This is a genomic window from Paenibacillus planticolens (assembly GCF_013141725.1).
GTDB lineage: Bacteria > Bacillota > Bacilli > Paenibacillales > NBRC-103111 > Paenibacillus_E > Paenibacillus_E planticolens.
The window spans coordinates 115,343-230,685 of the sequence record NZ_WHNZ01000012.1; the positions used below are offsets into that span (position 1 = coordinate 115,343).

Below are 115,343 nucleotides of genomic sequence, written 5' to 3' on the forward strand. Positions count from 1 at the left end.
CCGGGTCAAATACCAATAGTAGTAGAAAAAATTGCCAACATGCGGCGAATAGACGATGAAGCCTTTCTCCTTCGAGCTTTTTCGGGCTGCTTCAAGATGCTCCTCGCCCTGCACATGGAATTTACGAGATTGCAGTTTTTTCAAACGACTGGATAAGAATAGGATTTCAAAAAGCGTAAACACGATATTTTTTACATATTGTCTGGAAATCGCGTTAATATCACGTATCGGCATGTCTCCAAGCAAATCTGCGATATTTTGATTCACGCGCATCAGAAAGCGATTACGCAAAGCAGCATAACCAACATAGGAAAAGAGTGAGCAAACCGCCTGCAGCATCCATAGCGGAACGAATCCAAGTATTTTTTCTATACGAGCCAGCTTTTGATCATTTGATGTTAGTTGCGCGATCCACTCATACAAAGTAAATCCTCCCTGCCTATACGTTTAAGAAATGGCGTTTATACCGCCGTGTAACCCGCTCTTTTTCCAAAATAATAAAAAAGTCAACAGTTTCGAATAGCTCATCATACGCCGGATCTCCGCCTATTTCTGCACCAAGCCATTGGTAGCCCTTCATGAGCGGGGGAAGCTTGCGAAACACTTCTTTTTCATTACACTCACCCTCTAATCGGGCAAGGCCCGGTATGCGGTGCGTTGATAGCGGTTCTATGCCGTAGCGATCCGTTATCACCTGTTTCTGAAGCAGCATCGTATAAATTAAATTTAAATCTTCCAAATTGCTCATATGCACGCTAGCGCAGCCAATTAGATGGGTATAATTTCGCTCAGTAATATAGCCGGCAATTCCTTCCCATAGAAGCTGAATCGCTTTTCCGCCGCGGTATTCCGGAGCTATGCAGCTGCGGCCTAATTCAAGCGTTTGTTTTGTATACTCGGCATACGCCGCTAGATTAAATTCGGTTTCCGAATAAAAGCCAATACCGTTCAAGGCGCGATCTCCAGGAAGCAACCGGTAAGTACCTATGACCTGTTCGGTCTCCAGGTCCGTCACAATGAGATGATCGCAGTACGCATCATAGGCGTCTTTTTCAAGACCTTCCTCATTAAGCATTCGCATGTTTTTCTCTTCTTGGGCGAAAACCTGATACCTGAGTCGCATGGCCTGCTCAATCTCACGTGCGCTGCTTGCAAGCCTAACCGAAAGTTTGGCTTGCTGCGGCGCTGTATTCAGAAGTGGTCCATTCATCTTCCTCACGCCTTTCCACTGGATTCTCTCATTTTCATGGTAGCAGAGGTTTATTATGGGGCCGTTTTCGTGTTATTAAACTTTTGTAATGTTTTGAACATTAAAAGAAAAACTTAGTCTGCGGCTTAATCTTTGTCTAAACTTGTATGAACTTGTCTAAACCTATCCGTTTCCCTTCTCAAGTTATTTTTGCACTCCACCCAGGGGTTGGCGATCTCAAGTGCGGCGAGTTTTCTGCTCGTGGAAAAACCAGGCGGAGAAATCCTATGTCTCATCACGCTACGGACACAGCGGCCGTTATTTTCGCGCAAAGCGTAGTGTCTCTCTGCTAACGGACACCCGAGTCCTTATTTGCCGACTTCGGGACGAAATCAGTCCCCAAATGAGCAAGTAACAGCGCTTATGTCCGTTACATATTCTAAGATATTCTTTTCCATCGAATAAGGTCCTCTCTGTCCGTCATCGAGGACAAAAACTACGCTATGCCCCATTACGTCTGTTCGACCCGCTGAGCAAACAGTCTTCCAAAGCTTTTCGTCGTAAAAACAAGTTATACATGAACACCACTTTCAACGATACAGTATCCGTAAGCAATGCTCACGTCCGAACTCCAATACGTATGAATTGGGAACTCCATTCCCTTATTTAAACAAATTGCCGAATTTCGTGGGCCCAAGGGGAACTACAGGCTCTTATTCAACCTCCATCGTCCAAATATGTGTCACAATAGCGAAATAGCGGCCCCTAGTTCCCTCTCCCTCACGCAGAGAGATCTTTTTGGCAAAATAACGGCCTGTAGTTCCACCATCTGCCTGAGAGTCATCGAGACTGGACTCTGACTCCCGACTCTAGATACAAAAAAAGGCCCTCGTCCGTAGGACGAAAGCCTGTTTCCGCTTATTTTAGCCAAAAATAAATCGGGATGAATAAAATGGATGTCATAATGCCGCAAAGCGCCATGGATAAACCGGCAAAAGCACCCTGCTGTTCCGAATCCTTGACAACTTTAGCCGTCCCGATCCCATGCGCGGCCGTGCCTAAAGCAATCCCGATCGAGATGTCATCCTTAATCTTCAACCAGTTCAAGATCTGTGTGCCAAACATACTGCCAAACAGCCCCGTCATCGTTGTAAGAACAGCCGTTAATTCAGGAATCGCACCTAAACGCGTGGCAATTTCAATTGAGATCGGCGAGCTAACCGACTTCGGCAGCATGCTGAGGATAATAGACTCGCTTCCACCCAAGAGTCCCACAATGGCTGCACTTGACGCTATGCCCGTAATTGAGCCTGCCAAAACGCTAACCATAACCCTTTTTAAATTGGAACGGATTAAGGCTCTGTATTTATATAGCGGGACACCCAAGGCGACTGTTGCTGGGCCGAGCAGAAGTGTCAACATATCCGCGCCACGTTTAAAGTCATCAAAAGGAATTCGAAAACCGACTATAATAAGAATAATAAGTCCTGTGCAAACGAAAAGCGGATGCATAAACCGCCATCGCTGATAAATAACATTGGCCAAAGCATAAATCACAACACTAAGCGACAAACCGAATATAGGATTCTGCAGCATGCTACCCGCCATACTTTTCCCCTTCCTTGCCAAGCTTAGAGGAAATCCAGCCTGTTACGATAAGAACGACAGCTGTCGCACCGACAATTCCACCGCAGATGGCTACCAGGTTCGCTCCTATAATTGGAAGAAACAGAAGGATTCCTACCGTATAAGGAATAAAAAAGAGCATCATATGCTTTGTCAGCATCAATGCCGCATCTTCCACCCATTCCAGTTTAACGACCTTAGCGAACAAGGCTGCAGTAAAGAGGATGAGCCCGATCACGTTGCCGGGTAACGGCAGGTGCAGGCCCATTTGGATCACATACCCTATGAAATTAAATCCTAGCAATATAGCAAAACCTAGCATGACTTCTCCTTTTCCGCTCAAACCAGCCTCATCCGGAGTCTTTATAAGCATTTCTAATTTCTCTTAACATAACATAAAAAATCGAGGACATAAAGATAGATAGCAGTATTTCTGCCCCTGTAATCCCCATACCTTCACCTCAATTTTGACGCCTTTTTGGATAGTGTATGAGAAAGAACGGCGAAAATGACTGCCTGATACTGAATATTATTTGTGACATTGTGGAATTGTATAGTAGGATCACCATCATATCGAAAAGGAGGGGAACCATCGCTATGGCAAAACCGGATAATCGGGAAAACAACCCGGCACGTCTGCAAAATGCAATCGACCATACAAAAGCGAACTTGCAAGAAGCTGAAGATTATTTAGACGAACACGCGGAAGAAATAACTTCTGAGGAGAAACAAAGCATTGAAGCCAAAAATCAACGTCGCAAACAAAGCATTAGCGGCTTCATAGAAGAAAAGAAAGACGAACAAAACCGATAAAAGGAAAAGGGGCTGTCTCGGAAGTAGAACATTCTACTTCCGAGACAGCCTCTTCCTTATTTCACCCTTTGCGAGGCACCTCAAAGCTCCAGAAGTCCTTCGCAATATGACTGTTGCTATGGATATGCTGCGCCTCTTGCAGCAGTTCAAGCACGGCATCTCCTTGATATCGCGAGCTGATATGCGTCATAATCAACGCGTTCGCACCCGCTTCCTGTGCGATCCGCGCCGCATCCGTCGATGTCGCATGATCGAAGGAATAAGCCAGCTCCTGCTTGTCCATGGCGAATGTCGCTTCATGAACAAGCACATCGGCGCCGCGAGCCAAAAGCTGAGCTCCGCTGCAGTAACGGGTATCGCCGAGAATAACGACGACCCGCCCGGGAATCGGCGCGCCCAGGAAATCGGCGCCATGAAGCGTGCGCCCATCTTCAAGCTCAACCGTTTGCCCTTGCTTAAGCTTTCCATAAACCGGTCCGGCCGGTATACCAAGCGCCGCAAGTTTATCATGCATCAGTTTGCCGGGCTGATCTTTCTCAATGACCCGATAACCGAAGCACTCGATGCGATGTTCCAAGCGAGCGGTTTCCACCAAGAAGGTTTCGTCTTCAAAGATAAGCCCTTCTTCCTCGATTTCCACAATATGCAGCGTATAACTCAAATGTGCGCCGCTGACCTCCAAAGCCGTGTCGACGAACCGTTTAAGCCCCGGCGGCCCATACATCGTAAGCGGCGTATCACCGCCCAAATACGAGCGGCTCGTTAACAAACCCGGCAAACCATACAGATGATCGCCATGTAAATGTGTAATGAACAACATCTCGGTCCTTCCGAGTTTTACGGGAGAGTTCAGAATCTGCTGCTGAGTCCCTTCTCCACAATCAAATAACCAGTAAGTTCCGCGTTCATCCAGCAAGTTAAGCGCGATCGCTGTTACATTGCGTTGTTTGGAAGGCATTCCTGCCCCCGTTCCCAAAAAATTTAGTTCCACGTTCTAAACTCCAATCTATCTGAAAATCGCTGGTGACAGCACGGAAAGCGAGGACACTGCCGAACATGGGATGTTCGAGCAAGCTGCCTCGCTTTTTGCTTAGACATTCTTAGCCTACGTTGAAATAACGTGCTTCTTTGTGAGCGAACACAATAGCCGAAACCGATGCTTCCGGCTCCATCATGAACGACTCCGTCAACTCGACACCGATATCTTCGGGCTTCAGAAGGCTGAACAGCTTCGCTTGATCCTCGAGATTCGGACATGCCGGATAGCCGAAGGAGAAGCGTTGTCCGGTGTATTTGGCTCCGAATCGCTCTTGCATCGTCATATCCACACGATCCGCGATCCCCCAAACATCCCGCATAATATGATGGATACGTTCTGCGAAACCTTCCGCCACTTCCAAGGCCGTCGCCTGAAGCGCATGAGATTTCAAATAATCCCCGTTGTCGCGCCATTCCTTCGCCAACTCATTGATATTATGCCCTGCTGTTACAAGCAGGAAACCCACATAATCCATTTGACCGCTCTCCACGGACTTCAAGTAGTCTGCAAGGCACAGATACGGCTCTTTGTCTTGGCGCGGGAACGTGAAAGTTTCCAGAACTTTGCTGTGATCCTGCGGATCGTAGACGATAACATCGTTACCGCTCGATTGCGCGGGGAAGAAGCGGTACATCCCGTGCGCTTTAATAATCCCATTATTTTGAGCAGCATATAGAATCGAATCGACCGTATCCTTCAGCTGCAGCGCTTTAGTATCCTTATCGCCCAGCAGTTGCTCAACTTTCCCTTTCAGGCCGAGATGATGACCTAGCAGCATCTGCATGTTGACATAGGGCATGAGGTGGCCGATCGGATAGTCCCTCATAATATGACGTTCCGTGTCCTGAGGCACTTGTACTGGCAAATCTTTGGACACAGCAGACGAACTCACGCGAGTAAGCTGCGGCAGCTTCTCTTCCTTCTTGCCTGTATCCATCACATCGGATTCCAAGCTATCTCTTAGTTCTTGAATGAGTCGTTGCCGTTGTTCAGGATCGCTCAACCGGTTAGCAATGTCCAAACCGTCCATCGCATCCTTCGCATAGAGGACCACGCCTTCATATTCCGGCTGAATACGTGTTTTGGTGAATTTGCGTGTCAGCGCGGCGCCACCGACGAGAATCGGCACATCTACTCCTGCCGTACGCAAATCCTGCGCGGTTACAACCATTTGCTGTGCGGATTTGACCAGCAGTCCCGATAATCCGATCGCATCTGCTTTTTCTCTGCGATACGCTTCAATAATTTGCTCCGGCGGTACTTTAATCCCGAGGTTTACAATCTTATAGCCATTGTTCGAGAGAATAATTTCGACCAGATTTTTTCCGATATCGTGCACGTCGCCTTTTACGGTAGCCAGGATGATTTTACCTTTGACAGCTGTTTCCGACTTCTCCATAAAAGGTTCCAAAAAACTAACCGAAGCTTTCATCACCTCGGCGCTTTGCAGAACTTCCGCAACGATCAATTCGTTGTTATTGAAGAGACGGCCGACTTCCTCCATCCCCCTCATCAGAGGACCATTAATGACTTCAAGCGGCGAATAAGTTTGCAAGGCAATTTCCAAATCAGGAATCAGCCCTTCTTTCGTCCCTTCAACCACATAAGAGCCCAGTCTTTCTTCCAGAGACAGATTCGAAATCTTCTCCTTCTTCTCGACTTTCTTCTCACGGAAATGAGCGACGAAATTTGCTAACGTCTCATCACTCGTATTATAAATCAATTCCTCGGCCAGTTGACGCTCTTCCTCCGAAATGGAGGCATAACGCTCCAACTTCTCTGTATTCACAATCGCGTAATCGAGACCCGCTTTCGTACAATGGTACAAATAAACCGAGTTCAACACTTCGCGTCCGGCATCCGGTAAGCCGAAGGAAATATTGCTTAAGCCGAGAATCGTTTTCGCTCTTGGATATTTCTCTTTAATCAGTTTAATCCCTTCGATCGTTTCCACGGCAGAACCGATATATTGCGGATCGCCTGAACCGACAGGGAACATGTTCGGATCAAAAATGATATCCTCAGGATTCATCCCGTATTTCTCAGTAAGCAGCTCATACGCTCGCGTTGCCACTTCAATCTTCGCTTCACGCGAGACGGCCTGCCCGCGCTCGTCAATGAGAATACAAACAACGGATGCCCCATATCTATGGATAAGCGGCAAGATCCCTTCGAATTTCGTCTCACCATCCTCCAAGTTAATGGAGTTGATTATTGCTTTACCTTGCGAATACTTAAGGCCGAGCTCAATAATATGGTCATAGGTCGAGTCAATCATCAAAGGTACTTTCACCTTTTTGACGACCTGCTGCATGAACTCTTCTATCGCATAAGCCTCATCAATGTCCGTATCCTGCAAATTGATATCGATAACGTGAGCACCGTTCTTCACTTGATTACGGGCAATCTCTGAACCCTCTTCAAATTTGCCCTCTTTAATCAGGCGTTTGAATTTACGCGATCCCGAAATATTCGTTCGTTCTCCGACCATGATCGGACGGTTTTCAGGCTCGATAAATAAGGTTTCAATGCCAGAAACTGCGGGTAAATGAGTACCGTATTCTGTTCTTGGTTTAAACTGACTTAGCGTCTCCGCCATGGCACGAATGTGATCAGGCGTAGTTCCGCAACAGCCACCGGCAATATTCAGCCAGCCTTGTTCGGCAAATCCAGCCATTTTCTTCGCCAATGATTCCGGCGATTCATGATAATGTCCGTTCTCGTCCGGCAAGCCGGCATTCGGATAACAACTGATCGCCGTTTCTGCAATGTCCGATAACGTCCGAATATGATCCCTCATGAATTCTGGACCTGTCGCACAGTTCAATCCCATGGAGATCGGCTTCAGATGTTCAAGTGAAATATAGAACGACTCAATATTCTGCCCTGCTAAGGTTGTTCCCATCGGTTCAATCGTGCCCGAAATCATAATCGGAAGCTCAAAGCCCAACGTCTCAAAAGCTCTGCGAATACCTATGCTTCCTGCCTTCACATTCAACGTATCTTGGGAAGTTTCTAAAAGGATGGCATCTACCCCAGCTTCACTCAAAGCTAATGCTTGCTGGTAATAACTTTCTTCCAGTTGATCGAACGTAACGCCGCCCGTTACTGACAATGTTTTGGTCGTTGGCCCCATTGCACCTACGACATAACGCGGCCACTCCGGCGTTGAATATTTATTCGCAGCTTCAATAGCCAGCTTGGCTGCGGCAAGATTCAGTTCACGGTGACGGTCTTGTAAATCGTACTCAGCAAGAACGACACTTGTTGTTCCAAACGTATTCGTTTCAATCATATCCGCGCCTGCGGCGAAATAAGCTTCATGAATCTTACGGATCACGTCCGGGCGTGTTACGCATAAAATTTCATTACAGCCATCTAAATCATCGCTTCCGAAATCATCAGCTGTTAAGTTCTCCTGCTGAATCATCGTACCCATGGCGCCATCGAGGATCATGATCTTTTTCTTTAGCTGCTCTTGAATCGGTGGTTTAGACATGAAATGACTCCCTTTCAACTTATCCTAAAGCGTTAGAAAATAAAAAATCGACAAATTATGTTAAGATTTAGTGTAACAGAATACGGGTTCTATGAAAAGAATATGAATTATCATAAATACCTATAGGTTTTATCGGATAATCTTATGTTCTTTCATCGACAGCTCACATCATTTACACTATAATACAAGTATATTTACTTAGAAAGAGGGATGCTCCATGGCACAAATAAGAATTCGCAACACGAATGAAAGAATTGAAGGCGAAGAACAAGTCAAAGCCTTCTTGGATAGTCACGAAGTCGTATATGAACACTGGGATGCAAATAAGCTTCCTGAAGCTCTTCGTGAGAAATTCGTGCTTAACGATGAAGAGAAAGCTCAAATCATTAGCACTTATGAACCGGAAATCCGTGATTTAGCAGCCAGACGCGGTTACGAAATTTGGGATGTTATCTCCCTTTCCGATGCTACGCCGAACATTGAAGAACTGCTTAAGAAGTTTGAGCAAGTTCATACGCACACAGAGGATGAAATTCGCGCAATCGTTTCAGGTAAAGGTATTTTCATCATTAAATCCGAAGAAATCGGCTATTTCGATGTTGAACTTGAGCCAGGCGATGTGATCTCTGTTCCTGAGAACACGAACCACTTCTTTACATTGATGGATAATCGCCAAATCGTTGCCGTTCGTCTTTTTATCGAAAAAGATGGATGGGTTGCTTACAATGTAGATGATCCTGCATTCATCAAAGCTTAATTGATCCTTTTAGACAAAAGCCCAACAGCGCAGGACTACTCGTCCTGACAGCCGTTGGGCTTTTCATTATGCCGTATTAAGCATTTGCGATAATCGGTAAAATTTCTTGCAAGCGAGATACCTCGAAAGCAGGAATAATCTCGTCTCCGCTTTGCAGCCCATGATGATTGATCCAAATATTGCGCATGCCTACACGTCCGGAACCAAGAATATCCGTTGTTAATTTATCGCCGATCATGATTCCTTCTTCCGCATGAATCCCCAACAGTGCTAAAGCATGATGGAATATCGAAACATCGGGCTTGCCTACGCCAAATTCGCCTGAAATGACAATATGGTCAAAGTAGGAAGAGATGGCTGGAACGCCAGCTAACTTTTCTTTTTGCAGATCTGGCGAACCATTCGTTAGAAGGAGCAGCTTGTAGCTTCCTTTCAAGGTATCCAGAACACGGAACGTTTCCTCATACACGAATGGACGCTTGCGGCGTTCAGCAGGAAAAAGTTCTCCGAGCTTATAGCCTAGCTCCGGATCTTCGATCCCGAGTGCACGAAGCCCGCGAGTCCACGATTCTGTTCGATAACCCGGCGCCAATGTCTCCAGTTTGCGAAAATTCTCATCTTCACCTTGTGTAAAATTGGCCCAAAGTCCTTCAAATGGGTTAATGCCAATCATTTTCGTAAACGCAAACGTTTCATAAGATTCGTATAAAGCACGGGCTTCCTTACGCACAGCTGCTTCCAGCTCTTCCGGATTCACTGCCGCGTGTTTGGCTGCTTCCGCACAAGTCGCTTCAAAAGCTTCTTGCACACTACGGTCATCCCAAAGCAGCGTATCGTCCAAATCAAAAAGTACAGCCTTCAACGTCATCATTCATTTCCCCTTTGAATGTTGTCTCTATGTGAAATAGCAACTACTCTTCGTCCGTAAACTTGATGGAATCAAGTTGAACTTTAAGATTGCCACGGAAAGCCTCAATATATTTTTTTCGCAGTTCATTGCGTTCATCGATTTCCGCATCCGTTAAACCAACGGTTTTCGCTTTGCGAGCAAGCTCATTGATACGCTCGATGTTCTTTTCCATACTGTCACTCATAATGATCCTCCAGTTCAAAAAATTCAATATGAGTATTACTTTGCCATCCCTCTAGTAGAATGTCAAGAAAACGACAAAAAGAGGTATAGGATCGTATCCCAGCCTCTCTGCGCCCCTGCGTATGATATTCGATATGTTTGCTGAAATTTATGGGAGTAATAGAACTTGTCCTTCTTTCAAGGAGCTAGTTGTCAAATGATTCTTCTTCTTCACCTTATCTACATAAGAACGAATGTTCTCTCCATCCTTTTTATGATCTGCTGCAATGTCCCACAGCGTGTCGCCCGCTTGAATGACAACTTGTTCTTGAACGACGACCTTAGAAACCGTTGGAGTAGACACATTGTTGCTTGTCGGAGAAGATGATGCTGCGTAAGCTTGCACCATGGCTCCAAATGAGAACACCGTTCCCAATATTACAGCTATAAATAGGAAACGAATGAAAGTCTTCGTATATCGTGGATTAGAAGTCATCCCTTTGGATGCGGCCGTTGATCTATGAGGTGTGCCAGAATTGTTAGTGTGTGAGTAAGCCATGTACATGAGTAATCATCCCCCAAACATTTGTTCTGTTCTTAGAATAACACGAACATATGTTTGAGTCAATGCTAATCTCGAACTTATGTTTGTACGAACTCGGGTTCTATGTTATACTTTGGGTAATGATTCCCAGTATTGGAGTGATAACTATTGAGTAAGATTTCGCAGCGTCAACAAGCTATTTTGGAATACATTAAGAACGAAGTGAAAGATAAGGGTTACCCGCCTTCCGTACGTGAAATCGGCGAGGCCGTTGGACTAGCCTCCAGTTCAACCGTTCACGGGCATTTGGAACGTCTTGAGAAAAAAGGATTAATTCGTCGAGATCCTACAAAGCCTCGTGCCATCGAGATTCTAGGTTTGGACGGTGCTGAAACTCATTTCGCTGTCTCCGTTGCGCGCGTTCCGCTCGTAGGTAAAGTAACCGCTGGGGTGCCAATCACGGCAACAGAGAACATTGAAGACTACTTCCCTCTTCCTGTCAGCATGGTAGGCGATAACAACGTGTTTATGCTGAGTGTTTTGGGTGACAGTATGATCGAAGCCGGTATTCATAACGGAGATTATGTCATCGTCAAACAGCAGCAAACAGCGAACAACGGAGACATTGTTGTCGCGATGACGGAAGACGATGAAGCTACAGTCAAACGGTTCTATAAAGAGAAGGACCACATTCGTCTGCAGCCGGAAAACTCCGCTTTAAAGCCGCTCTTATTGAAAAACGTCACCATTCTTGGCCGTGTCATCGGTTTGTTCCGGGATATGTAGCAGGAATACATAAAGCACCGAGAGGACTTTGTCCTTCGGTGCTTTTTTAGCTTCTTTAGTGCAGAGTGAGATGTGCGTGCTAGGGAGATGGCTTCTTTAACTGCAGATAGAGGTATGCGGTACTAGGGAGAGGGAACTGAGATCCTCTATTTGGGCGTACACGAGGTATTTGATTGTTGGGAGGGAACTACGGTCCTCTATTTTGCCGTTCTCGGCGGAAATACGGGTTCCCGGAGGCAAATAAGGCCCTGTAGCTCCGCTCACAGTGAGAAACTGGCCAACTGGGCACAAATAAAGCCCTGTAGTTCCCCAATCGCCCCGACATTTTGAGAATACCTTGCGTGTGCAATCTCTTTTGCGAAATCCCCTCTTCTTCTCTGTCTCGCGAATGTAGTTACTGAAACTACAATTTGTCTCAACAGGTACGTTGCAGCAACATTTCCAAGCCATCACACGTTAATCTAAACAAAGCAATCACACGGAGGTCATCCAAATGAAAATACACTTTGTGATATTTTTTGTAATTGCAGTATTGTTGACCGCATGCAAACCCAACGAACAGCCGTCTGCATTAACGAGCAAGAAACTGTATGAGCTTTATCCCGGTGACCTTGCCAAAGTGGATACCATCGAAATCCGCAGCGGGTCAACCGGTGAGCTCAAGACATTTACTGAACCAGACCAAATTCAACCTTGGATCCAAAACGTTCGAGAGATCTCCTTCGTGCCAGATCCGAATCAAGAAGGCCGGGTAGGATTTCTCTTTAGCGTCTCATTTTTTGAGAATAAACAGGTCAAATTCAGCTTCACCACAAACAGCAGCGGCAGTAATTACTATTTGCACAATGAAGAATTAAAAAACAGCATTCAAACTTTATTTGATAGCAAATAGCAGATAAGCATCATCTAAAATGCTAACGCCCAATTGCCTCCACGGAAAATAGGCTCAGTGGAACCATCTTGCAGAACGCCGTCAATCTCAAGATCGGCCGTCCCAATCATGAAATCGACATGAATCAGACTCGTGTTCCCACCATGCGCTTTCAGCTCGTCGTTGGACATAGAAGCGCCATCTTTAATATTAATCGGATAGCAGCTGCCTAAAGCCAAATGACAGGATGCATTCTCATCGATGCCCGTGTTATAAAAAATGCGATCCATATTAGAGATCGGCGAATCATAAGGAACCAGGGCAACTTCACCCAAGTAACGCGCACCTTCGTCCATATCCAATAACCGAGCCAAATGTTCATAACCGACTTCAGCCTTATACTCGACCACTTTTCCATCCTCGAACCTGAAGGAAAACCGATCAACTAACGCTCCATTGATATTGAGCGGCTTCGTGCTGGATACTGTGCCGTGAACGCCTGTCCGTTTCGGCATGGTAAAGACTTCCTCTGTCGGCATATTGGCAACGAATCGAATCCCGCTTTCGTTCGCTTTATCTCCGCCGAGCCAAATATGACCTTCCGGCAGCTCCACACGCAAATCGGTCCCCGCAGCGCGGTATTGAAGAGCTGAATATTGTTTCTCATTCAAAACTTTGCGGACACGCTTCAACTGCTCGATATGTGTTCGCCATGCACTCACTGGGTCATTCTCATACACCCGATTGAACCGGAAAATAGCGTCCCACATCGCATCCACCCGCTCTTCCTCAGGAAGATCCGCATACACTTTGGAAGCCCATGCGACGGTCGGCGCTTTAATCAAGCACCAACTGAATGTGCTTGTTCTTACATATTGTTGATACTTTGAACGTGCAGTCGCCATGGCCTTAGATGCCCTTGATATGATGCTCGAATCAATACCAGCATACAGGTCCGGATCAGGAACTTTAATGTTCAGCAAGGCTCCGCCATTCTCAACAAAACGCTCCAGCATATCTGTGTACCACACGGGATAATAGTCAAGAGCATCGTCATGGGCTGACTCCAACCGGCTGCGCGTAATGACGTCATCCTGCCAATTGACCTGCACATAGTTAGCTCCAGCCTCATAGGCTTTCTTAACGATGAGTCTCGTCAAATCCAAGCATTCCATCGGCGACTCGATCATTAGGTCCTGACCTTTGGTCAAATTAACTCCGATTTTCACTACCAATTCGGCATATTTTTCCAAGTTCACTATAAAGTTATCCATTCGCTGTCTTCTCCTTCGCATGAAAAAGCCCATCAGCTCAGGAAACTCCTGACCACTGACGGGCTTTCGTATCTAATTGTTTAAAACGCCGCAAATTCTCTTAGTACAGGGAAAGATACTGATCTCTTTCCCATTGGTGAACTTGTGTTCTATACATATCCCACTCGATTTCTTTAAGCTCATAGAAGTGAGATAAAGCATGTTCCCCAAGTGTGTCACAAATGACTTCATCACGCACCAGCTCGTCCAAAGCATTTTTCAAATTCAAAGGCAAGCTTGGAATGCCTTGGTTTTCTCTTTCCTCGTCCGTCATCACATAAATATTGCGATCAGTTGGAGGAGGCAGCTGCATTTTGTTCTTAATGCCATCCAGCCCGGCTGCAAGCATGACTGCAAGTGCCAAATACGGATTAGCAGCCGGATCCGGGTTGCGAACTTCTACACGCGTGCTTAAGCCGCGGGAAGCCGGAATACGAATCATCGGACTGCGGTTGCTCGCGGACCATGCTACATAGCAAGGCGCTTCATAACCGGGAACGAGACGTTTATAGGAGTTAACGGTAGGGTTCGTAATCGCCGCAAAAGAACGTGCATGGCGAAGCACACCTGCCATATATTGTCTAGCAACATTACTTAAACCTAACTTATCACTTTCGTCATAAAATGCGTTGACATCGCCTTTGAACAAGGATTGATGACAGTGCATACCGGAACCGTTCATGCCGAACAAAGGCTTAGGCATGAAGGACGCATGCAAACCATGCTGTCTGGCAACGGTTTTGACAACGAGTTTGAACGTTTGGATTTGGTCAGCCGCTTTAATCGCATCTGCGTATTTAAAGTCGATCTCATGCTGACCCGGAGCCACTTCGTGATGGGAAGCTTCGATTTCAAAGCCCATTTCTTCCAGCGTCAACACGATATCACGGCGGCAGTTCTCGCCAAGATCCATCGGTGCCAAATCAAAGTATCCGCCTTGATCGTTAAGCTCCGTCGTTGGATTGCCTTTTTCGTCGGTTTTGAACAGGAAGAACTCAGGTTCAGGACCTACATTCATCGCCGTATAACCCATTTCTTCCGCTTGTTTCAAAGCATTTTTCAAGATGGCGCGCGGATCCCCAGGGAATGGGCGGCCATCCGGCAAGTAGATATCGCAGATTAGGCGGGCAACTTTGCTTTCTGTTACCCACGGGAAAATGACCCAAGTATCCAAATCAGGATACAGGTACATGTCTGACTCTTCAATACGGACATAGCCTTCGATGGAAGAACCATCGAACATCATTTTATTATCCAACGCTTTTTCAAGCTGGCTGAAAGGAATTTCCACGTTTTTGATGCTTCCCATCAAATCAGTAAACTGCAAGCGAATGAAACGAACATTTTCTTCTTTTGCGATACGTAAAATATCTTCTTTGGTATAGTGTCTGTTGTCTGTCACGTTCATTCTCCTCTCATTTTTCAAGCGCTTACGAAATGTTATTTATAGAACCGGGTAAGTTGTCCTTGGATGAGGGAAGGCTGATCAGGACGCTTGCCCCCGCCAATCAACTGCTGCTTAAGCATTTTGTGCAATTGGGTGTCGGTCAATTCTTTACGTTTAACTTCCGTATGCTCATTCAAAATCGTAGCATCTTCCGAATCTTTATCGACTGGGATGAGCACCTGCTTAATCCCCGCGATGTTCACACCTTTTTCAATTAAATCTTTAATTTCAAGAAGTCGTTCAACATCATTAAAGGAGTAGAGTCGTTGATTACCGCCTGTTCTGGCTGGAATAATAAGCTCGTGCTGCTCGTAATATCGAATTTGTCTCGCGGTTAAATCCGTCAGCTTCATGACGATTCCGATGGGGAATAACGCCATATTTCTACGTATATCATCACTCATGCTAATCACTCCTGCAAAGTTAAGTACCTCTCCCCTATTGTACCTTTGCAACAAAAACGTGTCAAGGTGTGTAAGGTTTGTTCACAGTTCTTATTTTTCAAAGCAATTCCTTGTCTACCATATGTTGGATTGCCGTAAGCACACCTAACTTGCAGTGTGAATAGGTGAGACCGCCCTGCATGTACGCGATATACGGCTCCCGGATCGGGGCATCCGCGGACAGCTCCAGGCTGCCGCCTTGAATGAATGTCCCGGCCGCCATAATGACGGGATGCTCGTAGCCGGGCATATCCCACGGCTCCGGCACAACGTGCGAATCCACGGCAGCTGCCTTCTGGATGCCTTGCACGAACGTGATCAAATGATCCGCGGACGTAAAGCGGATCGCTTGGATCAGATCCGTCCGCTGAGCGTCCCAACGCGGATGGCTCTCGAAGCCCAGCTGTTCGAACACGGCTGACGCGAACACAGAGCCTTTGACCGCTTGCCCAACCAGATGCGGGGCAAGGAACAGCCCTTGAAACATGGCGCGCGTCGCACCGAGCATGGCCCCGACCTCGCCCCCGATCCCGGGGGCGGTCAAGCGGTAGGCGGCGAGCTCTACGAGGTCCTGCCGCCCTGCGATATAACCGCCGGATGGGGCAATGCCGCCGCCGGGATTTTTGATCAGCGAGCCGGCCATCAGATCGACGCCAACCTGCGTCGGCTCTTGCACCTCGGTGAACTCGCCATAGCAATTATCGACGAAAACGATAAGGTTAGAGTTTATTTCTTTAACGAATCGGACCATCTCGCCGATTTGCTCCACGGTGAACGACGGCCGCCACGAGTAGCCGCGCGAGCGCTGGATGCCGATCACCTTCGTGTTCGGCTGAATGGCTGCAGCGATCGCAGACCAATCCGGCGCGCCTTCTTCCGTCAAGGCAACTTCGCTGTAGCCAATCCCGAAGTCCTGCAGCGAGCCTGTGCCGTCGCCAGGTTTGCCTATCACCTTATGCAAGGTGTCATAGGGCTTCCCTGTGATGTAAAGCAGATGCTCGCCTGGCCGAAGCACACCGAACAGCGCCGTCCCAATTGTATGCGTACCGGACACAAAATGAGGCCGCACAAGCGCAGCCTCCGCCCCCATCGCATCGGCATACACAAGATCGAGCACCTCTCTGCCGCGATCATTATATCCATAGCCTGTCGATGAGGCGAAATGGTAATCACTTACTTTATGTTTCTGAAAAGCGCTAATCACTTTCCACTGATTAAGATCGATTGTTTTCTCAATATGACGAAAAGCGCTTTCGGCTTGGCGCTCTGCGCTTTCCATCAATGACATGACTTTATCCCCGAATTGCATAATTAATAAATCTCTCCCTCGCTGTCTTGAACCTCTTGCTGCGCCTGCTGGTCGTATGCGACCAATTGATAAGCCACTTTCACATAATCATCTTTGTTGACACGGACTTTGAACAGCATATCCTCGCCGTCTACATCCGTCTCAAGCACATCGCCGATCCGGTACATCAAAGAGATGACGTCTCCTTTGTCAGCCGGAATGCGGAACTCTTTGCTCTCGCCCATGAGCTTCTCTTGAATGGCGATTCGCAGACGTTCCAAGTCATCCGGGTTAAAAGCGCTGATCTTCAGAAATTCTCCTTCCGTCGTCAGCATTTCCCGCTCTTCCTGCGAACAAGCATCAATTTTGTTAAAAATCGTAAGCTGTTCCTTCTGATGGGCACCCAACTCTTCCAAAACTTCACCAACGACGCGCATCTGCTCGTTACGCATATCCGTTGAGCTGTCGACAACATGCAAAATAAGATCCGCTTCATTGGCTTCTTCCAGAGTTGCTCGGAATGAAGCAACGAGATCATGCGGCAAGTTTTGAATAAACCCTACGGTATCCGTCAGCACGATTTCCTTGCCGCTCGGCAATTCCATCGTACGCGAGGTCGGATCTAATGTAGCAAAAAGCTGATTCTCAATATAGACGTCCGCTTGCGTTAATTGTTTCAATAATGTTGACTTCCCGGCGTTCGTATAGCCGACCAGAGCAACTTGGAACACCCCGGTTTTCTTCCGGCGCTCCCGGTGCAAGGTGCGATGGCGAACGACTTCTTCAAGCTGCGCCTTCAACTCGTCTATGCGTCCCCGGATATGCCGGCGGTCTGTCTCCAGCTTGGACTCCCCCGGTCCTCTCGTTCCGATACCGCCGCCAAGTCTGGAAAGGTTTTTCCCCTGACCGGAAAGTCTCGGAAGCAAATAGCTCAGCTGTGCCAGCTCAACCTGGATAATACCTTCACGCGTTTTGGCGCGCTGCGCGAAAATATCCAGAATCAACTGTGTGCGGTCAATAATCTTGACGTCGAGCGCTGCTTCCAGATTGCGGACTTGAGCCCCCGACAGCTCTTGATCGAAAATCGCTGTATTTCCGCCCAGCTCCTCCAGTCTTGCCTTCAGCTCCTCGACTTTTCCTTTGCCGATAAACCATTTGGTGTCCTTCGTCTCTTTATTTTGCGTCATCGTTTCCAAAACCTGCACACCGGCAGTTTCGGCCAGCTTCACTAATTCCTGCAGCGAATACTCGGCTATCGCTTCATTGCGTTTCTGTTTCTGTGTGACCAGACTAACAAGCACAGCGCGGTCATCGATCTCTTTTTCAACCATATGTGAAGTTGTTTTCATTCAATATCGTCTCCTTTGTCTCGCCGTTTCACGATTGAAATCCCTCTAAAATCAACGGATTCCTTCATCATTGTGTAGGAAATGCTTGGGAAAGTCAATTTGCCGGGCAGGAAAATTCAATTATAACAAAGCTCACAAAAAACCAAAAATAAAAAACGATCTAACTTGGAGTAAGTTAAATCGTTTTACACGTTCATTTAAATTTTAGATCTTCAGGCCGTATGGACATTAACTCCGATTTGGAAGGAGCATTCACATATTGGCTAAGCAATCTCACCGCTTGATGCCGCATCGCTTTTTCCAGAATATTGCGGACATACCTCGCATTGCTGAAAGCCCGCCATGTGGCGGCTTTTTCCTCAGATAAATGCTGCTTCAGCTTCATTATTGTTTGCGGCATAAGCACATATTCACGTTCTTTAGCCATAAGCTCCGTAATTTGGATCAATTGTTCAATCGGATAATCCTCAAAATCAATTTGAATCGGGAACCGCGAAGGAAGTCCTGGATTCGTTGCAAGGAATTGCTCCATTTCGTCACTGTAACCGGCAAGAATCAGGATGAAGTCATTCTTCTTATCTTCCATGCCTTTCACAAGCGCATCGATCGATTCCTTGCCGAAGTCTTTATCCCCTCCGCGCGCCAAGCTATAGGCTTCATCAATAAAAAGGATGCCGCCCATCGCTTTTTTCATTAATTCCCTAGTCTTCAGCGCTGTATGCCCGATATATTCACCAACGAGATCCGCGCGTTCCACTTCAATAAAATGCCCCTTGCTCAGCACACCCATCGCGTGAAACATTCGTCCCATGAGCCGGGCTACCGTCGTTTTCCCCGTTCCGGGGCTCCCTTTGAAAATCATATGGTACACATGCGCATTGCTGCTTAAACCGGCTTCAGCGCGAAATTGCGAGATTTGAAGGAGCGCGTAAATTTCATGCACCAATTCTTTGACATTATCAAGGCCTATCAATTGATTCAACTCTTTGAAAATATCCGATAGCGGACCCTCAAGCGGTGTCCTTTTCCCGGTTTGCTGCGGTTCTGCATCGGGCAGCGGCGAAGCATGAATCTGGTCGCCGGCGCCGTCAACTGCGCGCCGATGCTCTGGCTGCCGCAAGACGATGTTGATCTGTCTGGATGGCAAGCTCCGACCACTCATGAGGATCACCTCGTTTACAAGTTGGTTTCGATGGATGGTATCTATCCATCCTACGCTCGTTCCTTGCATTTTAGACCGATCCCAGAAGCTCACACGGACAGAAAAGGCTTCCGAACCATGCCCGGAAGCCATTCTTCTTTATTTTGCGTCTGCGCTGTAGGCTTGAGTGATGGTGTAATGCTCTACCACCGGAAACGGGTTGTAGAAGTGATGCAGCAATTTACGCCATTCCTGATACTCGGCTGAACCCCGGAATCCTTCTGTATGGTCCTCAAGCGTCTCCCATTGGACAAGGAGCAAATATTTATTGCCATCTTCCATACAAGTTTGAAGCTCGTGCGAAATGTATCCTTTCATCGCCGAAATGATGGAAGACGCTTGGCGAAAAGCTGCTTCGAATTCTTCATTTTTACCTGCAATGACAGGGAGAACGGCTACTTCCAATATCATGCTAAATCCCTCCGAATGAAATCAATGTTAGAAACCGAATGCATCATCATCTTCAAAATGAGACGTATCAGCGTGAAGCCGGATGTGCGGCTCCTTATTTACGATTTCTACTAAACTTAAACAGGTAGGTTGAAAATAAGGCGGGTTCCACAGCTCCGAAAGTGCCCTCTTCTCAAAATAAGCCATAATGACTTTCAACGTGACCGTGTGTGAAACAAGAGCAATGGTTTGACCCTCATGGGCTGCTAGCATTCGTTCCAGAGCCGGCAGCACGCGTGCCTGGAGGTCTGAATAAGACTCCCCTTTCACGGTTTGATACTGCTCAGGGTTGCGCCAGAAGGCATGAAAGTTGTCCGGCTCCAGCGCCTCTATTTCATCGGAAATACGCCCTTCCCAGGCGCCTAAATTCATCTCCCGCCACTCATCAGAGGCTTGGATGGCAAGCTCGCGATCGCCTTTAATGATGTGAGCGGTTTGTAAGGTCCTTCCGCTGCTGCTTGCATATAAAGCTTCGAACGAAATCTCCTTCAAAGCATAAGACAACCATAAAGCCTGCTGCTCGCCCAAAGACGACAGCGGTGAATCCAAATGCCCCTGCATACGGCGCTCCACGTTCCAAAGTGTCTCCCCATGCCGGATTAAATAAAGCTTCGTCATCGCCCAATCTCCCCTCCCCTTGTATGTAGCGGCTTATGTTAACATCAGTAAAGCAACGAAGGAATCCATATCCAAAGAACCGAAATAACGTCGAAGTTCAACGTCCGCTAGCCGTTTACGAATGACAGACTCTTCATAACGGGAACCCCGAAGCACGTCTTCCAGTTCAGCGACATCGCCGGCTCCAAAGAAGTCCCCATAAATTTTCATATCCTGAATATGCCCTTCTTCAATCGATAGACGAACATCCAGCTTCCCAACGCCTTCAAAGCGTTTGGAGTTTTGCACAGAACTTTTCGGCGATTTGCCATAGTTCCAATCCCAATTCCCATACCGTTCTTCGGAAATCTGACGGATACGGCGCCAATCCTCCTCCGTAAGCTTGTACGCAGGCACGTCAGCGGGATTCATTCCAAAAATAGAGGAAAGAAGCTTCAAGCGGAAATCCTCGATGGTCAGCGGTTCGTTCAGAAATTCCACAATGTTAGCGACTCTGCTGCGAATCGATTTGATGCCTTTGGATTGGATTTTGTCCGGGCTAACCTTGAGGGCAGAGACGACATGTTCAATCTCAGAGTTGAATAAAAGGGTGCCATGGCTGAACATCCGGCCCTTCGTCGCAAACTGCGCATTGCCGGATATTTTGCGCTCGCCCACTTGAATATCGTTTCGCCCTGTTAAAGCCGCCTCCACCCCAAGCTGGCGAAGGGCTTCCACGACGGGCTCCGTAAACTTTTGAAAATTGTGAAACGAGTTACCATCATCTTTGGTAATGAAGCTAAAATTCAGGTTGCCTAAATCATGATAGACCGCTCCGCCTCCGGAAAGTCTTCTTACGACATGCAGCTTGTGTTCTTTCACATATTCCGGATTGATTTCTTCGAGCGTGTTTTGATTCTTGCCGATAATAATCGACGGTTCGTTTATATAAAAAAGCAAATAGCTTTCCTGATCAGGAAGATGCCTTAACGCATACTCCTCTATCGCCAGATTTATTCGCGGATCTGTTATACCTTCGTTATCTATGAATAGCATGATCAAGCTCCTTCAGTCAGTAAGTTAAATCGTTCGTCATGGTTCTATTAAGAGTAAGCATCCCTAAAGCTTCGTAGAAAGCTATAGCCCCTTCATTAAACTCCCATACGTTAAGCTCGAGCGAGGAAACATTCCGTTCCCGTGCCCATTCCACGGAGGCCATATAGAGAGACTTTCCTATGCCTTGGCGCTGAAAATCCGGCGATACAGCCAATTCGTTCAAATATGCGAATGTGCGCGGAACGAGCGCTTCATATGTGGGGCTTTTCTTCATTTCCAGCATCGCCACGCCAACCGCACGCCCGTCTTTGTCAGCGACCAATATCGCCTTATTCTGCTGGTCGGAAAAGCTGCGATACCAGCCCATCGCGACGACTCGGTCCAATCTCGCAAAACGCTCGGGTAAAGCTGTCGCATGCTCCTCTTGACCGTATCGAATGATGGCATTCACAGCCTCATAATCTTCAGACCGTGCATGGCGTATGATGAAATCCAAGTCCAACCACTCCTGCAACCAATTTGCGTTTTCATTCCGTTGTTTTATAGCTTACAGCAAAGAACAAACTTTTTCCACTTTTATCATTGTATTTTTATTCATATTTTCGTATATTTATTAATATTTATTTCTCGTGATCCGAAAGGAGTTTATGTAAAATGAACGATTCACTCACTTTTTGTAAGGCCATCGAGGCGTTAGCTGCCAACATTTGGCCTGCCGAAATTACAGCATACCTCGATAATTGGCAGCTGCGGGCCACCCGCGGTGTCACTAAACGTGCAAATAGCGTGCTCGCGATCGGCGAGTATCCTCAGCTTGCTAACTGGCTGCCTCATATCGAGCAATTCTATGCCGACAACAGCTTACCCGCCATTTTCCATATTAGCGATGCCTCGCCGCCAGGGCTGGATGCGCTGCTGGATTCGCACGGATATGCGCTGGGCACCCCTTCTCTCGTGATGATTGCGAACTCTCAGGATGCCGCCGCAGCGGCAGCGCAAAAGCTGGTGAAGCGGGACGTTGCTGCCCTTACGGCAGAATGGGTTACCGAAGCGGATGAAGAATGGCTGGACGCCTTTCTCAGGCTGGAATCGTATCACGAGGAACTCAAAGAAAGTTACAAAGGCATCTGCGAGCGGATTTCCGATGCCAAAGGATTTGTAAAAATACGGAAGGGCAAACACATCATCGCCGTTGGCACGGCTGTCGTTCAAGGCGAGTGGGCCGGATTTCTCAATGTCGTTGTGAGCGAGGCGGAGCGCGGTCAAGGGTTGGGGAGCTATTTGATGCAAGCCCTCACGGCTTGGAGTAGGGAGCATGGTGCTGCTCGGCAGTATTTGCAAGTCGTCGCCTCCAATACAGCCGCCGTTTCGTTATACGAAAAACTCGGCTATCAAACTAAATATGGCTATCATTACCGGATTAAGTATGATTTGCGCCCGCTTGCAACATCCTAACTAAGAATTTGTTTAGGATGAAAGGAGCCTGATTTCATGGCTACAGCTACAGAACAGAAACCCGTTTTTCCGCCACAACATCAAAACCAGCAGCCTGGCATTGAGTCGCAGATGAACCCGCTGCCTGAATTTGACAACACGGCCTACAAAGCGGCCGGCAAACTGAAGGATAAGGTCGCGCTAATTACCGGAGGCGATAGCGGCATAGGCCGCGCAATCGCACTCGCCTATGCCAAAGAAGGCGCGGATGTCGTCATCGTCTATTTGAATGAGCATGGCGACGCGGAAGAAACAAAGAAGCACGTCGAGCAGGCTGGACGTAAATGTCTGCATGTCGCAGGCGATATTGGCGACGAGAGCTTTTGCAAGAAGATCATCGATCAGGTTGTTCAACAATTCGGGAAGCTCGATATTCTCGTGAACAATGCCGCCGAGCAGCATCCGCAGCCGAGCATTGAGCAAGTTACGTCCGAGCAACTGGAAAGAACGTTTCGCACCAATATTTTTTCGCTTTTTCATTTAACCAAAGCTGCCCTCCCCCATTTGAAAGCCGGCAGCGCCATTATTAACACAGCCTCCATTACGGCATATCACGGGCACGAGCAGCTCATCGACTATTCCGCAACGAAAGGTGCGATCGTCTCTTTCACACGCTCCCTTTCCCTGCAGTTGAACGCCAAAGGCATTCGCGTGAACGCCGTCGCTCCAGGCCCCATCTGGACGCCGCTGATTCCTTCTACCTTCAAGGAGCAGGAAGTAGCCACATTCGGCTCAACGACGCCGATGAAGCGCGCGGGGCAGCCAAGTGAGCTGGCGGCCAGCTATGTCTTCTTAGCCAGCGAGGATTCATCCTATATGGCGGGTCAGGTGCTTCATGTGAATGGCGGCACGATCGTTAACGGCTAGACGGCAAAACAAAAAAGCATGACCTGTGCGGCCCTTATCCGCATTCAGGTCATGCCTTTCTTCTTCTAGATGCCTGCTTTGAGCAGCACCTTCGTCCATATCCACTTCGTATAGGCAAGCGTTTCTCTGACTTCATGGTAAGGCATGAAAAGCACCTTGGATTTGGTCGATGAAACGAGCGGATCTTTCAATCCAACCGTTTCGGCGATATCTAAGGACCGAGAACCATGGTAAGAGTGCGTCATGATGATGGAGCTCACAAGGCCTTGCTCGTCCATTATTTGCTTAGAGAATAACAAATTCTCATACGTGCTGGTCGCCCGAGGCTCGATCAGAATACTTTTGACGGGAATCCCCTTGTTCACCAAATAATTCCGCATGCCCTCCGCTTCTGTCAGCTTGGAGCCGTTATGATCCAGTCCGCCGCTAACGATCAACTGCTTGAATTTTCCCTGATTATACAAATCTACGGCCAAATCAAGCCGTTCCTGCAAACCGGGACTTGGGATATCTTGGCGCAAGGACGCTCCCAGCACAATGCCGACATCGACCTGCTTAGGCAGCGCTTGATCCGGAGCGACTTGCACCTTCCACTGGATATAAACGATCCAGGCCAGTCCGATAAGGAACACGACGACAATCGTGCGAAACAGGTTGACCAGCGTCCGGTAGAGCCCCGACTTCCGTGCAGGCTTGATTGCTTTTTTCGGTTTCGGGGAAACGGTTCGTTGTTTACGGTTCATATTTGTTTTTGCCGTCATCCGTATACTCCTTATCCAAAAATGCGCTAACTTGACGAAACAACACGGCCGCATCGTCACTATGGCAAATGAGGTGATTGGATCTGGGATGCCAGTGAATCTCCCGTTGACCTCTCACTTTCCTATAAATGTAGCGCGCACTTTGTGGATGAATCACATGATCCCTCTCGGATTGTGCAATCAAAGTAGGAATACTCACCTGACTTAACTCAGGCTTTAATTTGCGAACTAACCGGGTAAACTGCCAAGCGGCACTTAACGGCGTTGATTTGGCTTTGTTAAGCGAAATTTTCCTTTGATATTTCCATTCGTTGCGCATCTCTTCAAGCATACGGCCAGGACTTACATAGATAACAGCTGTGTTCAGTAAAATAAGCCGGCGGACCGGATATCTCACGGATAAATAGGCAGCAAGCAGTCCCCCCATGGAGAAACCCACCATATCGAATTGGCCATAGTCCCGGGTCATCGTTTCCGCATGCTCTTCAGCCGCCTTTACCCAATCTTCCCAGCGGGATGATTTCAATTGGTGATAAGATTCCCCATGCCATGGGAGCTCCGGTACTTTACATAGTTGGCCGCGTTCACGCAAATGCCGGGCTAACGGCTCCACCTCGTAAGGCCCGCCTGTAAATCCGTGGAACAATAAACAGGGCTGTTTCACCCGGCATCCCTCCCATCTTGTACCCCGCTTGTGTGTCGTTACAGCTAATTTATTCTATTTCTCTTTAATTGTGATGGCGTTGATTGTTACTTTTTCTTTAGGTTTGCTTGGTGATGCCTCTCCGCCCATTTCTACCGGCGTATCAGCAATTTTCGCAATTGTTGCCATACCCTCCTGCGTCACTTTCCCGAAAATGGTGTAGTTCGGCATTTGGTTCAAATTCGCGCAGTCAGCACCTGAACAGATAAAAAATTGGCTGCCGTTCGTATTTGGACCGGAATTGGCCATAGCAACAATGCCTGGTTCATATTTGTGCGTTGTTTTGAGCTCATCAGCGAACTTATAGCCAGGTCCGCCCATTCCCGTGCCTTGCGGATCGCCCGTTTGAATCATGAATGATTTGATAATGCGGTGGAACGTCACATTGTTATAGAAGCCTTCTTTGGATAAAAACACAAAGTTGTTAACGGTTTTTGGAGCATCTTTGGCGAAAAGATCAATCGTAAACGAGCCTTTCGACGTCGTGACTTCCGCTTGATACGTTTTGTTCGTATCGATGGTCATGTCAGGCGCTTTGCTCCATTGTTTAGCCGTCGGCGTCGCCCCAGGCGAAGCAGCTGCCGGCGCCGTAGCGCCGCTTTTTGGCGTTGCCGTTCCGCCAGCCGTTTCGGTCGGCTTATTGCCGCAAGCGGAAGCGAGCAGCGTTAGTGCGATCAGTGTGAGCGGCAATAGTTTCTTCGTTTTAGGCAAGTTCATTGTGAATTCCTCCGTCTTATCGTGGGTTCATTTTGGAAACTAAACTTACTGCTGCTTGGGAGCATTGGTCTGGCTCTCATTCTGATTGCCATCCTTCGGTTTATCAACCGGTCCATCTGCCGGCTTATTATTGGTCGGCGTCGGCGTCGGGCTTGGCAGCGTGCTAGGACTCGTATTCGGCTCCGGTTTGCCGGTATTGCCCGGCGATGGCGTCGGCGTAGGCTTCGTACCTGGAGACTGCGTCGGGTTCAACGTATCCTTCCCATTGCCGCCTGGCGGAGGAGTTGGCGACACGCCCGGCGATGGTGTCGGTTTCATTCCTTCCGGAAGTGTTTCATCCTTCGGAATTTCCACAGCTGCTACATTCGACTTGGCACCTTCTACATTCGTGTCTACGCTGAACGGAACCACATAATATTGATACGCTTCCCCGCTGTATACCGACGAATCATTCACGGATGGCACAGGCGATTGCGTCAGCAGCTTGGCATCCGTCTCCTTGGAGCCTTTGCGGTATACATTATAATTTGTCTTATTGTCGCCAAGCGCTGTCCATGTTAGTTTAACAGATTTCTTATCGATCTCATACACGGCCGTAAGATCCGTAATACCGGTTGGTGTTTCGGTTGGCGTAGGCACATTGTCAGGCTTGACAAAGTTCGTGGCAGGACGGCCTTCCAGCGACTTGGACATGATCTCTTTGAAAATAGCGGCCGTGCTTCCGCTGCCGACGGTGACATAGTGCTTCGCATCAACCTTATCGAAGCCCTCCCACACGGCTGCCGTCCATTCCGGCGTATAGCCGACGAACCAGACGTCGCGGTCATATTGCTCGATGCCTTTGATATCCAAACCTGTTGAACCTGTTTTACCTGCGACAGGACGATTGAATTTCGCCTTGGTACCCGTACCGCCCGGCTCTACAACACCTTGAAGAAGAAGCGTCATATAATAAGCCGTTTTCGGCTGAATCACTTGTTTCTTCTCCGGCTTATAAGCGGCGATTTCTTTCCCCTGCGCGTCCGTAATGCGAAGGATGGCATGAGTTTTATTCATAACCCCTTGGTTCGCGAAGGCTGAATAAGCAGTCGCCATTTGCAGAGGGGAAACGCCATCCGTAAGACCGCCAAGAGCGATAGCCAAGTTTCTGTCTTTCTGCGGATTCAGCTGGATGCCCAGCTTTTTGGCAAACTCGATGCCGGTAGTCACGTTGATTTTCTCGAGCAACCAAACTGGAGCCAGGTTGTATGACTTTTTCACCGCTTCAAGCATCGTGACTTGCCCATGCGTTATACGGTCATAGTTGCGTGGAGAATAGGTCCCATTCCCGAATGTGGTTTGCGAATCATCCATCATCGAGTACGGCGTGTAATCCCCGCTCTCCAATGCGGGACCGTATGCGGCGATCGGCTTGAAGGACGAGCCTGGCTGCCTTTTGGAATAAATACGGCTGAATCCTCGCGATTTGTAATCCCTGCCGCCGATCATCGCCATCAAACCGCCTGTTTTATTATCGACAATGACCATGGCGCTTTGAATTTTCTGACCGTCGGTAGCATCTTTCTGGAAAAAGGTCGGATTCGCGTACGTATCCTCCATAATTTTTTGAGCTTTCGGATCCATTGTTGTATAGATGCGGTAACCCTTCGTCAACAATTCATCCTCGTCAATACCGTACATGTCTTCCGCTTCATTCATAACATAATCCACATAGCTGGCATAATCTTTCGTGTTTTGAGCAGACGCTGTCGGCGGTACGTAATCCACAGCGGCAGCTTCTGCGCGCTCGGCTTCCGTAATATAGCCTTGATCCGCCATCAATTTGAGGACGACAGCCCGGCGTTCTTTGGACAGATCCGGATTCGCTAACGGCGAATATCTCGATGGCGCTTTGGGCAAAGCAGCGAGGGTCGCCATTTCCCAGACCTTCAAATCATTTAAATTAGATTTGCCGAAGTATACTTTGGCAGCCGCTTTGATACCATACGCGTTGCTTCCAAAGAAAATACGATTCAAGTAGCGTTCTAGAATTTCATCTTTGGTGTATTTTTCATCCAGCGCAAAAGCGATGGACATCTCCGTTCCTTTGCGGAAGGCGGTTTTCTCAGAGCTGAGGAACACGTTTTTGGCCAACTGCTGGGTAATGGTGCTTCCGCCCTCAACGGCGCTCATATGAATAACGTCTTTGACGAGCGCCCGGCCAATCGACCAGAAGTCGACGCCGGAATGCTGCTCGAACCGGCGATCTTCGGTCGCAATAAACGCCTGCTTCAAGCGCTCGGGAACGTCTTTGATACTCACGCTTTCGCGGTTCTCGCCTTTATAAATTTTGGCAATTTCCTTTGCCTGCTTATCCTTGCCTTCTTCCTGCGCATAAATGAGTGTCGATTCGGTCGTCGTCTCGATTTTATCGATGTTCGTTTCCAGAATCTTAAATCCGTTCATAATAACGACAATATAGATAGCCATTGCACAGATGAATGCCAAAATCGTTGCTATAATAGAACCCAAAATTAATTTGCGGAAACTAAACTTCTTCTTTTTAGAGCCTTTCTTATTGCCTTGCGGTTTCGTCTTGGCATTCGTAGTTGACTGTTTGTTCGTAGGTTTCTCCAAATCCACCGACTCCCTCGTTGTACATTTCTTTATCTATTTACCAACAAAAGAACAACCTTATACAAGGTTGCTCCCACAAGTTTATATTCGGTTAGACGGTTCAGTCCATTAAAAAGTTGCAAAACCAAAGAAGTAAAGGAATATTATTCCGTAGCTTCCGTAGCAGCCATTAGGGAAACGGCACGTTGCGGCGTGAAGGTGGAAATGGCATGCTTGTACACCATTTGTTGACGGCCTTCGCTGTCAATGATGATTGTGAAATTGTCAAAAGCGCGGATCAGCCCTCTGATTTGGAACCCATTCGTTAGATAGACGGTTACGGGAATACTTTCTTTGCGAAGTTGATTTAAAAAATTGTCCTGAATATTGATGGATCGGTTCATCAGTAGGTCCCCCTTAATGGAATGAAACTATCGCCAGACGGCGCTATTTTCTAGTGGTCATATTAGTTAAGTATATTCAATTTTATGTACAAACTTTCCTGCTAGTATATCACTAATCTTCGAGAAATGGGCAGAAAAATTTGCCGGCTCCGTCACATCCACCCATTGGATATCATTCATATGCCGGAACCAGGACAGCTGGCGCTTGGCATAACGGCGTGTATCCCGCTTAAGCAGCGTAACAGCCTCCTCCAGGGTTAGCTCGCCTTCCAGATAGCTGACGATTTCTTTGTAGCCGAGAGCCTGCATGGAAATAGCCTGCTTCGGACAACCCGTATCCAGAATCGATTGAACCTCTTCCACGAGTCCCTCTTGCATCATTGCGTCGATCCGTTCCTCAATACGCTTATATAAGAGAGCGCGGTCCATTGTCAATCCAATGATACATAGTTCGTAAGGAGATTCTTTTTTCTGGGCGGCCAAATGCGATGTCATCGTCTCACCGGAGACATGATAAATTTCCATAGCCCGGATGACCCGTCTGCGGTCATTGGCATGAAGCCGGTCTGCGCTTTCCGGATCAATCTCGCGCAGCTTCAGGTGCAGGGCTTCGTCGCCATATGCTGTGGCGTATGCCTCCTGCTCGAGGCGGAACGCCTCATCCATGCTGACTTCCGTAAATTGGTAATTGTAGCATACGGACTCAATATAAAGCCCTGTACCTCCTACGATAAAAGGAAGCTTTCCACGCGAGTGGATATCAAGAATTAATTGTTTTACCCGCTCTTGAAATTCCGCTGCAGAAAAAGGATAGGAGGGATCATGAATATCGATTAAATGATGTGGAACTAGAAGCTGTTCGGCTTCGCTCGCTTTAGCTGTTCCAATATCCATTCCCCGGTACACCTGCATGGAATCTCCGGAAATAATTTCGCACCCGAACTTCTGTGCGATTTCTAAACTAAGCTTGGTCTTGCCAACTGCCGTGGGACCAAGAAGCACGAGTAATTTCGGCTTGGCTGATGGGGCTAACACAGTCGAATCACTCCATACGTTGTTTTGGTCGTCGATCGTAATACGTGCTCAAATCCGAGACGGGCAAATTCACTGCTGTCGCGATTTTCTTTGAGCACAATGCTTTTGCGTGCAACACGCTTGGCCTCCTCGATAGAAGCCAAAGAGACAGCCTCATCGTTCGCATTCCTTCGGAGATGAGAAATCGCTTGCGATTCTTCAATCGGACTGCGAAACATCGGGTCAAAATAAACAACATCGACACTTTGAGAAGCTAATTGCTTCAAGTAAGCAAGATGATGAAGCTTTCTGACCGCAATGCGCCTCATGGCCTCATTGAGCTCCGCCACCTCCGATTCGTAGAGGGCTAAGCCTTCTTGAATCAGCATGGCCGGAATTTCTTCGCTTTCTATGGCAGTGACACTTCCCTGCGCGCCGACTGCGAAGGAGAACACGATCGAATCTGACGCTAAGCCTGCTGTGCAATCCACGATGACATCGCTAAGAGCCGCACCGGAAGCTTCAATCAGTAAGTCCGATTCGCCTCTGAGCATACGTTTCACGCGAACGAGTGCCATGCTGGGATGGAAAAAAGCAGCAGGATGGTCATCTTCATAGTACCTGATCTCTTCTCTTGTCACAAGCAGAAGGGAATGATCCTTATAATTTTTCCTAAGATGTTCCAAAGAATACTTCCGCCTGGGGACGACTCGACCGCCATATGCTGCGGCCAGCCGCCCTGCTTTCTCTATAATTTCACCCGACGGGTTATACGAAGTCGTTACAATCACGGGATTACATCACTCGCTTAAACATTTTTTCCAGTTCATAGGTCGTAAAACTGACGACAATAGGTCGTCCATGCGGACACGTATACGGATTCCGGCAGCCGGAAAGACGATCTATGAGCGTCTCCATTTCCAGAACGCTAAGCCCTTGATTCGCTTTGATGGAAGCTTTGCAGGAACACATAATCGCTGCTTTCTCTCTCAGTTTGGCGATATCAACGGCCTTCTTCTCGCTCAGCACCCACTCGCACATTTCTTCGACGATCCCCTTCTCTTCCCCAGAAGGAAACCAATGCGGATGAGCGCGTACCAAGAACGTATTTCCGCCGAATGCTTCCATATAAACGCCGGCTTGCTCAAACAGGGACAATCTTTCTGAAAGGATCCCCGCCTCGGACGGCGTAAACTCCAGTGTAATTGGAACGAGCAATTCTTGGCTTGCCTCAGCAGGATTGCCAAAACGCTCGTAATAATATTCATAATTGATTCGCTCATGTGCGGCATGCTGGTCAATCAAATATAGACCTTCCTCGTTCTGTGCAATCAAGTAGGTCCCGTGCATTTGACCGATGGGATCTAATCTTGGAAAAGCAGGCAGCTTAGGCGCGTCGCTATCCTGATTGGAAGGCAGCAAATCCATGAAAGCTTCGTTCGTACGGCGCTGCTGCTGAATCGAAACCTGTCTCGGGTTGGCCGCAGGAGGCGAATACGTGTTATTCGATGGTATTGAAGAACGAGTAGAGTAGGATGACCCCGTACTAGGCGAACTCTTCGGAATCTGGGCAGAAGGCGACCAGGATTTAGGCTCTGCCATCCTTGCCGCCGGCTCAAAGTCCGGCTTCTGCTCCGGTTTGTAGGATGTAAAGCTTTCCTTGATTTGAACCCGTAAAGCATCCGGTTCTTCCGAGATCTCCGGTGCTTTCGCAGCGATAGATGGCGTTCCTGTTACGGGTTCAATCGTACGCGTAAGGTCAAGCTGCTCCTGTACATAAGCCCCTTTCGGAGCTGACGGCTTAGTCCCCGTCGGTATCAAGACTTGCCGGCCAAACAACCGTTTAATCTCCGACTCAATCAACGCTGTCAGTTCCGCTTCCTTGCTGAAGCGGACTTCAAGCTTGGATGGATGCACGTTCACATCCACCAGAGAAGGGTCCATCCCGATTTGCAGCACGGCAACCGGGAAGCGGTTGATCGGCAGCAGGGTATGGTATCCCTGCAGCAGAGCTTGATTCAACGCGAAATTGCGGACGTATCTGCCATTGACAATGGTCGAGATGCCGCCACGGTTCGCGCGCGTCATTTCGGGCTTCGCCACGAAGCCCGAGATGGTGTAATCCAAGCTGTCCACTTGGATAGGCAGCATTTGCTTGCCGATGGCCGTGCCATAGATACCGGCTATTACCTGCAGCAAGTCGCCGTTGCCCAGCGTTTGCAGCAGCATGTTGCCGTTATGCTTGAGCGAAAAGGCAATGCCGGGGTGAGCCAGAGCTAGCCGGTACATATAATCCGAGATATGCCCCAGCTCTGTTTGGATTGTTTTCATGTATTTGAGACGCGCCGGCGTGTTATAAAACAAATCCCTTACCGTCACTTCGGTCCCCCGTGAAGCCGCTGTTTCTTCAACGGTGCGGATCGTGCCGCCTTCGATGGAGATTTTCCGTCCAAGACCGTCATTAGATGAGCTTGTGACACACTCCAGGCGGGATACCGACGCTATACTTGGCAGCGCCTCGCCGCGAAAGCCCAAAGTGCGGATAGAAAACAAGTCTTTGCTCGTCGCAATTTTACTTGTTGCATGCCGCTGGAAAGCTAATTCACAATCCTCCAGCGCCATTCCGGTCCCGTTATCGGCTACGCGAATCAACTGCAGTCCGCCTTCTTCGATGGTCACGTCAATCCGCGTGCTTTCTGCATCGACCGAGTTCTCAACAAGCTCTTTGACCACGGAGGAAGGGCGCTCCACCACTTCCCCTGCAGCAATCTGGTTCGCGATATGCTCGCTTAAAAGCTGGATTTTACCCATATTGCCTAGTTCCCCTTTACAGCGCGGATGGAAACATTTTCTCCCTGATCATTCACTTGCAGCTGCGGGAAATATTGGGCGAACAGGTCTACATTGACGTAGCTCGTTCCATCCTCAATAATCAGCTTGTCTGCTTCAACCGGAATAGCGTGAGTTCCTTTGCTGTCGGAAATGTCGACCGTACGATTCGCGTCATTCCATGTAATTGTTGCCCCGACTAGTGCCGCTAACCCGCGGGAAGTCGCATAAAATTTACCATTTTCATGGAAGCTGCCAAATCCACTACCGACTTCAACACCGTTGTACTTCACGGTGTGCTTGGAAATTTCAACTTGCACATCAGGGATGCCTGCCGTATGCAAGGCGGTAATCAATTGCGCTGCCGGGCCGTCGACTTTAATGTCAGGCATGATCCCGACTTTATTCACTTTGCGCTTGTTCGGCGTTAAATACTCTTCAATCGTCACTTTCAACGCACTTTTGTTATCCAATTGATACAGCTGTTGGACGCTGCCTTTCCCGTATGTCTGCATGCCGATTACTTTGGCAACGTTATAATCCTGCAATGCGCCTGAGAGTACTTCCGATGCGCTCGCGCTATTTTCATTTGCCAAAATATAGACAGGAATGGGTAAAGTAGTCCCGCCTTGTATGAGCACAGGATCATCAGTCCCATTTCGGTCTCTCGTATGAATGAGCACTCCGTCTTTAACAAAATGCTTCGCAATGTTCTGCGCCGTATCCAAAAGACCGCCAGGGTTATTGCGCAAATCTATAATCAGCGATTTCAAACCATTTGCTTGCAAAGCGGCAAGCTGGGCATCGAAATCTTCATCCGCATCACTGGAAAAATCGGTAATTTGAATGTACCCAACCCCATTGCTAAAGCTCTTGCTGTACACTTCAGGCACGTTAACCCCATTGCGCGTGATTTCGACGGTCAATTCCTTGCCTCCGCGCTCAACCGTAACCTTAACTTTCGTGCCTGCCACGCCGATGATTTTGTTGCGCACTTCGTCAATCGAGGTCGTTGAAGCGGGAACGCCATCAACAGCACGAACATAGTCATCCCGCTGCAAGCCTGCGATCTCGGCAGGCGAGCCGGCGAACACTTCCGATAAATACACGCCTTGATCATCAAGTCCGATACGGGCACCCATACCGACATAATTATTCTCTAAAGAGCTGGTGAACTGGCTGTATTCCTCTTGGCTAAAGAACACCGTATAAGGATCTTTCAGCCCTTCGATCATTTGTTTAATGCTTTGACCGGCCAGCGATTCTTCCGTTACTCCGCTAACATGCAGTTTTCCAATGATTTCTCTGACTTGCATGGTTTGCAAATCTTCTTTCGCGAATGCGGCATTTACAGGCATTGCCAACATAAGAGCAGACGCGAGCGCTAGCGTGACTTTCATTGCTTTCAATTTCGGCTTGTTTTTCATATGCGCCTCTCCTTGGGGGATTATTATGAAAATTATTGCAGCTTTTGTTTCCATTCGTAAACTAAATTGAGCGCTTGAAGCGGCGTCATATTGATTAAGTCAATGCCCTTCAGCTGGTCGAGCACCTGCTGGGATTTGGCGTCCGGCTTCTTCTTGCCGGACGCTGCCGCCGTGCCCTCCTCCTCGAAGAGGGACAGCTGCTGAATCGGGGCGGGCGCAGGAGCAGGAACCGCCACAGTCGCTGCGGCGACCTGCGCGGCGCCCGCCGCCCGCTCTTCAAAGCCATTCAGCAGCTCATACGAGCGCTGAATGATCGCATCCGGCAGCCCGGCGATTTCGGCACAATAGATGCCGTAACTCGTACTGGCTGCCCCGGGGATGAGCTTGCGCAGGAAGGTCACCTGCCTGCCGCTCTCTTTGACCGCCATGCAGTGATTGCGCAAATGGCGGAGGCTTTCTTCCAAGTGCGCGAGCTCATGGAAGTGGGTCGACACGAGCGTCTTGCAGCCGATACGGTCATGCAAAAACTCGATGACGGCCTGCGCGATCGCCATGCCTTCTCCCGTTGACGTGCCGCGGCCGAGCTCATCGATGATGACAAGACTCTTGCTCGTCGCCTTCTCGGTCATCACTTGGATGTCCATCATCTCGACCATGAACGTACTCTGCCCGCCGATCAAGTCATCGGCCGCGCCGATCCGCGTGAAGATCCGGTCCGTGACCGGAATGCGCGCGGACCGGGCCGGCACGAAGCAGCCGATCTGCGCCATCAGGCAGATCACGGCAACCTGCCGCATATACGTGCTCTTACCGGCCATGTTCGGACCGGTAATGAGCAGAATGCGGCCCTGCTCTCCTTCCAGGCGCGTATCGTTCGCGATGAACGAGCCGTCTTGTATGACCGCCTCCACCACGGGGTGGCGGCCTTCTTCAATGTGGAGATCGAAGCCTTCGCCGATCTCCGGTTTGCGGAAGTGCTGCGCCGCACTGACGGCGGCCAACGATTGATACACGTCGGCGGTCGCGATCACTTCCGCCAGCTTCTGCAATCTGGAGATATGCTGGGAAATCCGGTCGCGAAGCTCCGTGAACAGCTCATACTCCAGATCGATCATTTTATCCTGCGCTTCCAGAATGAGCGCTTCTTTCTCTTTCAACTCTGGGGTAACGTAGCGTTCGGCATTCGCCAGAGTCTGTTTCCGCTCATATCGGCCTTCCTGCAGCGCCGACATATTCGCTTTGGTTACCTCAATAAAGTAACCGAACACTTTGTTATAGCCGATCTTGAGCGACTTGATGCCTGTCGCTTCCCGCTCCTGGCGTTCCAGTTCGGCGATCCACTGTTTCCCGTTCGTGCTTGCCTCGCGCAGTTGATCCAGATAAGGCTGATAGCCTTCGCGAATCATCCCGCCATCCCGGATCGAGACCGGAGGCTCGTCCACAATTGCGTTACCTATCCAGGACATGACGTCATCGCAGACGTCCATATTCTCGACCAGCTTGCGGAGTGTTTCGGAACCGGATTGTGCGCATACTTCTTGCAGCAGCGGAACTTGCTGCAAAGAGTGCTTCAGTGCAACCATATCGCGGGCATTCGCATTGCCATAGGAAATCCGCGCGACGAGCCGCTCCAAATCGTAAACTTCCTTCAATGCTTGCTTCACATCATCACGTACGATGAGCTGATTGTAGAGCAAGTTAACAGCTTCCAGCCGCTCTTCGATGCGCGTCACGCTCATGAGCGGCTTCTCGATCCAGCGGCGCAGCATACGTGCGCCCATCGCCGTTACCGTTTTATCGAGGAGCCAGAGCAAGGAACCTTTTTTCGCCCGCTCGCGGACCGTCTCTACTAATTCAAGATTTCTGCGCGTAAATGGATCCATCGTCATGAACTGATCGGGTTCGTAAACCCTAATGTGCTTCACGTGGGTGAGCGCGCGTTTTTGCGTTTCTTTCAAATACGCCAGCAGCAAGGCCACACCATTTCGATTCAGCGGGGATAAGCCGGTAAGTGCGGCGTCTTCTGCGAAATGCTCGTCGAGCAAATTCTCGTCTGACAGCGTCCACTCGGTTAATACCGTGCTGCGTCCCCAAGTTACCCCGGATTCGCGAATTGTCGTTAAAAGCGCCGCATCCGTAATAATTTCGGAAGGGTTATACACATTAAGCTCATCCACAACAAGCTCCCAGGATGGCGCTAATTTCGTCGTATACAGCTCGCCTGTTGAAATATCGCATGCTGTAAAGGCATAGCCTTCTACACGGGACACCAATGACACAATGTAGTTATTGCTTGATTCGCCAAGCAGCTTGCTGTCCATGACGGTTCCGGGCGTCACAATCCGTACGATCTCACGGCGGACAACACCTTTGGCCTCGGCCGGATCTTCGACCTGCTCGCAAATGGCAACTTTGTAGCCTTTCTCGATTAATCGAGACATATAGTTCTCTGCCGAGTGGTGCGGCACGCCGCACATCGGGATTTTCTCGTCTGCTCCGCCTTCTCTTCCGGTTAACGTTATTTCCAGCTCGCGGGAAGCATTGATGGCATCTTCAAAAAACATCTCATAGAAATCACCCAGACGAAAAAACAAAAAAGCATCCGGGACTTGCGCCTTCACGGCCAAGTATTGCTGAATCATCGGCGTATATTGGGCCACCTTGCGTTCCTCCAACCAATCACTTATTCAATCTAACGCTATGAAACTATGTACTTCATTTTCATAGACATACATGCGTATTCATCCAAGGCAGCAGCCGCTAAAGGCCCTTCTCGTCCCAAACACCCTGCCACTTAGACAGCATGCGCGCGGACCTGCGAGCCTTCAGCGATTGCCAATCTTTCATTTTCATATAGATACTCTATTATAACATGATTCCTTCTTCAATTGCTTCTTTACGGTTGTACGGGGCAATTTTCCATGCTTTGCGAATGTCGTCTCTTTCGTTCCATGGTTCCATGGATGCCATTCTTGCCCGGAACCGGTCCAAAACGGCAGCGTGCACCTCATATCCTTTCAACTGCTCAATATCTTGCCAAAGCCTGGCAACCACCCTCTGGAGCCGCTGCTTATCCCCGCGATAATACGCTGCCTCGATCTCCGGGTCCTGCAGCGGCTGCCTTGTAAGGAGCCAGTAATTATCGGCAATGAGCGCGGCAAGCGCGAAGACGCCGCGCGTGATCAGAGGCGATTGCATCCAGCTCGGCAGGGTGCGGTACTCGAAGCCTCCGTGCGACTTCTTGCGAAAGTCGCCGAGAAAACCGTACCGCGGCCGGCGCTGACGCGTTGTATCGCCTTCGATCAAGATCAATGGCAGCGCGAGGTAGTTATCGAGCGCGCGCAGGAGATGAACGCTCAGCCAGCAGCGGCTGAAGTGAATATGTCCGCCGAGGGGATAGCCTCCCACCGGCATGCCGCCCGAGAGCCATGCCAGGCTCTCGTCCGTGATGGAACGCGCGGCAATCTGCATCGCAGACTGCAGGTTCTTCACCAGCTCGCGCGGGTCTGTGCTTGGCTGCGGGCGCAGCTCCGCCAGCGGCAGTATCAGGCGATGTCCGCTAAGCACGATCGCGTCGCAGGCAACTTCGCCCACTCTGGTCAGAAAGCGGTCAGCGAAGACGACTTGGCCTTGCGGACTCAGCAGCAGAAACTCAGGATCGGTCCCTAACATCACCCGCTCCTTGCGGCGCACCTCCTTGGCGAGTGCAAACTCATACCGGTCAATAGCTTGGGCGAACAGCTGCGTTAGCTTTGCATTCAACTTCGGTACAGGATCTACATCCAGTACAAGTGTATGCCCGGTTGCCAGCACGCCGATGGTGACAAGACCGTAATCCAGCCCAAGCGCATAAATGGCTTTCACCGCCTCACGGCTTGCTCTGCGCACATGAAAGCCGGCCCGCTCCGGCGACACCTCGATATAAGCGGAATTCCCGTTTGCTTGCCGCTGATCGAGCAGAGCCCGCTCGGACAGCAGCAGCGTTTCTTTTTTTTCATATACAATAAGTGTCTGTAAATGAAAGACGGCAACCTTATACTTGTGTGTAAACGTCAACCGCTCATCCTTCACTTGACCGCGCTTCTTAAGCGATAGAGGGGTCTTCAAGCCATGCAGCGCAAGCCGTTCATCTCGCACCGCGCCTGCCTTGGCCCTCAGAATCGCTTTAATGGGCTGCAGCGCCTGTTTCTCGGGCCATTCATCATGAGCGGCCCCCCAGTGAATAACGATGCGGCCGCCCCAATCCTTTGGAAGTGCGGTTCCGCTAGGAATTTGAATGAGTCCCGCCAGCTCCAGCGCTTCTTTCTCCTGTGCGTGCAGCAAAAATGATTCCATTCGCTTTGCCCCTTCTCGTTTCTCCTGCCTTTCCTACGATGCCTGTATGTGGTTTGGTTTACTGCCCAAATATGTCCAGAAAACAAAAAAGAGGGCAAATGCCCTCTGCCGAACCTGGAACGCCAGCATACACTGGCGTATAAGGTTCATTAACCTAAATCATCCTCAAGAAGTTCGGCATCGAGATCCTCGAAATCTCCGTCGCCGCTATCATCGAAGTCCACATGTTTGTCGTCGAAGTCTCCTGGACCGTACGGGCTGACAATGACAAACACTTTCGTTTCCGCAATGAGTTCGACTTGGAACTCGCGCTCCACCCGAATGACCACGCTGTCGCCGCTTGAAGCGATACTGGCTTCTACGCAGTTTGGCTCTTGCGTTGCGACAGCAGATACTTCAGCTGTCGTCGGCTTATGTTTTTTGTCCAAGTAGCTTAGTCCAACGACTTCTACGTACGAAACGGTTTCTTTTGCAACGTCTGTTTTCGTGTTGCGATCGTAAGAATACCAGATGTTGATATCGTAAGTACCAACTACCTCTACGCCCTCTCCGGATTGGATCGCCTCGAATTGGTTATTAATAATCCAAGCGCCCAATATACTGGTCGGAGAAAAGGGCGGCGTCACGGTATGACTTACATGTGAAAATTTGCGACCTTTACCGCAGACAGCTTTAGTAATGATCTCTCTGCTTTGCAAATCTTTATCTAATGACATCCTTTCAACCTCCTCCATACAATCATTCATTACAAGTGTATGCAGGACATTAGTCTAGAGTGACAATTATTTTATATTATTTTTACTTGTTAAACATAGTTATATCTTTAAGAGTCAACCCGCCTCCGGGCGGTGTTTTTTTTGTTTTTTGGCAATGGCTAAATAGTGCGTCAGCTCCCGGTTAAGCTGCAAAATCGCCGATCGGACCTCGAATTCTTCGCGGCTTTCCGGCAGCGGCATCCTTTTATAACGGGCATCCAGCTCTTGCAATTCTTTCTCGGCTACCCCTGTATAGTAGTCTTCCTTTACAGTTTGGCTAATATCTTCAAGGATCTTTGCGAGCAGCTCTCCCTGCGGCAAAGTCTGATATACATGGGCCACCAGGACGATCATCCGGTGAATCGATTCCAACTGCTCGCCTCTCATAAAGAAATAAACCCGCCAGTACGAATCGCCTCCGAAAATAAGCGTATTGTCCAGCGCCCTTTTGGCCTGCCTGGCCCCCTGATCGATCTCTTCGCTGACCTCCAAAAGCTCTTTACCGTCCCAAATAACGGAGTTATCCCGCAGATGCTTGGCCATATTTACAAATATACTCGAAAATAAATCCTCTACTCTCTTTTTATGCGCTACCATCGCTTTATCTGCCTTGGGCATGTAAGCAATATTGATCAGCGTCGCCGTTCCTAAGCCGATTAAAAGCAGCAGCATTTCGTTCACAACCGATGTCCAGCCGGCATCCTCGTAAGCGAACAAATGCAGCATGACGACAGCTCCCGTAACTGTGCCCTCCGAAATCCGCAGACGGTGCAGCAGTGGAAACACAAGGAGCACGAAGAGCACGATAACCCACACATGAAAACCGAATAGCTTAAACAACAAGGTCCCCATAAGAAGTGCGAGCATAGATGCAGCTATGCGGTGAAGCGCGCTTTGAATTCCTTTTTTCTTTGTCACCTCGATGCCGAGAATAGCGAGCAGCCCTGCAGCGGCTGGCGTTTTGACCCCGAATGCATGCGCGAGGTACATCGCTATACCGACGGCAAGGGCGGTTTTGAGCACGCGAAAGCCCATAGCGTTTCACCTCTTTATTGGTTGTACTATGGGCTCATTATTTCATTTTGATTACAAAGTGGCAAGCTTTACCGGTGTTTTGTCAATCTTTTTTCTAAATTGGAAACGATCTGGTACATGAAAGTCGCAACAATCGCAATGACGAACAAGGTGGAAATGACGAGCGTAAAATTAAACACTTGAAAGCCGTATATAATTAAATACCCGAGACCCATTTGCGAGACTAGAAACTCCCCTACAATGACGCCGACCCACGCTAAGCCTACGTTCACTTTCAAGGTGGACACAATAGCCGGAAACGATGCGGGCAGGATAACTTTTTGGAATACTTTCCTCTTCGTCCCTCCGAATAAGGAAACGACCTTCACATAATTGTGATCAACCTCTTTGAAGCTGCCATATACGACTAACGTTGTAATAATCACCGTAATAGAAAGGGTAGTCGCGATAATTGAGAGCAATCCGGGGCCTAATCCTACGATAAAAAGCGGACCCAGCGCGACCTTCGGCATACTGTTGATGACGACGATATACGGGTCGAGTACTCTGGAAAGAAACGGCGACCACCAGATCACGACGGCCAAGGCTGTGCCGAATAACGTGCCGAGTGCAAAGCCGATGATCGTTTCCACGACCGTAACGCCGACATGAGGCAGCAGGCTCCCGTCCAGCAGTTTATCCCAGAGCAGCTTAAATACTTTTGTCGGATAGCTAAAAAGGAGCACGTCGATCCATTTTAAACGGGCCGCCATTTCCCACAAGGCAAAAAACAAGACGAGAATGGCAAGTTGAACGAGCCTTACCTGTTTCGTTTCCTTCTTTCTGGCATGGGTATATTGCCTGTGAACTTGTTTGATAAGCAAATCTTCAACAGCTATAGGTTGAGCCGGTTGGCTTTGTTTTTCTTTCATGCGTCATGCCCTCCAAACTCCTGCCAAATCAATCGGAAGAGCGTATGGAATCCAGGCAGCTCCCGTGCTTCGAAAGGCACAGCTTTCCGGATTTCTTCCGGAATAATAAATTGTTGGCGAATTCGTCCCGGATTAGGATCCAGCACGATAATACGATCACTCATCGCGATAGCCTCTGAAATATCATGCGTCACAAGGAGCGCCGTTTTCCCCTTGGCTTGCAGCGTCTCTACGACCAAATCCTCCAATTGAAGTTTGGTTTGGTAATCCAACGCAGAGAACGGCTCATCCAGCAAAAGCAGCTCGGGCTCCATAGCCAGCGTGCGGACCAAAGCTACCCGTTGGCGCATCCCTCCAGAAAGCTGTGAAGGATAGTAATCCTTGAAGCTGTACAGCCCCATCTCCTCCAGCAAGCTTAGTACGCCTTGTTTGTTTTCTTTCGTTAACTTCCTAGCAATCTCTAGCCCGATACAAGCATTATCTTCGATTGTCCGCCAAGGGAACAGATAGTCCTGCTGCAGCATATAACCGACCCTTGTGGACGGACCGTTCACGGGCTTTCCCGCGACAGCCACCGTGCCTGCCGTTGGCTGAATGAGGCCGGCGATGATCGACAAGAGGGTCGTCTTCCCGCAGCCGCTTGGGCCAATGAGACTTACGAACTCACCGCGCGCAACGGCCAAATCGATCCCCTGCACAGCGAGTGTCGCCCTCTCCTCGGTCACGTAGACTTGCGTCACGTCTTTAACCGTAACAGCTGTTTCCATGTTTGCACTCCCCTCTCGTCTCATCTCTGCCCACGCCAGTTAACTCTTAAGGTTGTTTTACGGTTGTTTTTGCTTTTTCCGCGTACGTATTGTTCACCAGCGTTTTCCACACTACTTTCTGTTTCAGCTCTCCTGCGGAAGTCATCACATCCAGCAAATTGTTCCATTCCTGCTCATCGACGATCCCGTCTGTCGCAAAAGAGCCTTGATCCTTATAGCGTTTAACAACGCTTTTTACAATCTCTACATCGATATCTTTAAAATACGGCAGCACGGCGTTCGTGATATCATCCACGCTTTTCGCGGCAACCCACAGCTGTGCGCGTTGGATCGCATTCGTAAACTTCTGAACCGTATCCGGGTTTTGCTTCATGAAGCTTTGTTTAGTCATGAATACCGTGTAAGGCAAATGTCCGCTCTCTACGCCGAAGGAAGCGAGCACAAAGCCCTTACCTTCTTTCTCGACGATCGACGCTTGCGGTTCGAAAAGCTGAACATATTCCCCGGTTCCTGACGAATACGCCGTCGCGATATTGGCGAACTCAATATTTTGAATGAGCTGGAGATCTTTCTGCGGATCAATATTGTGTTTCTTGAGCGTGAACTCTCCGGCCATTTGCGGCATTCCGCCTTTTCTTTGACCGAGGAAAACAGAGCCTTTGAGTGAATTCCAATCAAATGAATCCACTTTCTTGCGGGCCACCAGGAAGGTGCCATCCGTTTGCGTTAATTGCGCAAAATTAATGACCGGATCATCCGAGCCCTGCTGCGACACATAAATCGACGTTTCCGAGCCGACTAACGCCACATCGATGGCATTCGAGAGTAGGGCCGTCATCGTTTTATCGCCGCCGGGTGTTGTCGTAAGCTCTACATCAAGGCCCTCATCCTTGAAAAAGCCTTGCGACAGCGCTACATACTGCGGTGCGTAAAATAAGGATCGCGTCACTTCACCAATGCGAACCTTGGTTGTTTCCGTGCTTTTCGATCCACAAGCCGAAACGATGCTGCTGAGCAGCAGGACAGCGGATAAAGCAACTCCCCATCTTTTCCGAATCTTCATACAACGTCCCTCCGATAAAAGTAGTAGTTTATCCTATGCAGGAGCCCAGAAGACGGTTAACGGCAACCTTGCTGAAAAGCGGTTACAGCACAAAAAAACAGCACCCCTTGGCAGTGAACACTGCCGAAGGATGCTGTTTTAACCTATTTAAATACCGTACACCGACTTATACTTTTCTTCCAAATACTGCACTAAGTAATCCGGATTCAACTCTTCTCCCGTCACCTCGCGAATAATCTCATTCGGCGTCAGAAGCTTGCCATGCTTATACACTTTGTCTGTCAGCCATTCCTTAATCGGCGCCAGATTGCCCTCAGCAATCAAGCTATCGAATGCCGGAAGCTCCTGACGAAGCGTTTGGGTAAACTGCGCAGCGTACATATTGCCGAGCGCATAGGATGGGAAGTAGCCGAACGACCCGCCGGACCAATGCACGTCCTGCAGCACGCCCTCGCCATCATTCGCCGGGGTTACCCCCAAATACTCTTCGTATTTGGCATTCCAAGCTTGCGGCAGATCGGCCACAGCGATTGTGCCGTTAAAGAGCCCTTTTTCCAGCTCGTAACGAATCATGATATGTAGGTTGTACGTCAGCTCATCTGCCTCAATGCGGATCAACGACGGCTCGATGTGATTAATCGCCTTATAGAAGGTGTCGACGTCTACATTGTCTATTTGCGGCGAGAACGTCGTTTGGAGTTCGCCATAATATCTGTCCCAGAACGATTTACTGCGCCCGATCACATTTTCCCAGAAGCGGGACTGCGACTCGTGAATGCCCATCGACGTGCCTGTGCACAGGTTGGTGCCTACCAAATCTTTCGAAATATTTTGCTCATACAGCGCGTGTCCGCCTTCGTGAATCGTTCCAAATAACGCGGATGTGATGTCATTCAGCAAATAACGCGTCGTAATCCGCACATCCCCTGGATTGAGCGCCGTAGCGAAAGGATGCACCGTTTCATCGAGTCTACCGGCCTCAAAGTCATACTGCATTTGTTTCAAAATCGACAGAGAAAATTGTTTCTGCTTGCTAATCTCAAATTGCTGATCCAAAAACGAGCGATCCGGTTGGTTCGGCGACGCTTGGATTCGCTGCAGCAAAGGAACGGCTTTTTCGCGCAATGCTCCGAATACCTCATCTAATTTCTCAACGGTCATCCCCGGCTCATACATATCGAGCAGCGTGTTATATTTATGGCCTTCATACCCCCATAGTTCAATAAACTCTTGGGTTGCCGCCACAATTTTCTCCAAGTACGGCTGGAACGAAGCCCAATCGGAATTATGCTTGGCATCTTCCCAGGCGGACTCTGATTGAGACGTAAGCACGACATACGCTTGATACTTCTCTGCCGGTATCTTTTTTGAGCGATCGTATTCTTTTTTACATTCCAGGACCATTTTCTTGGAAATGGCATCAAGCTGTTCCAGCTCGGCAGGCTGTGTGAAAAACGCGAGATAACCGCCCATTTCATCGGAAGTGGACATTCGGAATACTTCAGTGGAGAGTTCTCCGACGACTTCGGAGCGTGTTTCAATCCCTTTTTTCGGAGCGCCGGTGCGCATATCCCAATAAATTAAGGCGATGGCCTCCTCGTACTGCTTCATTTTACGAACATATGCCTTGAACGATTCCAGCTTAGCTGGGGCTGTTTGCACACTCATGCTCTAATCTCCTTCCAAAAGTTTCTGATTTCATCATACTTCGTCCCCTACTTAGAATCAAATTTATGCAGTCTTATGGTAAAATAAACATTCAAGGGAGATGACATATATGAATATCACGTTTACTGAGTCAGCGATCGAGCGACTAACCCCGTATATAGGCCAGGGTGAAGCCCTGCTAAAGCTTGTTTTTGATACAGAAGGCTGCGGCTGTTCCGTTAACGGCGTACCTACGCTATGGCTTGTTTCCGAGGCGGATAGAAACGATATAACGGCTGAAACTAACGTTTTCAAGCTCATTTTCAAAGATAAGGACGAGATTTTTTTTGAAGATTGTATGAAAATTGACTTTTCCGATGGAACGAAATCCTTTATACTGAAGAGCAATAATCAAATTTATAACGCGGGTATGAGCTTAGTCGACAAGAGATAATGTCTGCAAAATAGATAGACAAGCAGCACTTCAACCTACCTGGAGGGATACTATGACTTTGATCAGCGAAATTTTGAATTACAATGAGGAATTTGTTGCAAAAGAGGATTACAAGGAATTTTTGACCACGAAATTTCCGGACAAAAAAATGGTTGTCCTCACATGTATGGATACACGGTTAGTCGAACTGCTGCCGAAAGCAATGAATTTGCATAACGGCGATGCCAAAATTATCAAAAATGCAGGAGCCATTGTCTCCCATCCATTTGGAAGTATTATGCGGAGCATCATCGTTGCTGTCTATCAGCTTGATGCAGATGAAGTGTTCGTCATCGGCCATTATGACTGCGGGATGACGGGCTTGAATTCAGACAGTGTCATTGCGAATGCCAAAAAACGCGGCATTTCCGACGATGTCATTGCGACGCTCGGACATTCCGGCATCAATTTGAACAGTTGGTTAACGGGCTTTGACCATGTCAAAGAGGGCATCGAGAAAAGCGTCAACATCATTCGGAACCATCCACTGCTTCCCAAAAATTTGCCGGTCCACGGACTCATCATTGACCCCCAAACCGGTCGGCTTGATTTAATTGAAGATGGCTACCAAGCCATCGAATAACGATAAGAAGAACCTCGCGGCAATGTCCGTGAGGTTCTCTGTTTTTATATCGTTTCTTTAATCGTCAGTTTCTCTCTGGCATCTGTCCGCGGCCGCCCGGCCGGAACTTGCTCGGGGTAGCCGATGTGCAGCAAGCCGACAATTTTCTCACCTGGCTGAACGCCTGCCGCTTCGCGGAAGCTCGGGTTGTGAATAAACGGATTCGTTTTCCAAACTACGCCAATCCCAACTTCCCACGCCGCTAGCTGAAAGTTCTGGATCAAGCAGCTGACGCATGCATAATCCTCTTCCCACTGCTTCTGCCTGGGATCTTCTTTCATCACGACGATCAGGTGTGCCGGGATTTGCATGAAGTAGTCCAGTTTCTGCTGGGCGAGTCTTTCTTTTTCTTCTGCGGTATAGGTGCGAATCATTGCCTCAGCAAGCGGCTTACGGGCATCTCCTTTATATAGAATGAAACGCCACGGCTCCCTTAGACCGTGCGTTGGCGCCCACACTGCCACGTTGAGCAGGTCGGTGATTAGATCTGTATCGATGGGATCGGTTCTAAATGCCCGGATAGAACGTCTGTCTTTAATTAGTTCGCTTAATGCTCGTATGCTTTGAATCTGTAAAGTGCTCATGGCTCCGCTGCCTCCAGTTGGATAGATGATAGCTGATAGCTGATTGCTAGTGCTAATCAATGGCTTGACTCTGCACATTTCATCGGTCCTTATACGATAATGAGAATCATTTTCATTTATATTGTTGCAAATGGATGCCTCATTGTCAATACGTTTATGGAACTTACTCCCATTTGGCGTACTTTGTGCTGCCACTTTAAGCAAAAAAAAGCCTATCCCCAAAGGGACAGGCACCTTCATTACTTTTTCAAATCCAACGTTTTAATGAATCGTCTGGCATCGCCATTAGGTGTTGCAACAACCTCATACATGTTAATTTTCACATCCGAGTTTATTTGCTCGGACTTAATTGTACCGAAATCAATAAACTGTATGCCGGACATAATCTTCTGCTGTCCTGTGAAGCTCATGGACTTCGTGCTAAGCTGACGGCCTTCGGCATCGACAACTTCGAACTCGAGCGTTGAGAAGTTGGCGTCTGTAATGACCTGCTCTTGACGTTGTACATCTAAATCCAGCCGCAGACGATATACGTATGAGGAATCTTTATTATACGTAGGGCTGACTGTGGATTCTTTAATATCGATGCTGAATGGATACAAGGATACTGCACCTGTCGTTGGAATGGACTGAACTGCCGTTTTGTAAGAACCGACTGCCAATCGATTCGCATCGTAGAGGTTCAGCGCAAGCTTATTACCCGTTTCTGTACCAGGCAGCAAGTAGGAGTAATTCATCACATAGCTGGTGTTCGGCGCAATCGTCTTCGCGACCGTGGACTGGCGCGCACCTGAGTATGTGTAACCTTTATCGCTGGTCAGATCCGTTTGGAAATCAGGAATCGTCAGAGAAGTCGTTCCTTTATTCGTCAGCTTATATTTAGCCACTATTGTTTTGAAGCCAAAATCTTCACTTTCACTCATCCCGATCTCTACGAGGGATACATCAATGTTCGAGTCAATGAGATTATTCGAGCTAAGCTTAAACGGCGTGCCGATCTGATAATCTTCCGCAGCCGCATACGAGGAAACTTCCCCTCCGTTGCCGGCTCCTGCCAGCGTTGTGATGGAAACAGGCAGCGAAGCGGTTTTGTTGTTAGCGGTGTTTGCTGTATCCACATTGCCCGTACTACCGCTACCACTACTGCTATTGGTACTGCTATTTCCACTGCCAGTGCCTGCGGTGGTACCCGTATTTGTCTGTGTGTTGGCATTCGACGCAGCTTGTTTTTCCGAGACGACGAGCTGCAGAGCGTCCGTATTCAGACCCGCAGGCAAAATACCAGAGAAACGGAACGTTGTCGACTCGTTCGGCGATAAGTAGGACGTGCGAACTGCATTGTCTGTAGACGTGACAGCCACACTGCTGCGAAGCGCTTGAAACGCAGCGGACAAGTTAGGGATCGTCACGATGCCATCGCTTTTGTTCGTTAACGTCACATTGGCTTGCAGGTGCAGCCCATCGGATTGCTTGCTTGCCGCGGCCCACGTCGTCGTGATTTCAAGGCCGCTTAAATCCTCGTTCGGATACGGCGTGTTCTCACCGATTTTACCGACTACGAACGATTTCGCGACATTTAAAGCGCCCAACACGGTTGTTTTCACTTTGCCTTTCGGTGAGAACAGCAAGGATAACCCATTTGGCTCAAGGGATGCTGGAACAGCTGTTTGAATCGTCGTTTTAACCGGCTGCTGCGGCAGCAAGGTTTGCCCGCTTCCAGAAATAAACTGCGAACCATATGTTAACCCTTTTGAATCCTGGAGATTAAGCTCTAGAGAATCCGGCAGTTTTAGAGTCAAATTGCTTAAGTTTTCCAATATCATGTCCGTATAAACCAACCATGCTCCATCTTTGTAGACCTTATAGCTATTGCCCAGTTGAGCTGTAAGAACTGCATCATTGGCGTAAGTCGAGTCTAACTCCTGCAAGTTGATAACAGCTTGCTGCAGCACAGTTTGCCCGGCTTCCTCCATGGCGGCTTCCACCGACAAAGCGCCTATGTCGCGCATCGCATTGTAGTTCCACTGGAAAATATCGACTTTTAATTGCCCAGGTGTCAGATTCGCCGGAATTTCAGAAGTAAATTTGAATGTGCCGGTTTCCCCCGCTTTCACGCGTCCGGCCACCTTTTCGCTCAGTTTCGCAGTATAAGATACGCCATTCGTATCGATAACCTTGACACCATAATTGTTAAAATCCACGGGAGATGAGCTGTTGTTATTCAGCCCCAGGGAAAAGCGCAGTGACCCGTCCTCGGCACCTGCGGATAAGGCAACCTTGTCTAGCGTAAAGTAGACGGAGTCGCTAAGGAACACGCCTTCCTTCCCGGCAAAAGCCGATGTGGCCAGAGGCAGCGTCAGGAAGCTTGCTGCAGTAAGCATAAGTGCTGAGCGGCTGAGCAAGCGTTTCATTTTTCGTTGTTGCTTCACAAGTAGTCCTCCTCTAAGTTCATCAATCAGATCGTAAGGCGTCAATCGGACGCAATTTGGAAGCTTTGTTGGCAGGATATAAACCGAAAATAACACCGACCAAAACAGAAAATAAGAAAGCGTACAAGCTGATATCAAAGGATAGGCTTGTCGTTTGTTTCGGGCTGAAATATGGCAGCGCATAGGATAAACCGATTCCAAGCGCGAGACCGATAAGTCCGCCCAGCCCGCTAATAACAACAGCTTCTACAAGAAATTGGAGCAAGATATTGCGCCTTTTGGCACCGATCGATTTGCGGATCCCAATTTCGCGCGTACGTTCACTTACCGTAACCAACATAATGTTCATAATCCCGATCCCGCCAACGAGCAAGGAAATGAGCGCTACGGCTACTAATTGATTCGTAAGCGTGTTCGTTGCTTCGGTCCGTGCCTTAAGCAGCTCATCCTGATTCGTTAATACGAAGCCTGAATCGCTTTTGAATTTATAAGTCAGATATTGCTTCATCGTTTCTTGAGCCGTGTAGATATCTTCCTTCGTTGGAGCCTCTACATAGGTCGTACGAATTTGCCCCAGTTTAAACACGCGTCTTGCAGATTCCAGAGGAACAATGACAGAGCTGTCTACAGAGGCGCCTCCGATGTTGGAGCCTTTCGCCTGAAGGGTGCCGATGACGCTAAAAACAGCGCCGTCAATATTGATTTCTTCTCCGACGGGGTCAAGCGTGCCAAAGTATGTCTTCGCCACTTCACTCCCCAGAATCGCTACATTCGAACGAAATTCCAGATCGGTCGGCGAAAGATTGCGCCCCTTATCGATCTTCGCTTTAATAATGTCTAAATAACGGTCATTCGTTCCAAGCACGTTGTACTTCTCTTGCGTACGGTCATACTTAATATTGGAGCCGTTCTTCGTCATCGTCGGGGCAATGGATTTGAATTCCGGGAAATTCTCGAAATCCATCAGCTCATTATAGTCAAGCTGCGTAGCACGCCCGTTTCCTGTCGCAGTGACAACGAGAAGATTCGTCCCCATATTTTCGTACTGCTTGGCGATTTGTTCCGAAGTTCCTTGCCCAATCGAAACTAGGGTGACAACGGAGCTAACCCCGATAATAACCCCCAGCATCGTCAGAAACGTACGCAGCGGACTTGAGACAATCGTCTGCAGCGACATCCTGAGCAGTTCATTTACCTTCATACGCTCACCTCTTGCTTGAGATCGCTCTTGTTAGCGTTATTCCGGTAATCGTCAATGATGACGCCGTCGCGCAGAGCCACGACCCGCTTAGCATTATCGGCAATATGATGATCGTGGGTAATCAGAACGATGGTGTTTCCTTGCGCGTTCAATTGCAGGATTAACTCCAGTACTTCTTCCCCTGTTCTGGAATCGAGCGCTCCTGTCGGTTCATCCGCCAAAATAAGCGACGGCGAGATCGCCAGAGCCCGGGCGATGGCGACACGCTGCTGTTGACCACCGGACAGCTCACTCGGCTTATGGTGGCCCCGCTCGCCCATTCCGAGCATTTTAAGCATAGCGTGTGCCCGCTCTCTCCTTTCTTTGCGGGGGATGCCGGCATAGATCATCGGCAGCTCCACATTTTCCATCGCCGAGAGGCGGGGCAGTAAATTAAATTGCTGGAAAATGAACCCGATCTTTTGGTTCCGAAGTGCAGCAAGCTCATTATCACTCATGCGTTCGGTCACGACGCCGTCCAGGACATAGCTGCCTGAAGTGGGAACATCCAGAAGGCCGATCGTATTCATCAGGGTCGATTTTCCGGATCCGCTGGGCCCGATGATGGCCACGAAGTCGCCTTCTTCAACAGAAAGCGATATGCTGCGCAGGATAGGCAGATCTTCTAAACCGCGTTTATAGGTTTTGACAATATCTTTTAGCTCAATGATATTCATACCGCAACAACTCCTTTCCCGGCAGTATTATCTGTTACCGCCAGCTCCACCAGCGCCACCGCCGCCGTTAATCCGAACAGCGCCACCGTTGCCGCCTCCGCCAGCTCCTCCGGCTCCACCTGCTCCACCGCCGCCTTGGAATCCACCTGCTCCGCCGCCACCAAATCCGCCAGCTCCACCTGCTCCGCCGCTTTGTTGGAATTGCTGTCTTAAGCGGTTAATGTCGTCCTGGCTGAGGTTCTGTTGTCTTCTTACAGCGGTAGGCAGAACAACTTTATCTCCTTCGTTCAAGCCTTCCGTGATTTCAATCTGTGTTTTAGAGCGAATGCCGATTTTTACTTCATGTTCCGTTTCTACGGTCCCGTCTGCCTTTTTCAAGGTGACAACACGCTTGCCTTTTTGCAATTGCAGCGCTTCAGGCGGTATGTAGAGCGCATCTTTCTTGTCTTGGATCAAAATTTCGCCGGTAGCCGTCATTCCGTATTTCAAGACATTGTCTTTGTTGTCCGCAGCCAAAACGACATCATAGGCGGTTACGCCGTTCGTCGTAGTACCGACGGAAGAAATTAGCGTAACTTCTGCCGGGAAAATGCGCCCAGGGTAAGCATCAACCTTGATTTCAGCCTTCATTCCCAGCTTGACGTTAGGTAAATCCAACTCATCGACCTGCACGGGAAGCTGCATTTTGGCGATGCTGGCTACAGCTCCAAGCTGCATGCCGCTGGTTACCTTCGTTCCCACTTGTAAAAGGCTAAGAATATCATTTCGCTTGTTCACGAAGTCTGTAGAGAAAACACCGTCAAACGGAGCTAATATTTTAAGACCGTTAACCTTGTCTTGAGCCGCATCCACCTTCAGCTTCGCGCGTTCAAGGGCGGACTGCTTCGTGAGAATATCATCGTTAATCGTATCGTTGGCAAATGTAGCGATCGTATCGCCTTGACGAATCATGTTGCCTGTTTTTAGAGGCATCGTCGCTACCGTTCCCGTTGTCCCTGCCAAGACGGTTGTGACCTTCACATATTGAAGCGCAGCTTTCGCTTGCGAATCCACCGAACGTCCGCCGATTGTAACGCTGCCCAGTACATTCGTTCCCGAATCCATGGAATTGTCATTTGGAACGGCAACGTCGATATCAACCACTTTCCCGCCTTTTCCATCGGATTTCGGATCTTTGGAAATGCTTTGAATCGTACCTGTTTTCGTAATCATATAGCCATCTATCGTCAAATCAACCGGATCGCCTTTATGCAGCTGCGCAGCGTCTTCCACGAAGAAAGGCAGCGTCACAGTCAAGTTGCTCACATCAGAGATTGTAGCAATTTTGGTCGATTTGTTGATCGTGGATCCTAAATCGAGATTCGCTGCGTAGGTAAGCTTTCCGGAAACAGGCGCCTTCACACCCATTAATCCTTGCTGATCCAATAAAGAATTCAAATCCTTCTGTGTTTGCTCGTAGGTCAATTGCGCATCCTGCAAATCGCTTTCCAGACTCGTGCTCGTCAATTCCAAAAGGACATCCCCGGATTTTACCGCTAGGTTCCTTTTCAAATTAATTGCTTTAATGTTCGAATCAACCGGAATTGAAATCGTTTGTGTATCTTTCGGCTCGAACTGCGCTGTACCTGAAACAGAAGAACGGATATTGCCTTTTCTGACCTCGAAAGTGACTTCTTTCACATCCGCTGCCTTGGATTTCTTCCCTTTCGCTAAATAAGCATAAGTGCCGCCAGCGCAAACGCTAACCGCTACTATAACGATGAACCACTTACTGCGATACCATTTCATGAAGTAACTTCCTCCTTAGAGTTTGGACATGAGTAATTCCATTAACTGCTGCTCCACACTGATCCCCATGCTTTTAGGATCCAACTGGTTCTCTGCATGCTCACGGTCAATGAAGTCTGACTCTGTCTGCCGATCCGTTTTTCGTATTTGCATAAAAGCTTTAACTCGTTTCTCCCGTTCCTCTGAGGAGAGCACATCCCCCTGATTGTCCATACGCTCTGCTAATCGCGCCTTCTCTTGCTTGGACTGTTCCTCAAGAAAAGTAATTTGTTCTAAAGTAAAACCGCCAAGGACCTGTTTGCGTTCGGATTCATTCATGCTTCCTTCGTTAATGCTTTTACGAACGATAGGAAGGATGGCCTCTGCTTGCTTGGCAGTTATCGACAAATTGGCATGCCGATCCATTCGAAGCAGTTCTTGAAATAACGTAACGAGCTGCATCTCCTTTAGATTTTGGACATCTTCTGTGGGGCTTTCCTCTGGGAGCGTTTGCCCGGTCTTTGGAGTGGACGCGTCCAACGCCTGCGAAGCGTTAAGATCAGGCAGATGGGGCTGACAACCACCCAACAGGAAGGAAATCAGCGTAAGTCCTAACGCCACTTTCCGAGTGTACTTCATCATACATACACCTCCAAGACAAAAAATCCTGTCCAATAGGAACAGGATACGAGCCAAACATGAAATAAGTTTGTTTAACTTGTAAAAAAATTGTGAATACCTACATGATTCGCGGAAAAGTGACACGAAATTCGGTTCCTTCGCCTATCCGGCTGCGGGCTTGAATGGTGCCGTGCATCCCCGTTACCAGGTGTTTGACGATCGTCAGTCCAAGGCCCGTTCCCGTCGATACGTCGGATCTTGAGGTCCTTGCCTCATCCGCCTTATAGAAACGATCCCAAATGCGTGCTAATTCAGCCTCCGTCATACCGGTTCCGGTATCGCGAATGTACAGATGCACCTCATGCTCCGACTGTTCCAAAGCTACGGTTAACGTTCCGCCTTTTGGCGTGAATTTTAAAGAATTATAAATCAAATTATGCACGATTTGCGCAAAACGGTCTGGATCTAACGGAACTTGAGCAGGCTCATTGTCCGGATTAGGAAGAATGAGATGCAGTGAAATTTCATTGACGGCAATCGGCGCCATCAACAACTCCAAAGATTCTTCTAACGCTTCTGCGATATTTACCGGTCTTAAGCGGAACACATCGACGCCATTTTGGATCCGGGCAAGATCTAATAAATCCGTTACAAGACGCTGCAGACGCTGAACTTCTTGATCGCAAATGCGCAGATAATGCGAGTATTTCTCCTCGGGAATAATCTTATCGTTCATCGCCACAATGAAACCGCGAAGCGTTGTAAGCGGTGACCGGAGCTCGTGCGACACATTCGTCAGAAACTCCTGCCTCGTTCCTTCCCATTCCTCCAACTGCTCCACCATGAAATTGAAGCTGGCTGCAAGCTGGCCGACCTCGTCTTTTGAGGTAACCGGCACTCGGGTCGTGAAATCGCCATGCGCCAGCTCAAGGGCCGCACGATTCATTTGTTGAAGTGGCCCCGCTAGCTTTCGTGAAATAATATACAAAATGAAACCTACCGCCAGCAGTGAAAACAGAAGGGGAACCAGAATGTTGACACGTACAGCGGAAATAGCTTCACTAATGTCTCCTGCCGGCAAATGCAAAATAATAACCATGGGTTGTCCATTAAATTGATACGGGGCATGGTACGTAAACAAATTAAGGGTTCTTCCATCCGGAGTCGGTAACGCGACCATGCCATATCCGCTGCGGCCATGCAGTCCATCGATAAACTGCGCGTCCATCTGTTTAGGAATCGTTCTGCCTTCGCTGTCCGAGGAACCGTTCAGAATGTTGCCTTTATCATCCACGAGCCAAACCTGCCCATTAATGCTTCGCCCCAAAATCCGCACGGTGTATTTCAATTCCCTTGTGGAAATCGTACCGTCCTGAACGGAATTCATTAACCGGGTAACCTCGACATAGCGTTTTTGGAGCAGCTCGATTTTATCCTTGTAAAACAGATCCGTGAAATAATAGTTCCAGAATAGGAACAATCCCGCAAAAAATAGCACACAGGTTGCCAGAAACGACAAGAAAATTTTCAGATAAAGACTGTTGTATTTCCCGACAAGCCAACGCTTAAACATGCTGAACCACCTCGAAAGAATAGCCGATGCCCCAAAGCGTCTGAATGTTCCACGTATCATGCTGTCCCAGCTTTTTGCGCAAATTTTTCACATGGGCGTCAACCGTTCGCGTACCGCCGGTAAAATCAAAGTTCCACACATAGCCGAGCAGATCTTCGCGCGTGAATACCCGGCTTGGATTGCTGGTCAGAAAATGCAGCAGTTCAATTTCCTTCGGCGTAAGCTCGATTCGTTTCCCCCCGACAGTTACCCGGTATTGGTCCAAATCAATGACAATATTTCCGATTTCCAGCGTTTTACGATTCGAATTTTGGGAATTCGACGTATCTGCCGGCATTTGAACCGTACGCCGCAGCACAGCCTTAATTCGGGCAATGAGCTCATTGGGATCGAACGGCTTGACCAAGTAATCGTCAACACCCAGGTTAAACCCACGCAGCTTATCAATGGACTCCCCTTTGGCCGTCAAGAAAATGATCGGCGTTTGATGCAGGGGAGCCTCCATCTTCCGAATCTTCTCACAAAGCTCATAGCCTGAAATATCCGGCAGCATGATGTCCAGCAGGACTAAGCTTGGTTTCTCTTCTACAATTGTACGCAGCACGTCCTGCCCTCGCGGCAGCAAAATGGCTTCATAGTTCGAATGCTCCAGATATAATCTGACGACCTCTGCAATATTCGGTTCATCATCTACGACAAGTACTTTTCCTTCCGAGCTCACTAGGCGCCACCCTTTTCCTTACGGATTTGCTGTTGTCTTGCTCTTTCCTCGATCACATCTGTTCGATCTCTTCGCGTATGCTTCTGGATCAACTCGACATCGTCCATCCGGCTCGGCGCCTGCCAAGTAAGCCCTTTTCGTCCACATTCGGACAGGCATAACGCAATTAACTCCGAATCTGCAAGCGGCAGATTAATATCCTGATACAGGTAGCCATCGCGTTCAATTGAAGCCCAGGTATCCCCTATCAGCTGTACTAGCTTCTCCGCATCGAGCCCCAAAGATTGCACATGTTCGGCTTGCGCATTTCGCTCTGCGCTTTGCAGCATTTTCACAGCACCCGTACGGTTGCCTCTGCGAATATGATACATCCCCACGGCAATCTGAATCAGCGCCACATAGGTTCTGCTGCGTTCATCCGCCGGATGCTCCTTCCAAAATTCTTCCATCACTTCATGACATTCAAAATAATCCCGCTCCGCATGAAAATACAATAAGTATTCGATGTATGCTTCCGGAAACTGATTCATAGGCCGTTCCTCCATTTTGTTCTGATCACGATAATGACTATGTATACCTCATGTTACTCGAAAGTTGTTCCATCGTCCAACATCGGATTGCTTTATATTGCATTTCTACCATTTTCCATCGCAACCATTCTATCGTCCGGTACGTCCAATTAAGTAGTTTAATAGAAAGAGGCGTGATACATGAAGATCGGAAAATGGATGCTCACCGGCAGCCTGTTGTTGTCAATGACGATACCTCAGGCCGTTCTTGCAGCAGGTGCAGCTAACGGAACAACAGACAAAACAACGAAATACCGCGTTTATCAGTATAATCAAGTACTCATGGAGTTTGCCAACTATAAACAAGCCGAAGCGTTTGCCAGAGGCTTTTCCAATAGTTATGTGGAGGAGATTGGCACTCGCAAATGGCTGTGGAACAACTTCCCCCGATATCAAGTGTATCAACTAGACGCCACACTGCCCGAATGGCAATTTGCTTCGCTGGATGCGGCCATTGCCGAAGCTAAGAAATGGTCTAATGCCAGTGTTCGCGATCTCCAGTCCACCGGTTGGGTGTGGAACAATTACCCCCGGTTTCAAGTGTATCAAAATGAAATTACACTGGATTCGTGGAAATTTCAAACCCTAAATGATGCCATTGCCGAAGCGAAAAAATGGGGTGGCGCTCACATTATCGATTTGAACAATCGCAAATGGGTCTGGGACAACATCTCGGACGACGATAAGAAATCGCTGCGCACCGGCGAACTGATGTATAAGGTGTTTCAAGGCACATTTTCCGCTGACAATTGGGAGTTTGCCTCGCTGGAAGATGCGGTAAATGAAGCCTTGAAATGGGGCAACTCAACCGTTGTCAATAAAAACACGAAAAAAACGGTCTACAGCAATCTTAAAACTTATAAAGTATTCCAAAATGACACCTTCCTTCAGGATTTCACTTCATTAGATGAAGCCGCTGACTATGCAAAGCTCTGGGGACACGCCTCCATTTTTATGGATGGCCACAAAATTTGGAACAATTATGCATCTTATCAAGTATTTCAAAACGCCTCGCTTATCGGTGAATACAAAAATCTTCCCGACGCGCTAAACTACAGTGTGCAGTACAGCAACAGCTCCATTCAAACGCTTGAACACCGCATATTGTGGGATAATCTTAAAAAACTGCAGGTTTGGGGCTGGAACGGTCTGTCCGGCGGCGATAGCATCAAATCTCAGGTGAACAACACCATCGGGCTTGACGTGGATTCGCCGAGCTATTTCGAACTTGCAGATGCTGCGGGCAATCTCAAAGACAGCTCTAATCCGGATACCGTCAATTGGCTGCAAAAAAACGGCTACACTGTGTACCCGCTTGTCTCCAACCAGTTCAATGCGAGCTTGACGACACAATTCCTTGCCGACAGTGCTGCTCAAGATAAATTCATCAAAAGTTTGGTGGATCGTTCCGTACAACTTGGCGTTCCCGGCATCAATATCGATTTCGAGAGCTTGGCAGGGTCGGATCGCAACGCATTCACGGCTTTCATTTCCAAGTTAACGACATACGCCCACTCACGCAGTCTCGTTATTTCCATCGATCTTCCGCGCGGCAGCGTCAAATGGAACCATCTATCCGCCTTTGATCATGAGAAGCTCGGCGGCATCGTGGATTACGTCGTCATTATGGCTTATGACCAGTTCTATCGCGGCAGCACATCCGCCGGCTCAGTTGCCGGTCTTCCGTGGACGGACGGAGGCATTCAAGAATTTCTCTCGTACGGCATCCCCCGGGACAAAATCATCCTGGGCATTCCTTACTATGTACGCGAATGGAAGCTTGATTCGGCTGGCGCGCTGCAAAGCAACCGGACCGTGCTGATGAAGGATATTCCCGCTTTACTCGCTTCCAAAACCGTTAAGCAAACTTGGGATAGCACCTTCGGGCAATACCGAATGGAGTACCAAGAAGGCGGATTCACCTATGTATTTTGGATGGAAGATGCCTCTACCGTCAAAGCCCGCTTGGATATCGCGAAAAAGTACGACATTGCTGGTGTCGCGGCTTGGCGGCTTGGCTATGATCAGTCGGACTTATGGACGATGATTTTGCAGAATAAATGATGGGTTAAGATAGTAATAAGGGGCTATCCATTGGGTCATTCTAGACCCTTTGAGATAGCCCCTTTCTATTGCGGCTTGCTTTCACAGCAGCCCCCATTCGTTAAACGTCGTTGCCGTTCCGCAGTCTGCACAGAACTTCGCGTCCGCTTTATTAACCTTAGAACAGCCCTTGTGCATCAACGTTTTTTCCTTCGTACAACGGTTTTTAAGCGGCGCTCCGCATTTGATGCAGTATCTTTCCTCTTTGTCGGCGACATATTTGCATCGGACACACTGCTGAAATTCCTTCTCGGCCATTGCTTCACCTTCTTGAAGTAGGTTTCCTCTACTCCAAGTATATGACGGTATTCCAGCGAATGGTGATATCGGGACTTCACACATTTTCCATTTTCTTCTGGTGCCCATGTATAAAAACAGCTCTTTTTACCCCACCCTATGAGGTAAAGGAGGTGAATGAACCATGGCAAAAGATGTACTTTGTGAAGTTAATTCTTGCAAACATTGGGCAAATGGCAATAAATGTAATGCATCCTCGATTTATGTCGTGAGCCACCACGGCAGCAATCAAGCGCGCAATTCTGAAGAAACCGACTGCAAAACGTTTGAATCTAAAATTTAACGCGATCACCACGTTAAGACTATCATGCAGGAAAGAAGAGGCCCAGAGGGCCTCTTTTTGTCTCTCTACTCCTATTGTAACCAATAATGATAATTATTATCATCGATTCTCCGAAAGAATTTCGAGGTCTTCCAAGTCCTGTGTCGGCGCTTGGCAGGCAAAGTTCTGGCACACATAAGCCGTCGCGCGCCCTCCGAGCGGCAGCTTGTCCTGCACGAGCGGAATCAGCGTGCGCACTTCTTCACCCTCAACGCCCGGCGGGTGAAGAATCAGCAGCGCATTCGGCAGGAACTGCCGCTGCACCGTGCGCAGCATGTGCTGCGTCTGCGGCTTCGCCGGGTCGCCGGCGATGACGATTTCGCTGGCTTCGCCAAATGCGAAATCGATCGCGGCCAGCATGAGCGCATGCCCCGGCGGGTAAGACGCAACAGCTCCGGCGAACGCCTGGAGCTGTATATCAGCTGCCTGCGACAGCTTCGCGTCGTAGGTCAACCTGGCCAGCCGCTGCAGGTTCAGCGCGGCTGCGCCGTTGCCCGACGGCATCGCGCCGTCGTAGATCTCTTTGGGGCGGGTGAGCAGCTGTTCGGCATCGCTGCCGTAGAAGAAGAGCCCGCCCTTCTCTTCATCTCCGAAGAGACGAAGCATCTCTGCGTTCAGCTGGACGGCCTCACGAAGATAGCGCAGCTCGAACGTTGCCTCGTACAGCTCGATCAAGCCCCAGACGAGGAACGCATAGTCGTCCACGTAGCCAAGAAAAGCCGCTTCGCCGTCCCGGTAGCGGGCCAGCAAACGCCCATCTTCGCGGCGCAGCTCGCGCAGCAGGAAATCCGCAGCTCGCGCGGCTGCCTCTGCGTAAGCCGGTTTGTCCAAGGCACGGGCGGCCTTGGACAGCGCAGCTATCATCAGACCGTTCCACGCGGTCAGAATCTTATCGTCCTTGCCCGGATGTATGCGCTGTTCGCGGTGTGCGAACAGCTTGGCTCGGGCAAGCTCGATCCGCTGCTTCAGCTGATCCAGGGGGATCTGCTTCCGCTTGGCGAAAGACTCAAGCGTCATCCCGATGAGATTGGGGATGCTGTGCCCCTCAAAATTACCCTCCTCCGTAATATCAAACAATTCGGAGAAGAGATCGCCTTCGTCGATACCAAGTACAACCTCTACCTCATCCGGTGTCCATACGTAGAATTTGCCTTCCTCGCCCTCCGAATCGGCATCCTCCGCCGAATAGAATGCGCCGCATTCATCCGTCATGTCCCGCAGCACATAAGTGATCGTCTGCTCAGCTACTTCCGCATACTTCAATTTGCCGGTCACCTGGTACGCTTCCGTATAGGTCATGATGAGCAGCGCATTATCGTAGAGCATCTTCTCAAAATGCGGCACGAGCCACTTATTGTCAACGGAATATCGCGCAAAACCAAATCCGATATGGTCGTACATGCCGCCGCGATGCATCATGTCTAACGTCTTTTCGACCATCTCGAGGGCGCGCTCATTTCCCGTTTTCTTATAGTATCTGAGCAGGAAAGATAAATTGTGTGAGGTTGGAAATTTCGGCGAACTTCCAAACCCGCCAAACTCGGGATCAAAAGCCTCTTCGTACAGGCGAAAGGCTTCATGCAGCGTTTCTTCCGTCACTTCGCCGCCTGAACGGTGCTCCAGCAGACGATTTGTAGTCTCCTGCATCACCTGCTCCCCGACCTCGCGCACACGCTCGGCGTCTTCCCGCCATTTCCCCGCAAGCTGCGCGATAATTTCCACCATTCCGGCACGGTTATATTTGCGGCTGCGCGGGAAATACGTTCCTGCAAAGAAGGGCTTCTTTTCCGGAGTCAGGAACACCGTCAGCGGCCAGCCGCCTTGCCCCGTCATCGCTTGGCAAACAGCCATATAGATGTGATCGATATCCGGGCGCTCTTCGCGGTCTACTTTAATTGAAATGAAATCTTTGTTCAGCATGTCGGCAACGGTTTGGTCTTCGAAGGATTCGTGTGCCATTACGTGGCACCAATGACAAGTGCTATAGCCAATAGATAAAAAAACTGGCTTATTTTCTTTTTTAGCTTTGTCAAAAGCCTCGTCCGACCAAGGGAACCAATCCACCGGATTGTACGCATGCTGCAACAAATAAGGCGACTTTTCCTTGGCTAATCTATTGGGTTTGTTGTTCGTTGTCATTGGGCATCACCTCCTTGTTGTTTGGATTATTTTCCATATATTACGTTTAGCGTACCTCAAGAAAAAGAAAACACCACACCTTATTAGTGACGTGGTGGATATAATATCATTCTTGTATTTGAACTAATGTATAAAGCTTAACGTCAATTTGTTACTTCCATGCAGGTGGTATTAATAAATCATTTATATGTTGGGAAAGCCCTGCTAAATCTGGCATTATTGAGAAATGATTCATCCCTGTTACTTTAACAAAGTTAATAACATCATTTTTTAATGCAGAAGTTATTTCTAACGATTGGAGACCCAAACAATCATGTAGGTCATCTCCAAACTCTTTTTCTAATGATTTCAGAGTATTACCTTGAACAGTAAAGCATCCTTGCTGTGCAATGATTCTTTTATTATTTCTTGTAGGATAAATGGCAAACGACTTAACATTATCATTTTGAAAAAATTCAGTATAGGAATAATTTGACTCTGTCGGAGTAATAATATGTTGTTTTTCAAGGGATAAGAGATTTAATTTCGATGGGTCTAGCAACCAAATTCTAGCAGGAAGTCTTTGTTCCCAACCTAAACATGCAAAATACAAAGCAACAGGCAAACTTTCCGACCAGTCGAGAAGTCGGGTCTTTACGCCATGGTGTTGCATGGAGTATAGCATTCCCCATCCTAGCTCATTATCGTGAAGTAAATAACCTAAATTTTTATAATACATATACAACTGTTTTTCTAAATCCAAGTATTGCTCTAAAGTGCCTTGGCCAGAAATCAATCTAAATAAGCCTGAATCAAGTGGAAATCCACCATTAACACCTCTATACCAAATAGGACCATGTGCTTGTTGGGAGAAATTATGAATCTGATCTAAAAAATCTTTAAATGCAATTGAATACACCAAAATGCACCTCCATGTGCTATAATATACCAAAAAAGCAAAGTAGGGTATAGCTATGTCTGAAGAAAAAATCGCACTGTCTGCAAACTTAGTCCAACAAGGAGTTTATAGATTTTACATCTGTTCTATGCCATCGGACACGCTAGGTGAAACTTGCTTTGTTACTACAAGAGCGGAGGCTCCAGAGGAAGGATTTCAGCGTCGTTTAGACGAAAGCAGAGCAGATTTAATAGCTGATTATATTGATCAAGGAAAAGGATCGATACCCACGGCAATAATCCTTTCTGCTCAAGAAGATGCCCATTTAAAATATAACTCCAAAAATAAAACTATCGTATTTGAAAAATTCCCCTTAGCATTTAAAATTATTGATGGTCAACATAGAGTCTTTGGATTTAAAAAAACTAAGACTATCATAAGAGTTCCAGTAATCATATATGATGGTTTAACTCTTCAGGAAGAAGCAAAACTCTTTCTTGATATCAATACAACTCAGAAACCTGTATCAGAAGCGTTAATTCTAGATGTTAAACGTCTATTGGATACTGAATCCGAACAAGAGAAAATCTGCAGTGAATTGTTTGAACTATTTTATACACAAGTTGATAGTCAATTATTGAATAAACTAGCTCGGTCTGAAAGTGCAAATGGTAAAATCTCTCGGAAAATGTTCAATCAGTGCATCGAACCTATCCTTCCGAGTTTAAAAACTTTGTCGTTAGAACAAGCATACAAAGTACTTAATGCTTACCTTAAAGCATTTCAAACTACTTTTTCTCAAATTGAGCAGCCACTGAGTGGTGCAATCCTTAGACCAGTTATTTTCCAAGCAATACTTTCACTTTTTAATGATATATTAAGTAAAAACAATATTGCACATAAATCAATCTCACATGATAATTTTTGTAACGTGTTATCTTGTTTGAAAACAAATCTCTCAAAAAGAAGCATTCAAAAACCAGGCAACTCATATAAAAGTCTAGCTGAAAAAATAAGTCACGCCTTAAACCAAGTCTATATTCCAGCCCATATGATTATCGAATAAAATATCTATGGCTCTCTTATACACTTGACTACTCTCTATAAGATTTCTATAAGTTTTTGCTAATAACCAATAAACCTCTGAATTTTTTCAGAGGTTTATTGATGCCTTGTTTTTGAATCAAGTCAACATCAGCTTACCCAATAGATAAGAAGATGTGCTTGTTATTGCGCTTGGGATTTCAAAAGCTTCTTCGTACCAAGGGAACCAGTTCATTGGATTGTGAGCACATTGTAGTAAGTACGGTGATTTTCCCTTCGCTAATCTATTGGGCATACTGTTAATTAACATCGAATTTTGCATACTTAGCGCATCTTAAAATCACTATTGCTGGATAACAATACTGAAACTTGAATTCATTCAGGGCTTTAAAATTTTGCTCTCCTTTTCCTACGTACAATCTTCCTTGCTTTATCTTTATTACTAGTAATAATAGATATATATATTCCAATTAAAATAATTCCAATTAATGCCTCAATCATCACAGCAACCCTAATTGCACTAGAATTGGGGGTTATATCTCCAAAACCAAGTGTGGTAATGGTTACCGCACTAAAATACCAAAAATCTTCAATTTGATATTTATTGTACCCATTTAATCCAATAAATATATCTAAAAATTTACCATCTAGTAATGTATGAGAACTCGCAATCATATTACTTAAGTGAGTATCAATTTTTTCGTTTTTAAAAATGCTTAAGTAAATATTTAATTCATTTTTGTCAAAATACAATTTGAGTTGTTTATCAGGCTTTTCGAGTAAGTAAATATTATTTATAATAGTGTTGCTCTGCTCAAAATAAAACACTGATGAGTGGGAATCAAATAATTTCTCTTTCGTTTTGTATAAATTAATTGTAACTTCTACAAATTCTTTATTAATATAAGGTCCCCAATTTTTTATAGTATTGTAATTCAACATGGAAGGTTCTATAACTATCGATTCAGGCGAAATCTTATATGAATAAAATGAATAACCTTCTTTTCCCAGCATATTTTCATAAATATCTCCCCAATCTTTCCCTGTTTGGTCCAAAGTTAAATATTCATTTGAACCTACTCCTATATATTCTTTTTTATATTGATTATTAGCAATTATACTTTTTAACCGACTTGAATCAAAACTATCATATTGACCTTCTTTTAAAAACCCTTTCAAAGTTGTTTCTATTCTTGCTTGCTCAGAAAACACAAAATCGTCTCCATCCGCTCTCTGTGCAATGTAGTAATAAAACGACCCAAACCAAATCCAAACAAATAAATAAAGTAGAATAGTCATTTGCTTTAAATTCTTTTTAATCCAATTTCTATAATCTTTGAAAAACATAATTAACATCAGAATTGATAAAGGATAAAAAACCAATAATAAACCTATTTCAAAACGCTTGAGGTATGATAAATTAAAAAGTTTAAATAAATGAATAATGACACCAATACTAATTAAAAGAATTTTTAAACCAAACAACGCATACAAAAAAAGGACAATCTTTATAACAATTTCTTTAGACATTAAGCCTCTTAATTTAAAGTTACTTATTTGAGTGACATTCAAACAAGCACTACTTCCTAATAATAATAGTGCAATGATTTTAATTGTTGATAGCAACCAAAAATAATTAGTATAAGATATCGGATATTCGATGCTTGTAATAATAAATAATAATGTCATTGAAATATGCCTAAGTATAGGTTTGTTTAAGAACTGGAGTAGATGCATTTTTTTCTTTCCTTTTCATTTTAATTTTTTATTGAGTCTTTCTCAGGTTGCTGAAGCAATCTAATTGGTGTATTCTGCTTTTGTTATTTCCGGCAAGCGGTAAATCTAAACTGTGGTTTCACCGCTGTAAGACGAATGATTTAACTTGAAAGCATTGATGATCTCGTTCAAGCAGCCAAACTGAACGCTCGCGGTTACAGAAACGTTCAAAATCTCATTGCCATGGTTTGCATGACCTATTTATGTTTGATATACCGTTTTAATAACTTTTACATTATACAACAATCGACAAATACTGGGAACAATTTCACTTGACGAAAAAGAAGCCTTCCTGTTGTGGGAGCTTACTTCTTCAGTGTGCTGTTCACTTTTAACATACGGTTTGCTCAATCCGATTATCTTCCCAGAGATAAAATAATTTTATCGATTAACTGCTTCAATGCCTTATTCTTCTCCTCATCCGTTGCCGCGGTGCCAACAACTCGATAAATCTATCAATCCGTTCATGTTATAAGTCTTTTATGGAGCGGAAGGTGCAGATTCAAAAGTTGGAAGAAGAGCTTCGTGATTTACATAGAGAAGTACATATGATCGGGAAATCCCAAAAATTGAGCTACATGATTAGATAAGCGATCTTTATATAAGATTCAATAAATAAGAAAAGGTAAAATTATGGGACATGAAGAATGTTAAAAGAAACTACCGTGGAGATGTAACTGCGGAAGTTATCTACTGTTTATCAATCGGATGTTCTGGGTTAATTTAATTAATTGCAAGTCCTCAATCAGCAGCATTAAAACAAATAAACTTGGAAACAAAAGCAATTAAGGAAATTAAACTACCTTCTCTGGATAAGGATGATGTCGTTTTCTATTTAAATCAGAATCCAACTACCGAAATTGCAATTACATTTGCAACATTTAATAAAGCTGTTTATTTAAATAAAGATGCTGGTGCTAGTTGGAGTAAAATTGCTGAGAATGGAAATGGAAAGTAGATAAAGAGCAATGCAACTTAAATCCGTTGCATTGCTCTTTATCTAAGAACGATTTAGTTAACTCATGTTCTAATTAAAAGGGAGCCCGCTCTTGTAGTCGGACTCCCTATTGATTCTAAACAATGGAAGGGTTAAATATGATTTTTGATGAAGTATTTTATGCTCCAAGCTTCTCACCCACAAATCAATTAGTTCTCGCCCTTCAATTAATTTTATATTTAATCCTTCTGCATACACCTTTGCATTTAATGTAAATGTGCTCGTGGTAATTACATACCCACCTTTAGCATTTTGTTTTATCATTTGTGAGTGAATAATCGCAATCGGATCAAAAGAGACAGGGTTATTATCGGCATTACACTTGATTTGCCCAACTGTAATGATCTCCCCTTAACCAATTTTTTTCATTATAATTATTGACTCCTGCGGAGCGGCCTAGACACTGAAAATAAAGATAATTAATACGTCCAATAGCAACTTTCAGGGTCTTTATCAAACAAAAACCCTTTAAATATAGTCATTCGAAGCTGATGATGATCGGTCCGATCTTGATATTGAATCCTGCAACAAAGCCTGGGTTCAATCCAATATGTTTCCTTATCCATTTTTATTTGTATCTGTTTGGCTATCTCTAAAAATGCCCGCTTGTCATCTACCCCAAAACCGAATTCAACAATACCAACAGGCTTATACCTAACTGTTTTAAAATGGAGTCCTACTACCAAAGCAAATTGAGGTTCTGTTCGATAACCTAAAATCATCGTGTCGATCGTTTTGAAATTTTTAATTTTCAACCAATCTTTCGTTTCTGTACCTAAAACATACTTTGAATCTTTTCGTTTCGCAACGATGCCTTCCATATCATTTTCGATGCTCCAAGAGCTTAAATCTTTTCTTCGCCCTTCTATAAAAGCAGTTGGAGTAATCGTGTTTGTGCTGCGGATAATCTCATTCAGTCGATCTTTACGGGTCAATAGTGGTTCCTTTAGATGCTCAGAAGAAGTAAATAAAACATCAAAAGCAACAAATGTAGCAGGATGAGTCCTAACCGCGGCTTTCATTTTTGCGGAATCAGAAATACGCCCACGAAAGGAAAAATCATCAAACACGGATCTTCCGTCTCGAATGCATACACCTTCACAATCCAAAATTGCTGTATCTGCCTTTATTGAAGAAATTACCTCTTTCAATTCGGGAAATTTGCTTGTCACAACATGACCATTTCGGGTAAACGCTTCTAACCGTGTCCCCTGTTTGTGTAAAAGAATTCTCCATCCGTCCCATTTGGGTTCAAAAATAAATCCATCATCATCAAATGCTTCTTTACCGATGGAAACAATCATTGGCTTTAAAGGAGAAAATAGCATGTAATTACACCTTTTTATTAGACCTCAAAGTAGATTTATATCCATTATGTCCTCGATCCCTATCCAAGCATACTCCTTCTCATAGGAAGGCTATCCCACAAGTCATAGAAATGACTGGAATAGCCTACTTTCGCCTATTTAGCATTACACTTCGCACAAACACCATAAAACTCTACCCGAAAGCTATCGACCTGGAACGCATAGTTATTCGTACCGTAAGCCATCAGCACTTCGTTCTTATGTGCTTCCAAATCGTACATCTCTCCGCAAACTTTACAATTAAAGTGCCAGTGTTCGGTTTCGACCATCTCAAAATGACTGGACTTATCGCCATTAGAGAGCTCTCTGACGACTCCGATCACCTTCAGTTTTTTGAGTGTGTTATATACGGTCGCGTGGCTGACATATGGAAATTTCTCCGTCATCTTCAAATAAATCTGATCAGCCGTCGGGTGCGACAATTGATATAGGAGTTCGACGATGTGAACGCGTTGGGGAGTAATGCGTAGCCCTGCTTCTTTCATTTTGTCGATAACAGTATCCTTACACATTTGAACTCCTTTCCAATCTAAAGCAAAAAACAGTATTTTATCACAAATACTGCTTTCTGCTTTACATTTTCTGCTTTAATGTTTTTGAGACTTATACGGAATAAGTGTTAATTAAGATCGAAACGATCCGCGTTCATAACCTTGACCCACGCAGCAACAAAGTCTCGCACAAACTTCTCTTTGTTATCGTCTTGCGCATAAACTTCTGCAATCGCACGCAGCACTGAGTTTGAACCGAATACGAGGTCAACTGTCGTCGCTGTACGTACGACTTGACCTGTCTTGCGATCGTGTCCGTTAAACACGAATCCGTCTACAGGCTTCCACTGTACGCCCATATCAAGCAAGTTAACAAAGAAGTCATTGGTGAGTGTGCCTACACGATCGGTAAAGACGCCGTGTTTGGTGCCACCGAAGTTTGTACCTAGAACACGCATACCGCCAATAAGTACAGTCATTTCCGGTGCTGTAAGGTTAAGCAGATGCGCCTTGTCTACCAAAAGCTCTGCTGGACTTACATGGTACTGTTTCTTTTGATAGTTGCGGAAACCGTCGGCAATCGGCTCAAGAACTGCAAAGCTTTCTTCATCGGTTTGCTCTTGTGTGGCATCGCCGCGTCCGGAAACAAACGGAACCTTTACAACGAAGCCTGCATCTTGGGCAGCTTTTTCCACAGCAGCACTACCGCCCAGTACAATCAAATCAGCCAAGCTAACGTGTGTTTCCAGATCTTCTTGAATGCCTTCTAAGATCGTAAGCACCTTGGTAAGCTGTCCCGGTTGATTCACTTCCCAGCTATTCTGTGGAGCAAGCTGGATGCGGGCACCGTTCGCTCCGCCGCGCATATCCGTGCCACGGAACGTGCTGGCCGAAGCCCAAGCTGTAGTGACCAGCTCACTGACTGTAAGGCCGGAGTCCAGAATCTTCGTTTTAATATCTGCCACTTCTGCATCGGTTAACGTGTAATCAACGGCTGGAATAGGATCTTGCCAAATCAAAACTTCTTCCGGCACTTCCGGTCCAAGGTATCTCGCAAGAGGACCCATGTCACGGTGTGTAAGTTTGAACCAAGCACGAGCAAATGTATCTGCAAACTCTTCCGGATTCTCATAGAAACGGCGAGAAATCTTTTCGTATGCCGGATCGACCCGCAATGCCATATCCGCGGTTGTCATTATCGTAGCAACACGCACAGACGAATCTTCCGCGTCCGGTGCAAGATGCTTCTCAGCAGGATTCACAGGAGCCCATTGATGTGCGCCTGCAGGGCTATTCGTAAGCTCCCATTCGTAACCGAAAAGCACTTCAAAGAAACCATTATCCCATTGCGTAGGGTTCGCAGTCCAAGCACCTTCAATACCGCTGGTAATCGTGTCGCGGCCTCTGCCTGAACCATGCGTGCTTAGCCAACCCAAGCCTTGAGCTTCAATAGTTGCACCTTCCGGCTCAACACCGACAAGCGAAGCATCTCCCGCGCCGTGCGCCTTACCAAATGTATGTCCACCGGCTACGAGTGCAACGGTTTCTTCATCGTTCATTCCCATACGTTTGAAGGTTTCACGGATGTCTCTACCACTTGCAAGCGGGTCCGGTTTGCCGTTTGGACCTTCTGGATTCACATAGATAAGTCCCATCTGAACGGCAGCAAGCGGATTATCAAGCTCACGCTCGCCTGAGTAACGCTTATCTCCCAGCCATTCTGTTTCAGCGCCCCAGTAAATATCTTCTTCCGGATGCCAAACATCTTGACGTCCTCCGCCAAATCCAAATGTTTTGCCGCCCATCGATTCGATAGCGACATTGCCTGTTAGAATGAACAAGTCGGCCCAAGAAATTTTGTTGCCATATTTTTGCTTAATCGGCCACAGAAGTCTACGGGCTTTATCGAGGTTGCCGTTGTCAGGCCAGCTATTAAGTGGTGCAAAACGCTGTGTCCCTGTTCCAGCACCTCCGCGACCGTCACCTGTACGGTAAGTGCCTGCCGAGTGCCATGCCATACGTATAAAGAACGGACCATAATGACCGTAGTCAGCCGGCCACCAATCTTGACTGTCTGTCATTAAATTACGCAGATCCTGCTTAAGAGCCTGGTAATCTAATTTATTAAATTCCTCTGCGTAATCAAAATCTTCGCCCATAGGATTCGATTTGCGGTCATGCTGATGAAGAAGGTTTACACTCAATTGATTTGGCCACCAGTCTCTATTTGACGTTCCACTAGATTTATGACTTGTCGCGCTGCCGTGCATTACGGGGCATTTTCCAGCATTAGCCGTATTCATTGAGTCCATATCAAATCTCTCCCATCAGTTTTAAATAAATTTTAAATAATAATAATTATAATTTATAATATTATTTGGTGAACTTCAACTCTTTTTTTATCGTATTCTTTACGGTATTCCTCTCTACGTTCGAATTATTACTTTTTGTCCACAAAACTAGCGATTTACGAAAAAACCACACAACACAAAAACCCATGTCTATTTGACATGAGTTTTGTTCTGGACAACTTATTTCACTTTGGGAGCTAGCCGATAAATTCCTGAACCCATTCGCCGTTATAGTAAGCAATCCCGATTTGGGTGTAGCTGCTATTCAGAATATTGGCACGATGGCCAGGACTATTCATCCATTGGTTCATCACTTCCGCCGGGCTCGTCTGTCCTTGGGCAATATTTTCCCCTGCTGAGTTGTATGTGACCCCATAGGCATTCATCATATCAAACGGAGATCCATAAGTCGGGGACTGATGATCAAAATATTTATTGTTGTACATATCCTTCGCCTTGTCCATAGCCATTTTCGAAAGAGTGCCATTCATGCTTAAGGCACTCAAGCCTGCTTTCGTTCTCTCTTGATTCACCAGATCCAGCACTTGCTGCGCAGATTGGGATGCATTGGAGGCTGGCTGTGGATTTACGGACGTTTGCGGACGGGCGGTTGGTTGATTGGCGGTCGGTTGATTGGCGGTTGGTTGCGGATTGGCGATTTGATTTGCCGGGTTTTCTGCCGGTGCATAGTTGCGTTGAAACCAATCCAGCCAACTCGAAGCGTCATTCGGCGCTTCTTTAGCCGTGATCGTTGATTTCCCTGCACCCCCAGTAGAAATGGATGAAGCTTGGGTTAAGGTTGACGTTGAAGGAGCATGATGAGCGCGCGTTTCAACCTTCGTTTGTTTCGCATTCATTTGATTGTTTGTCGAATGATTACTTGAACAACCTGTAACGACTAGTAGTGCTGCTAAGATGACCAATGGTTTGATAACAAACCCCTCCTATATCGTAAAAGTAATTACGTTATCGAATAAAGGTTTTGTAAAGAGCCATTGATTTATTCAGGCATTAATTTACACTCATTTTCTCGCTTACCTTGAGCTGTCTTCCATACGCTTCTTGTTCCGGAGCACAACAGCAAAAAAACGTGACCACCATAGGTGATCGCGTTTTTTCTCAAATTATATAAGCTCAAACATTACTTACCTAGCAAGTTTTTCATGAAAAAAGCAAGTTGATATTCCATGCTGAGGGGATCGTTAAAGTAGAACGCCTTTGCGTCTGCCTCGTATACGTGTCCATTTTTAACTGCGGGAATATTCTTGTAGGTTTCCGTGTTCTGGAACGAATTGTCTTCATCCGCATTTTTGCTGAAAATGATATAGTCGCCTAAGTAATCTTTCAGAACTTCCGTCGACAAGGCGAAATAACCTTCTTTCTTCGTCATTTCCTTGACTTTCTCCGGCATTGGCAGCCCGAACGCCTGATAGAGAATTTCGGTGCCGCGGCCAAAGTTATCGCCATAAACATAGAGCTGCTTATTGAACGTCTCGATAACCGAGATCGTTGCATTGGCGCCGATTTTCGCCTTGATTTCTTCTCCGGCCTTTTTGGTCCGTGCTGTGAAATCATCGACCCAGGCTTGCGCTTCCTTTTCTTTGTTCAACAATTTACCGATTTCCAGCTGCTGCTTTAAGTAATCGACTTTCCCATACGTATATGTGACCGTTGGAGCAATTTTCTTGAACTTATCGATATTGTTAATATCGGACAAACCGATAATAAGATCCGGTTTCAGTTCAATGATTTTCTCAATGCTTTCGTCGGTAACCACTTCGACATTTTTCAGTTTCTCTTGGAAATTCGGGTTCGCTTTGGACATCTCATCGACGCCCACTAAAGGCACGCCAAGCAGCATCACATTACCTGTTAAAAATCGAGTAAGCACGACGACACGCTGCGGATTCGCAGGAACCTGTACAGGTCCATCCTCGGATTGGTAGGTAACGGTGCCGGATCCCGCCGCGACCGGCGTAGTTTCCTTGCTGCCGCAAGCGCTCAGAAAAACAGCGGTCAGGATGAATAGAACGAAAAGCTTTTTCATTGGATGACTCTCTCCCTTTTGACTACTCAGTATTGATTATGAAAATCATTCTCATTTGTCTAGTTAATTATATGTATCCTTCGTCCGCCAAACCATGGCTTTTTGTTTGGAAATAGCCTTGTACTATTGGTTGCTTGTAAATAAGGCTATCGCTCGTTGCAGCTGCAAACGAATCGAGATTGGATTGTAAGGTATCCATTCGTCCCGATCCAGCAGATAGACTTTATTTTGCTGTACGGCAGAGAGCCTGTTCCAATAGGCAGAATTGAATATGATTTCAGAATGTGCAATGGAACCATTCGCATCTGGAAACACAATCACCAATATTTGAGATCCTGCGTAGTCTTCTAATTCGGATAACTCAATCGGGATGGAATGAAATTGATCCCCACGCTTGCGAATCTCTTGCTCGACCCTTGCAGGAGGCCGCAAGCCAAGTGATTGATACATCACATAGCCGACATTTCTCGTTCCGTAAACGAGCAATTCCTCCGGTTTAATAACCAGAATCGTGACAATTTCTGTATGCACTGCGCTTTGCTGTATCAGTGAGCGGGCTTCCTGTTCTTCCTTTTGGAACATGTCCAGCCACCGCTCTGCCTGATCACTCCTGTGAACAGACCGTGCGATAAGACGCAGGTGATCTTTCCAGCCCATCTCCATCCATGAAATATCGGCGATTGGCGCTACAACTCGCAAATGTCCAAGATTCAGTCCATATTCGTGCAAATGCTGTTTGGAAGCAACGATCAGCTCGATGTTGGCATTCAGCAGCGCAGTCCGCACCTGTTCAGCTGAGCTGTTGATATCGATAAACATCATCGTTTGCGGCTGTTTGTCAGACGTATTCACAAATTCGCTGCTATCTGAAATGGTGACGGCCGGCTCCAAACCTAGCAGCAGCAAATGGCTTGCATAAGGTGTAGATATTACCGCTACATGCTGGATAGAACCGTGAATGTAGCCTGAAGGTGATGCTCCGGTCTGCTGCTTGAAACGGCGGCTAAGATAAAATTCATCCTTGTAACCTACCTTCAACGCAATTTCCCTAAGCGTGCTTGAACTTGTCATTAATAGTTCCTTGGCACGGTGAACGCGCAGCCTCGACAAGTATTCGTTAGGAGAAAAACCGGTATGCTGCTTAAACAGAATTGAGTAGTGGGAACGGCTTACGCCTGCAATTGCAGCCAACTGCTCGCTCGTTATTTTTTCGCTATAGTGGTTCTCCAAGTACATAATGCTTCGTTCCATAGTCGGCTGTTCGCTTGCAGCGAGCTTGGCCTCCTGATGCTCCAGCAGCTGGAGAATAACTTGGTGAAATTTCATTTGATTCTGCACATGGCGAACTTCGCTCACAGGTAAACGATGGATATACAGCTCCTCCACATTGGACACAATTGCGGGTTCATAGGGAAGGAATAGCATTTTCGATGCTGAGGCCACCTCGCTTTTTCGCAGCATGGCGTCTGGGTGCAGCGGTCTCAACTGCTCTTGGGTAGAGATCAATAGCTTAAAAGCATGCAGCGGCAAAGCATGATTCGCAATTAATGAAGCATCGCTGTGCGCTGGAAGAAGGATGACGCTCCCTTCCATGAGATCGTAAGTTTGAGATTTGGTCCTAAGGATGCCTTTGCCGCCTGCAATTGCAATCAACACGGTTAAACGTTCATTGATCGTAAAAAGCGGCATACTCGAAGTGCTGTACAGTGAAACGATACTGTCAGCCGTATATAGCGGAAAATGGGACTCGGCCCACTCAGAGACCACGTTATTCATCATCAAAGCCTCCTTAATTGTTTGTATGATGAGGGGACGCCTGAAGATCAGGAAATTGATGATTCTCTACTAGATTATCTTGTTTTGAAAATATTCTTTTATTTGCTCAATAAGCGCCTTGGCTGCCTGGCTGAGATAACGGTCAGATCTGTAAATGATTTCTAAGCTGCGGCTTGGGGCGTTCTCTTTAAAGCGAATCATATGCAAATCAGGATCATTCATTTCCCGGATTAGGGGAAGAGGTTGTATCGTCGCGCCAATATTCGCTTTGACCAACTTAATAATCGAAGTGACCGAGCTCGTTTCGAGAATGGAATGGAGCTTAAAGCCATATTTTTGAACCGTATCCTCTACGATATCTCGTCCCATAAAACCTTCGGGGTAAATAACGACAGGAAGTTCTCTCAATTCATCCACGGAAATGCGGGTTCGGGTGGCTAGCGGATGCTGCTTGGATACGGTTAACACATATTCCTCTTTGCATAAAGGCATATTAATGAAACGATCATTTAGTGGAACGTTCGTCCCTATTCCAAAGTCTACCTCACTTTCAAGCACTTGTTGCGGAATGTCAATGGATGCAATAACTTTTAATTTAATTCTCGGAAACTTTTGATAAAAATCGATTAAAAGCTGTGTAATCCGATAATCCAGATCAGATGGGAATATCCCCACTCTTATTGTGCCTACCTGGATATGGCGCAGATCTGTGATCGAATCTTTCACGTTCTGTATATTATCCAAAATCTTATTGCTATATTTCAACAAGATAATTCCCGCTTCGGTAAGTGCAATTTTTTTTCCGATACGATCAAAAAGAGGCATATTAAGCTCATCTTCCAATGCCCGGATTTGCTGGCTCAGTGTCGGTTGCGTGACCCCAATCTTCTCAGCAGCCTTCGTAAAATGCATCTCTTCACATACGGCAATAAAATAGTGAAGCTGACGTATTTCCAAGAAAATCACCTCTATCATAAGAAATAATTATGATTATAATAGAAACAATAATATTGATCAATCGTGCATTCCTATATACACTGTTCTAGATCTAATGAATAATTTTTTACTGAATGATGGAGATGATTGATCATGCGTTTTTTTGTTCTCATTACTGCTCTTTTTCTCGCTTCGCTTAATTTAAGACCTGTCATAACTTCCGTCTCTCCTTTACTTGGAACGATCCAAGAAACGCTTGGCATGAGCGGCTCCATGGCTAGTCTAATGACCTCCTTGCCTGTGCTGTGTATGGGTTTCTTCGCCCCGGCAGCAGTTAAGTTAGGCAATCGGTGGGGCATTGAAAGGACGATTGCCTATTGTCTTTTACTCATTGGGGCTGCTACGGCCTCGAGGTATTTCGTCAACTCCGCTTGGATGATGCTATTGACCGCCTTCCTGGCCGGTGTGGGCATTGCCATCATTGGGCCTTTATTGTCCGGTTTTATAAAAGGAAATTTCGCCAACCCGTCGGCTATCGTCGGGGTCTATTCCACGGCGCTTGTCATCGGAGCCGCCCTTGGATCCGCTTTATCCGTGCCTTTGCAGTCCGTCTTTAACCATTCCTGGCAGGCTTCCGTCGCATCATGGTCAATCCTGGCTTTCCTGGCTCTTATCTTGTGGTGGCGGCCTGTCCGGAAAGATCCGAAATTAAACGGTCCTGTCGACGCCGGCGGCTTGCCCAAATCAAATAAAAATGGCTTAAAGCTTCCATTAACAAATAAACGGGCTTGGCTGCTGACTTGCTTTTTCGGGTTGATGGCTTTCATCTTTTACTCACTTACCGCATGGCTGGCCCCAATGGTGCAGGCAATGGGCTACGGGAAACAGACGGCGGGAATGATTTTGACTTTATTTTCTCTCGTGCAAATGCCGGTCTCTTTCCTAATTCCTATTCTGGTCTCCCGTTTCCAACACAGAATGGTCTGGCTCATTGGCTGCGCGGTTATGGAGATAATCGGGCTGATCATGCTCCAACTTCCTGTGACCCCTTGGCTAACTTGTATTTTTCTTGGAATCGGCGCAGGCGGACTGTTTCCTATGGCTTTAATGCTGCCTATTGATGAGACATCGAATTCGGAAGAAGCGAGCGCGTTATCTGCCATGACGCAATCCGGGGGTTACATTTTTGCTGCCCTTGGCCCCCTTTTTGTAGGCTTAATCCATGATTATGCAGACAGCTTTCCTCCTGCCCTCATGGGAATGTCGATCTTGGTAGCGGTAATGATTGTCATCCAGTTTAAAATCGGAAATAAAAAGGCCAAAATGATACAATCCGAATAGTATCGTAAATCACAATAACCGCTCATTTCGGGATCCCCCTTATGAGCGGTTATTCGTTACTTTATCAAGTAAAAACCATATTTTTACCATAAAAAATCTCATCCATCTCCCACTTGACGCTTTTCTCAATTTCCAGCTGTTCTTCCTTGCTCAGCGAATCTTTCGTATAGCCGAATAAATAGTTGTTCAAATCAAACTCCCGAAGCTTGCATTTCGTATGGAATATGTTTTCCTGATAAACGTTCACATCAATCATATGATACATGTCTTTGATTTCGCCAGGAATATAGTTTTGGATGGAGCTGATTTCATGATCGATGAACAGCTTGTGCCCCATGATGTCGCGTGTGAACCCTCTAACTCGATAATCCATCGTCATAATGTCCGTGTCAAAGGACCGAATGAGATAGTTCAGCGCTTTGAGCGGCGATATTTCACCGCATGTCGAGACGTCGATGTCAGCCCGAAAGGTGCTGATGCCCTCGTCCGGGTGATACTCAGGATACGTATGCACCGTGATATGGCTGGTGTTCAAATGCACAACAACCGCATCCGGGAGCGGGCCGGGGGACTCTTCAAACGATTCGTTCGATGCCTTCTCGATCGGCCCTTCCGATACCAGCATCGTCACGCTTGATCCTTGAGGCTCATAATCCTGCTTGGAAATGTTCAGAATATGTGCGCCGATAATGTCGGCAACAGATTTCAGAATGGCGGTCAAACGGTCTGCGTTGTACTGCTGGTCTATATAAGCGATATAAGCTTCGCGCTCTTCTTTGGTTTTCGTAAAGCAAATATCGTACATGTTAAAGCTTAAAGATTTGGTTAAATTATTAAAACCATGCAAGGTAATGCGCTGCTCCGATGTTAATTTCAATGATTCTCCCCCTTAATGTTAACGCTCTATCGCAGATGATTTGTTACGATTAACTTATGATGTGATGCCAAGGCTGCTTCTATTCCATTATTCGACAAGCAAAAAGAGATGATGCCTGAAAGACATCACCTCCTAGCTCTTCTCTTCCTTATTCCTAAGCATCCCGCTTCGCAGTCAAATGAACGGCAAGCTGATTCGTTCGCTGCTTGTTCAGCGGGTAAAAGAAAACAATAATCAAGAAAATCAACAGATAAACGATACCAGGGATTAAGGTAGCTAACGTATAGATGCCGTCAAGCGCTTCTTGAGTCTGCACGGAACGGGCGGCATCGTATCCGACGGAACCGATTGCAATGCCTCCGATCCCTCCGGCAAGCGCTTGGCCTACTTTTCGGGCAAAAGAATAAATGGAATACACGGTGCCATCTTCGCGTAAACCGGTGACATATTCCTGATAGTCGATGACATCGGTTACAAAAGCCCAAACGACCAGATTGAAAAAAGCAAAACCAAACATGCCCAGTCCGGAAACGATAACAAATTGTAACGCGGTCAAATGCGGCAAGAAATACAAAGCCAGATAGACAATAGATGAAAGCAGCATCCCCGCTGACGCAATTTCTTTCTTGCCGAATTTGTTCACGAGCGATTTGACGAACGGAATGGCGATAAACACGGCGGCTGTTTGGATTAAACCTGCCATACTTAACATCGAAGCGCTTCCAAAATAATTTTTATACAAATACACATTCACTGCGCCGACAAGCATAGAAAGCATCATAAATGCCAGCGATGCCACCAGGATGGAGATTAAGGGCCTGTTTTTGAGCAGACCTTTTAAAGTTGTGCCTAAATGAATCTTTTTCTCTTTCGTTTCAGATAGGGTAATACGCTCTGTCGATAATTTGTAGCAAGCCATGTAGCAGGAGATCGAGAGAATGCCGAATAGGATTGCGCCCAGCATAAATCTGTCGGAATCTGCTTTATTGTTGACAAACAGGATCAACGGACCGAGAACATTTATAATTAATCCGGCGAGATTAGCCCCCATTGTCCTGAAAGTCGACAGCGTCGTACGCTCGACACTATCGCTCGTAATGACGGAAGCCATCGACCCGTAGGGAATATTGACCGTGCTGTATAAAGTTCCCCATATCAGATACGTGACAAATGCATAGGCCAAATAGAAACCATCGGACATACCTGGAATTTTCACGAACATCAGAATGCCTGACAGAACCAGCGGAAATGACATTCGGAAGATCCAAGGCTTGAATTTGCCTTGAATCCCCGCTTTTCTCGTGTCAATGAACCGGCCCCAAACAACATCTGCAATAGCGTCCCAGAGTCTTGCAATCAAGAACATGAGTCCAATCGTCGCCGCGTGAATCTTGAAAATATCCGTATAATAGACCATTAAGAACGAACTCACGAGAATAAAGAAGAAATCGTTTCCGAAATCGCCGAACAAATAGCCAAGCTTATCCCGAATGCCAAATGGTCGGCTTGTCATGACTTTCATTGTCGGTTTCGACGTTGTTTGAATGTCCGCATTACTCATAGTATTCCTCCAGTGCCTTGACATCTGTTGTTTGCGCTTCGACTATTTTTTGTATCCGTATTCCGGTATCGCTGACCATCTTTTGCGCAATTCATGCGCGGCATATTTCGGCTTCCGATCCCTGGTGAAAATTCCTTTCTTATTCCCTTGGACCCGCATGATGCCTTGAGACGTATTGAAATCTGCAAAATTCCAAACCTGTTCACCAACGAATGTAGCAAATTCATCAAATACTTCATGATTCGCACGAAGGTATTCGACCTGATATTCTTCGGTGAACATCACAGGGTCTACATCATGCAGTCCGGCAACGGTATCCGCGCCATACTCAGTCATCATGATCGGTTTGCCAGGGCAGCGCTTGCCCCAACCGGCCAGTTCTTCACGCAGTTTGACTTTGGCAGCCTCCATATCGCCGCTTTGCACGTACCAGCCATAGTAACGGTTCAGTGCAAGCACATCGACAAGCTCCGCAACTTTACATGTATCCGGGGTTGACATCAAGTGCGTAACGATGGTAACCGGTCTTTTTTGCGGGTCAAGCTCTTTCGCCAGCTCGACAAGCGGCTTAAAATAAGCATCCGCGCCCTCTTCCTCGGAAGCCGGCTCATTGGCAATGGACCACATGACGACACACGGATGGTTTTTATCCCGAGCAATGAGTTCCCGGATCATATCCTGGTGATGCTCCTTTGTTCGAAGCTCCTCCCACGTCTTTCTCTTCGGACCGCCTCCGAAAATCGCCATGAAATTCAAGTGCAAACCGACAGCAGGCGTCTCATCAATGACGACGAGTCCTTCTTGGTCAGCCAGCCGCATTAGTTCTTCGGAATACGGGTAGTGGGCTGTACGGAACGAATTCGCGCCGATCCACTTCATCAACCGGAAATCAAGCACATTGGCTGCTTCATTAAATCCTCTGCCATGGATCGGGGAATCCTCATGCTTCCCAAACCCTTTGAAATAAAACGGCTTATCGTTAATTAGGAATTTCCCCTCTTTGACCTCCACCGTTCTAACGCCAAAAGGCTGTTCGTAGACATCGACTACTTTGCCATTTTGAGATAACTCAACTTTAAGCGTATACATGTAAGCATTCAAAGGCTCCCAACGTGTCACCTCATGGACATTGATCGTGCCCTGACGGCCACTGCCCTCTCCTACAATAGTTCCCGACTGATCAATCACAGTTGCCTTCAGTTGCCCTTCTCCGACAATGTCGACTTCATACTGAACGATCCCGTCTTGCGCTTTCACATCGGTAACAATCGTCACATCTTTCACATACGTATGAGGCGTCGTATAAATTTTCACCGGTCTGTGGAGTCCTGCGTAATTAAAGAAGTCGAAGTTCGGACTGTTTTTCGCGACCATGCCCTTCCCCGGAATTTCCTGCTCGGTGTAGATTCCGACGGGAAGCGTCGATTCGTCCACGATATTATTCACGGCAACCGTTAAACGGTTATGGCCTGATTTGAGATAGGCATTAATCTCGGCTTCAAACGGTGTAAATCCGCCCTTATGCTCGACGACCGGTTCTCCATTTACATAAACGATCGCTTTATGAGTCGCCGAACCGAAGCGCAGGACAACACGTTCTGATAAAAGCAAATTTAACAATGTAAAATCTCTCTCATACCAGACCCAGCCCACATGATTTCGAATATCCGCGGTAGCGCCTACATCATTGAAAGAAGACGGTACAGACATAGGGATGGTCTCAGTAAGACCGGCTGCATACCATTTCTCTTGAAAGCCCTTTCCAAAATCCAGTTTGAATCTCCATATCCCATTAAGATCTATAATGCCCCTTGACTCCGATACGATTGGATATAGCATAGTTACCGCTCCTTTTTTTCGTTTTCAATCTCAACAATTCAGATTATACTAAGATAAACGCGCAGCAAGTAGGACGTATTTTGCACATATAGGATAATTTAAATATACATTTTTACATGTCAGGAGAATCAAATGACCATACAGCCTCTTCACTTATCTGCCATCTCGCTTACAATTTTTCACATCACCGATATCAATACGACCGTTTTAAGCAGCATCGGAGCTGTTCAAATAAGCCACGAGCATGACAGAATGCCGGACTTTTTGAAAGAATGGCTGCAGGATGACATGCAATTCCTATGCGCAGAAACGCAAATATCTCCCGGACAATGCTGTAAATTCACGAATGCATGGGGAGTAACGTATTTAGCCAGAGAGTTTCGAGTAAAAGAGGAACAGCCCAAGATTTTAGTCACAGGTCCTTTCTTGCTGCAAGTGCCTGATGTCAATCGAATATCTTTGAATTTCAAACTGGATCAGCAGAAGCGGATTGAATTAGAAGGTTTTTATCGGGGGTTAAAATTAATTAGCACGGCCCGGGTCCAAAGCTTGGCCAATATTTTCGAGCAAATCGAAGGCATTTCTCAAACCGATATTCGGGAATTGGAGGTTCGGCCGCAAACAGCCGAGTCGCCGCGGCAGAAAAAGATAGAGCTCATGCTGCAGCAGCGCGATGAAGCTTACATCGACCTAGTCGAGCTGCGTTATGAAATTGAACAAGAAATGACGCTGGCGGTGCAGCATGGCGATCAGGAATTGGTGCAGCAGGTGCAAGGAAAAATGAAAAATCTGTACGACTTTTCCGAACGATTTCCTAACCAGCCGGTAAGAGCTTTAAGAAATGCGCTCATTATCCTAAATACGCTGTTAAGAGTCGCTGCCAGAAATGTGAACGTCCAACCCTTTTTCCTGCATCAGATTTCCGAGAAATTCGCCAAACGCATTGAACGGACAGAGACGATCGATTCCCTCAATAAGTTAATGGCGACCATGCACGACGAGTACTGCAAGCTGGTACGCCTTCATGCTGTTAAAGGATATTCCCCCCTGGTCCAAAAAGTCATTCAATTCGTATCCCTGCATTACAATAAACCTTTAAGTTTAGAAGAAATTTCGCTGGCCTGCCATGCTCACCCCTCGCATATTTCGAGACAATTCAAGAAAGAAACAGGGATAACGGTGACGGATTACCAGCAAAGGCGGCGGATTGAAGAATCCAAACCTTATCTCAAAAGAGGCGATGCCTCCATCAAAGAGATTGCCGAATCGATAGGCTTTGATGACGCGGGCTATTTTACCCGCATTTTCAAAAAGCTGGAAGGAATGACACCGACCGATTATCAAAAGGTCTGAGGATCACCTTTCTTTCATTGGAATTCGGACAAGCTTAATGATACAATATGGAAATAATATGAAACTAACAAATCTGAGGAGTGAGATGAATGGCTTTAGATATTTACTTGAATTTCAATGGAAATTGTCGTGAAGCGGTGGAATATTATGCAGAGGTTTTTGGAACGGAGCAGCCGAGAATCATGACGTTTGGCGATACGCCATCCGATCCCGCGCACCCGCTTCCGGAAGAAGCGAAATCCTTGGTCATGCATGCCAGACTTTCGATTAGCGGCAGCACGATCATGTTCTCGGATGTATTCCCCGGCATGCCGTTCGTAGCTGGAAGCAATTTCTCTATCTCACTGGTAAGTAAAGATATCGAAGAAGTTAAATCTGCCTTTCATAAGCTGAAAGAAGGCGGTCAAGTTACGATGGAGCTTACGGAAACGAATTGGAGTAAATGCTTCGGCATGCTGGTAGACAAGTTCGGCATCCAATGGATGTTCAACTATGACAACGGCGAAGCGGTTTACTAGTTCCTAATAGCTTGCTAACGAAAAAGGAACACGTCCCTTCCCTTCTGAGGAAGAGTAGGCGTGCTCCTTTTTTTACTCATAATATCGGTGAAATTAATTTCGAAATGGATTCCAGGAAGCGGATTCTTAGTGAACGCTTTTCATATTCCTCCAAGGTCAATTCCATGCACCCTTCCATATCCCTCCAGAAGATGTTTTCCAACTTTTTCGCCGTCTCTTCGTGATACATCAGAGCATTTGTCTCGAAATTAAGCCGGAGGCTGCGAATATCGAAATTCGCCGTCCCCACCGAAGCCACTTTCCCATCGACTACAATCGTCTTAGCATGCAAGAAACCATAATCGTACAAGTAGCATTTCACCCCGGCTCGCAGCAATTCACCGACATAATAGAGGGATGCCCAGTGAACAAACAAGTGATCCGCCTTCTGCGGGATCATGATGCGAACGTCAATGCCGGATAAGGCGGCAATTCGCAGCGCATTGAGCATGCTCTCCTCAGGAATAAAATAAGGCGTTTGAAGAAGTATGCGGCTCTTCGCCATATGAATCATTTTGAGAAAAGTGTAGACAAAATGCGGCCATTCTTCATTCGGCCCACTGGCGATAATCTGCATCGGAACATTGTTCTGCAAACTGCCCGCTTCATCACGTTCCGGAAAATAACGCTGATCCACCTCTAGCGGAGCCGCCGCGGCTAAATTCCAATCGAGGATGAAGCGGGACTGCAGCGCACGAACAACACTGCCCGTTAAACGCAGGTGAGTATCCCGCCAGAAGCCGAAACGAGGGTTAAGTCCGAGATATTCATTGCCCACATTGAAGCCGCCCATATAGCCTATCTGACCGTCAATGATGACAAGCTTCCGATGATTGCGATAATTAACCCGATAGTTCAAATACGGAATTCGTGACGGGAAGAAAGCTGCTTTCTGCCCGCCAGCTTTCAGAAAATCACGGAAGAAAGAATCTTTTAAGGCACGCGAGCCGATGTCGTCATACAAAAATCTAACGATGACGCCCTGCTCTGCCTTTTTCGTTAGAGCATGCATGATCTTCTGGCCGAGCGAGTCATTCTTCACGATGTAATACTGCATATGAATATGCGTCTGCGCAGCTTCAATTTTCATAAGTAGATCGCTAAACTTCGAATTCCCATCCGTAAAAATATGGACACCGTTATCCTGGGTAAGAAAAGCGTCATTGGAAGACACATTCAAATAGATGAGATCACGGTATTGGCTGACCATGGGATCAATATAAGCCATCGTCCCGCTCATCAACTGCTCCTGCTGCTCGGAAATGACCGTCTGCATTCTTTCTTGCATCCGCCTGTTCCATTTATACAGCTTTCTACGGCTCAAATTTTGCCCCAGCATTACATATAGGAGGAAGCCGAGAATCGGAATAAACAAGAGCACCATCAACCACGACCATGTGGCGGCAACGTTGCGGCGTTCTAAGAACACAACCGTTAAAGCGAGCATGATATTAATGATAAAGACAACAGTAAGTGCGTGCGATAACCAATCCATTGGGCCACTCCTAACCTTTGATGTCAGCGGATCAGGAATATTATACCTTATTTTCGGCAAATTCGAAAAAAACCTCTTATTCTTAGTAAGAATAAGAGGAAGAGTCCGTTCTTATGCTATTTTTTTAATTTGGCACAGCTTCCGTAAATAATAAACGCCGCCTACTTTAAGGACATCATCCGAATACGCTTCTATGAGTGTTCCCGAATCTTCCAATTCATCGTCAAACCACACCTCAACCGGTGTTTGAAATAGCATACAAAGATACAGATCAGCATCTGTTAAGCAAACTGTAGTCCGGCTCATTATGACAATTGCCTCCTCTACCCAATTTCACCCGACAGGATACTTATCGTCATTTGTGAAGAAAAAATGAAGAGGAAATAGGTAAAAAGACTGGAAAGCATGAGCCTCCAGTCCTGTTTCTTCATTTAGTTAACCATATCCTGATAGAGTTCGATGTACTGTTGCGCAGACTTTTTCCAGCTAAAGTCACCTTTTTTCATGTTCTGCTGAATTTTCAGCCATGCGTCACGATCATTTTTGTAGAAAAAGACAGCCCGTCGGATCGTATGCAGCATATCGTGGGCATTGTAATTCTGGAAGGAGAAGCCGGTGCCTTCGCCCGTGAACTCATTGTACGGCTGGACCGTATCCTTAAGCCCGCCGGTTTCTCTCACAATCGGTACCGAGCGGTACCGGAGCGCAATCAGCTGCCCAATGCCGCATGGCTCGAACTGAGAGGGCATCAAGAACATATCTGAGGCGGCATAAATTTGATGCGCCAATGCCTCGTCAAAGCATATCTGGGCTGATACTTTGTCCGGGTAGTTCTCAGCAGCTTGCTTAAACATCTCCTCATAGCCATGTTCTCCTGTGCCCAGCACGACGAGCTGAATGTCTAGCGAGAGAATTTCGGCGATCACATGCTGGATGAGATCAAGCCCCTTTTGCTGCACCAAACGGGTTACTAAGGCAATCATAGGGACATCCGCCTTTACAGCGAGTCCCAGCCTCTCCTGGAGAGCTGTCTTGTTCATCTGCTTTTTCGGCAGCGAATCCCGATAATTGACCACGAGGTGCGGATCGCTCATAGGATCGAACACCTCATAATCGATTCCGTTCACAATGCCCGTTAACTGATCCTTGCGGTGACGCAGCAGGCTGTCCAGGTATTCGCCATAATAAGGCGTTTGAATTTCTTCGGCGTAAGTCTGACTCACCGTTGTTATACGGTCGGAGTACAGCAATCCGCCTTTAAGGAAGCTGGCGCCGCCATGCAGTTCAAGCGCTGTGCCTGTGAAATGATCGTCAGACAAGCCGAATAGTTCCTTAAACAACGATTGGCTGAACACGCCCTGATATTTCAAATTATGCACCGTCGATACGGTTTTGATTTCGCTATAGAATGGCAGATGTTGATAGTGAGCCTTTAGCAGTACCGGAATCATTCCCGTTTGCCAATCGTGGCAATGGATAACGTCCGGCTGAAAATCAAGCAGCGGCAATGTTTCAATTATGCCTTTGCAGAAGAACGCAAAACGCTCCGCCTCATCCCCGTAACCGTAAATCCCCGGACGTTTGAAATAAAACTCATTGTCTATGAAATAGAACGTAACCCCGTCATGCTGCAGCACTTCAATGCCGATGTACTGCTTCCTCCATCCGACGTAAATGTCGTGTGTGACTGCTAATGTCATGGCATCCCGATACTTGGCGGGAATTCCCCCGTATTTAGGCAAAATGACTCGAACATCCAGCCCTTGTCCGACAAGCTCTTTCGGCAGCGAACCGATCACGTCGGCCAGACCTCCCGTTTTAATAAATGGAACAGCTTCTGAAGCAGCAAACAGTACTTTCATCTTTCCACTCCTCTGAAGTTCGATACCGGTTAGATCACTTTGGTTTTCGCTGCGATGAACGGTGCCTTGTTATCCCCGGTCAGCACGCGTCCGCGGGAAATGAAGACATCCTTGTCGAGAATCGCGTTCTCGATAATAACATTCTCCTCAATTTCGCAGTTTTGCAGAATAATGCTGTTTTTCACATAAGCACCTTTGCGTATCTTCACTCCGCGGAACAGAATGCTGTTCTCCACCTTGCCTTCCACGATACAACCGTTCGCGATCAGCGTGTTTTTGGCAGAAGCAGATTCCAAATATTTCGCCGGCGGCTCATCTTTAACTTTCGTAAAGATATGGTTTTTCTGGAAGAACAACTCTCTCCAGATTGCCGGATTCAACAACTGCATGCTGTGCTTGTAATAGCCTTGAATCGAGTTCACGATTCCTACGTGGCCTTCAAATTTATAGCCATACACACTAAGCTTATCAATATTTTTCATGATGCCGTCGCGCACTAGATGATCATAGCCTTGGGCGAGGCAGGATTCCACCATATCCAGCAGCAGCGCTTTGCTCATGATATACATTTCCATCGAAATGTTGTTGGTCCGCAGCCTTCCGGTGTGGTCTTCCATTAACGTCACTTGCCCGTTCTCTTTGACCGCCAGACGCCGGAATTTGCCTTGAATGTCTTCATCCGTTTGTTTATAGATGACGGTAATGTCCGCTTGCGTGTCCTCGTGATAGCGAATGATGTCGCGCAAATCCAAGTTGCAGACCATATGGCTGCGTGAAATAATAACCAGCTCTTCTTTGCCGCGATAGAAATAATCCCGATGGCTGTAGAATTGGTACAAATCACCGCGTGAAATGCCCGTTGGCTCATCCAGCACCGAAGGCAGGACGAACAATCCGCCGCGTTTTCTGTCCAAATCCCACTCTTTCCCAGATCCCAGATGATCCATCAATGAACGGTATTTATGCTGCGTAAATACAGCCACGTTGTCAATTCCTGAATTCACCATATTCGACAATGTAAAATCAATTAACCGATAGCGACCGCCGAATGGCACCGATGCAGGGCAGCGGAAATAAGTCAGTTCCTCCAAATCATCCGGCTCATTCACTAAATTAATGACACCCATTACATGTTTCATCTGAGATCATCCCTTCTGTTTGGCAGTCGCTAATACCCGTTCATTGCCGCCGATAAGTGTAATTTCACCATGACCGTCTACAACCGCACCGTCTTCCACGACCGTGTTTTCACCGATAATCGCTTTGCTAATCTTCACATTGTTGCCGATTTTGGCATTCGGCATAATGACGGAGTCGCGAATTTGGCTGCCTTCTCCGACTTGTACGCCGAAAAACAACACGGAATGATCGACATCTCCGAAAATCGCACAGCCCTCATTGACGAGCGAACGCTTAATGTTCGCTGTCGGAGCCACATATTGTGCAGGCTGGTACGGATTTTGGGAGTAAACTCGCCAATCTTTATCATTCAGGTTCAGCTCGTTATTCTCATCAAGCAGATCCATATTCGCTTCCCATAAGCTATCAATGGTTCCGACATCTTTCCAGTAGCCATCAAACGGATAGGCATACATTTTGGCTGCATTTTGCAGCATCATCGGGATAATATCTTTCCCAAAATCTTTGCTGGAATTCGGATTCTCCTCATCGGCAATCAAATACGATTTCAGAACGCTCCAATTAAAAATATAAATACCCATGGAAGCCAAATTGCTGTTCGCTTCTTTCGGTTTTTCGGCAAATTCGGTAATCTCTTGATTCTCATTGACGCTCATAATTCCGAAACGGCTCGTTTCTTCCCATTTCACTTCGATCACGGCAATACTTGCGTCGGCTTTTTTCTCTTTGTGGTAGGAAAGCATTTTATCATAATCCATTTTGTAAATGTGATCACCCGAGATGATCAAGACATACTCCGGATCATACTGCTCGATAAACCCAATATTGCGATAGATCGCATTGGCTGTTCCTTTATACCAATCTCCGCCTTTTTGTTCCATGAACGGAGGCAAAACGGTAACACCGCCATATTTGCGGTCCAAATCCCACGAACTGCCGATTCCAATATACGTGTTTAGCACAAGTGGTTGATACTGGGTCAATACACCAACAGTGTCGATACCTGAATTCGTGCAATTGCTAAGGGTAAAATCAATGATCCGGTACTTCCCGCCGAAATGTACGGCCGGCTTAGCCAAATTATTCGTTAGTACGCCTAATCTTCGTCCTTCTCCACCAGCGAGCAGCATGGCAACACATTCTTTACTGCGCATCTCTGATTTCCCCCTTCAACTTCGTATGGTCTAGTTGGAATTCTTTCACACACTTTATATAAACAGCCGCAAGCGGCGGAATACACAGAGACAAGCTATAAGGCAGTTCGTGCCATTTTCTTTTTTCACTTGTGATGGGCAGCTTGTTTCCTTGGCCGGAACCACCAAATTCAGGAGCATCGCTATTAAAAACGACCTCGTACAAACCGTTTCGGGGCACGCCGATTCGATAATCGGGATGAACCTCCGGAGTGAAATTACAGATGAGAATCAAATCATCCTCCATCAAATTTCCTTTACGCATGAAGGTGACAACGCTTTGGCTCTCATCATGCGGATTAATCCATTTAAATCCATCCGGACTGTGGTCCTTTTGCCATAAAGCCGGTTGGTCCAAATAAAATTGATTCAGGGCCTTGACGTACGTGTGCATCTGTTCATGCTTCTCATAACCGTCCAAGAGGAACCAATCCACTTCCTCCTGGTCTTTCCATTCGTCGAATTGACCGAATTCGCTGCCCATGAACAGCAGTTTTTTGCCGGGATGGCCCGACATATACCCATACAAAACGCGCAGGTTGGCGAATTTCTGCCAATAATCGCCTGGCATTTTGTGCAGGAGCGAACGTTTCCCATGGACAACCTCATCGTGTGAAAAAGGCAGTACATAGTTTTCGCTAAAAGCGTACATAAACGAGAAGGTGATCAGCTTATGATGATATTTGCGGTGGACGGGGTCCAGCTTCATGTATCGAAGCATATCATTCATCCAGCCCATGTTCCATTTATAGTTAAATCCAAGTCCGCCATCATGCACCGGGGCTGTAACAAGCGGCCAATCCGTCGAGTCTTCAGCCATCATGAGCGCTTCCGGATAATAAGAGAAGACGACCTGATTCAGCTTTCGCAAGAAAGCGACGGCTTCCGGATTATCATCTCCGCCCCATTGATTCTTGAGGGGCTTCTCATTCCATCTGCCGAAATTCAAATGCAGCATAGAAGCTACAGCATCCACCCGGATGCCGTCAATATGATAAACTTCCATCCAAAATATGGCGTTGGAGATGAGAAAGCTTTGCACCTCCGGCCTGCCAAAATCAAACGTCAGAGTCCCCCATTCCCGTTTCTCGGCTTTGCTCGGGTCTTGATATTCATAAAGCGGCTTGCCGTCGAACTGTCTGAGGCCGTGAGCGTCCTTACAGAAATGGCCCGGAACCCAGTCCATGATGACGCCTATCCCGTTCTGATGACAACGGTCTACGAAATGCATAAATTGTTTCGGCGAACCATGCCTGCTCGTAACGGAGTAATACCCTGTCGCTTGATAGCCCCACGAGCGGTCAAACGGGTGCTCAGCGAGCGGCATGACTTCAATATGTGTGTAGCCCATGTCCACTGCGTAATCGACTAGCTCATCGGCCAGCTGGTCATAGGTGTATAATTCTTCGCTGTGTCTGTCTTTTTTGCGCCATGTACCCATATGTACTTCGTAAATAGATAAAGGCTTGTTATAAGCGGAACTTTCTTTTTTGTGCTCCTGCCAAGCTTCATCCTTCCATTCGTAGCCTTCCAAATCGACCACGCGAGAGGCTGTCCCTGGGCGTACTTCGGAATAAAAGGCGTAAGGGTCGGCTTTCAACAAAATTTGACCTGTTTCACTGTGAATTTCGTACTTGTAGTAGTCGCCTTCACTTGCTTCTGGAACAAACAACATCCAAACCCCAAGTGAGCTGAACTTCTCCATGCGATGGATCCCGGATTGCCATTGGTTGAAATCGCCAAGCAAGCTGACTTGTCTGGCATGAGGCGCCCATACGGCGAAACGAACACCCTCATTTCCTTTTACTTTGCTAACATGCGCCCCTAGGATGCGATAGCTGTGATAAAGGGATCCTTCATGAAGCAGAAACAAATCTTCTGAGCTGGGTATACCAACATTTGCCCCCATGTTATCCCTCCCATAATCGACCTTTTTGTTCAAAATATGGATATAACATATATTCACATACCTTACAAATACAACAAACAGGTGGAGAATTCCTTCAATTCTAAGTATTAAAAAAAGGAAAAGGCTTACGATTGGGTGAATTACTAATGTGACACTAATTGAAAGGTGGAAAACAGGAATATGAAAGACAAAGTAAAAGGACTTATCGTAGGTTTAACGATCGGTTCGTTAATTAGCGGTACAGCAGCTTTTGCGGCTAGCAGTCAAATTGAAGTGGCCTTCCGAAGCATTAAGTACATGTTTGATGGTGTCGAAAAGGTGCCTGCGGATGGAAAAGGTTTTGTTTATGAAGGCTCTACGTATGTTCCGCTTCGCTTCGTGAGTGAAGCACTGGGTAAAAAAGTGGAATGGGATGAAGAAAATGAAACGATTTGGATCGGCAACAATCCGAATAAAGTCGTTGCGACTTACAAAGGCGGGACTGTAACCAAAGGTGATTTTGATACTTTCTTAGCTATGCAGGCTATTTTCAATAGCAGCCATAGTGCCTCAAAAGATAACCCGGACTATCAGAAGAGTATCTTAACGCAATTAATTGAAAATCGAATTTTGTACGGAAAAGCCTCCGAGCAAGACCAAAACGCTGCAAAAAGCAGTGCTGCCGCACAAATCACAGCATGGAAATCACAATTCGGCGAAGCCAAGTTTTCAGATGACTTGAAAAATTTCAAAGTGACGGAAACTGGGCTTCAATATTACCTCGTCGGAAGATTTACGGCTGAGAACTATATTAAATCCAGCATAACCGACGCGCAGTTAAAAGCCAAATATGACGACAATCTCAAACAAGATAAAGATGCTTACACGATCGCATCCGTCCGCCACATCTTAATTGGCCTGACGAATGAGGATGGCACTGCGAAGCGGACCAAGGAAGAAGCTCTCAAACTTGCCAAAGATGTTGAGCAGCGGCTTAAGAACGGCGAAGATTTCGCGAAGCTGGCTAAAGAATTGACCGACGACCCTGGCTCCAAAAACACAGGCGGCCTTTATGCCGATGCCGAGGTTAATCTTTGGGTGCCTGAATTTAAGAAAGCTGCGATCGAACAAACGGTTGGCGCTGTAGGCGACCCTGTTGAGACCCAATTCGGGTATCACGTAATCAAAGTTGAATCCAGATCCGTGAAATCTTTCGACGCTGAGAAAGACTCCTTAAGAGAATCGCTAGAACAAGCGCAATTCCAGCAATTTACGGAAAAAGAATTGCCTGCTTTGATTGAAAAGATCGATTTAAGTGAATAAATGGTGTACAATGAATGTTTGTTAAAGTATACAAGTTGAAGGATGGAATGCAGCATGTTTTATGCAAAAGATTGGGTAGATTATGAGCTTCTCGACACTGGCAACGGTGAAAAACTTGAACGCTGGGGCACTGTCGTTCTGAGAAGACCTGACCCGCAAATCATTTGGCCATTAGAGAAAGAAACGCAAAGCTGGCGTCAGGCAGATGCCCATTATCACCGAAGCTCCAGCGGCGGCGGTCAATGGCAGCAAAATTCCGAGCTGCCTGAGCGCTGGACGATCACTTATGACCAGAAGTTGACTTTCTATATTAAGCCAACAAGTTTCAAACATACGGGCTTATTTCCTGAACAAGCCGTCAACTGGAAATGGATGATGGATAAAATTCAGGGAGCCGGCCGGCCGATCAAAGTGTTGAACCTGTTTGCTTATACGGGCGGAGCTTCACTGGCTTGCGCTTATGCAGGAGCTGAAGTTTGCCACGTGGACGCTTCCAAAGGTGTCGTGCAGTGGGCGAAAGAGAATCTGCATCTCAGCGGGCTGGGCAGCCGCCCTGTTCGATTTATTACGGATGATGTATTCAAATTCGTGCAAAGGGAACAGCGCCGCGGCAGCAAGTACGATGCGATCATTATGGATCCTCCTTCTTACGGACGCGGACCCAACGGGGAAACCTGGAAACTGGAAGACGACCTCTTCCCTTTCATTCAAACCTGTCAGAGCATTTTGACCGATAATCCTTTGTTTCTGCTCATTAACTCTTATACGACGGGGATCTCGGCAACCGTTCTGCAAAACATCTTGACGATGGCGATGAAAGCCAAGCACGGCGGTACGATTTCCAGCGGAGAGATCGGTTTGCCGATCACCCACTCCGGCCTAATGCTCCCTTGCGGTATTCTGGGACGCTGGGAGGCGTAACGTGACAGGAGCTAAAGATGTTTCGGGAGCATCGCAAATTCCGATACTTTTCGAAGACAACCACATTCTTGTGGTGGAGAAGCCTGTGAACATGCCGACGCAAGAGGATGATTCGCGCGATCCGGATCTTCTGAACGCTCTGAAGGCGGACATAAAGATTCGGCACAACAAGCCCGGCAACGTGTACCTAGGGCTTGTACACCGGCTTGACCGTCCCGTCGGCGGCGTCATGGTCTTCGCCAAAACGTCAAAAGCCGCATCGCGCTTGTCAGACGCGGTAAGAACAAGGCATCTCGACAAAACGTATGTCGCTGTTGTGCACGGCAAACCGCCTCAGCCGGCCGCTACGCTGCGTCACTGGCTCTGGAAGGACACGCGGACCAATACGGTCAGCGTGGTCAAACCGGGCCAGCACGATGCTAAGGAAGCCGTGCTGGATTATAAGCTGCTCGGCAGCCAAGACGGTCTCAGCTTGATCCAGATCAAGCTGCATACCGGGCGGCCGCATCAAATCCGCGTGCAGCTGGCAGCCATCGGCTGCACGTTGTACGGCGACCAGCGCTACGGCAGCGCGGTCAACAAGCCAGGCCAGCAGCTTGCCCTCTGGGCGACGGCGCTCTCGTTTGAGCATCCGACGCTCAAGGAGCGGATGCATTTCCGGTCGCTGCCTCCGGGACAGCGGCCGTGGAGTGACTTTACAATCCCAGAATTGTAAAGTCACTCCGAAACGGAAGTCGCCGACTCGGTTAGTTGGCGACCTTTCCCAATAAATAAATAAGCAGTTTCTGATTATGGGCGGAAACGCGGCTCAGGTACGTATCCAACAGTTGTTCGCGGACTAACGTGCCTCGCTCGCATTCCGCCCTTCCTTTGTCCGTTACGTTGACCCAAACAATTCGGCGGTCTTTCTCATCCCGCACCCGGACAATTAATTCACTTCTCTCCATTCGATCTAATAGCGTTGTAACCGCCGCAGCTGTTGTAGATAAATATTCGATTAGATCTGAAGGCTTCATACGCTCATTCGTCTTAAGCAATTCTAGTACGTTCAGTTGCCCTTCTGTAATCGTAGGTGCTAATCCTACTTCCATCTGGCTCTTCAATTCCTTAGACAATTTCAGCCACAGCTTTCCAAACTCATCGGAATACAACCTCACATCATCTCGCTTCCAACATCTACTATATCGCAAGTATAGCATGCATTTTCTCACGATAAAAGGTTAATGCCATTAATACTTTCCAACAAAAGCTGCATGGAAGTAGGATATGCTGTCGAGACGTCCACAACTTTGTCCAAACCCAAAGAATCGCTCCACTTCTTTTAACATCCAGCCCACTGCTGACATATACTGTGAAGTAATCAGTTATTTGAAGACGACGCTAAGGAGTGGTTCAGGTGGAAGATTGGAAAATTGAGCTTGGCAAAAAGGCACTGGCAGCCGGCATGCTGAAAGACCCACAGTGGCTGGATCGATTAGACGAACCGATGCCCCTGTGGGTCTTATTAGAGTTAGCTTTTATGCTGATGGAGAAATTGGACCCGCCTACAGTCAGTTATGATTGAGGGAATCGCAGGATATCGATGATCGACTCTGTTTTGGTAACAGGTATGAGCTGTTTGCCCTGCGCTTTACGATCTTCCAGCGGAGCTGTTTCCGTTGAGAAACGAAGTTTCTCGCCATTGCTCATGACAGCTGTAATCTGATAATCCATTTTCACGATAAATGTCCGGATTAGAGCAGTTCCGTTAGGTCTCACACGCTTGCCTTCCTTAAACTCAAACGTAAGGATCCCTTTCCCGCCACGCCCTTGAATCGGATAATCGACGACAAGGGAACGCTTGGCATACCCGAGGTCCGAAATGACCAGCACTTCCCCTTCATCCCCGTAAATCCACTCCGCTGAGACGACTTCATCGTCCTCCTTGAGCTGGATGCCGCGCACACCCGCGGCCGCACGGCCCATCGGGTTTACTTCTTCCTCGCGGAAACGAATGCTCATCCCCTGCTTCGTGACAAGCAGGATCTCTTTGGTGTTGTCGCTCAGATAAACGTGCAGCACTTCATCCTGCTCTCCGAGCTTACAGGCCACAAGTCCATTGGAGCGGTTCGTCATATATTCTTTGAGCTCGGTACGCTTCACTTGACCTCTGCGGGTCACGAATACAAGCGATTTCGTCGGATCGTCAAACCCTTTGACCGGAATAACGTTTACGATGCGATCTTCCTTGGCAATCGGAATGACATTGACAATCGCGGTACCGTTCTCTTTCCATTTATACTCAGGCACTTGATGGACAGGCAGCAAGTAGTACTGGCCTTTTTTGGTGAAAATCAACAGACTCTCTATCGTATTCACGTCGAGCAAGAAGCGCAAGTAATCGCCTTCCTTCAGCCCTGTGCTCTCAAGCTCTCCGCCTGATCGCGTGAAGGAAAGTTTGCTGGTGCGTTTCAAATAACCCTCATGGGAAAGCGTGACGAAGACATCCTCCGGATTGACCAGTACTTCCAGATTGACTTTCAACTCCTCGACTTCGCCTTGAATGGCTGATCGGCGGTCAATCCCGTATTTCTTCCGAATTTCGCCCATTTCATCTTTAATAACGCCTAACAATTTCTTCAAAGAGCCCAGAATGCCGCGTAAATACGCAATTGTTTTTTCAACATCTTTCAACTCTTTTTCAAGCGTTGTAATTTCTAAATTTGTTAACCGGTATAATTGCAAAACAAGAATGGCGTCCGCTTGACGCTCTGAGAAACCAAATTTCTCGACCAGGTTGTTTTGGGCATCCTGACGATTTTTCGATGCCTTAATCGTAGCGATCACTTCATCCAAAATGTTAAGTGCTTTGACAAGCCCTTCCAACACATGAGCGCGGTCTTCCGCTTTATCAAGCTCGTATTGGGAACGGAATGTGACAACTTCCTTCTGATGCTCAATGTAAGCTTCAAGAATTTCGCGAATGCCTAATTGGCGCGGCGCCTTATTGACAATCGCCACCATATTGAAATTGTACGTCACTTGCAAATCCGTCTTTTTCAGCAAATAGGCCAAAATCCCTTGGGCATCCGCTTCTTTTTTCAGCTCAATCACGATCCGCAAGCCATTCCGGCCGCTTTCGTCACGAACCTCTGCGATCCCTTCGACCTTCTTCTCCAGACGGATGTTCTCCATCGCCGTTACAAGGCGGGCTTTCACGACCTGATACGGGATTTCCGTGATCACAATCTGCTGTCTGCCGCCGCGCATGTCTTCAATCGCCGTTTTGGATCGGATATAAATACGGCCTTTCCCGGTACGGTATGCTTCACGAATGCCGTCTTCACCCATAATAATACCGGATGTCGGGAAGTCTGGCCCCTTGACAATCGTCATTAGCTCATCAAGCGTAATCTCAGGCTTGTCGATCATAGCCGTACAAGCATCGATGATTTCCCGCAAGTTATGCGGCGGAATTTCAGTTGCAAAGCCGGCCGAAATGCCGCTCACACCATTCACAAGCAGGTTGGGATAACGCGCTGGGAGCACAACAGGCTCCTTCGTCGAGTTATCGAAATTATCTTTAAACATGACCGTGCGCTTTTCAATATCACGAAGCAGCTCCATCGCAATTTCCGAGAGTCTGGCCTCCGTGTACCGCATAGCTGCCGGTGGATCATCGTCCAAGGAGCCCCAGTTGCCGTGCCCATCCACAAGCGTATGCCCCATCTTCCAAGGCTGTGCCATCCGGACCATTCCGTCATAAATGGAGGCATCTCCGTGCGGATGATAATTCCCCATGACATCGCCGACCGTTTTAGCGGATTTGCGGTAAGGTTTGTCAGGGGTGTTCCCTGAATCGTACATCGCATACAATACGCGGCGTTGTACAGGCTTCAAGCCGTCTCTGACGTCCGGGATCGCGCGATCCTGGATAATATATTTGGAATAACGCCCGAATCGATCGCCAACGATCTCCTCCAGATAGGCTGGTAAAAACTCTTCTAAAATACCCAACTTTCAGTCACCACTCTTTTTGGTCTACTCTACATATTCGGTAAAATCGACGTTCTCTATAATCCAACGTTTGCGCGGATCTACTTTATCGCCCATCAATGTTGTCACTCGGCGCTCCGCTTTCGCAGCGTCTTCAATCTGAACCTGCAGGAGCTGCCTGCTCTCCGGATTCATGGTTGTTTCCCACAATTGCTCCGGATTCATCTCGCCAAGTCCTTTGTACCGCTGTAATTCGGTATTCTTGCCAAGCTCTTTCACAACAGACTGCAGCTGCTCGTCCGTCCATGCATATTTGTATCCGCCATTCTTGCCTTTTCTCGTCACTTTATACAGCGGCGGCTGTGCAATGTACACTTTGCCCGCATCTATCATAGGCTTCATATAGCGGTAGAAGAAGGTCAAGAGCAGCACTTGAATATGCGCGCCGTCCGTATCGGCATCTGTCATAATAATAATTTTGCCGTAATTCATCTCTTCAACTTCGAATTCAGACCCGACACCGGCCCCAATCGCAGCAATGATCGCTTTGTACTCGTCATTTTTCATAATATCGAGAAGCTTTGCTTTCTCGGGGTTCATCGGTTTTCCTTTTAGGGGCAAAATAGCCTGATGCTTGGAATCACGCCCTTGTTTCGCTGAACCGCCGGCTGAATCTCCTTCAACGACGAACAATTCATTACGCTGCAAATCTTTGGATTGCGCAGGGGTCAGCTTACCGCCTAGGTTCGAGCTCTCGCTCTTCCCTTTCTTCCCGCTGCGAATCTCTTCCCGCGCTTTGCGCGCAGCCTCGCGAGCTTTGGATGCTTGAACGGCCTTCTTCAGCATCATTTGGGCAATTTGCGGATTTTCTTCCAGAAACACCGTCATTTTATCCGAAACCACCGCATCTACCGCGCTTCTAGCAATAGCGCTTCCAAGCTGATCCTTGGTTTGACCGACGAATTCGACATCGCCCATCTTAATATTGATTACGACCATCATACCTTCTCTTAGGTCGGTACCGTCAAGATTTTTTTCTTTCTCTTTGAGAATGCCCGCTTTGCGAGCATATTCATTCATGACCCTTGTATAAGCGGTTTTGAATCCTGTCTCATGCGTGCCGCCGCCGCGGGTCGGGATCGCGTTCACGAAAGACGCAATCGTCTCAGTATAGCCATCGTTGTACTGAAGGGCAACTTCGACTTCAATTTCGTCCTTCTCCGACGCAAAATGAATCACGGGATGAAGCACAGTCTTCTCTTCATTCAGGAATTCCACGAATTGACTCGCTCCGCCTTCGTACTGGAACGAATCCTGTTTATCTGTACGCTCATCCTTCAGATTAACAAGCAAACCCGAGTTCAAGAAAGCAATTTCTTGCAAACGCTCGGAAAGCGTATCGTACGAAATCGTCGTGCCGCCTTGGAATACCCGCTTGTCCGGTTTAAATGTGACTTTCGTGCCTGTCCGGTTCGAATTACCGATGACTTCTAATCCGGTAGTAGGTTCACCTACGTGCTCAAATCCCGTATCATCTACCCAATATTCAAACCTTTGCTTATGCGTTTTGCCATCTCGATAAATTTCAACTTCCAGCCATTCGGATAAGGCGTTGGTTACAGATGCACCTACACCATGCAGTCCGCCTGACTTTTTGTAACCGGAGCCGCCAAATTTCCCGCCTGCATGCAAAATGGTAAATACGACTTGCGGCGTCGGAACTCCGGTCTTATGCATACCCGTCGGAATACCCCGGCCGTTATCTTGTACCGTGATGGATTGATCTTTATGTATGGTTACGTTGATTTTGGAACAATGTTTGGCAAGATGCTCGTCAACCGCATTATCGACGATTTCCCAGATCAAATGGTGCAAGCCGGAAGAACTCGTGCTGCCGATATACATCCCTGGTCTTTTTCGTACAGCGACAAGCCCTTCCAGTACTTGAATATCATCGACATCATAATTGGATGTTGGGGCTTTTCCATTCGCAAATTCTAGTTGCTCAGTCATTGAAGCCCTCCTTTTTCTAATATAGGGTGCTTTGAAAGGAGATCCGCTGCTCCTTCGTCTTTGTTAATTCAATATATCTTTGCGGGAGAATACTGTAAAGGAAATTACTAACGAAACTGCAGCCCATACGCTTAAAACACAGAGCGAGAACGCTAAGTCCATTCCTTTTATCGGCGGAAGTCCTCCCGTTAAATACTTGGTTAAGTCCAAGTTGACCATAAATAAATATTTCGCGGTTTCCCAGGATGACACCATGTTCGAAAGAATCGTTCCCGAAATTAAAACCGCGAGAATGACCCCCATGCCGGCAGCCGTGGAACGAATGAGAACCGAGATCATTAACGACATGAGTGCGACCACAACGGCCGAGAACCAGACCAGACCAAACTCCATTAAGAGAAAGAACCATTGATCGACCGCTCTTACTAAACTGAAATCTACATCTGTGCCATTGATCTGAATCCCTGTAAAGATCGGCATCATCCATCCGTTATAGCCGAACACAACGCCAGAAATCAAGTAACAGAGCACGCCGGTAGACAAAACCGTAAGCGAAGTAAAGAATATGACGGTTATTAATTTGCTCAATAGGATTTTCCATCGCCGAACGGGTCTTGTCAACAATAATTTAATAGTCCCCGTAGAATGCTCGGATGATACGATGTCTGCCGAAATGACCATGATGATCAACGGAATGAATAACGACACGGCATTTTTGACAAATTCACGCGTAAATGTCACCGCATTGGGCGAGCTTGGATCGACGTCTTTTTCCAGATAATAATTGGCAATCTGAATCTGAACTCGAAGCTGCTGCTTCCATTCGTCCGGTGTGCGCGCAGAGCTTAAGCGCTTTTCCCAATCAATGATTTTCTGGCGCTGATCCGCCTTCCAATCTGTCGTTCCAAACTGCTTTTGCGTATTTTGGGCGACGCGCATTTGTGCGTAGGTGAACATAGGAATAAGAGCAAGCAGAATAAGGATGATCACATAAAAACGTTTTTTCTTAATCATTTTGATGCATTCGTTTTTGACCAACTCATATAAAATACGCAATTCTTTCACCGTCCCCTATTGTATGGTTTCCCCTTCGGTTAGGCTCAAGAACAAATCTTCCAGCGTTGGGTTCTTGATTTCTACAGCATAGAGGCTAATTCCTGCTTCCATCAATTGCCTGCTTATTTGCGGGACATGCTCTTTATCCATTTGTGTAACAATTTGTTTCACCGAAGATGAGGTATGCATGGGATCTTCTTCACTAATTTCCTCAATCGTTTTGACAAGCGGAGACGCATCGAGAAGCCCCTCAGCCTTATCGGCCGGAGACACGGACCAAACCACTTTGCCGCCTTGCGCAATCAACTCATCAACAGCTCCCACTTGAATCACTTGTCCATGACTTATGATGGCAACACGGTCACACATTTGCTGAATTTCGCTCAACAGGTGGCTGGAAACAAACAAGCTAAGCCCATCCGCAGCCAAACGCTGGATGAACTCCCTCATCTCCTTAATTCCCTGCGGGTCCAAACCATTCGTAGGCTCGTCCAAAATTAATAAACTGGGCCGTCCGAGAAGCGCTTGGGCAATACCAAGCCGCTGCCGCATACCAAGGGAGTACGTGCGCACTTTATCATGAATCCGTCCATCCATGGAGACAATCTCCACAACCTCTTGAATCCTCTGTTCATCAACATCCGGCAGCATTCTCGCAAAATGCTCGAGATTTTCCCACCCCGTCAAATAGGAATACAATTCGGGGTTCTCAACGATACAACCGACGTGGCGCATCGCCTGATTATGATCCTTCCGGACATCGAATCCGCAGATGTGAATAGTCCCTTCCGTAGGCCGGATTAAATCCACGAGCATCCGAATCGTCGTTGTTTTTCCAGAACCGTTGGGACCTAGAAATCCAAAAATCTCACCGGCATAGACATCAAAGGAAATTCCCTTGATAATCTCTTTATTTTTAATTTGCTTCTTTAAATTTTTCACGGACAAAACGGTTTTAGGAACGGTTACTGCTTCTGCCACTTTTTCTGCCCCCATCACTTCAGAATTTGTATAATCCGGTCTGCAATCCGCTCATAGCCGTCTCCGTTAGGATGAAAATGATCTCCTGAAGACAAATATTTAATTAAATTTTGCTCGAACAAATCATAGGTCGGGACAATGACCATTTGAGGATAGCGGTTCATCATTTCGAAAACGCCATTATTCCAGCGCTGCACAATGAGTGAACCTTCTCTTTTGGGATCTAAATCAAGAAATGGATGATACAGCCCGACGTAGAGCACGGTTGCCTTTGAGTTTGCCTTATTAATGGCTTGAAGAATCTTGTCCATTTTATCGAGTGCCGGTGCGACACGGCCTACCGCTGCCTCCGGGTTGAACTCCGTCTGATTCTCTCCTTGAAAAAGTCCCTCGCCACCGGCAAAAATATCATTACCGCCAATGGTAAGCAAAATAATATCGGCTTGTGCGAGCGCATCCTGCGTCTTTTTCAACGATAGATCGGCTAATAGCTGATCGCTCTTGTAGCCTGGGATAGCCAGGTTATTGAGCACAAATACCGGCTTTCCGGTTTCTTGTTCCAGCTTCTCACGGACCCGGCCCACATAGCCTTTGCCTGTATTGTCGCCTGTTCCAGCGGTCAATGAATCGCCAAGCGCAACAATTTGCAGCTTAGCTTTGCTTTCAATCATCGTTTCCTTCTTCGGTGCCTCTGTGGCCAACTGAAGCGTTCCCGACGCTTTAGGAAACCATATCTGATTCGCCGCGTACGCAAATCCAACGGCGAAAACAATCGTCGTAATTGAAGCGGTTAGGCCAATTGCACCCCATATGAAGCGAGATGATCTCAAGGTTGTCCCCTCCTGCGAATAAATGGCATAATTCACTCTAAGAGTATAGCTTCTCGAATAAATTTGCAAACGCTGCATAAAGGCGGTGTGAAGCATGCGATCATGCGTTCGCGATAAGTAGTATAGCATATAATTGCGAAACTCCACCACCTTTCTTAAAGATGTGGCGGCTAATCTAACACGAATCTCCAAAAATAATGCAATTTAGTTATGACCCGAAGCATACAGCACATATTGTACAGGAGTCAACATGGCAGCTGGTGATAAATAAGGGAATACCGGGGCGCTATTTCTCCAGAATCAGCAAAAATCATCATTTCGAGGAACTGCAGTCCCTTATTTGTCCAAACTTTGCGATTTCCCCTTAATAAATTCAAAATAACGGATCATAGTTCCCACTACTCGGGGAAATGCTCCCTTTTACAAGAAATAGCGGACTATTGTTCCCACAAAGTCTCTCTCTCTAGTGCCTTCCGAAGGCTTGCGAATAAAGAAAGGGAGATTACATCCAAAAAAGCCCAAAAACCCAGCGAAATTAACAGCTCCGCCAGGTTTTTGGGCTAACTTTCTACACAGCATCCTGCAAAAACTTATACTGCGCTTGAATCAAACCATAATAAATTTTCTGCTCCTGCATCAATTCATCATGATTGCCGATTTCCATCATGCGGCCGTGATCCAGCACGACGATTTTGTCTGCGTTTCTAATAGTGGAAAGTCTATGCGCCACGATGAAGGAAGTCCGGCCTGCGAGAAGCGTTTTGAGAGCTTCTTGGATTTTCAGCTCCGTATCCGTATCAATACTGGCCGTCGCCTCATCCAAAATAAGAACCCGCGGATTCGCCAGCAGCGCCCTTGCGAAAGATATTAATTGGCGCTGCCCCATTGACAGCACGTTCCCGCGTTCCTGCACTTCCGTGTCATAACCATTGGGTAAGCTGACGATAAAATCATGGGCATGCACGGCTTTGGCGGCAAGCTCAATCTCCTCATTCGTTGCATCCAGCCGACCGAAACGGATGTTGTCGCGAATCGTCCCTGAGAAAATAAACGTATCTTGCAGGACAACCCCAATTTGAGAACGCAAGCTTTGAATGGTTACGTTACGGATGTTAGTGCCGTCAATCGCAATGCGGCCTTCCGTAGGATCATAGAACCGGCAGAGCAGATTCATAATGGTACTTTTGCCCGATCCGGTATGCCCGACTAACGCAATCGATTGCCCTGCGCGCACATCCAAGTTAAAGCCTTTCAACGCTGGACGCCCTGGCTCGTACTCGAAAACAAGATTCTCAAACTTCACGTTGCCTTTGATGTTTGGCAAATCCTTAGCATCCTCAAGCTCCGCGACAGACGGCTTCTCATCGATAAACTCGAAGATCCGCTCGGCAGAAGCCATTGCAATAAGCAGCTGCGAATACATTTGACCCAGACGTGTAATGGGCTCCCAGAAATAGCCTATGTATGTAGCGAAGGCAACCAGCAATCCAACTGAAATTTCCTCCGTTTGAATTAAATGAGCGCCCAGCCAGAACAGAATGCAGTATCCGACCGCTCCTGTGATCTCGATGAGTGGACCAAAAGATTGGTTGAGCATCGAAGCCCGGTTCCAGGATAACCGGTTGATCATGTTCATTTTGGTGAAAAACTGAATATTTTCTTTTTCTTGCGAATAAGCTTGTGTGACTCGAATTCCTTGAATACACTCATTCAAATGGGCATTCAGGCGCGACTGCTTCATCGTTACATCCTGCCAGGCATGGCGAATTCGCTTCCGCAGTTTGGTAGAGATCAAGAACATGATGGGAACCGTCACAATAATCGCTGCCCCTAATTTAAAATTAAAAGTCAGCAAAATAATAATGATCCCCACAAGCTGCACCACGTCGATTAACAGGTTGACGACACCGTTCGTGAACAAATCCTGCAGCGAGTTTACATAATTCGTTACGCGAACGAGAACAGAGCCTGCCGGACGCGTATCGAAGAAACGAAACGACAGCTTTTGTATATGGCTGAACAAATCGTGCCGCAGATCGTAAATGACACGTTGACCAATCATATTCGTATATTTGATGCGGAATGTATTGGCCAGCCACTGAATGACATATACCGCCAGCATGATGCCAACGATGACCAGCAGCAAATCTGTATTTTTAGGTACAATGGCTTTATCGATCGCTTCTCTGATCAGTAAGGGTACCGTCAGTTTGGTAATGGCTCCGACCAGCATCATGATGATGATGATAGGCAGCATTTGTTTTTTGTACGGCTTCATGTAACTAAATAAACGTTTCAATTGGCTCCAGTCAAAAGGCTTATCGATCAATTCATCATCCTGATATACAAATCGCTGCCCGACTTGGGAATCTTCAATTTTGGCAGACGCCTCGGCTTGGTTCGATTTCGTACTCAATGTGCTAACCTTCTTTCTTGCAAAGAGGAATGGTTTCGCGTACTCACTTCCAGCTCTTTATCTTTGGCCGCTGCAGCCTGATCTCCGGAAGCTGGCGGCTTCGGCTGATCCGAATATTGAATATCGTAGGTTTGGCGATATAAGCCTTCCTGCTGCAGAAGCTCATGATGCTTGCCTCGTTGTACGATCTTTCCTTTATCCAAAACGATAATTTCATCTGCATGCTTCAAGGAAGAAATCCGGTGGGCAATAATGAATGTGGTTCTACCCTGCATAACCTCGCTGAATCCTGCTTGAATTTCGTGCTCCGTTTCCATATCAACCGCACTGGTTGCATCATCGAGCACAAGAATTTTTGGATCTTTGATCAGCGCCCGAGCAATGGCGATACGTTGTTTCTGTCCGCCGGATAACCCTAATCCGCGCTCACCGACAACCGTGTCATAGCCTTCCGGCAGCTCAGAGATAAAATCATGCGCTTTTGCCAGCTTCGCAGCGCGAATAATTTCATCCATCGTGACATCTTTGCGTCCATAAGCAATATTGTTGCGAATGGTGGAGGAGAACAAGAACGTTTCTTGGAAAACGGTCGCAATCTGATTGCGATATCCTTCGATCTGTAAAGACCGAATATCTTTTCCATCCAGCATGACACGTCCGCCTTTCACGTTATAAGCTCTCATCAACATGGAAATCACAGTCGTTTTCCCTGAACCCGTGCTGCCAAGCAGCCCGATGACAGAGCCTGGAGGAGCATCCAAATTAAAGTCATACAATGCCGGTTGCTTTTCCGGATAAGCAAAAGTGACATTTTCAAAACGAACGTGCCCTTTTACTTCATCGCTTTTGATCACGGCCGCATCTGGTTGATCTTTGACATGCAGGTATTGATGCAAAATATCGAGAATTTTCTCACCGGAAGCCTTCGTCGTCGTGTAGTTGTTGATATGGAAACCAAGTCCCCACATCGGCCCGATGATATACCAGATTAAGCTGAAGCAAGCGACGAGCTCGCCGAGCGAAATCGTATCCTGGATAACCATATACCCACCTACGCCAAGCAGCATGACAACGCTGATATTCGCCAAAATTTCCATGATCGGGAAGTACTTCGCCCAAATTCCGGAACTTTCGATATTCATCGCCTTATAATCCTCGTTGCGGGCAGAAAACTTATCCACTTCATGAGATTCACGAGCAAACGATTTCACCGTCCGAACCCCGGTAATATTTTCTTGCACCGCGGTCGTCATCGAACTGAGGGATTGACGCACCAAACGGAAGGCTGGATGGATCTTTCCTTCAAAACGAACCGCCGTAAACGCCAGGAATGGCATCGAGATCATCGTCAGTAAAGCTAACTTCCAATTAATTGAGAACATCATGCTCATGCCGAAAATCAGCATTAACGCTACGTTCAACAATTGAGCGAAACCAAAGCCGATAAATTGCCGGATCGCTTCTAAATCGGCCGTCAATCTGGACATCAAGTCCCCTGTTCTTGCCTGATCATAATATTGAAAGGATAAATATTGCAGCTTGTTGTAAAGCGCATTGCGCAAATGATACGCAACCCGGTTGCCCAAACGGCCCCCGCACAAGCCATGCAGGAATTGTAACATTCCCTTCAGGGATACGACGAGTACAACGACAAGCGCTAATTTCGGAACGAGTTCGAATTGCTTTTTTGAGATCACGTCATCGATAAGATACCGGAGTAAATTCGGATAAACGAGACCTAATGCCGTTGCTAATGCCAAACATAGAATTGCTCCAAAAAACAGTTTTTTCTCTGGCCAAAAATAGGGCTTCAGTTGCCTGAATACATCCACTCTGGTGACCCCTCCTCAAGAAGGTGAATTTGGAAAAGCTAGGAAAGCGTTTTAATACTTAATGAATCTTATCACCATCCCTATATGCGGGCAATCAGAAGAATGCGTGATATATTCGCTTAAAAGCCCATAACTTCACAAAAACGTGCAGAAATCCCCCCTATTCTTTTAAATCATCCCGATAACCAATGATGTAAGCCTTTACATGACAAAGCAGAAAAAAGGGTTGACCAAGTTCATTTGACTCGGTCAACCCTATTGTTTATTTGTTAAACAAACGCCTTTAATTGATGCTGTTTAGATATTAGTTCGTTCAAATCAATCTTCATTTCAAGGGCGTCACGCATCCCCTCAGCGTGTTCACCCAGCTGCTGAAGCATCTGATTTTTCTGCGTCATCAACCAAGTTTCCAACTGATTGGCGTATGCCTCTTCAAGCTCTGATGTTTGACGCTCAATAAACTGCGCAACCGGTCCTGTCATCCGATTTTCCAAATCCGCTCTAAGCTTGCTTTTGCCATCGCCTTCAAAAAATTGCTTCGCATTCTTGAAATGGCTTTGAAGCAGCTTGAGCGAAATATCAGGCGCATCTAATTTGGAACTAATTTCAGGCGTTACAAACGTATTTGACTCATAGGCGCTGCTTTCGAAGCCTTCCATGACTTGACCAAGCTGCTCTTCCCATCGGTTGCGACGGCTGCCGGAAATCAGATTCATTCGATTCTCGACCCGCAGCGTCGTTGCGAGTACTTCCTGCGACAAATCATAACCGATCATACGCAGCAGTTCGCCCCATGCCGACTGAAGAGCTTGCTTAGGATCTTTCGCCTCTTCCCGGAACGTGGAAGGATTGAAGGCGTAATTGTACAATTCGCCGAATCGGAACATCGTACGCTGCTTCACATAATACAGAAGCTCCTGAATCTCTTTCTTCAATTCCTTGAGTTCCGCCTCGAATGGCGTACGTTCCAGCAGTTCTGCCCCCTCACGCTGAGCTTGCTCCAGCTTCATCAACTGCTGCTTGCGCTGTTCTTCGCCGGTTTGAGCGCTCTCCAGCCACTGCTGCATCGTGGCAATCGCCCGGTTCAACTCCAAATTCGCCGCATGGATCGCAACGTCGCTAAGCTCGTTGAAAGTAAACTGCACAAACTCGCCTTCGAACGGACGGATACCCGATTGCGCGACGAGAGTTTCGTTGCCGGTAATTTTTCCCTCTGCCGCCAAATAACTGGAGATGGGATAAATACGCGGATTGCGAATGCCGTGTTGAAGCAAGTTCGTTTCCACATGCGTCATTACGCCTTGAAGCTCTTCCGGACTTGCGGCCAGATCAGCGGCGTTAACGATGAAAAACATTTTATCCATTTCAAAGCTGTCCTTCACGCGGCCAAGCTGCAAGAGGAACTCACGGTCCGCCTGAGAGAACGCATGATTATAATAGGTCACGAAAAGAATCGCATCCGCATTTTTTATATAGTTAAATGCTACACCGGTATGGCGGGCATTAATGGAATCCGCGCCTGGCGTATCAACGAAAATAATGCCTTGCTCCGTCAAAGGGTTCGAATAATATAATTCTATAAATTCAACAAAACAAGACTTGGACTCATCCGCAACGTAGCTTGGAAACTCCTCTTTGGTAATTTTCAATTCTGCGCCCAAATGATCCTTCGCGAGCTGCCAGCCTTTCTCGACAGCTTTTAAAAAGGAATAATGCGGCTTTCCTTTGGCCGTTACGTCAGCAGGCGAAAGAGCGCCTATGCGCTTCAAGGCAGAGGCCATATCGCTTGCTTGCACGCCCAAGATATCCAATGAATAAAGAACGTCCTGCATAATCGCGTCCGCCTTCTTCATCTTCACCTTAGCCGTGCCATGCGGCCAGCCTTCCTGCGGCGGCATGATCTTATTGATCGCCGCCGTCGTCGGGTTCGGCGAGACCGGCAGCACTCTTTCGCCAATCAAAGCATTGGCGAAAGACGACTTGCCGGCGCTGAATGCGCCGAACAGCGCAATCGTGAACGTCCGCTGCCGCAGACGTTCCGATTTCTCGCGCATGGCGCGCGCGATCGACCGCATCGACGGCAGACCGTCGATGAGACCTGCGGCCGCCTGCAAATCGGCGGCCTTGCGCTCCATGCGCCTGCCGTGTTCACCCGAGGTGAACGCGGCAGGCATGGCAGCTGCCTCCGCAGGAGCAGCTGCTGCAGGGCCTGCGGCCGCCGATGCTGTGGCAGCGGCCTGCAGGATCTTATCCATGGAGGTGACATGCAGTCCCCCGCTCAGCGGGGCGGCTGCTTGCTCCTCCATGGGGGTGTACAGCTGCGCGTCCGGCAGCGCCGGCGCAGCCGGTCTTGCCCAGCTGGCCATGCGCAGCAGCTGGGCTGTGGCTGCCGCCTCGGCTTCTTCGAGGCGGCGCAGTTCGCGGGCAGCGCCTAGGCGGCCGCCCAGCGCTTCAAGCTCGGCCGCAAGCGATGCGACCGACCCAGCGCTGTGCTCGCGGACAGCAGCCGCGAGCAGATCAATGACCGCAAATGCCTGTTTGCGGTACTGCTGCTTAATATCGGAAGCAACCTGCTTCATGAAGTTGAGCGTATACTCACCGCCGAATGTAGCGCCGGCGTTCACTTGTGCAGCCAGCCATTCTGTTGTCACTTCCACGCGCAGAGCTTCAATGTGGGCTAAGAGATCGGCATCGTGCTGCCCTTGGCTTTGCGCGGCCTTCTTCAAAGCATCACGCAAATGCCAGTCGAGCTGCGCTTCCACCTGCTCGGATAAATCCGCCTGAAAGGCTGCAAGCCTCTTTTCCGTCTCTAATGCGGTCTGCGCAGCTCTGGAGAAAAATCCTACCTTGAACCCCGGCTTCCGGCTCTCCAAATACGCATGAGCTTGATCCCGGGTCAAGGCTGGCGTGATGTTGGCATTCTCGATGATGCCGCCAACTTCCTTACGAAGCTGCGCCGTCAATGCTTCCGGCAGTCCTTTCAAAACCGCAAGCTCCTTCTGCTTCGCAGCGGCCTGCGCCTCAATCTCCTGCACGTCGCCTTCCTGGCTCATTTGCTCCATCAGCTCAGCCTTCTGCGGCTCATGCTGCTCAGCGAGCCATTTGCCGTGCTCTGCCGCAAGATATCGCGCAGAGGCGTCAATGCTATAGCTGCGCAGCTCGTCGCCTTGCTCAATCAGACGTTTAAGGAGCCATTGCAGCTTCCCATACTCGTTATGAGGATGATTCGGCTCCTTCATCGTAACGAAGAGCAGATCATCCGGCTCGATGCCCCAGTTCAAAAAGGCTTGCTTCGTTCCCTCCTGGTACTGCGCAAACGGCAGTTCCCATTCCTTGTGCTTATCAATCATATTGACAACGAGATAGAGCGGTTTGCCCCACTCCTTCATTTTCTTCGTAAACGCAAGATTCACTTCGGATTGCACATGGTTGTAATCCATCACATAGAACACGACATCCGCCAAATGCAGCGCAGATTCCGTAGATTTATGATGGGCATCATCCGTGGAGTCAATTCCCGGAGTGTCCAACAGCGCCGTATGCCCGCCCAGAAAGGCAATCGGGTATGAAATCTCTACCGTTTCAATGTCGGTCCCGTTCACACAGTAAGCTTCCAACTCGTCAAGGGGAATCGTATTGGTAACTCCCTGCTTGCTCGTATGACGGTGCGTCACATGAGCGCCTGGCGCCCCATTCCGGATGCTCACGATATTCGCGCTTGTTGGAATCGGGGAAGAGGGCAGCAGCCCATGCCCGCAAAGCTGGTTAATTAACGTGGATTTTCCCGCGGAAAAATGGCCGCAGAATGCAATATTCATCCGTCCTGCATCAATTTTTGCGAGCAATTGGCCCAGCTTGCTTGCGTTATCCAGATCCCCTGTTGTTTGCAGATTCGCCTTCATCTTGTTGATCGCATCCGGCATAACCGAAATGCTTGTATCTATCGCTTGCGTCATTCGTCCGTTCCGCTCCTTATTTACCGGTCTTCTTTTAAACATATGGATGATGATACAGAAAAAAATCTCCCAAAGGGAGATTTATTTTTTAGGACATGACTACTTTTTCTTTTTCAGGCAAGAAAATTTCGAATACATCGCGATGCTGTAAAATCGTAATGTCCGACTCCTTCACTTTCATCACAACGACCTCAGTTTTAGTTTTCATTTTGTCTATGTAATTCTGAGGAACCTCGCCTGATTCACTGACTGTTACACCTTCAATGACTTTTTCCTCATTATCGGCTAATGGAGTATTAATCACTTGTTCAAAAATATCAGAGAATAGTTCAAAGCTATTAGTGTATACGGCGATGCATTTCATTCAAATCCCATCCTTTGTCTGCATATCATTTGTTTGTAATAGTTTTCCTAGTTGAGCTTGGTTTCATACGTTTCTTACCCTCACGGCAGTTATCCAATAACGGACAAATCTGGCATTGCGGGTTTTGCGCTTTACAATGATACCGGCCAAAAAAGATCAGTCTATGATGGGTCTGTGTCCACTCATCTCGTGGAACCTTCTTCATCAGCTTCTTTTCCACTTCCAGAACCGAATCATCGGGACCGGCTAATCCCAGTCTCTTGGACACTCGCTCTACATGGGTGTCTACCGCAATGGCTGGGACACCAAAAGCGTTTGATACAACGACATTTGCCGTTTTACGGCCTACACCAGGGAGCTCGACTAAATGTTCGTGCTTCTCAGGGATCTCGCCATCAAACTTGTCCAGCAGCAGTTGACACAACTTTTGAATATTGCTCGCTTTATTTCGAAATAATCCGATCCGGCGAATGTCTTGCTCCAACTCCTCCAAGGGAACGGCCAAGTAATCTTCGGGTCGTTTATATTTCTGAAACAAATCCAATGTCACCTTATTAACGGTTTCATCTGTGCATTGAGCGGATAGCAAAACAGCAATCGTTAATTCAAACGGATTACTGTGACGCAGCTCGCAATGTGCATCCGGAAAAAGTTCACCTATCGTATCCAAAATATGCCTTACTAACTTCTGCGTCATGTCTTTGCTTCCTTAGGGTCGTAATATTCTCCAGTTTAGCGAATTGTGACGTTAGAATCAATGCTTGTTAGCGTCAAAATGAGAACATTTTCTAAAAAATTGCCATATTTATTTTTAAAATAAGAAAAAACCGCCTGCAACAGGAGCCTGGCTCCTATGAAACAGACGGTTTTAACAATTGTTTTGTTCAAAACCTATTTCTCGATTTCCACGATTTTATTATCCAGAACATAGATCATCACTTGATCTCCGGAAACAAAGGAGGATGGTGTTAAAACATCCGTCCCCGTATGGTAATAAGCTCTTGGGAAAAGGCTGTAGGAATTTTTATCTCCTGAGCTCGTTGTTTTAAAATACATAAGATTCACAACAGAGCTGTAGTTATCAACTTCCCGCTTAGATGTAGACGCCACTTGAATGATCAGCTTGTCATTGACGTCTTTCATCACTTGTACGCGATCCCCGACCTTAATGGAGGCGAAATTCCAATCCGCGCCGCCATTCAGCTTAACGCCAAAATTCGTTCCAGCATTAATGACCTGGTTTTTGCCTGTGAAATCTTGAATGGTCAGGGCGGAACTCGCCGCGTTAACCGCAGTAACTTTCCCCATCACCGGTCTCACGATTTCCGCTCTTACTACAGCTAAGCCTTTGAATGTAAGCTTCACATAATCGTCAAGGCCAATATCTGTGATGGCACCTGTGCTTTGATCCGGTTTAATAATCGGAACGCCATCCAAGGATACGACATAAGACGTATTGGCTTCGTCCGTCACTGTAACCTGCTTAGCGTTCACATTGCTCAAAATTGTTTTATATATCGCTGTTTTGCTCGTCACAATTTTGGTTACAATGCCTTGATCAAAGCTTAACAAGAGGCTGACACTGTCCCCGACTTTCAAATCGGAAAGCGCACTGTTCGGCTTATTCGCCAGCTCAACCGTAGGAGCATACTGCAGTTTGAACGTCAAGTTTTGACCGCTGTCGGTTTTTAACGTGATATCGTTCGTTTGCAGGTTTAACTGCGTCAGGACACCGTTCAACTGAGAGGACATTTTAATTTGCGTAATGGTATTTTTCGATACTAGCAAATCAACGTACTTGCCCGCAGTAAACGTAGAACTGAAGTTTGAGAAAGGAAGTGTCGTGCCCGCATATGAAATAGCAACCGTATCCGTCATTTTATACACATGCGGATTCCCTGTATTATCTGTAACCGTCAAGTATTTGGATGTCGGATTGTAGCTGTCGATTTTAGCAAAGTATAAATTATCAATAGAGCGGTTAGTCACAGTAACTAAAGTAACTTTATTGTTCAGTACATCCAGTTTGAGTTGATCGCCTGGGGCAATATCATAAATGCTGGCGGTCGCTAACCCATCGATACGCACTTGGACATTATCAGCCAATAGATAGGATGCTAAAGGTGAGCCCGCCGTTTTCGTGATCGTTAAATAGGTTTTATCATCGCTTATGTCTTTGAGAGTACCTTCAACACTTATACCCACATCGGCCTGCTTCTTAACGGCAATCTTTACGACTTCGCTATTCTTGACCGTATATTCGACCGTATCTCCGACATGCAGCGAGTTCAAATCAACCAAGCTGTTATCTGTGGAAGTAACAATGAGTGCAGAAGAGAAACTGTAAGTCTCCTGCCCGCCTGACTCTGTCCCAAGAATCGTAATTTGCGCCGAATCTTTATTTAAGGTTTGAATTGCACCGTTTGCGGTTTTATTGACTGGCACCTGCTTCACGATGATGGACGTATATTTGTCTGTTTTGACGATTTTACTTTTGCGCAATTGAATCGTGCTGCCTGTTACGATATCCCCAAGGCTGAGACCGCGGCCTTCCGTATCCGTTACGGCAACATCCGATGCCAAATCATAGCTTTCAAAATCATCCAACGTAGCTTTCAAGGCGTTCATATTTAACTTGAGCAATTTGCCTTCTTGAATATCCAATTGCAATTCATCTTTAATGATTTCAACATAGTAAGCCATACCATTCACTTCAACGATCGAGACTTCATACGTTTCTTCGAACGACTTCGGATCGATAGCAATATCATTCTTGTTGCCGTAGAAAACTGCATTCGGTGAAAGCTTATATGTGCTTGTATTCCCCTCTTTATCCATAAGTCCGATCGTACCGCTGGTGAGGCTCGTCAAGTACCCTTTCTTCGCATGCGCCGGCAAGGAAGTCAGGTCTTTCTGAGAGCGGCTTAGGAAGGCCGCCATCTGAGCGCGCGTTACCGCCCCTTTGGGTTGGAACGTCCCGTCTTCGAAGCCATCGACAATTTTCAGAGCAACAGCCGCATTCACATACCCCAAAGTTGTCGAGCTGATTGAGCTATTATCTGTAAACGATGTTTTTGTTTGTGACAAGCTTTGGGCGAAAGCGCCTTTACCGATCGCGCGAATTACGATTTCAGCTACCCATTCTCTGGATGCTTTACGCTGACCCCACTTCTCTTTGGACTTGTCGCTCAGGCTTCTTTCTTTCTCTTCCTCGTTAGAGATCAACCCTTTTTGCAGAGCAACGGCCACGTAATTCCGCGCATAGTTATCGACTAGCATGAAATCAGGAAATACCGTCGTTGAGGTTAATCCGTTAACTTCATCCTGCAAGCCCATCATGCGAACAGCCATAATGAGAACATCCTGCTGCGAAACCGAATTTTCGGCGCGGTACGCACCATCTTCATATCCTTCAATGATTCCCTCCAAGGCCAGCTTGGAAATATGGCGAATTCCCCAGTAGTCTGATTTTACGTCCGGGAAAGAAAGCTTTACGTTATTCGTTGAGATTCCGTTCACGGATTCTGCAGCCAGAACCGGCGTTCCGGCTAAACTTGTTGCAATTAATGAACTTAAAATTGCGCTTGCCAATTTCTTATTTCTCATTTTTCGTATAAACTCCTCTGCTTTTCCATTTAATTAGGTCGTTTGATCGGGTAGGGAAGCTCAATATGCCCCATTAAGCTATCCACTTGTTTTCCATCCTTGAGGATATACAACGCTTTTACTTCGGGAAATTGAAAAGCCGTTTTTTTCAGTGCTTCCAAAAACAGTTCTTCGCCCGGCGCACCCAATTGCGTTTTGGGACCGAAAGCGAGATCAACCTTCAACTCTCCCTTGGCTTTATCCAAAGCTGCGCTTGTAAACTTCAAGTCATCGAACAAAGGAATCGCTTTAGGATCATCGCTCTTTTTGAGCGCATTAAGCGCTGCTTCGTACACGTCGGCTTCTTTTTTATAGGAAATCGTCACATCTTTTTCTACAAGCTTCATTTCATCCTGATCGCTATAATAGGCTTTGATCGTTTTGTGCAGGACAGGCTCCGGTGTCGGACTTGCCGCAACCGTTGGTAGGGGGCTTTCACCGGCAGGCGTTGTAATTGGGACCGTAGTCTGCGGAGCATTACCATTAACCAATTGGTTTTTTTGACCGCAGGCCGTTATAGACAATGTAATGGCACTCACAATTAGTGCCCCTTGTATGAAGCGTCTTGTTTGGGTCATTTCATTCACTCCTTCGCGTTTTGCTTAGCAAAACCAGCATCGTAGCCTAAAATTAGAGTTTCGCCTCTTATTTGAGGTTCAAGTATTCTTTGATAGCAGCAACGAGAGATGAGGCTAACTTGTCCTGGAACGCATCCTTATACATCGCAGTTTCATCGTTCTTATTAGACAAGTACCCTACTTCCAGCAGAACAGCCGGCATGGTCGTTTTCGTGATGACTCTAAAATCAGCTTCGCGTACTTTGCGATCAGGGAATCCTGTAGCCGCAACCGCATTCTTGTGAATGACATTCGCAAAAGCTGCGCTTTCCGGTCTGTTATAGTACGTTTCTGTACCGGATACCGAAGCCTTAGCGCTATTACCGTGAATCGATAAGAAAAGGTCCGCTTGAATGTTATTTGCAAAAGAAACCCGGTCATCCAGCGGAATGAACGTATCATCAGAACGAGTCATCAGGACATTAAGACGCTTGTCCTGTAGAAGAAGCTGCTCTACTTTCTTCGCTGTCGAGAGGGTAAAATCCTTCTCATGCTTGCCCGTTATGGATAATGCGCCTGGATCGTTGTCGCCGTGACCCGCATCGATAACGATAGTCAACTGATGCTCTCCGATTGTCGCTTTCCACTGATTAGGCAGTTTCGAAGGCTGAACCTTAAAGTCTGCAGAGCTTTTCAAATCCAAAATAATTCTTACGGTAGCCGGATTATCTTTGAAATTGGAAAAGCGCACTTTCTCAACAAGCGGATGCTTGGATGCAAGCTCTCCCGCATTTTTGACGAGCTGTTTCTGAAGCGGCTCATCGAGAGTTGTATTCGGGAAATCAAATACGATGCGATTCGGATTAGCTAATTTCATCGTTGTCGGTACGAGAGTGCCGTCTTTGGCGTTAACCGTAAGGTCTTTGTCCGTCAGCACGATCGAGGTCAACAAATGAATGTTGGGATCCGGTATGTTGCTCCCGGTCTCAGTGCCAGTGCCAGTCCCGGTTCCAGTGCCTGTACCTGTACCAGTTCCGTTGCCAGTTCCAGTTCCAGTTCCAGTGCCGTTACCAGTGCCAGTTCCAGTGCCGTTACCATTGCCTGGTTTCGCTGGGGTTGTAGGCGGTGTAACTGGCGTTTTGTCATCCACAACCTCAACCGGTGCTGTTACGGGTTTGGAATCGTCGCTATCTTTTTTAAACATATGAACGGACGAAGTGGATGCGTCCCATGTAAATTCAATACCCAATTGCTCGCCAATGAAACGGAGCGGCAGCATCGTATTGCCTTTGTCAATGATTGGCGCAACCTCCAAGACTTCCTTCTTGCCCTTTATCAGCGCCGACTTGCTGTCGATCACCAATTGAATGTTCACATCATCTTTGACGATTGTTACTTTGCGCGCAGCTTCGTCCCAAGTGACCTTGGCGCCGATTTCTTCTACGATGATGCGAACCGGCACAATCGTATTTCCACTAATAATGCGAGGCTGAACCTCATTAGAAACGAGCCTTTTTTCATTCATAAAGAGCTTAATCGTATTAGGAGCTTCCGCCCCGAAGACAGTTGTAGGGAGCAGCAGCAAAGAAATCAGCAACATGATACAAAATGCAGGAAATTTCATCATTCACCTCTATGTAATGTCGGAATTATAGTCGTTTTCACAAAAATGAGACATCTGTCTCTCAAAACCTAGCAGCAATTGTCCTTAATATGTAAAATAGTCACTTGGCCCGACAGCAAAACCTCCGTCCGTTCGACAATCTAGTAATCTATTAGACGTGGCAAACTGCCAAAAGTTGCATAAAAAACAACAAAAAAGACGCATCCCATGGAATCCCCATTAAGATGCGTCTTCGATTAGAACTTATTTATAAGCCAAACG

101 protein-coding genes (2 of these 101 running past the window's edge) are annotated in these 115,343 nt (G+C 47.1%); 19 read left to right on the top strand and 82 right to left on the bottom strand.

The genetic code is table 11. The annotated features are described in order from the left end of the window. The 4 genes from GC097_RS03360 to GC097_RS03375 all read right to left on the bottom strand — a co-directional run. Positions 1–423 carry the 5' portion of a lysophospholipid acyltransferase family protein gene (locus GC097_RS03360; protein ID WP_171681941.1) on the bottom strand. It extends 525 nt beyond the left edge of the window, so only the first 423 of its 948 coding nucleotides appear in the window; the start codon lies at positions 421–423; its stop codon lies off the left edge, out of view. Positions 424–439: 16 nt separating this feature from the next. Continuing rightward, on the bottom strand, positions 440–1,210 hold the full coding sequence (locus GC097_RS03365) for a GNAT family N-acetyltransferase (RefSeq protein WP_171681942.1): 771 nt from the start codon (positions 1,208–1,210) through the stop codon (positions 440–442). A gap of 897 nt (positions 1,211–2,107) precedes the next feature. Next, positions 2,108–2,797 (bottom strand): LrgB family protein, encoded by a 690-nt coding sequence (locus GC097_RS03370; protein WP_171681943.1) that lies wholly within the window; start codon positions 2,795–2,797, stop codon positions 2,108–2,110. Next, the gene (locus GC097_RS03375; RefSeq protein ID WP_246293924.1) at positions 2,787–3,188 is read right to left on the bottom strand and encodes a CidA/LrgA family protein; all 402 of its coding nucleotides are present in this window, start codon (positions 3,186–3,188) and stop codon (positions 2,787–2,789) included. The genes GC097_RS03370 and GC097_RS03375 overlap by 11 nt, the downstream gene beginning before the upstream one ends. 224 nt (positions 3,189–3,412) lie before the next feature. On the opposite strand from GC097_RS03375, the gene tlp reads away from it, so the two are divergent. Continuing rightward, on the top strand, positions 3,413–3,628 hold the full coding sequence (gene tlp / locus GC097_RS03380) for a small acid-soluble spore protein Tlp (RefSeq protein ID WP_171681944.1): 216 nt from the start codon (positions 3,413–3,415) through the stop codon (positions 3,626–3,628). Positions 3,629–3,689: 61 nt separating this feature from the next. Here tlp and rnz read toward each other — a convergent pair whose 3' ends face one another. Both rnz and metH read right to left on the bottom strand, forming a co-directional pair. Beyond that, the gene (gene rnz, locus GC097_RS03385) at positions 3,690–4,619 is read right to left on the bottom strand and encodes a ribonuclease Z (protein ID WP_171681945.1); all 930 of its coding nucleotides are present in this window, start codon (positions 4,617–4,619) and stop codon (positions 3,690–3,692) included. A gap of 109 nt (positions 4,620–4,728) precedes the next feature. Continuing rightward, positions 4,729–8,166: a methionine synthase gene (gene metH, locus GC097_RS03390; RefSeq protein WP_171681946.1), complete on the bottom strand. Its 3,438-nt coding sequence runs from the start codon at positions 8,164–8,166 to the stop codon at positions 4,729–4,731. Positions 8,167–8,383: 217 nt separating this feature from the next. On the opposite strand from metH, the gene mtnD reads away from it, so the two are divergent. Continuing rightward, positions 8,384–8,923, top strand: coding sequence for an acireductone dioxygenase (gene mtnD / locus GC097_RS03395; protein ID WP_171681947.1), 540 nt, complete (start codon positions 8,384–8,386; stop codon positions 8,921–8,923). 76 nt (positions 8,924–8,999) lie between these two features. Here mtnD and GC097_RS03400 read toward each other — a convergent pair whose 3' ends face one another. The 3 genes from GC097_RS03400 to GC097_RS03410 all read right to left on the bottom strand — a co-directional run bounded on the left by GC097_RS03400 (position 9,000) and on the right by GC097_RS03410 (position 10,431). Further along, positions 9,000–9,791: an HAD family hydrolase gene (locus GC097_RS03400; RefSeq protein WP_171682233.1), complete on the bottom strand. Its 792-nt coding sequence runs from the start codon at positions 9,789–9,791 to the stop codon at positions 9,000–9,002. Positions 9,792–9,834: 43 nt separating this feature from the next. Further along, a complete protein-coding gene (locus GC097_RS03405; protein WP_145655075.1) occupies positions 9,835–10,017 on the bottom strand; it encodes a DUF896 domain-containing protein in 183 nt (60 codons plus the stop codon). 147 nt (positions 10,018–10,164) lie between these two features. Further along, positions 10,165–10,431, bottom strand: a complete 267-nt coding sequence (locus GC097_RS03410) for a LysM peptidoglycan-binding domain-containing protein (RefSeq protein ID WP_171681948.1) — start codon at positions 10,429–10,431, stop codon at positions 10,165–10,167. Positions 10,432–10,707: 276 nt separating this feature from the next. Between GC097_RS03410 and lexA the strand changes: the two genes are divergently transcribed. Both lexA and GC097_RS03420 read left to right on the top strand, forming a co-directional pair. Further along, positions 10,708–11,325 (top strand): transcriptional repressor LexA, encoded by a 618-nt coding sequence (gene lexA / locus GC097_RS03415; protein WP_167054053.1) that lies wholly within the window; start codon positions 10,708–10,710, stop codon positions 11,323–11,325. A gap of 493 nt (positions 11,326–11,818) precedes the next feature. Next, positions 11,819–12,217: a hypothetical protein gene (locus GC097_RS03420; protein ID WP_171681949.1), complete on the top strand. Its 399-nt coding sequence runs from the start codon at positions 11,819–11,821 to the stop codon at positions 12,215–12,217. A 14-nt stretch (positions 12,218–12,231) separates the two neighbouring features. Here the strand turns inward: GC097_RS03420 and GC097_RS03425 are convergent, their stop codons facing one another. The 10 genes from GC097_RS03425 to GC097_RS03470 form a co-directional block, all read right to left on the bottom strand. Next, the gene (locus tag GC097_RS03425) at positions 12,232–13,470 is read right to left on the bottom strand and encodes an aminopeptidase (protein WP_171681950.1); all 1,239 of its coding nucleotides are present in this window, start codon (positions 13,468–13,470) and stop codon (positions 12,232–12,234) included. A 100-nt stretch (positions 13,471–13,570) separates the two neighbouring features. Further along, complete coding sequence (gene glnA / locus GC097_RS03430) at positions 13,571–14,911, bottom strand: type I glutamate--ammonia ligase (protein WP_376768358.1); 1,341 nt, start codon at positions 14,909–14,911, stop codon at positions 13,571–13,573. Between the two features lie 38 nt (positions 14,912–14,949). Further along, positions 14,950–15,360, bottom strand: a complete 411-nt coding sequence (locus GC097_RS03435) for a MerR family transcriptional regulator (RefSeq protein WP_171681952.1) — start codon at positions 15,358–15,360, stop codon at positions 14,950–14,952. Positions 15,361–15,457: 97 nt separating this feature from the next. Beyond that, on the bottom strand, positions 15,458–16,678 hold the full coding sequence (locus tag GC097_RS03440; protein ID WP_246293950.1) for a methionine gamma-lyase family protein: 1,221 nt from the start codon (positions 16,676–16,678) through the stop codon (positions 15,458–15,460). Between the two features lie 32 nt (positions 16,679–16,710). Then, on the bottom strand, positions 16,711–18,036 hold the full coding sequence (hflX, locus tag GC097_RS03445; protein WP_171681954.1) for a GTPase HflX: 1,326 nt from the start codon (positions 18,034–18,036) through the stop codon (positions 16,711–16,713). Positions 18,037–18,229: 193 nt separating this feature from the next. Then, positions 18,230–19,198, bottom strand: coding sequence for an AAA family ATPase (locus tag GC097_RS03450; RefSeq protein WP_171681955.1), 969 nt, complete (start codon positions 19,196–19,198; stop codon positions 18,230–18,232). Between the two features lie 138 nt (positions 19,199–19,336). Further along, complete coding sequence (locus GC097_RS03455; protein ID WP_171681956.1) at positions 19,337–19,648, bottom strand: antibiotic biosynthesis monooxygenase family protein; 312 nt, start codon at positions 19,646–19,648, stop codon at positions 19,337–19,339. Between the two features lie 27 nt (positions 19,649–19,675). Continuing rightward, positions 19,676–20,305, bottom strand: a complete 630-nt coding sequence (locus GC097_RS03460; RefSeq protein WP_171681957.1) for a histidine phosphatase family protein — start codon at positions 20,303–20,305, stop codon at positions 19,676–19,678. Positions 20,306–20,338: 33 nt separating this feature from the next. Further along, positions 20,339–21,340, bottom strand: coding sequence for a lipoate--protein ligase (lplA, locus tag GC097_RS03465; RefSeq protein ID WP_171681958.1), 1,002 nt, complete (start codon positions 21,338–21,340; stop codon positions 20,339–20,341). A gap of 16 nt (positions 21,341–21,356) precedes the next feature. Then, on the bottom strand, positions 21,357–21,836 hold the full coding sequence (locus GC097_RS03470) for a GNAT family N-acetyltransferase (protein ID WP_171681959.1): 480 nt from the start codon (positions 21,834–21,836) through the stop codon (positions 21,357–21,359). 158 nt (positions 21,837–21,994) lie between these two features. Between GC097_RS03470 and GC097_RS03475 the strand changes: the two genes are divergently transcribed. Both GC097_RS03475 and GC097_RS03480 read left to right on the top strand, forming a co-directional pair. Next, the gene (locus tag GC097_RS03475) at positions 21,995–22,795 is read left to right on the top strand and encodes a GNAT family N-acetyltransferase (protein ID WP_171681960.1); all 801 of its coding nucleotides are present in this window, start codon (positions 21,995–21,997) and stop codon (positions 22,793–22,795) included. A 36-nt stretch (positions 22,796–22,831) separates the two neighbouring features. Further along, on the top strand, positions 22,832–23,701 hold the full coding sequence (locus GC097_RS03480) for an SDR family oxidoreductase (RefSeq protein WP_171681961.1): 870 nt from the start codon (positions 22,832–22,834) through the stop codon (positions 23,699–23,701). A 65-nt stretch (positions 23,702–23,766) separates the two neighbouring features. Here GC097_RS03480 and GC097_RS03485 read toward each other — a convergent pair whose 3' ends face one another. The 17 genes from GC097_RS03485 to GC097_RS03565 all read right to left on the bottom strand — a co-directional run bounded on the left by GC097_RS03485 (position 23,767) and on the right by GC097_RS03565 (position 44,685). Then, positions 23,767–24,462: a YdcF family protein gene (locus GC097_RS03485; protein ID WP_246293926.1), complete on the bottom strand. Its 696-nt coding sequence runs from the start codon at positions 24,460–24,462 to the stop codon at positions 23,767–23,769. Further along, on the bottom strand, positions 24,434–25,126 hold the full coding sequence (locus GC097_RS03490) for an alpha/beta hydrolase (protein ID WP_171681962.1): 693 nt from the start codon (positions 25,124–25,126) through the stop codon (positions 24,434–24,436). Before GC097_RS03490 ends, GC097_RS03485 begins: the two co-directional genes overlap by 29 nt. A gap of 54 nt (positions 25,127–25,180) precedes the next feature. Beyond that, positions 25,181–25,882, bottom strand: coding sequence for a peptidylprolyl isomerase (locus GC097_RS03495; protein ID WP_171681963.1), 702 nt, complete (start codon positions 25,880–25,882; stop codon positions 25,181–25,183). 45 nt (positions 25,883–25,927) lie between these two features. Further along, on the bottom strand, positions 25,928–28,498 hold the full coding sequence (locus GC097_RS03500; RefSeq protein WP_171681964.1) for a PBP1A family penicillin-binding protein: 2,571 nt from the start codon (positions 28,496–28,498) through the stop codon (positions 25,928–25,930). A 143-nt stretch (positions 28,499–28,641) separates the two neighbouring features. Next, entirely contained in the window at positions 28,642–28,881 is a 240-nt protein-coding gene (gene hfq / locus GC097_RS03505) for an RNA chaperone Hfq (protein ID WP_028554442.1), read from the bottom strand. Positions 28,882–28,947: 66 nt separating this feature from the next. Beyond that, complete coding sequence (gene miaA, locus GC097_RS03510) at positions 28,948–29,916, bottom strand: tRNA (adenosine(37)-N6)-dimethylallyltransferase MiaA (RefSeq protein ID WP_171681965.1); 969 nt, start codon at positions 29,914–29,916, stop codon at positions 28,948–28,950. Beyond that, positions 29,910–30,686: a class I SAM-dependent methyltransferase gene (locus GC097_RS03515; RefSeq protein ID WP_171681966.1), complete on the bottom strand. Its 777-nt coding sequence runs from the start codon at positions 30,684–30,686 to the stop codon at positions 29,910–29,912. The genes miaA and GC097_RS03515 overlap by 7 nt, the downstream gene beginning before the upstream one ends. 4 nt (positions 30,687–30,690) lie before the next feature. Next, positions 30,691–32,706, bottom strand: coding sequence for a DNA mismatch repair endonuclease MutL (gene mutL / locus GC097_RS03520; RefSeq protein ID WP_171681967.1), 2,016 nt, complete (start codon positions 32,704–32,706; stop codon positions 30,691–30,693). A gap of 5 nt (positions 32,707–32,711) precedes the next feature. Beyond that, complete coding sequence (locus GC097_RS03525) at positions 32,712–34,151, bottom strand: S41 family peptidase (protein ID WP_171681968.1); 1,440 nt, start codon at positions 34,149–34,151, stop codon at positions 32,712–32,714. A 32-nt stretch (positions 34,152–34,183) separates the two neighbouring features. After that, positions 34,184–36,811 carry a DNA mismatch repair protein MutS gene (gene mutS, locus GC097_RS03530; protein WP_171681969.1) on the bottom strand — a complete coding sequence of 876 codons (2,628 nt, stop codon included), beginning with the start codon at positions 36,809–36,811 and terminating at the stop codon, positions 34,184–34,186. A 205-nt stretch (positions 36,812–37,016) separates the two neighbouring features. Next, complete coding sequence (locus GC097_RS03535) at positions 37,017–38,486, bottom strand: putative amidoligase domain-containing protein (protein WP_171681970.1); 1,470 nt, start codon at positions 38,484–38,486, stop codon at positions 37,017–37,019. A gap of 149 nt (positions 38,487–38,635) precedes the next feature. Further along, on the bottom strand, positions 38,636–39,202 hold the full coding sequence (cotE, locus tag GC097_RS03540; protein ID WP_171681971.1) for an outer spore coat protein CotE: 567 nt from the start codon (positions 39,200–39,202) through the stop codon (positions 38,636–38,638). Between the two features lie 114 nt (positions 39,203–39,316). Further along, complete coding sequence (locus GC097_RS03545) at positions 39,317–40,276, bottom strand: aromatic acid exporter family protein (RefSeq protein WP_171681972.1); 960 nt, start codon at positions 40,274–40,276, stop codon at positions 39,317–39,319. Between the two features lie 68 nt (positions 40,277–40,344). Further along, positions 40,345–41,187 (bottom strand): ABC transporter permease, encoded by an 843-nt coding sequence (locus GC097_RS03550; protein ID WP_171681973.1) that lies wholly within the window; start codon positions 41,185–41,187, stop codon positions 40,345–40,347. Further along, complete coding sequence (locus tag GC097_RS03555; protein WP_171681974.1) at positions 41,184–41,954, bottom strand: ABC transporter ATP-binding protein; 771 nt, start codon at positions 41,952–41,954, stop codon at positions 41,184–41,186. Before GC097_RS03555 ends, GC097_RS03550 begins: the two co-directional genes overlap by 4 nt. Positions 41,955–42,000: 46 nt before the next feature. Next, a complete protein-coding gene (locus GC097_RS03560) occupies positions 42,001–43,017 on the bottom strand; it encodes an ABC transporter substrate-binding protein (RefSeq protein WP_171681975.1) in 1,017 nt (338 codons plus the stop codon). A 147-nt stretch (positions 43,018–43,164) separates the two neighbouring features. Continuing rightward, the gene (locus GC097_RS03565; protein WP_171681976.1) at positions 43,165–44,685 is read right to left on the bottom strand and encodes a carboxypeptidase M32; all 1,521 of its coding nucleotides are present in this window, start codon (positions 44,683–44,685) and stop codon (positions 43,165–43,167) included. 109 nt (positions 44,686–44,794) lie between these two features. Between GC097_RS03565 and GC097_RS03570 the strand changes: the two genes are divergently transcribed. Both GC097_RS03570 and GC097_RS03575 read left to right on the top strand, forming a co-directional pair. Next, positions 44,795–45,118, top strand: a complete 324-nt coding sequence (locus GC097_RS03570) for an iron-sulfur cluster biosynthesis family protein (protein WP_171681977.1) — start codon at positions 44,795–44,797, stop codon at positions 45,116–45,118. A gap of 52 nt (positions 45,119–45,170) precedes the next feature. Next, positions 45,171–45,740 carry a beta-class carbonic anhydrase gene (locus GC097_RS03575; RefSeq protein WP_171681978.1) on the top strand — a complete coding sequence of 190 codons (570 nt, stop codon included), beginning with the start codon at positions 45,171–45,173 and terminating at the stop codon, positions 45,738–45,740. 44 nt (positions 45,741–45,784) lie between these two features. Here GC097_RS03575 and GC097_RS03580 read toward each other — a convergent pair whose 3' ends face one another. The 9 genes from GC097_RS03580 to GC097_RS03620 form a co-directional block, all read right to left on the bottom strand. Then, positions 45,785–46,363, bottom strand: coding sequence for a nitroreductase family protein (locus tag GC097_RS03580; RefSeq protein ID WP_171681979.1), 579 nt, complete (start codon positions 46,361–46,363; stop codon positions 45,785–45,787). A 239-nt stretch (positions 46,364–46,602) separates the two neighbouring features. Continuing rightward, entirely contained in the window at positions 46,603–48,792 is a 2,190-nt protein-coding gene (locus GC097_RS03585; protein WP_171681980.1) for a hypothetical protein, read from the bottom strand. Positions 48,793–48,814: 22 nt separating this feature from the next. Continuing rightward, positions 48,815–49,993: an ABC transporter permease gene (locus GC097_RS03590; protein WP_171681981.1), complete on the bottom strand. Its 1,179-nt coding sequence runs from the start codon at positions 49,991–49,993 to the stop codon at positions 48,815–48,817. Continuing rightward, positions 49,990–50,709 (bottom strand): ABC transporter ATP-binding protein, encoded by a 720-nt coding sequence (locus GC097_RS03595; protein WP_216625631.1) that lies wholly within the window; start codon positions 50,707–50,709, stop codon positions 49,990–49,992. Before GC097_RS03595 ends, GC097_RS03590 begins: the two co-directional genes overlap by 4 nt. A 27-nt stretch (positions 50,710–50,736) precedes the next feature. After that, positions 50,737–52,497: an efflux RND transporter periplasmic adaptor subunit gene (locus GC097_RS03600; RefSeq protein WP_171681982.1), complete on the bottom strand. Its 1,761-nt coding sequence runs from the start codon at positions 52,495–52,497 to the stop codon at positions 50,737–50,739. A gap of 15 nt (positions 52,498–52,512) precedes the next feature. Beyond that, positions 52,513–53,118 (bottom strand): hypothetical protein, encoded by a 606-nt coding sequence (locus GC097_RS03605; protein ID WP_171681983.1) that lies wholly within the window; start codon positions 53,116–53,118, stop codon positions 52,513–52,515. A gap of 97 nt (positions 53,119–53,215) precedes the next feature. Continuing rightward, a complete protein-coding gene (locus GC097_RS03610; protein ID WP_171681984.1) occupies positions 53,216–54,670 on the bottom strand; it encodes a sensor histidine kinase in 1,455 nt (484 codons plus the stop codon). Further along, positions 54,663–55,391 (bottom strand): response regulator transcription factor, encoded by a 729-nt coding sequence (locus GC097_RS34915; protein WP_171681985.1) that lies wholly within the window; start codon positions 55,389–55,391, stop codon positions 54,663–54,665. Before GC097_RS34915 ends, GC097_RS03610 begins: the two co-directional genes overlap by 8 nt. Then, a complete protein-coding gene (locus GC097_RS03620) occupies positions 55,391–55,921 on the bottom strand; it encodes a DUF309 domain-containing protein (RefSeq protein WP_171681986.1) in 531 nt (176 codons plus the stop codon). Before GC097_RS03620 ends, GC097_RS34915 begins: the two co-directional genes overlap by 1 nt. Before the next feature lie 180 nt (positions 55,922–56,101). Here GC097_RS03620 and GC097_RS03625 point away from each other — a divergent pair, with 180 nt between their 5' ends. Continuing rightward, positions 56,102–58,024, top strand: a complete 1,923-nt coding sequence (locus tag GC097_RS03625) for a glycosyl hydrolase family 18 protein (protein ID WP_171681987.1) — start codon at positions 56,102–56,104, stop codon at positions 58,022–58,024. A gap of 81 nt (positions 58,025–58,105) precedes the next feature. On the opposite strand, the gene GC097_RS03630 is transcribed toward GC097_RS03625, so the two are convergent. Next, positions 58,106–58,321, bottom strand: coding sequence for a double zinc ribbon domain-containing protein (locus GC097_RS03630; protein ID WP_171681988.1), 216 nt, complete (start codon positions 58,319–58,321; stop codon positions 58,106–58,108). 163 nt (positions 58,322–58,484) lie between these two features. On the opposite strand from GC097_RS03630, the gene GC097_RS03635 reads away from it, so the two are divergent. Further along, on the top strand, positions 58,485–58,643 hold the full coding sequence (locus GC097_RS03635) for a DUF1540 domain-containing protein (RefSeq protein ID WP_167053977.1): 159 nt from the start codon (positions 58,485–58,487) through the stop codon (positions 58,641–58,643). Positions 58,644–58,742: 99 nt separating this feature from the next. Here the strand turns inward: GC097_RS03635 and GC097_RS03640 are convergent, their stop codons facing one another. Next, positions 58,743–60,821, bottom strand: coding sequence for a thioredoxin domain-containing protein (locus GC097_RS03640; protein ID WP_171681989.1), 2,079 nt, complete (start codon positions 60,819–60,821; stop codon positions 58,743–58,745). A 151-nt stretch (positions 60,822–60,972) separates the two neighbouring features. Next, entirely contained in the window at positions 60,973–61,719 is a 747-nt protein-coding gene (locus GC097_RS03645; RefSeq protein ID WP_171681990.1) for an FRG domain-containing protein, read from the bottom strand. A gap of 55 nt (positions 61,720–61,774) precedes the next feature. Between GC097_RS03645 and GC097_RS03650 the strand changes: the two genes are divergently transcribed. Further along, positions 61,775–62,764: a DGQHR domain-containing protein gene (locus GC097_RS03650; RefSeq protein ID WP_171681991.1), complete on the top strand. Its 990-nt coding sequence runs from the start codon at positions 61,775–61,777 to the stop codon at positions 62,762–62,764. A 117-nt stretch (positions 62,765–62,881) separates the two neighbouring features. Here GC097_RS03650 and GC097_RS35190 read toward each other — a convergent pair whose 3' ends face one another. Together GC097_RS35190 and GC097_RS03660 are read right to left on the bottom strand one after the other, a co-directional pair. Next, on the bottom strand, positions 62,882–63,064 hold the full coding sequence (locus GC097_RS35190; protein ID WP_376768359.1) for a DUF255 domain-containing protein: 183 nt from the start codon (positions 63,062–63,064) through the stop codon (positions 62,882–62,884). A gap of 65 nt (positions 63,065–63,129) precedes the next feature. Then, the gene (locus GC097_RS03660; protein WP_171681992.1) at positions 63,130–64,272 is read right to left on the bottom strand and encodes a potassium channel family protein; all 1,143 of its coding nucleotides are present in this window, start codon (positions 64,270–64,272) and stop codon (positions 63,130–63,132) included. A 1,015-nt stretch (positions 64,273–65,287) separates the two neighbouring features. Here GC097_RS03660 and GC097_RS03665 point away from each other — a divergent pair. Beyond that, positions 65,288–65,476, top strand: a complete 189-nt coding sequence (locus tag GC097_RS03665) for a hypothetical protein (protein ID WP_171681993.1) — start codon at positions 65,288–65,290, stop codon at positions 65,474–65,476. Between the two features lie 69 nt (positions 65,477–65,545). Here the strand turns inward: GC097_RS03665 and GC097_RS03670 are convergent, their stop codons facing one another. From GC097_RS03670 to GC097_RS03705, 8 genes are all read right to left on the bottom strand, one after another. After that, positions 65,546–65,860, bottom strand: coding sequence for a restriction endonuclease (locus tag GC097_RS03670; RefSeq protein WP_171682236.1), 315 nt, complete (start codon positions 65,858–65,860; stop codon positions 65,546–65,548). 74 nt (positions 65,861–65,934) lie between these two features. Beyond that, positions 65,935–66,819, bottom strand: a complete 885-nt coding sequence (locus GC097_RS03675) for an ATP-dependent DNA ligase (protein ID WP_246293927.1) — start codon at positions 66,817–66,819, stop codon at positions 65,935–65,937. A gap of 158 nt (positions 66,820–66,977) precedes the next feature. Next, positions 66,978–67,394: a Fur family transcriptional regulator gene (locus GC097_RS03680; protein ID WP_171681995.1), complete on the bottom strand. Its 417-nt coding sequence runs from the start codon at positions 67,392–67,394 to the stop codon at positions 66,978–66,980. A 107-nt stretch (positions 67,395–67,501) separates the two neighbouring features. Beyond that, positions 67,502–69,685: a catalase/peroxidase HPI gene (gene katG / locus GC097_RS03685; protein WP_171681996.1), complete on the bottom strand. Its 2,184-nt coding sequence runs from the start codon at positions 69,683–69,685 to the stop codon at positions 67,502–67,504. A 236-nt stretch (positions 69,686–69,921) separates the two neighbouring features. Further along, positions 69,922–70,581 carry a CAP domain-containing protein gene (locus GC097_RS03690; protein WP_171681997.1) on the bottom strand — a complete coding sequence of 220 codons (660 nt, stop codon included), beginning with the start codon at positions 70,579–70,581 and terminating at the stop codon, positions 69,922–69,924. Positions 70,582–70,865: 284 nt separating this feature from the next. Then, positions 70,866–71,771, bottom strand: coding sequence for an iron-hydroxamate ABC transporter substrate-binding protein (locus GC097_RS03695; protein ID WP_171681998.1), 906 nt, complete (start codon positions 71,769–71,771; stop codon positions 70,866–70,868). A 123-nt stretch (positions 71,772–71,894) separates the two neighbouring features. Beyond that, positions 71,895–73,547, bottom strand: a complete 1,653-nt coding sequence (locus GC097_RS03700) for an AraC family transcriptional regulator (protein WP_171681999.1) — start codon at positions 73,545–73,547, stop codon at positions 71,895–71,897. Between the two features lie 69 nt (positions 73,548–73,616). Further along, positions 73,617–74,504 (bottom strand): LysR family transcriptional regulator, encoded by an 888-nt coding sequence (locus tag GC097_RS03705; protein ID WP_171682000.1) that lies wholly within the window; start codon positions 74,502–74,504, stop codon positions 73,617–73,619. 132 nt (positions 74,505–74,636) lie between these two features. Between GC097_RS03705 and GC097_RS03710 the strand changes: the two genes are divergently transcribed. Then, the gene (locus GC097_RS03710) at positions 74,637–75,824 is read left to right on the top strand and encodes an MFS transporter (protein ID WP_171682001.1); all 1,188 of its coding nucleotides are present in this window, start codon (positions 74,637–74,639) and stop codon (positions 75,822–75,824) included. 64 nt (positions 75,825–75,888) lie between these two features. Here the strand turns inward: GC097_RS03710 and speD are convergent, their stop codons facing one another. The 3 genes from speD to uidA form a co-directional block, all read right to left on the bottom strand. Beyond that, complete coding sequence (gene speD / locus GC097_RS03715) at positions 75,889–76,701, bottom strand: adenosylmethionine decarboxylase (RefSeq protein ID WP_171682002.1); 813 nt, start codon at positions 76,699–76,701, stop codon at positions 75,889–75,891. Between the two features lie 154 nt (positions 76,702–76,855). Further along, the gene (locus tag GC097_RS03720) at positions 76,856–78,262 is read right to left on the bottom strand and encodes an MFS transporter (RefSeq protein WP_171682003.1); all 1,407 of its coding nucleotides are present in this window, start codon (positions 78,260–78,262) and stop codon (positions 76,856–76,858) included. A 42-nt stretch (positions 78,263–78,304) separates the two neighbouring features. Continuing rightward, complete coding sequence (gene uidA / locus GC097_RS03725) at positions 78,305–80,101, bottom strand: beta-glucuronidase (RefSeq protein WP_171682004.1); 1,797 nt, start codon at positions 80,099–80,101, stop codon at positions 78,305–78,307. Between the two features lie 132 nt (positions 80,102–80,233). Between uidA and GC097_RS03730 the strand changes: the two genes are divergently transcribed. After that, entirely contained in the window at positions 80,234–81,454 is a 1,221-nt protein-coding gene (locus GC097_RS03730) for a helix-turn-helix transcriptional regulator (RefSeq protein WP_171682005.1), read from the top strand. An 89-nt stretch (positions 81,455–81,543) separates the two neighbouring features. Then, positions 81,544–81,972 carry a VOC family protein gene (locus GC097_RS03735; protein ID WP_171682006.1) on the top strand — a complete coding sequence of 143 codons (429 nt, stop codon included), beginning with the start codon at positions 81,544–81,546 and terminating at the stop codon, positions 81,970–81,972. Positions 81,973–82,048: 76 nt separating this feature from the next. Here the strand turns inward: GC097_RS03735 and cls are convergent, their stop codons facing one another. The 6 genes from cls to glgB form a co-directional block, all read right to left on the bottom strand. Further along, complete coding sequence (gene cls, locus GC097_RS03740; protein ID WP_171682007.1) at positions 82,049–83,506, bottom strand: cardiolipin synthase; 1,458 nt, start codon at positions 83,504–83,506, stop codon at positions 82,049–82,051. A gap of 111 nt (positions 83,507–83,617) precedes the next feature. Continuing rightward, entirely contained in the window at positions 83,618–83,812 is a 195-nt protein-coding gene (locus GC097_RS03745; RefSeq protein ID WP_171682008.1) for a hypothetical protein, read from the bottom strand. 125 nt (positions 83,813–83,937) lie between these two features. Next, positions 83,938–85,368, bottom strand: coding sequence for a glycogen synthase GlgA (glgA, locus tag GC097_RS03750; RefSeq protein ID WP_171682009.1), 1,431 nt, complete (start codon positions 85,366–85,368; stop codon positions 83,938–83,940). A 29-nt stretch (positions 85,369–85,397) separates the two neighbouring features. Next, a complete protein-coding gene (gene glgD / locus GC097_RS03755) occupies positions 85,398–86,507 on the bottom strand; it encodes a glucose-1-phosphate adenylyltransferase subunit GlgD (protein WP_171682010.1) in 1,110 nt (369 codons plus the stop codon). A gap of 6 nt (positions 86,508–86,513) precedes the next feature. Next, positions 86,514–87,662, bottom strand: a complete 1,149-nt coding sequence (locus GC097_RS03760) for a glucose-1-phosphate adenylyltransferase (protein WP_171682011.1) — start codon at positions 87,660–87,662, stop codon at positions 86,514–86,516. Continuing rightward, a complete protein-coding gene (gene glgB / locus GC097_RS03765) occupies positions 87,652–89,610 on the bottom strand; it encodes a 1,4-alpha-glucan branching protein GlgB (RefSeq protein WP_171682012.1) in 1,959 nt (652 codons plus the stop codon). The genes GC097_RS03760 and glgB overlap by 11 nt, the downstream gene beginning before the upstream one ends. A 180-nt stretch (positions 89,611–89,790) precedes the next feature. On the opposite strand from glgB, the gene GC097_RS03770 reads away from it, so the two are divergent. The 3 genes from GC097_RS03770 to GC097_RS03780 are packed head-to-tail and all read left to right on the top strand — an operon-like array spanning position 89,791 to position 92,548. Continuing rightward, positions 89,791–90,912, top strand: coding sequence for a peptidylprolyl isomerase (locus tag GC097_RS03770; protein WP_171682013.1), 1,122 nt, complete (start codon positions 89,791–89,793; stop codon positions 90,910–90,912). Between the two features lie 54 nt (positions 90,913–90,966). Continuing rightward, a complete protein-coding gene (locus GC097_RS03775; protein ID WP_171682014.1) occupies positions 90,967–91,833 on the top strand; it encodes a class I SAM-dependent methyltransferase in 867 nt (288 codons plus the stop codon). A gap of 1 nt (position 91,834) precedes the next feature. Further along, the gene (locus GC097_RS03780; protein ID WP_312875603.1) at positions 91,835–92,548 is read left to right on the top strand and encodes an RluA family pseudouridine synthase; all 714 of its coding nucleotides are present in this window, start codon (positions 91,835–91,837) and stop codon (positions 92,546–92,548) included. A 31-nt stretch (positions 92,549–92,579) separates the two neighbouring features. Here GC097_RS03780 and GC097_RS03785 read toward each other — a convergent pair whose 3' ends face one another. Beyond that, entirely contained in the window at positions 92,580–92,984 is a 405-nt protein-coding gene (locus tag GC097_RS03785) for a MarR family winged helix-turn-helix transcriptional regulator (protein WP_171682238.1), read from the bottom strand. A gap of 245 nt (positions 92,985–93,229) precedes the next feature. On the opposite strand from GC097_RS03785, the gene GC097_RS03790 reads away from it, so the two are divergent. After that, on the top strand, positions 93,230–93,397 hold the full coding sequence (locus GC097_RS03790) for a hypothetical protein (RefSeq protein WP_171681837.1): 168 nt from the start codon (positions 93,230–93,232) through the stop codon (positions 93,395–93,397). Here GC097_RS03790 and gyrA read toward each other — a convergent pair. The 14 genes from gyrA to leuD all read right to left on the bottom strand — a co-directional run. Continuing rightward, on the bottom strand, positions 93,388–95,829 hold the full coding sequence (gyrA, locus tag GC097_RS03795) for a DNA gyrase subunit A (protein WP_171682015.1): 2,442 nt from the start codon (positions 95,827–95,829) through the stop codon (positions 93,388–93,390). The two genes, GC097_RS03790 and gyrA, sit on opposite strands and share 10 nt — an antisense overlap. A 24-nt stretch (positions 95,830–95,853) precedes the next feature. Then, on the bottom strand, positions 95,854–97,821 hold the full coding sequence (gene parE / locus GC097_RS03800) for a DNA topoisomerase IV subunit B (protein WP_171682016.1): 1,968 nt from the start codon (positions 97,819–97,821) through the stop codon (positions 95,854–95,856). Positions 97,822–97,884: 63 nt separating this feature from the next. Next, positions 97,885–98,877 (bottom strand): DUF2705 family protein, encoded by a 993-nt coding sequence (locus tag GC097_RS03805; protein ID WP_171682239.1) that lies wholly within the window; start codon positions 98,875–98,877, stop codon positions 97,885–97,887. Positions 98,878–98,892: 15 nt separating this feature from the next. Continuing rightward, complete coding sequence (locus GC097_RS03810; RefSeq protein ID WP_171682017.1) at positions 98,893–99,873, bottom strand: ABC transporter ATP-binding protein; 981 nt, start codon at positions 99,871–99,873, stop codon at positions 98,893–98,895. Then, positions 99,873–100,688: a GDSL-type esterase/lipase family protein gene (locus GC097_RS03815; protein WP_171682018.1), complete on the bottom strand. Its 816-nt coding sequence runs from the start codon at positions 100,686–100,688 to the stop codon at positions 99,873–99,875. Before GC097_RS03815 ends, GC097_RS03810 begins: the two co-directional genes overlap by 1 nt. A 568-nt stretch (positions 100,689–101,256) precedes the next feature. Then, a complete protein-coding gene (locus GC097_RS03820) occupies positions 101,257–103,104 on the bottom strand; it encodes an ABC transporter ATP-binding protein (RefSeq protein ID WP_246293929.1) in 1,848 nt (615 codons plus the stop codon). Beyond that, positions 103,101–104,936, bottom strand: a complete 1,836-nt coding sequence (locus GC097_RS03825) for an ABC transporter ATP-binding protein (RefSeq protein ID WP_171682019.1) — start codon at positions 104,934–104,936, stop codon at positions 103,101–103,103. Before GC097_RS03825 ends, GC097_RS03820 begins: the two co-directional genes overlap by 4 nt. Positions 104,937–105,205: 269 nt before the next feature. Then, positions 105,206–108,892 carry a dynamin family protein gene (locus tag GC097_RS03830; RefSeq protein WP_171682020.1) on the bottom strand — a complete coding sequence of 1,229 codons (3,687 nt, stop codon included), beginning with the start codon at positions 108,890–108,892 and terminating at the stop codon, positions 105,206–105,208. 88 nt (positions 108,893–108,980) lie between these two features. Next, positions 108,981–109,256, bottom strand: coding sequence for an NAD/NADP transhydrogenase alpha subunit (locus GC097_RS03835; RefSeq protein ID WP_171682021.1), 276 nt, complete (start codon positions 109,254–109,256; stop codon positions 108,981–108,983). A 25-nt stretch (positions 109,257–109,281) separates the two neighbouring features. Beyond that, positions 109,282–109,953 carry an endonuclease III gene (nth, locus tag GC097_RS03840; RefSeq protein WP_171682022.1) on the bottom strand — a complete coding sequence of 224 codons (672 nt, stop codon included), beginning with the start codon at positions 109,951–109,953 and terminating at the stop codon, positions 109,282–109,284. A gap of 194 nt (positions 109,954–110,147) precedes the next feature. Next, the gene (locus GC097_RS03845; RefSeq protein WP_171682023.1) at positions 110,148–112,862 is read right to left on the bottom strand and encodes an S-layer homology domain-containing protein; all 2,715 of its coding nucleotides are present in this window, start codon (positions 112,860–112,862) and stop codon (positions 110,148–110,150) included. Between the two features lie 29 nt (positions 112,863–112,891). Further along, positions 112,892–113,479, bottom strand: coding sequence for a GerMN domain-containing protein (locus GC097_RS03850; protein WP_171682024.1), 588 nt, complete (start codon positions 113,477–113,479; stop codon positions 112,892–112,894). 67 nt (positions 113,480–113,546) lie between these two features. Next, positions 113,547–115,058 (bottom strand): N-acetylmuramoyl-L-alanine amidase family protein, encoded by a 1,512-nt coding sequence (locus GC097_RS03855; RefSeq protein WP_171682025.1) that lies wholly within the window; start codon positions 115,056–115,058, stop codon positions 113,547–113,549. 267 nt (positions 115,059–115,325) lie between these two features. Further along, on the bottom strand, positions 115,326–115,343 hold the final stretch of the coding sequence (leuD, locus tag GC097_RS03860; protein ID WP_171682026.1) for a 3-isopropylmalate dehydratase small subunit. The gene runs 588 nt beyond the window's last position; the window shows 18 of its 606 coding nt (coding positions 589–606); its start codon lies off the right edge, out of view; its stop codon occupies positions 115,326–115,328.

Excerpts from the sequence above, each read along its gene's own strand:
- GC097_RS03525 (WP_171681968.1), bottom strand. The coding sequence starts at position 34,151 with ATGAAAAACAAGCCGAAATTGAAAGCAATGAAAGTCACGCTAGCGCTC.
- GC097_RS03440 (WP_246293950.1), bottom strand. The coding sequence starts at position 16,678 with ATGGAAAGCGCAGAGCGCCAAGCCGAAAGCGCTTTTCGTCATATTGAG.
- GC097_RS03475 (WP_171681960.1), top strand. The coding sequence starts at position 21,995 with ATGAACGATTCACTCACTTTTTGTAAGGCCATCGAGGCGTTAGCTGCC.
- GC097_RS03620 (WP_171681986.1), bottom strand. The coding sequence starts at position 55,921 with ATGAATCAGTTTCCGGAAGCATACATCGAATACTTATTGTATTTTCAT.
- hfq (WP_028554442.1), bottom strand. The coding sequence starts at position 28,881 with ATGAACCGATCCATCAATATTCAGGACAATTTTTTAAATCAACTTCGC.
- GC097_RS03560 (WP_171681975.1), bottom strand. The coding sequence starts at position 43,017 with ATGAAGATTCGGAAAAGATGGGGAGTTGCTTTATCCGCTGTCCTGCTG.
- GC097_RS03375 (WP_246293924.1), bottom strand. The coding sequence starts at position 3,188 with ATGCTTATAAAGACTCCGGATGAGGCTGGTTTGAGCGGAAAAGGAGAA.
- GC097_RS03545 (WP_171681972.1), bottom strand. The coding sequence starts at position 40,276 with ATGGGCTTTCGCGTGCTCAAAACCGCCCTTGCCGTCGGTATAGCGATG.
- GC097_RS03650 (WP_171681991.1), top strand. The coding sequence starts at position 61,775 with ATGTCTGAAGAAAAAATCGCACTGTCTGCAAACTTAGTCCAACAAGGA.
- glgA (WP_171682009.1), bottom strand. The coding sequence starts at position 85,368 with ATGAAAGTACTGTTTGCTGCTTCAGAAGCTGTTCCATTTATTAAAACG.
- GC097_RS03595 (WP_216625631.1), bottom strand. The coding sequence starts at position 50,709 with ATGAATATCATTGAGCTAAAAGATATTGTCAAAACCTATAAACGCGGT.
- GC097_RS03580 (WP_171681979.1), bottom strand. The coding sequence starts at position 46,363 with ATGAGCACTTTACAGATTCAAAGCATACGAGCATTAAGCGAACTAATT.
- GC097_RS03405 (WP_145655075.1), bottom strand. The coding sequence starts at position 10,017 with ATGAGTGACAGTATGGAAAAGAACATCGAGCGTATCAATGAGCTTGCT.
- nth (WP_171682022.1), bottom strand. The coding sequence starts at position 109,953 with ATGACGCAGAAGTTAGTAAGGCATATTTTGGATACGATAGGTGAACTT.
- GC097_RS03675 (WP_246293927.1), bottom strand. The coding sequence starts at position 66,819 with ATGATTGTTTCCATCGGTAAAGAAGCATTTGATGATGATGGATTTATT.
- GC097_RS03485 (WP_246293926.1), bottom strand. The coding sequence starts at position 24,462 with ATGACGGCAAAAACAAATATGAACCGTAAACAACGAACCGTTTCCCCG.
- GC097_RS03600 (WP_171681982.1), bottom strand. The coding sequence starts at position 52,497 with ATGAAATGGTATCGCAGTAAGTGGTTCATCGTTATAGTAGCGGTTAGC.
- tlp (WP_171681944.1), top strand. The coding sequence starts at position 3,413 with ATGGCAAAACCGGATAATCGGGAAAACAACCCGGCACGTCTGCAAAAT.
- GC097_RS03635 (WP_167053977.1), top strand. The coding sequence starts at position 58,485 with ATGGCAAAAGATGTACTTTGTGAAGTTAATTCTTGCAAACATTGGGCA.
- GC097_RS03460 (WP_171681957.1), bottom strand. The coding sequence starts at position 20,305 with ATGACGAAGCTTTATTTAATCCGGCATGGGGAGACACTTTGGAACGTG.
- cotE (WP_171681971.1), bottom strand. The coding sequence starts at position 39,202 with ATGTCATTAGATAAAGATTTGCAAAGCAGAGAGATCATTACTAAAGCT.
- GC097_RS03455 (WP_171681956.1), bottom strand. The coding sequence starts at position 19,648 with ATGATATTGGAAGTAGCCGTTCTCCCTGTCATTGCAGGTAAAAATGAA.
- GC097_RS03745 (WP_171682008.1), bottom strand. The coding sequence starts at position 83,812 with ATGAGCCGGACTACAGTTTGCTTAACAGATGCTGATCTGTATCTTTGT.
- GC097_RS03570 (WP_171681977.1), top strand. The coding sequence starts at position 44,795 with ATGAATATCACGTTTACTGAGTCAGCGATCGAGCGACTAACCCCGTAT.
- GC097_RS03710 (WP_171682001.1), top strand. The coding sequence starts at position 74,637 with ATGCGTTTTTTTGTTCTCATTACTGCTCTTTTTCTCGCTTCGCTTAAT.
- GC097_RS03420 (WP_171681949.1), top strand. The coding sequence starts at position 11,819 with ATGAAAATACACTTTGTGATATTTTTTGTAATTGCAGTATTGTTGACC.
- glgB (WP_171682012.1), bottom strand. The coding sequence starts at position 89,610 with ATGGGGGCAAATGTTGGTATACCCAGCTCAGAAGATTTGTTTCTGCTT.
- uidA (WP_171682004.1), bottom strand. The coding sequence starts at position 80,101 with ATGCTATATCCAATCGTATCGGAGTCAAGGGGCATTATAGATCTTAAT.
- GC097_RS03590 (WP_171681981.1), bottom strand. The coding sequence starts at position 49,993 with ATGAAGGTAAATGAACTGCTCAGGATGTCGCTGCAGACGATTGTCTCA.
- GC097_RS03835 (WP_171682021.1), bottom strand. The coding sequence starts at position 109,256 with ATGAAATGCATCGCCGTATACACTAATAGCTTTGAACTATTCTCTGAT.
- GC097_RS03605 (WP_171681983.1), bottom strand. The coding sequence starts at position 53,118 with ATGATGAAGTACACTCGGAAAGTGGCGTTAGGACTTACGCTGATTTCC.
- cls (WP_171682007.1), bottom strand. The coding sequence starts at position 83,506 with ATGGATTGGTTATCGCACGCACTTACTGTTGTCTTTATCATTAATATC.
- GC097_RS03695 (WP_171681998.1), bottom strand. The coding sequence starts at position 71,771 with ATGAAAAAGCTTTTCGTTCTATTCATCCTGACCGCTGTTTTTCTGAGC.
- GC097_RS03640 (WP_171681989.1), bottom strand. The coding sequence starts at position 60,821 with ATGACAACGAACAACAAACCCAATAGATTAGCCAAGGAAAAGTCGCCT.
- GC097_RS03690 (WP_171681997.1), bottom strand. The coding sequence starts at position 70,581 with ATGAATGCGAAACAAACGAAGGTTGAAACGCGCGCTCATCATGCTCCT.
- glgD (WP_171682010.1), bottom strand. The coding sequence starts at position 86,507 with ATGAAACATGTAATGGGTGTCATTAATTTAGTGAATGAGCCGGATGAT.
- lplA (WP_171681958.1), bottom strand. The coding sequence starts at position 21,340 with ATGCTATTCATAGATAACGAAGGTATAACAGATCCGCGAATAAATCTG.
- GC097_RS03370 (WP_171681943.1), bottom strand. The coding sequence starts at position 2,797 with ATGGCGGGTAGCATGCTGCAGAATCCTATATTCGGTTTGTCGCTTAGT.
- GC097_RS03610 (WP_171681984.1), bottom strand. The coding sequence starts at position 54,670 with ATGTTTAAGCGTTGGCTTGTCGGGAAATACAACAGTCTTTATCTGAAA.
- GC097_RS03830 (WP_171682020.1), bottom strand. The coding sequence starts at position 108,892 with ATGACGCAAGCGATAGATACAAGCATTTCGGTTATGCCGGATGCGATC.
- GC097_RS03565 (WP_171681976.1), bottom strand. The coding sequence starts at position 44,685 with ATGAGTGTGCAAACAGCCCCAGCTAAGCTGGAATCGTTCAAGGCATAT.
- GC097_RS03575 (WP_171681978.1), top strand. The coding sequence starts at position 45,171 with ATGACTTTGATCAGCGAAATTTTGAATTACAATGAGGAATTTGTTGCA.
- GC097_RS03480 (WP_171681961.1), top strand. The coding sequence starts at position 22,832 with ATGGCTACAGCTACAGAACAGAAACCCGTTTTTCCGCCACAACATCAA.
- GC097_RS03775 (WP_171682014.1), top strand. The coding sequence starts at position 90,967 with ATGTTTTATGCAAAAGATTGGGTAGATTATGAGCTTCTCGACACTGGC.
- GC097_RS03845 (WP_171682023.1), bottom strand. The coding sequence starts at position 112,862 with ATGAGAAATAAGAAATTGGCAAGCGCAATTTTAAGTTCATTAATTGCA.
- GC097_RS03660 (WP_171681992.1), bottom strand. The coding sequence starts at position 64,272 with ATGTCTAAAGAAATTGTTATAAAGATTGTCCTTTTTTTGTATGCGTTG.
- mutL (WP_171681967.1), bottom strand. The coding sequence starts at position 32,706 with ATGGGTAAAATCCAGCTTTTAAGCGAGCATATCGCGAACCAGATTGCT.
- hflX (WP_171681954.1), bottom strand. The coding sequence starts at position 18,036 with ATGAAAACAACTTCACATATGGTTGAAAAAGAGATCGATGACCGCGCT.
- GC097_RS03810 (WP_171682017.1), bottom strand. The coding sequence starts at position 99,873 with ATGGGGGCAGAAAAAGTGGCAGAAGCAGTAACCGTTCCTAAAACCGTT.
- GC097_RS03400 (WP_171682233.1), bottom strand. The coding sequence starts at position 9,791 with ATGACGTTGAAGGCTGTACTTTTTGATTTGGACGATACGCTGCTTTGG.
- parE (WP_171682016.1), bottom strand. The coding sequence starts at position 97,821 with ATGACTGAGCAACTAGAATTTGCGAATGGAAAAGCCCCAACATCCAAT.
- metH (WP_171681946.1), bottom strand. The coding sequence starts at position 8,166 with ATGTCTAAACCACCGATTCAAGAGCAGCTAAAGAAAAAGATCATGATC.
- GC097_RS03630 (WP_171681988.1), bottom strand. The coding sequence starts at position 58,321 with ATGGCCGAGAAGGAATTTCAGCAGTGTGTCCGATGCAAATATGTCGCC.
- GC097_RS35190 (WP_376768359.1), bottom strand. The coding sequence starts at position 63,064 with ATGCAAAATTCGATGTTAATTAACAGTATGCCCAATAGATTAGCGAAG.
- GC097_RS03770 (WP_171682013.1), top strand. The coding sequence starts at position 89,791 with ATGAAAGACAAAGTAAAAGGACTTATCGTAGGTTTAACGATCGGTTCG.
- GC097_RS03535 (WP_171681970.1), bottom strand. The coding sequence starts at position 38,486 with ATGGAATCATTTTTGCTGCACGCACAGGAGAAAGAAGCGCTGGAGCTG.
- GC097_RS03850 (WP_171682024.1), bottom strand. The coding sequence starts at position 113,479 with ATGACCCAAACAAGACGCTTCATACAAGGGGCACTAATTGTGAGTGCC.
- GC097_RS03855 (WP_171682025.1), bottom strand. The coding sequence starts at position 115,058 with ATGTTGCTGATTTCTTTGCTGCTGCTCCCTACAACTGTCTTCGGGGCG.
- GC097_RS03735 (WP_171682006.1), top strand. The coding sequence starts at position 81,544 with ATGGCTTTAGATATTTACTTGAATTTCAATGGAAATTGTCGTGAAGCG.
- GC097_RS03555 (WP_171681974.1), bottom strand. The coding sequence starts at position 41,954 with ATGGAAACAGCTGTTACGGTTAAAGACGTGACGCAAGTCTACGTGACC.
- GC097_RS03760 (WP_171682011.1), bottom strand. The coding sequence starts at position 87,662 with ATGCGCAGTAAAGAATGTGTTGCCATGCTGCTCGCTGGTGGAGAAGGA.
- GC097_RS03550 (WP_171681973.1), bottom strand. The coding sequence starts at position 41,187 with ATGAAAGAAAAACAAAGCCAACCGGCTCAACCTATAGCTGTTGAAGAT.
- katG (WP_171681996.1), bottom strand. The coding sequence starts at position 69,685 with ATGGACTCAATGAATACGGCTAATGCTGGAAAATGCCCCGTAATGCAC.
- GC097_RS03450 (WP_171681955.1), bottom strand. The coding sequence starts at position 19,198 with ATGAGTGGTCGGAGCTTGCCATCCAGACAGATCAACATCGTCTTGCGG.
- GC097_RS03425 (WP_171681950.1), bottom strand. The coding sequence starts at position 13,470 with ATGGATAACTTTATAGTGAACTTGGAAAAATATGCCGAATTGGTAGTG.
- GC097_RS03435 (WP_171681952.1), bottom strand. The coding sequence starts at position 15,360 with ATGAGTGATGATATACGTAGAAATATGGCGTTATTCCCCATCGGAATC.
- GC097_RS03730 (WP_171682005.1), top strand. The coding sequence starts at position 80,234 with ATGACCATACAGCCTCTTCACTTATCTGCCATCTCGCTTACAATTTTT.
- GC097_RS03365 (WP_171681942.1), bottom strand. The coding sequence starts at position 1,210 with ATGAATGGACCACTTCTGAATACAGCGCCGCAGCAAGCCAAACTTTCG.
- GC097_RS03720 (WP_171682003.1), bottom strand. The coding sequence starts at position 78,262 with ATGAGTAATGCGGACATTCAAACAACGTCGAAACCGACAATGAAAGTC.
- GC097_RS03700 (WP_171681999.1), bottom strand. The coding sequence starts at position 73,547 with ATGAATAACGTGGTCTCTGAGTGGGCCGAGTCCCATTTTCCGCTATAT.
- mtnD (WP_171681947.1), top strand. The coding sequence starts at position 8,384 with ATGGCACAAATAAGAATTCGCAACACGAATGAAAGAATTGAAGGCGAA.
- GC097_RS03495 (WP_171681963.1), bottom strand. The coding sequence starts at position 25,882 with ATGAACTTGCCTAAAACGAAGAAACTATTGCCGCTCACACTGATCGCA.
- GC097_RS03625 (WP_171681987.1), top strand. The coding sequence starts at position 56,102 with ATGAAGATCGGAAAATGGATGCTCACCGGCAGCCTGTTGTTGTCAATG.
- GC097_RS03680 (WP_171681995.1), bottom strand. The coding sequence starts at position 67,394 with ATGTGTAAGGATACTGTTATCGACAAAATGAAAGAAGCAGGGCTACGC.